The organism is Bacillus sp. B19-2, assembly GCF_022832475.1.
GTDB classification, from domain to species: domain Bacteria; phylum Bacillota; class Bacilli; order Bacillales; family Bacillaceae; genus Bacillus; species Bacillus paralicheniformis.
This window is the reverse complement of record NZ_JALHKQ010000004.1, coordinates 1-115,343: the sequence shown is the minus strand read 5'-3', so window position 1 is coordinate 115,343 and position 115,343 is coordinate 1. Positions and strand designations below refer to the sequence as shown.

Here is a 115,343-nt window from a genome sequence, read left to right as displayed (position 1 = left end):
GAACATCAGTCTCTTGTAAACTTGTGCTATTGGCATAACGATACATTCACGGTCACCGAAGAGGACAAAAGCGCGAAATACGCCGGCTTCGGCTTTGACGCTTCCGTCTGGGAGATGTTCCCGTACTGGATCGCCGGAGCGGAGCTTCACATCATCGATGAAGCGATCCGAATGGATATTACGCGCTTAAATCAATACTTTGAAGAGAACAAAATTACGATCACGTTCCTGCCGACACAGCTGTGCGAACAGTTCATGGAGCTTGATAACCAGTCGCTGCGCGTGCTGCTTACGGGCGGAGACAAGCTGAAGCGGATCGCAAAACGCTCCTACACGCTCGTCAACAACTACGGACCGACGGAAAACACAGTCGTTGCGACGAGCGCGGCGATTGCCCCTGATGAAGAAATGCTTTCGATCGGAAAGCCGATCGCCAATACGCGGGCGTATGTGCTTGGACAAAACAACGAAGTTCAGCCTGTCGGCGTCGCGGGCGAGCTGTGCATCGCCGGCCGCGGGCTTGCGCGCGGCTACTTGAACAAGCCGGAGGAAACGGCGAAGCGTTTTACGGAAGACCCGTTTGTGCCGGGCGAGCGAATGTACCGGACGGGGGATGCGGTCAAATGGCTGGAAGACGGGCGGCTTGAGTACATCGGCCGGATCGACCAGCAGGTGAAAATCCGCGGCTTCCGGATCGAGCTTTCTGAAATCGAAGTCCAGCTCGCGCGCCTCTCTGAAGTGCAGGAAGCCGTCGTCACCGACATCGAAGACGCCTGCGGCAACAAAGCGCTGTGCGGCTATGTCGTTGCGAATCAACAACTTGATCCGGAAAGCCTCGCCCGCAAGCTGGCACAGACGCTCCCGGATTATATGGTACCGGCATTCTGGGTGCAGCTTGATGAGCTTCCGGTTACGGCGAACGGAAAAGTCGACCGAAGGGCGCTGCCTCAGCCTGACGTCGAAGCGCAGACAGCCGAATACAAAGCGCCGCGTACGGAAACGGAACAGCTGTTGGCGGACATTTGGCAGGAGGTTCTCGGTCTGGACCAAATCGGAATCACAGACAATTTCTTCGCGCTCGGCGGAGACTCGATCAAAGGAATTCAAATGGCAAGCCGCCTTCAGCAGCACGGGTGGAAGCTGGAGATGAAAGACTTGTTTCAGCATCCGACGATCGGAGAGATAAGTTCGTATATTGAATGGGCTGATGCTAAACCGATCGATCAAGGACCTGTCGAAGGGGAAGTCACATTGACGCCGATTCAGCGCTGGTTCTTTGAACGCAAATTTACGAACGAGCATCACTGGAATCAGTCGGTTATGCTTCATGCGCCTTCAGGATTTGACCCGGAGCTTGTCGAACAGACATTGGCGGCATTGACAGAGCATCATGATGCCTTGCGCATGGTGTATCAAAAGAAAAACGGCCGCCTCATTCAATATAACCGAGGGCCGGGTGACCGTTCGTTCGCCTTTCGAGTGGTTGACCTTCGATATGTCACCGACATTGAAACGGAAATCACCGCCCAGGCAAACCGTCTTCAGGCAAGCCTTGATCTCGAAAATGGACCGCTTGTAAAGGCAGAACAGTATCAAACTGCGGAAGGCGACCATTTGCTGATCGTCATTCACCATTTGGTGATCGACGGCGTGTCGTGGCGGATTCTGCTGGAAGACTTTGCATCAGGCTATTCGCAAGCCGCACAGCAGCATGACATTGTCTTCCCTGATAAAACCAATTCGTTTAAAGATTGGGCAAAAGAGCTTGAGGCTTACGCGCAAACCGAACGCTTTCTTAAAACGGCCGATTATTGGCGCAGACTTGAACAAGAGCATATTTGCGAGCTGCCGAAAGATCGGGCTGCCGCAGAAAGAAAAGCGGAAAACACTTCTGCTGTTACGGTTGAATTAAGCGAAACAGAGACGCGTCTGCTGCTGACGAAAGTGCATGAGCCGTATGGAACGGATATCAACGACATCCTGCTTTCCGCCCTCAGCCTGACGATCAGAGAATGGACGAACGGCTCCAATATTTGCATCAATATGGAAGGACACGGCAGGGAGGAAATCATTTCAGGGATGAATATTTCGAGAACGGCGGGATGGTTTACCGCGCAATATCCGGTTATTTTAAAAAGCGAAGCAGCGGCAGGATTGCCTGAGACCATTAAAAACGTCAAAGAAACCCTTCGGCGCATTCCTGACAAAGGAATCGGCTACGGCATTCTTCGCTACTTAACAGACCGGAAAAAAGCCGGTGCCGATTTTTCGATCAAGCCTGACATCAGCTTTAACTACCTCGGGCAGATCGACAGGGAGGTGCAGACCGATTTCTTCGGACCTTCTTCTTATGATATGGGCAGACAGGTTTCTGAAAGGTCTGAAGCACTCTATGCGCTGAGCTTCAGCGGCATCATCAGCAAGGAAAAATTCATCTTGTCATGTTCATTCAATACAGAGGAATATGACAGACAGACCGTACAAGGGCTGATGGACAGATTCAAAGCTTCCCTAACGGCATTGATCGACCATTGTACAGCTAAAGAGGAGCGCGAATTTACACCGAGTGATTTTTCTGCCGGCGATCTTGAGATGGAAGAAATGGGCGACCTGTTTGACGTTCTTGAAGAAAACTTGAAATAAACACCGAGGACTTGCCCGCTTGTTAAGCGGGCGAGCCTATGAAAGGGGGATACGATCTTGAGCCAGTTCAAAAAAGAACATGTCCAGGACATATACTATTTGTCGCCGATGCAGGAAGGGATGCTGTTTCATACGCTGCTGCATCCGGGGCAAGGATTTTATATTGAACAAATCAGCATGCAGGTGAAAGGCTCTTTTCAAAAAGATATATTGGAAAAAAGCATGAATGTCATCATCGGCAGGTATGATATATTCCGAACCGTTTTCGTTCATGAAAAAATGAAACGTCCGGTTCAAGTCGTTTTAAAGGAAAGGTCGTTTCAGGCAGAAGAAATTGATCTATCAGGACTTTCTGAAGCAGACCAAAATGAGAGAATCGAAGATTATAAACGAAAAGATAAAGAAAAAGGGTTTAACCTCTCAAAAGACATTCCGATGAGAACCACGGTTTTTAAAAAGGGACAGGACCGTTACGAATGGGTGTGGAGCTATCATCATATTCTTCTGGACGGATGGTGCTTCGGGATTGTCGTACAGGAACTGTTTGAAGTGTACAACGCGCTCCGCGAAAACAGGCCATACAGCCTTGGGCCCGTCAAACCTTACAAAGACTATATTAAATGGCTCGAAAGTCAGGACAAACAAAAATCGCTGGCCTACTGGGAACATCATTTAGCCGGATTCGAAGGGCAGACGACGTTCAGCGAACAGCGGAAAAAACCGGAGCAAGCCGGCAATCAGCCGGAAGAACTGCTGTTTACCCTTCCAAAAGAAGATACAGAAGCGTTCACACAGCTTGCAAAAGCACATCATACCACGTTAAGCACGGCTCTTCAGGCGGTCTGGTCGGTACTGCTCAGCCGCTATCAGCGATCCCGCGATCTGATCTTCGGTACAGTTGTGTCAGGCCGCCCCGCTGACATTCAAGGTGTCGAGCACATGGTCGGTTTGTTTATCAATGTCGTCCCGAAACGGGTAACCTTTGGCGTGCAGACGACCTTTACGGAGCTGGTCGCTGAATTGCAGAAGCAGGCGCTCGAAGCTGAGCCGCATCAATATATGCCGCTCTATGATATTCAAAGTCATATCGCAGCGCCGAACTTGATCGACCACATTATCGTTTTTGAAAATTATCCGCTGCAAGAAGCCAACAAACAGCAGGAAGAAAAAAATCTCGGCTTCACAATGGACGATATCACCGTTTTCGAAAAATCGAATTATGATCTGAATTTGCTTGCTTCACCGGGTGAAGAAATGCTGCTGAAACTCGCATACAACCGGAATGTCTTCGAACCATCTTTCATCTTGCAGTTAAAAGAACAACTATTGACAGCTATTCGCGAGATCATCAGAAATCCGGAGCAGCCGCTTGACGACATTTGTGTCGTTTCCACAAAGGAAAAAGAGCGCCTTCTCCATGAATTTAACGGTCAAGTCCAACGGAAGCAAACCGGGCTGACGATCCCGCAATGGTTTGAGCAATGTGCTGAAGCGCTCCCGGAACAGCCCGCGGTATCAGCGGCCGGGCGGACGCTGACATATCGGGAATTGAACGAACAGGCGAACAAGGTCGCGCATCTTTTGCGTAAAAACAACGTCGGCCGCGGCGAACCTGTCGCTCTTTTGTTCCGCCGTTCCCCGGAAATGGTCATCGCGATACTCGCCGTCTTAAAAGCAGGGGGCGCCTATCTGCCGATTGACCCGGAATATCCTGAAGCGCGCATACAGTATATGCTGGAGGACAGCGGGGCTGTTTGCATGCTGACACAAGAAGAGCTTGCCGGCCGGGCGGCGTCGCTTTCTAAGAATACGATTTTGATCGACGATCCGGCAGTGTCTGCAGAAAGCGGGCGAAACCTTGAAATTGCCGCCGGGCCGGACGACCTTGCTTATATCATGTATACGTCAGGCACAACGGGAAAACCGAAAGGCAATCTGACGACACATGCCAATATTACAAGAGTTGTAAAAGAGACAAACTATATCAGTCTTTCCGAGAAAGACACCTTGCTGTCCCTTTCAAACTATGCGTTTGACGGCTTCACATTTGATATGTACGGCGCGCTTTTAAGCGGAGCAAAGCTGGTAGTGGCCGATCAGGCGACGATCCTCCATATCGGCAAGCTGACAGAAACGATTCAGAAGGAAAACATCACGGTCATGTTTGTGACAACGGCGCTGTTCAACCTCCTGGTCGATGCGGGAACAGAGTGGATGAAAGGGATTCGAAAAGTTCTGTTCGGCGGAGAGCGCTCATCTGTCAGCCATGTCAAGAAAGCACTTGCCGCCATGGGACCGGACAGAATCATCCATGTATACGGGCCGACGGAAACGACCGTTTTCGCGACGTTCTATCCGGTCAACCGCATCGAGGACAGCGCGGTTTCCATTCCGATCGGCAAGCCGATAAACGAAACCAATGCATACATTCTGACGGAAAATAACCGGCTTCAACCGATTGGAGCGGTGGGTGAATTGTGTCTGAGCGGTACAGGGGTATCACGCGGCTATTTGAACAGGCCGGAACTGACTGCGGAAAAATTCGCGCCGCATCCGTTTAACAGCGGTGAAACGATGTACAGGACGGGGGATCTGGCCCGCTGGCTGCCGGACGGCAATGTCGACTTCATCGGCCGGATCGATGATCAAGTGAAAATCCGCGGCCACCGAATTGAGCTCGGTGAAATCGAAGAGGAGCTGATGCGCTGTCAAGGCGTAAAGGAAGCCGTTGTAATCGCCAAGAAAAGCGGGAACGGGGATGCGGCGCTCACCGCTTATGTCGTCCCGGAGCAGGGAGCTGCGGTTTCGAACGAGAAGGTTCGCCGCCAATTGGCTCGGAATCTCCCGGCTTACATGGTGCCGGATGCATATATGATGCTTGAAGAGCTGCCGCTCACCACAAACGGAAAAGTCAACCGCCGCCTTCTTCCTGAAGCAGATGACCGGCCGAATCCAACAGAGCACCGGGCACCTCGCAATATGACGGAAGAAAAGCTTGCGGTCATTTGGTCTGAGGTTCTCGGCAGACAGCGGATCGGAATAGATGAGAACTTTTTTGAAATCGGCGGACATTCATTGAAAGCCATGGCTGTCACCTCCCGGATGCTGAAAGATCTCGCCATCGATGTTCCGGTGAATGTGTTGTTTGAAAAACCCACAATCGAGGGCCTCGCGGCTTATATTGACCAGGGCGGACTTACGAATGACGTGAAAAAAACCGTCTTCAATCAGGAAAGCACTCGCCATTTGTTCGCCTTCCCGCCTGTCCTCGGCTATGGCATCGTGTACGGCAAACTGGCCGAACAACTGCCGGAATACAAGATTCACGCGTTTGACTTTATAGAAAGCGCCGACCGCGCCGCGCGCTATGCAGATGCCATCTCCGGACTTCAGCCAGAAGGGCCGCTGACATTAATCGGCTATTCAGCCGGCTGCGGACTCGCCTTTGAAGTGGCGCAAACGCTCGAAAAGAACGGGCGGAAAGTCGAAAAGCTGCTGCTGATCGATTCATATATGAAGAACGGTGTCAGCGATTTAGAAGGGCGGTCAATTGAAGCCGATACGGCTGCCCTGATGGAAGCCAATAAGGACAATGAATATATGAAAATCAAGGCGGTCGCCGATGGCATCGCCAAAAAGATGACAGCCTATTATTCTTACTTTGTCAATCTTGTCCATCAAGGAACGGTCAGCTCCGAGATTCACTTGATCAAATCAGAGCAGGCGAAACCGCTCCCGGAATGGCTTTCGTCGTGGAAAGAAGGAACGGCGTCTTCTTATGATGAATACCAAGGTGCTGGAGGACATGATGAAATGCTCGCGGACGGCTTTGTCCAAACCAATGCAGATCTGATCAGACAGATTTTGGGCGAACGTGCCGCTGTAATCGGGGGTGCATGATGAATGAACGAGATCATTAAGCAGTTTGGAGCGCCGGCAGGCGGCACGCAGTTGATCTGTTTCCCGTTTGCCGGGGGATATTCGGCATCATTCAGACCGCTTTATGAACATTTAAAAGCAGATTTTGAAGTACTGGCGATCGAACCGCCTGGACACGGAACAAATCGAATGGCGTTTGTCGATAATTTGGAAGAACTCGTCGATCTGTATATAGCGGCGCTCAAGCCGAGGCTCTCCGCTCAATTCGTGCTGTTCGGCCACAGCATGGGCGGAATGGTTGTTTACAGGTTGACGCAAAAGCTTGAACAAGAAGGAATCTTTCCGGCAGCCGCGGTGATTTCAGCGATTCAGCCGCCTCATATTCAGCGGCAAAAAGTGTCCCACAAAAATGATGACGCATTTCTCGACCATCTCTTTCAGCTTGGCGGAATACCCCAACAACTTGAAGAGAACAGAGAAGTCATGAACTTTTTCCTGCCGTCATTCAGAGCGGACTACAGAGCGCTTGAGACGTTCTGCCATACGGATCATACGCCGCTCATGTCGCCTGTTCATATCCTGAACGGAGATCGCGATGAAAAATGCATGAAGGATGCGCTTGGCTGGAAAAAGTGGGCGCGTACGATCGATTTCCACTATTTCAAAGGCGGCCATATGTATCTTTTAGCAAAAACGGAACAAGTAGCCGCCAAGATCAAAACGATTGCCGCGGCCAGCCGCAAGGAGGCTGGTCCGACAATATAAAGAAAAACGGAAAATCGCTGTGTTGAAACAGCCGATTTTCCGTTTTTCAGCTTTTTTTCAGCCGATTTTCCGGCTTAACCAACGTCGCTCCGATCAGTCCGGCAATGATCATCCCCGTTCCTGCGAAGTGAAACCATTCAAGTGATTCCCCCAGCCATATGATCCCAGCCAAAATCGTCACCAGTGTCGCCAGATGATTAAACATGCTGATTTTGGCAGCTTCTATTTTTGAGAGAGCATAATTTGATAAAAATGATGTCGCAAACGATGACAACACACCTAAATACAAAATGGAAAGAACAAACACCGGATTAATGAAGGGGGCAAAAAATCCGCTCAGCGTACCGTCTGCCATATGACTGATCCCGGCGATGCCGTTGAAAAAAAGAAATCCCGCACCCGTTGTCACATATGTTAATTCAAGCGAGCTGAAGGTGCGCGTCATCTTTCTGGCGAGTACACTGTAGCCTGCCGATGAAAGCGCCGAAAGCAAAATCAGCGCCGCCCCTCTCAAATCGGAACTTCCGGTGCCTGCGCTTTTCATCATAAAGATGCAGGCCACCCCCGCCGCTGACAAGACGGTGAAAAAGAATTGCCGCTTCGTAAACCGTTCATTTAAAAAATAAGCGGCGAATATCATCGTAAAAATCGGGATCGCAGCTTGAATGATGCCGGCTTCAGACGAAGACGTGTAGACGAGCCCGAACACTTGAAAAGCAAAAAACATGACAGGATAAAATAAAGCTAAAGGCAGTACCTTCAGCGCGTCTTTCATGCTGATGCCGATCTTCACCCATCCAAGCAGAAGGGGAAAGAGCGCGGCCAAAAAAGCGATCGTAAAGCGATGGGCCAAAATGTCGACCGGACTCGCTGCAGTGAGAGCCAATTTGACAAAGAAAAAGGAAAACCCAATGATAAAAGCATAGAGCAAAGCTGCCGCATAAGCAGATTTGTTCAAAGTCGATCATCTCCGTTAAAGTATGCATGCAATACAGATATTTTACCGGCTTCTGTCATCTTATACGGAAGCGAAATCTGATACAATACAAAAAAACGGAATCTGTACCGTTACAGATTGGCGAAGGAGACGAACATGCACAAATATGTAGCGCTGATAAACGAATTGGAGGATATGATCGAAGACAAATCCTTTCAGGAAGGGGACAGGCTGCCGTCCATCCGCGAGCTGTCCGTACGCTTCAAAGTAAGCAAAAGCACGGTCATCAGGGCGTTCAGCGAGCTGGAGAGACAGCACCTCATCTACTCAGTGCCGAAAAGCGGCTATTACGTCGTGAAAAAAACGAATCAGCGGCCAAATCCCGGAAAGACTGTGATCGATTTCTCAGCATCTGCTCCTGATCCTGATGTCTTTCCATACATTGATTTTCAGCATTGCATCAATAAAGCCATTGACACATACAAAAACGATCTGTTTATCTATGGGACGCCGAAAGGTCTTCCGTCATTAATCGAAGCTATACAAAAAGAGCTTGCCAACGGCCAGGTGTTTGCGAAAGAAGAACACATTTTTATTACATCAGGCGTGCAGCAGGCCCTCGCTCTGCTCGCTTCAATGCCTTTTCCAAACGGAAAGCGGAAAATTCTGATCGAACAGCCAAGCTATCATTTACTGATTCAATACCTTGAAGTTCACGGCATCCCCGCAATCGGCATCGAGAGAACCGCTGAAGGCATCGATATGGACGAACTGGAGCGCATCTTCCAAACCGAAGACATCAAATTCTTTTATACGATGCCGAGATTCCACAACCCGCTCGGGACTTCCTATACGGAACGGGAAAAAATGGCCATCGTCAAGCTGGCGGAAAAGTATGACGTCTATATCGCCGAGGATGATTTTTTAGGAGATTTGGAGAATCATAAAAAGGCTGACCCGTTACATTATTATGACGTTTCTTCACACGTGATTTATTTGAAAAGTTTCTCAAAGATTATTTTTCCGGGTCTGCGGGTCGGAGCCGCTGTGCTGCCCGCTTCTCTGACAGATGTGTTCAACCGGTACAAACAGCTGCTCGACATTGACAGTTCCATGCTGTCTCAGGCCGCTTTGGAGATCTATTTGAAGAGCGGGATGTTTGAAAAGCATAAGCAAAAGATCCGTTCTTCCTATCAAAAAAGATCATGCCTTCTGCATGATCTGCTAAAAGAATGTGCCGCGTCACTAGGAGATGTGCTTGAATTCCACCCTCCCGGACATCCGGCCATCCACACCCATATCGAATTGAACCGGACGATCCCGGCATCCCGTCTGATCAAAAGCTTACAAAAACGGAACGTCCTGCTCGAACCGGTAAACGCTCATTATATGTCGGCCTTTCCAAAAAGAAATCTTTTAAAAATCAATACGTCCAATGTAAAGGAAGACGACATCCGCCGCGGCATCGACCGATTGCGGCAAGCGGTGGAAACCGCTTATTTTTAGGACGGAACTTTTTAAAGCGTTGACAGTTCAGCGCAGCTTTTCATCACAATGCGGCCTGGAAATTCAGGCGCGGCGGAACACACCGCCATTTTATAGCCTGGATCAATTTCATAGGCTTGGATATAGCAAGGCGGATAGTCCGGGGGGGTTTCCACCGAGGCGCGTCCTTGTTCGTTCAGTTTGACGGAGAAGGAATCAAGCGGCAGAGACAAGCCTTTTCCCGCCTGTTTGATAAAGCTTTCTTTCATCGTCCACAAATGATAGAAATACGACAGGCGCTCTGAGTCGTCCTTTTCCATGAGATCATGGTGTTCGGAAGGTGAAAAAAACCGCTTGGCAATGTCGAAATTGATCGGCTTGATTTTTTCGACATCCACTCCGATCGGCTGCGTGCCGGCTCCGCACACGATCCAGTTTCCGGAGTGGGAAATGTTGAAATGAAAGTCGTTCAGACCTTCAGCAGCCGGTTTGCCGTACCTTCCTTCCGTAAAACGGATCTGATCGTTCGGCAAATGAAACGTTTCACTGATGATGTGCCTCGCCAGCACTTCCCCGATCAGCGTCCTGCTGGCATCCTCGGGATATCTGTATCGGCCCACTTTTTTGCGCTTTTCTTCAGACACCATGGCCATCATTCGGTTAAATTGGCCGGCTTCCGGCAGCTGATCCATATAAACGGCGTAAATCTTCATCAAATGCAACCTCTTCACATGATATTTTTTCTGCTTTCATTTTAGCAAACGGGCAGCAGGAAAGATAGGCATGATACCTGTGCAGAATGGAGTGATGAACATGTTAGACGGAACATTGATAAAAGATACATACTTCGGGAGGGAGCTTTTGATCTATCTTCCTCCTTCATACGGGAGCGGTGAAAACCGTTATCCCGCCCTATACGTACACGACTTGGGTGATTTGTTCGATCCGGCACACAGCGGCAGTTTGCCCTCAATCGAAAAGCTGTTTTCGAATCAGGAAGTGCCGGAATTGCTGCTGGTCGGAGTGGCTCCGAAAGACAGGGAAAGCGAATACACGCCTTTTCCCAAGCCGCATTTGCTGCCGAATAAACCGGAGTACGGCGGGAAGGGCAGCGAATATGCCGCTTTTTTGGCCAATAGGCTCAAACCTTATATCGACGGGCGCTACCGAACGAATCCAAACCGTGAACATACAGGAATCATCGGAAAGTCGTTCGGCGGATTGATCTCGGTTTACACGGCGTATGTAGCATCTGAGACTTTTGGGAAAATCGGATCTTTGTCAGGGTCTTTCTGGTTTGAAGGAATGACCGAATTTATGAAGAATAACCGCTTTGAAAATGAGCATCTGCGCATTTATATGGATGTCGGAAGCGCAGAAGGGGCAGACAGGGATAATCTGCAGAAGGAGATGATACCGAGGACGAAGGAAGCCTTCAGCCTGTTAACCGAAAGCACCGCCTTCGAAAAAGAACTGAAGTTTGTCATTGATGAAGGAGGCTTACATCGGCTTGAGAGGTTTGCGAACCGTTTTCCGGAAGCCGTCAAATGGCTGTTCGGCTCCTGTCACAACAACGCACGGAATGACAGGAATGTCTGATTGGCATGAAGTATCGTTGTAAATGAGAGGAGCGGAAGCAATGGACATTCTGAATCGTTTGGCTGAAAGCATCGATTATATTGAAAAGCACTTGGATCAGCCGCTGAAACACGAAGAAATCGCCAAAATCGCATACTGTTCGAAATTTCATTATCAGCGGATGTTCTACATGCTGACGGGTGTCACGCTTGCCGATTATATTCGGAAAAGAAGGCTGACAGTCGCCGCGCAGGAGCTGGCTGCTTCACAAATAAAAGTGATTGATGCTGCTTTTAAGTACGGCTACAACACACCGGAATCATTTTCAAAGGCATTCAGCCGCCTTCATGGCATCAGCCCTTCACAGGCCCGTGAAAAAGGCCGGACGCTCAGGGCATTTCCGCGTCTTTCCTTTCATATTCAAATAAAAGGAGTGGAGGATATGAATTATAAGGTTGTTGAAAAAGAATCGTTTCAGGTGATCGGCAAAGCGTTGGAGGTTACGGTGAGGAATGGTCAAAACAAAAAAGATATTCCGGCTTTTTGGAACGAATTAAATCACAACGGCTTTACCGATTCTTTGAAGCCGCATATCGGCCAACTCGGCTTCCTTGGCGTCTGCATGGATTTTAATGATCAAGCCGATACGTTCCATTATGTCATCGGGGTCGAAAAAACAACGGCTGACACGCCTGACGGCTGTGTCGAAAAACCGATTCCTGCCGCAACATGGGCCGTATTTGAGGCCGTCGGTCCCGTCAATCCCGCTGTTCAAGCCACATGGGAAAGGATCTTCTCGGAGTGGTTTCCGGCAACGGGCTATGAACTGGCAAACGCTCCGCAATTTGAAGCTTATCCGAAAGACGGGGACATTATGGCGCAAGACCATATCACAGAGATTTGGATACCAGTAGTAAAGAAATAAGTCTGAATAAAAAAAACGGATGAAACGCTCATCCGTTTTTTTTCAGCGACATATGTACAGGCTTGGCAGTTCTGATGCGCCTTCCTGTCATTGCTGCTTTTAAAAGCTGTTTGGACTGCGGCAAAGAAAACCGCAAAATCAGGCCTGTTAAAATGGCGGTTAAAACAGTGCCGATGCCGATCGGCCCGCCAAGCAGCCAGCCGATCAGTAAAATCGTCAGCTCCATTCCGTTGCGGACCCACTGAACATTCCAGCCCGTTTTCTCGGAAATCAAAAGCATCAAGGAGTCGCGCGGACCCGCACCAAGATCGGCCGACACATAAATGCCGACTCCGTAACCGATAAAAATGACGCCGATCACGAATACGACAGTGCTTGAAATATACGTTTCCGGGTCTGGAAGAATATAAGTAAAGAAATCTATAAAAATACCGATTAACAGCATATTAAGCACGGCGCCGATTTTCGGCCATGCTTTTGTAAATAAGGACGTTAAACCTACAATAACCGCCCCGACAATAATCGCCCATTGGCCGACCGTAAGGCCCAAAAGCATATACAGCCCGTAGTGAAACGCATCCCAAGGACCGATGCCGAGCACTTTCCCTTCAATCGTAAGAGAAACCCCAAAAGACAAAACAATCAATCCGACAAAATAAAAAAGCCAGCGCAAAACAAGTTCCCGCTTCAATGGATTCCCCTCTTTTCAAAAAAAAACAATCGATTGTCATTGTATCACATTCTTCAGAACGGATAAATGCGGATTTCGGCATCCGGCTCTTCAATTTACATAATTATGATGATATTCCAATTAATGAAAATGATGTATGATAGCTGTGGAGATACATTTTCCATTATGGAAGGGAGAAATTCAGAGTTTGATAGCGGATCCTGACCCGTTTGTTTCTTTCGACGAGCATCATCGGCCAGCTCTATTTGACAGAGCCGATGGGCGAACGGAGCGCTTGGGCCGTTCTTGTATGCTGGCTCTTTGCTGTCATTGCGGTTCAGCAGTTTGCAGCGAAAAAACAGCAGATTTTATGAAAAAAGGAGGGGAATGGCGTTGATTTTTTTAGTAAGGCTGATCTGCCTTGCCTTTTTAGCCTGTCTCGCGCTGTTGCTTATATTGAACTATGCACCTTTTCTGGCGATGCCCGTTTGGATCGCTTTGATCATTGCCTTAATCGTCTGCCTGTATCTTGCCTTTATAGAGGAAATGAAGGAATGGAGAAGACGAAAGCACTGATCTTTTCTTCAGCGTTTTTTCTTGGATGAAAGAACATTTGCCAAAACGAAATAGATGACGGCCGTCCCGGACACAAACAATAAAAATTCTTTCCACTCTCTTGCCGTCATGTATACAAGGCGGCGGATTTCGAGATGTTCATCCAAGTAATAAGCCTGGGTATATGCGCTGACTATCATGCCGGTAAAGGCGAATAGACCGAACACATTGAGCACCATTCTCATACTGAAAGTCTTTTTCTCTGTTCCGTGTTTCATTTTAAAGAAATCCTTTCCAATATGAATTTATTATTCTATTGTACGGAAATATCGATCAAATGTTTCGAAAACTTCTTAATCTATCGTTAAGAAGTTTTTTTATTTGAAAGAAAATGTAAAAGATAAAACAATTTCATGAACTTTTTGAGCGAAGGCCTAAAAATATAGGAATATTATACCGATATGGCAAGTGAAAACTTTTTCCGAAATATTAAAGACAAGGCAGGAGAGAAAATCATGCAGCAACGCAATACACCGGATGTACAGAAATGGTTTCCGAGCGAGGACGGAAATGAAGCGAAAAGACATGAATTCCTATCATTGATCGAACAGCTGATCAAGGGAGTGGACGAGCTGAAAAATCCGGATCAGGTCAACCTTGGCGGCGAGAAGAACCGTGAGGGCTTCTTTTATGAAGAGCTGGCCGCAGAGAGCCGGATTCCGCATGAAGGTGCGCCGATGAAAGAAGTTAACGAAGAGCTGTTGAAGCTGTTGCACGGCCATCCGTATCATACCAAATACTTTTTCACGAACATTCTGCCGATGGCGAGCATCCCGGGGATATTAGGCATGCTTACGGCGTTCATGGTTAATGGCAACAACCTGTGGGATGTTTACGGTCCGGCCGGAGCGGAGGCGGAAGTGAAAGTTACGGCGATGATGTCAAAGCTTGCGGGGTATGATGCCGAAACAAGCGGAGGCTACACGACATGGGGAGGACAAGGTGCGGTATACAGCGGCCTCAGAATCGCGATTGCCAAAATGGCGCCGTCATCGCTGAAGGAAGGGGTTCCCGGCAATTTCTACGCGTTTTGTTCTGAAGCGGCTCATTACAGCTTGTATAAGTCAATGGAAGCCGCAGGACTCGGGAGCGATCATTTAATTAAAGTCAAAACAAATCTCGACCATTCGATGGATACGGAAGATTTGCGAGCGAAGCTTAGACAAGTCTGCGAAGCCGGGGGCATTCCCGTTTATATCGTAGCGACGACAGGAACGACAGATGCGATCGGCATCGATGATGTGAGCGCTGTCCGCCGTACGGCTGAAGAAACGGCGAAAAGCTTCGGACTGCCGGTTCCGCATATCCACGCCGATTCCGCCTTGGGAGGATTTTTTGCCTTCTTTAATGAGTACGATCTGAGTGAGAACGCTTTATCCTTCAGTCCCGGTGTCCTCAGCATGATCAAGCCGATTCAGGAAAAAATGAGGCATCTGCACGCAGCCGATTCGCTTTGCTTTGATTTTCAGAAGCTCGGACAGACGCCTTATGTGACAAGCCTGTTTCTTGTGAAAGATCGCAACGACTTAAAACGGATCGATCTGGATCCTGATGAGACGCCGTATGTCGGCCACCGCGGCTATGGGGACTACCATACGGGCTACACGCTGGAATGTTCGCGCATGGCCAGTTCGATCAGTATGTACAGCGCGCTGATGGCATTTGGCTATGAAGGCTATCAAAAGCTGCTCGGCCAGTTTCTTGAAGTCAACCTGAATTTTAGGGAACAGCTGTCTCAGCAGATTCCGGAGGCCGATATTGTGAACCCGGACAACTTCGGCATGTCTACACTGTTTCGCATTTATCCTGAAGGTGCGCCTAGGTTTGAAGACGAAATTTCGGGAGCATGCACCATTCAAGAGCTGGAAAGAAACAATGCACTCACTGAAAAACTATTTGAAAAGCTCGGAACCAAAAGGGACAAGATGTTTTTTGGCGATACGAAAAAGCACTTGCTTGTGAAGTCCTGTGAAGGGACTGAAATACCGCTTTGCGTCAGCAAATTTTTCGTCATTTCTCCGTATACCATGCCTGAACATGTCCCGGGAATAATCGATTATTTAAAAGAAAATATTGCGGAAGTCTGCCGGGAGCATGGATCTCTCATGACAAATTAAAGGGGATATAGACGATGAAAACGTTGAAGAAAAAGCTAACAGAACACATTTCAGTCAAAATTATGATTGGCGTCGCCTTAGTGCTTTTGATCACGATCGCATCATTTTCAGCTGTGTTTACTTATATCAGCAAAGACTTGTCAGAACAGCTGAAACAGCAGTTCCAAAACCGCCTTTATACCGATATTCATCTTGCTGAAAACCAAATTAAACGTCTGGACGGGAATCCGCTTGAAATCGATTCTGCGGACAACCCGCTTTACAAGCAGACAAAAATGGCTGTGGACAGCCTGAAAAAGAAAAACAAACTTGAGAATATCTATATCCTTTCCAATGAGGGCGGGAAGGAGCGGATTCTCGTGCTGTCGGATACGTCCGATGATTTCGGCACGGATTACAGCTTTTCTCCTGAAATGAAAGAAGCCTTGACGACAAACAAAGAGACAGTAAGCGACGTGTATGAAGACGAATACGGCATTCACCAGTCAATTTTTCTGCCGCTTGAGAACAGCTCCGGCGAAAAGGTGGGAATTTTGGGGATCGATCTTGATGCTTCCGTGATTCCGGCGACAGCGGCAAAAGCGATGTGGTATACAATTGCGATCGCAGCATTTGTCTTGCTGCTCGGAATGGTCATGGCTTATTTTCTCGGTTCTTATATCGCGAAGCCGATCAGGCAGCTGATGAAGGCTTCAGAAAAAATTGCCGACGGCGATCTGTCGGCGGACATTTCTGTGAAGAGCCGTGATGAAGCCGGAAAGCTTGCCGAATCGTTCAAGCGGATGAGCGAAAATTTACAACAATTGATTGGACAAATTTCAGCTTCCTCTGAAGAGGTATCCAAGACGAGTCTCCAGTTGAAAAATGTATCGGCTGAATCGAGCGAAAGCGCGGCCCAGGTGGCTGAATCGATGAACAGCATGAGCGAGGGAATCAACGAAGTTGTCTCGTCTGTTTCGGATTGCCACACATCGGCTGCCGAAATCGATCATCAGCTTACACATGTCACGGAAGAAGTGAACGAGATGAAGAACGTTGCCGAAGGCGTCAGCAACGATTCCAAGACCGGACAGGAGCTTGTTGAAGAAACATTGCGGCAGACCCAGACGATTAAAAACGTGATGGAAGAGTCCAAACAAGCGGCAGCAGAGATGCAAAACCATACCGAAGAAATTGAAAAAGTCATCGGAATGATTTCCTCTATTGCTGAACAGACGAATTTGCTGGCGCTCAATGCTTCAATTGAAGCCGCCCGGGTCGGTGAAGAAGGCCAGGGCTTTGCTGTTGTTGCGGGAGAAGTCAGAAAGCTTTCCGAACGCTCGGCAGATGCCGCTTTATCCGTTTCCCAGCTTGTGGCGGGCACGCAGGAGAGCAGCCGGCTTGTCATGGAACGTATTCAGGAAGGAAACGAAGCGGTTGATAAAGGGCAGATATTAATCAACGGCACATACGAGAATTTTTCAGGAATTTTTAAAGGGATCTCTCAATTTACCGAACGGACCGATCAATTGCTTCAGTCCTTGTTAAAAGTCGAAAAATCGTATCAAACCATTTCATCAGCGATGGAGCAGATTTCCGCCGTTACCGAAGAGCAGGCGGCAGGTTCTGAAGAAGTCGCGGCAGCAGCGGAGCAGCAAAGCGCCGGCATGCAGGAAATCGCATCGGCCATTCAGCAGCTCTCCGCTTTGTCGGAAGAATTGAATCAAGCGGCATCCAAGTTTAAACTGGCCGCAGAATAAAAAGAACAGCCTGATCCAGAGAGATCAGGCTGTTTTGTTTATACAGGATTCAAAATCCGGTTTAAAAACTGTTTTGTTCGTTCTTCCTTAGGAGCTGAGAAAATTTGTTCAGGCGGGCCCTGTTCGACGATGACGCCGCCGTCGATAAAGACGACTTCGTCTGCGACATCCTGCGCGAATTTGATTTCGTGGGTGACGACAACCATCGTCCAGCCCTCATTCGCAAGGTCTTTCATGACTTTCAGCACTTCACCGACCAGCTCGGGGTCAAGCGCCGATGTGGGCTCGTCAAAAAGCATCAGTTCCGGCTTGATGGCCAGAGCGCGGGCGATCCCGACGCGCTGCTGCTGTCCCCCGGAAAGCTGGAATGGATAGAGGTCCATTTTGTCTTCAAGGCCGACCTTTTGCAGAAGCTGAACGGCTTCCTTTTTGACCTCTGCTTTATTGCGCTTTTGCACTTTTACCGGCCCTTCCATCACATTTTCAAGCACGGTGCGGTGCGGGAACAAGTGATAGGCCTGGAATACCATTCCCGACTTTCTCCGCAGGCGGAGGAGGTCAGCCGGTTTATTTTTCTTGGAAAAATCGATGGTGAAATCGTCAAAAGAAAGAATGCCGCGGTTTGGAATTTCCAAAGCGTTCAGGCAGCGAAGCAGCGTCGTCTTGCCTGAACCGGAAGGCCCTAAAATGGCGATCACTTTTCCTTTTTCGATGTTCAGGTCGATTTTTTTTAAGATTTCGTTTTCGCCGAAGGATTTATTCAGCCCTTTGATCGCAAGCATTGTCTATTTCCCTCCTTACCTGGCCACATACCGGTCCAACCGCCGTTCAATCTGCTGCTGAACAAGCGCGAGGACAAAGCAGATGATCCAATAGATGAATGCGGCTTCCATATAAATGATTAATATTTGGTCTAGATTGCTGGCCCCGATTTCCTGGGCTTTCCGGAATAATTCAGCAACAAGAATTTGTGACGCAAGCGATGTGTCTTTAACCAAGCTGATGAATGTATTGGATAATGGCGGAATCGACACGCGTACAGCCTGCGGCAGGATGACCCTGGTAAGCGCCGTTTTTTGAGTCATTCCAATCGAATAAGCCGCTTCCCACTGCCCTTTCGGAACGGAAAGGATGGAAGCTCTGATGATTTCCGACGCATATGCGCCGACATTTAATGAAAAGGCAATGATTGCGCTCGGAAACGGGTCAATCGTGATTTGAAACGCTGGAAACAAGTAAAAAATAATGAACAGCTGAACGAGCAGCGGCGTTCCGCGGATCGCTGAGACATAAATGCCGAAAACCGCTCTTAAAATGCGGGATTTGGACATTCTCGCCAGCGCCGTGATCAATGCGATGATCATACCGAATATAAAAGAGAGAATGGCAAGGGGAATCGAATAATAGATTCCCCTTAAAAAGATCGGCCAAAATGACTCACGCACAAGATCCCAGGGGATCGCCGCGCCGATGGCCGCCGCTTGTATATTACTTAGAAACATCTTCGCCAAACCATTTCTTCGCTATTTTCGCGAGTGTGCCATCCTCTTTCATGTCTTTCAGCGCGGAGTTGACCTTGTCAACCAGCTCGCCGCTTCCTTTGCGGAAAGCAAAATGCGTAGTTTGCGGTTCGCCTGTTTCAAAAGCGACTTTCAGGTTTTTGTTTCCTGATGTCTTCAAATAGTTCAGCACCGCCAGTTTATCGTTAAAGGTGAGGTCGACACGGCCCTGCTGAATCAGCTGGAACGATTGAGCCATTCCTTCCACGCCTTCGATTTCAGCGCCGGCGTTTTTCGCAAGATCATTATAGTTGCTTGTCAAAGACTGTGCAGCTTTTTTCCCTTTAACGTCCCCTTCAGATTTTATATCGTTGTTGTCCGCTTTTGTGACAACGACGGCTTGGGAAGTTGTATATGAATCAGAAAAATCGTACTGATCTTCACGGTCTTTTTTCCCGACTTGGTTGGCAACGACGTCAAAACGCTTGGAGTTGAGGCCGGCAAACATGCTGTCCCACTGCGTTTCTTTAAATTCAACTTTCAGGTTGAGGCGCTTGGCGACTTCCTGCATCACTTCGACATCATAACCTGTTAATTGATCTGTTTTTTTATCGTGGAATGTAAATGGTTCGTACGTTCCTTCAGTACCGACGGTCAAAACGCCTTTATCTTTAATTGAAGACCAGAGGCTGTCGCCGGCTGCGTTTTTATCCTTGGAGTTGTCCCCTGACGCGCCGCATGCGGCCATCACGGTGATCAACAGCGTCAATAATACAGCGAATATGGCTTTCTTCATTTTATTCCCCGCTTTTCTGATTGGATTTAGTTGATATGATTTTACTTAACGGTCTTACAAAAGTAAAGCATAAACCTTTTTTAGTATGAGTCAAGAAATTCGTTTTTAGTGATGATCATTCTGATTCCTGATCAAAGCGGATCTTCCATTTTTTAAGTCTGTATTGCAGACTCTGCCTGCTGATCCCCAGAACTCGCGCCGCCTGTGACACATTGTAATTGCATTTTTTAACGGTTTTTTGAATATAATACTTTTCGGCATTCTCGATTTGTTCCTTCAAAGGAGCCGCCGAGGCGGAAGGAAGCGGGGCGAACAGATCATAGCCCTGCTGCGGCAGCTGCTTTTTTGCCGCTGGTTTCGTCCTGTATTGCAATGGAAGGTGCGTCAGCTCCAGTTTGTCTTCGTAAGACATCAAATTCATGGCGCCTTCAATTAAATGTTCAAGCTCCCTGACGTTTCCCGGCCAATCATATGAAAGCAGAAACCGCCGTACCTCTTCCTCAAAACCTTTGACCTCCATTTGGAACAATGCGTTGTATTTATCGATAAAATGCTGCGTGAGCGGCATGATATCTTCCTTCCGATCTTTTAATGGAGGAATGAACAAAGTGACGACGCTCAGTCTGTAATACAAATCTTTTCGCAGTCTTTGCCCGCTGACCGCATCGACTGGATCTTCGTTCATCGTCGCAATGATCCTGACATCGATCGGAGTATCCTTGGAAGCGCCGATCCGCCTGATCGTTTTTTCTTGAATCGCGCGCAAAAGCTTTGCCTGCAAACTGAAGTCCAAAGAATTGATCTCGTCAAGGAGCAATGTGCCGCCGTCTGCTTGTTCGAAAAGACCCGGGCGATCGACTGCTCCCGTGAATGCCCCTTTGGCCGTGCCGAATAATAGGCCTTCAACGAGGCTTTCCGGGAGGGCTGCGCAGTTTTGCGAGATGAATGGGCCGGTCGACCGCTGGCTTCCGTTATGTATACTTTGGGCGAACAGTTCTTTTCCGGTTCCGGTGTCACCGACGATGAGAATGGAGGAAGAGGTCCGGGTCGCCCGCTTTGCATGTTCAATCACTTCCTTGAACACCGGGCTGACGCCGATCAGGCTGTCAAATGTATACTTTGTGTTTTCTGTTTTGTTCATATTTTCTCTGATCAGGCGTTCAAGCTTTGTGACATCTTTGGCAATCTCAACCGCTCCTTTCGTATTCCCGTTTTCCATAATGGGAAACGTATGATTAACGGTCGTAATTTCCTGGCCTTTGTTATTGAAGTAGGTCTGCTTGACGTTTTTGTTCGTTTTTCCGTGATGCAGCGCCTGCAGGAGAGTGCTGTCATGCTGGCTGGCAAACGTAAACACGTCCAGCACGTTTTTGTCGAGCACATCGCCGACATCCATCCCTTCAATCTGGCTCATTTTTTTGTTATAGACAACAGATGTGCCGTTTTCGTCGACGACATGCAAGCCGATATCGATTTCATCTATAATTCTTTGAAAAATAAGCTTCAGTAAATCATAATCCTTCAGCAAGTGACATCCCCCTTTGTTCGTAACTGTCTCCATTGTAAGTGAAGACTTGATAAGGGTGCAAAAAAATATGCATTTATTTTTGCACCTTTGAATAAAAACCGCAAAATTTTTTGCGAATTATACATGCAATGTTCTGAAAATTTGCGGTTTTAAGGATTGGCACGATACTTGCATATAAAATAGTGTGAAACAAAATACGACATCTGGCATGTATGTCCAAAAATAAGAAGGAGGAATCAGAATGACGGTTCTATCAAAGTCCGAGAAAATTATGAAGCAAACCGCACATTTTGGCGCGAATAACTATCATCCTTTGCCGATCGTGATTTCTGAAGCGGAAGGCGCGTGGGTGAAAGATCCGGAAGGCAACCGATACATGGATATGCTGAGCGCTTATTCCGCAGTGAATCAAGGGCACAGGCATCCGAAAATCATCCAGGCGTTAAAAGATCAGGCCGACAAAATCACCCTGACGTCGAGAGCTTTTCACAATGACCAGCTTGGTCCTTTCTATGAAAAAGTCGCTTCATTAACGGGGAAAGATATGGTTCTGCCGATGAACACCGGAGCGGAAGCGGTTGAGTCAGCGATTAAAGCAGCCCGGCGCTGGGCTTATGATGTAAAAGGCGTTCCGGACAATCAGGCGGAAATTATCGCATGTGAAGGCAATTTTCACGGCCGGACGATGCTGGCTGTGTCGCTTTCATCAGAAGAAGAATATAAACGCGGTTTCGGGCCGATGCTTCCCGGCATCAAGCTGATTCCATACGGGGATCTGGAGGCGCTGAAACAGGCGATCACACCGAATACAGCCGCTTTCTTAATTGAGCCGATTCAGGGTGAAGCGGGCATTGTCATTCCGCCGGAAGGCTTTTTGAAACAGGCTGCTGAAGTCTGCAAAGAACGCAATGTCTTGTTTATCGCTGACGAAATACAGTCAGGGCTTGCGCGAACGGGCAAAATGTTCGCCTCTGATTGGGAGGATGTCACACCGGACATGTACATTTTAGGAAAAGCGCTAGGAGGCGGCGTGTTCCCGATATCTTGTATTGCTGCAAACCGGGATGTGCTTGGCGTGTTTAATCCGGGCTCGCACGGGTCGACTTTCGGAGGGAATCCGCTTGCATGTGCCGTATCGATCGCCGCCCTTGAAGTGCTGGAAGATGAGCGGCTCGCTGAACGGTCGTTGGAGCTTGGGGAATATTTTAAAGAGAAGCTCTCGCAAATCGATAATCCAAAAATCAAAGAAGTGCGCGGCAGAGGGCTGTTCATCGGGGTTGAGCTGACAGAGGCGGCGCGCCCGTATTGCGAGCGTTTGAAAGAAGAAGGCCTGCTCTGCAAAGAAACGCATGAAACGGTGATTCGCTTTGCACCTCCTCTTGTTATTTCAAATGAGGATCTGGATTGGGCGATTGAAAAGATTACCCGTGTTTTGTCGAAGTAAAGCGGACGGCTGAACAATAAGGGGATTGTTCAGCCCGTTTTTTCGCCGCATGTGCGAAGTTTGTCAAAAATTGAAATATCAGGAAAATGTTCAGAAGATTTAAAAAATAGTCTATATGTCATAGGGGAAGCTGACATTAGGGAGAATGGAAACGGAAGGGGTGAAGGCGGTTTGAATCATGAAAACCGTGAACAATATGCACTGAAAAGAACGATGAAATCCCGCCATTTGTTTATGATCTCGCTTGGCGGCGTGATCGGAACCGGCTTTTTTCTCGGAACAGGATATACGATCAATGAAGCCGGGCCGATCGGCGCGATTCTTTCCTATTTAGCGGGCGGAATGATCATGTATTTTACGATGCTTTGCCTTGGGGAGCTCGCAGTGGCAATGCCGGTTTCAGGCTCTTTTCAGACGTACGCGACAAAATTTATCGGGCCTGCCACAGGATTTGCTGTCGGCTGGATTTACTGGCTCGGCTGGTCGGTTACGGTCGCTTTGGAATTTCTGTCGGCGGGGCAGCTCATGAAAAGATGGTTTCCCGATGTCGGCGTCTGGATATGGTGTTTGATTTTCGGCCTGCTGCTTTTTTCGCTTAACGCGCTATCGGCAAAAGCTTTCGGGGAATCGGAATTTTGGCTGTCCGGCATCAAAATTATCGTCATCCTTCTGTTTATTATTCTCGGCGGAGGCGCGATGTTCGGACTTATCGATATGAAAGACGGACAGGCTGCACCGTTCTTTTCCAATCTGATTGGAGACGGAATTTTTCCAAACGGATTCGGCGCGATCTTTATCACGATGATCACTGTCAACTTTGCCTTTCAGGGGACAGAGCTGATCGGGATCGCGGCGGGGGAAAGCGAAAATCCGGAAAAAACGGTGCCCCGCTCCATTAAACAGACGGTCTGGCGGACACTCGTGTTTTTCGGCTTGTCCGTATTTGTCCTGGCGGGGTTGATTCCATGGGAAAAAGCGGGGGTTGTTGAAAGCCCGTTCGTTGTCGTATTTGAACAAATTGGCATTCCGTATGCCGCCGATTTGATGAACTTTGTCATTTTAATTGCTTTATTATCGGTGGCGAATTCGGGTTTGTACGCATCGACGAGGATGCTTTATTCCCTTGCGAAAGAAGGAATGGCCGCTCAAGCTTTAAGCCGGGTCAATAAAAGAGGGATCCCGATGAATGCGCTGTGGATCACGCTCGGTTTTGCCGGTTTGTCCCTCGTCTCAAGCGTAATTGCCGCAGAAACGCTCTACATCTGGCTTTTGTCTCTTGCCGGTTTAAGCGCACAAGTCGGCTGGATCACGATTACGGTATCACAGCTGCTATTTCGCAGACGATATGTCAAAGAAGGCGGTAAGGTTGAAGACTTGAAATTTAAAACGCCTCTTTATCCTTATTTGCCGCTGACGGGATTTATTTTAAACAGCGCCGTCCTTGTGAGCCTTGCCTTTGATTCAGAGCAGAGAATGGCATTGTACTGCGGAATTTTGTTCATGTCGGCCAGCTACTTTGTTTATCACATGTTTGTGAAAAAACGCCAGACTCTTGAGCGACAAGAAGCATTGATCTATCAAAACAAAACGAACGATGAGGTGGTTATTGATGAATAAGCAAGTTTCTCTGATTGGAATGCCGATGGACTTGGGACAGGCGCGGCGCGGTGTGGATATGGGACCGAGCGCGATTCGCTACGCTCATATCGTGGAACGTCTGACCGAGCTGGGCTATGATATCGATGATCTTGGCGATGTGCCGATCAACCGCGATCAGCCAAAAGGAGACAAAGGGCTGAAAAATTTAGTTTCCGTACTCGAAGGAAACTGCAAGCTGGCCGATATCGTCGACAATGTCATCGAACAGCGCCGCTTCCCGCTCGTGTTGGGCGGAGACCACAGCATAGCCATCGGGACATTGGCGGGGGTAGCCAAGCATTATCAACAGCTCGGCGTGATTTGGTATGACGCACACGGCGACTTAAATACGCTGGAGACATCACCGTCGGGCAACATCCACGGTATGCCGCTGGCGGTAAGTCTCGGTGTCGGCCACGAAAAGCTGGTCAACCTTCACGGCTATGCGCCGAAAATCAAGCCGGAGCATGTCGTCATCATCGGTGCGCGCTCGCTTGATGAAGGAGAGCGCAAATATATCCGTGAAACCGGCATGAAAGTCTACACCATGCATGAAATCGACAGGCTCGGTATGACGAAGGTGATAGAGGAAACGATCGAGTATCTGTCAGCAAATTGCGACGGCATTCATCTGAGCCTCGATCTCGACGGTCTTGATCCGAGCGACGCTCCGGGAGTCGGCACCCCTGTCGTCGGAGGCATCAGCTACAGGGAAAGCCATTTGGCGATGGAAATGCTTTATGATGCAGATATCATTACTTCTGCCGAGTTTGTTGAAGTCAACCCGATACTTGATCATAAAAATAAAACCGGTGAGGCGGCTGTCGAACTGATCGAATCGCTGTTAGGGAAGAAGCTGCTGTAACCAATGCAAAGGAGAAGGCATCGGCATGATGCCTTTTCTTTTTTTTATCAAAATAAAGCCAAAAACTCTCTTACGGGCTTCGGCAGAAAACTGCCGGCCCGCCACACGACAGACGGCTGCAGAATGAACGGATTGTCTTGAATCTCCAAAGTCTGAACATGGCGTGCAAAATGCGCCGGCAGCATGGACAGCGGCAGAATCGTTGCTCCGAATCCCGAAGTGACGAGGCTGAGGAGCGTTGTAGAATCGTGGCACTCACAGACGACCCTCGGCTCCAAGCCCGATGATTGAAAGTGATAGACGACCTCATCATAAATCCCTTTTCCATGCGACGGCCTGAGCAGAATCAGCGGCAGACCGGCAATTTCTTTCATTCCGGCTTCCCCTTTTAAGCCATACGACTGATTCCCCGGAAGAACGAGCTTGCATGGGACCTCCGGCAGGCTCTTTGATTCGATATTTTTGCTGTGGAAAGGCGTTGTCGTGACCGCCGCATCGATCTGCCGGCTTTCCAGGAGCCCGCTCAGCCGTGAAGGCTCACCTTCCCAAATGTTAAACATTAAATTCGGGTACATTTCCCTGATCTTCGAGACTTTTGAGAGCAATAGAGCCGCACAGTAAATCGTTGAACCGACGGCAAGGGTTCCGTTGACTTCTTCACGCAGCTCCCGAACCTCCAAGATGGAATCCTCAAGCTTGTGCAGGATTTCTTTTGCTCTTTTCAAAAACACTTCTCCTTCATAGGTCAGCGTCAGATTTTTCTTTTTGTTCCGGTCAAATAAAACGACTCCGAGCTCCTCTTCCATCTGCTTCAACTGTCTGGAGAGCGGCGGCTGGGCGATATGGAGCCGCTTCGCCGCCGTTGTAATCTTTCCTTCCTGTGCGATCGTAACAAAGTACTTTAACTGGCGAATATCCATTTTCTCGGCACTCCTTTTTATACCTTTAAAGTATTATATATAGATTTAACAGATATTTTCAATATGGTAAATAGAGGCGTATCATTTTAACTGAAGCACTAAGGAGGAAAGGGGGGCGCATATGAACATCATCATCGGAATTACGGGCGCGACCGGCGCGATATTTGGCGTGCGGATGCTGGAGTGGCTGAAGAAAACCGACGCAGAGACACACCTGGTTATCTCTCCGTGGGCAGCGGCAACGATCCTGCACGAAACGGGATATACGATGAAAGACGTAGAAAAGCTCGCATCTTTTACGTATTCCCACAAAGACCAGGCGGCCCGCATTTCAAGCGGTTCCTTTCAAACGGACGGAATGATTGTCGCACCGTGCAGCATGAAGACGTTGGCGGGCATCCGCACCGGTATGGCGGATAACCTGTTGACCCGTTCGGCGGACGTCATGCTGAAGGAACGGAAAAAGCTTGTGCTGTTAACAAGGGAGACGCCGCTGAACCAGATTCATCTTGAAAACATGCTTGAGCTGACAAAAATGGGCGCGGTGATCCTGCCGCCGATGCCGGCTTTTTATAATCATCCCCAAAATCTGACCGAAATGGTCGACCATATCGTATTCCGGACGCTGGACCAATTTGGAATCCATCTGTCTGAAGCGAAGCGCTGGGAAGGAATGAAGCAGGAGAAATAAGGAGGATAACAGAATGGCTTATCAAGACTTTAGAGATTTTTTAAATACGCTGAAAAAAGAAGGACAGCTTCTTGAAGTTCAGGAAGAGGTGAAGCCGGAACCCGATTTGGGAGCCGCTGCACGCGCCGCCAACAACCTCGGAGACAAATCACCCGCTCTTTTATTCAACAACATTTACGGCTATAACAATGCCCAAATCGCGCTGAATGTCATCGGTTCCTGGCCGAACCACGCGTTAATGCTCGGCCTTCCGAAAGACACGCCTGTCAAAGAACAGTTCTTTGAATTCGCGCGCCGCTATGATCAGTTTCCTGTAAAAGTGCAAAGAGAGGAAACAGCGCCGTTTCACGAAAACGACATCAAAGAAGACATCAACCTGTTTGACATTCTGCCGCTCTTCCGCATCAATCAGGGCGACGGCGGCTTTTATTTAGATAAGGCATGCGTCATTTCCAGAGATGTCGAGGATCCGGAACACTTCGGCAAACAAAATGTCGGCATGTACAGATTGCAAGTAAAAGGAAAAGACCGCCTCGGCATTCAGCCCGTCCCGCAGCATGACATTGCAATCCACCTGCGCCAGGCTGAAGAGCGCGGCGAAAACCTGCCTGTCACGATTGCGCTCGGCTGCGAACCGGTCATTGCAACGGCGGCATCCACACCGCTCTTATACGATCAATCAGAATACGAAATGGCAGGGGCCTTGCAAGGCGAACCTTATAAAATCGTCAAATCAAAACTGTCTGACTTAGATATCCCATGGGGCGCGGAAGTGGTTCTCGAAGGCGAGATCCTGGCGGGCGAACGTGAGTATGAAGGCCCGTTCGGCGAGTTTACCGGCCACTATTCAGGCGGAAGAAGCATGCCAATCATCAAAATCAAGCGCGTCTGCCACCGCAACAACCCGATTTTTGAACACCTGTATTTAGGCATGCCTTGGACTGAGGTTGACTACATGGTCGGGATTAATACATGTGTGCCGCTTTACCAGCAGCTAAAAGAGGCCTATCCGAATGAAATTGTCGCGGTAAACGCGATGTATACACACGGCTTGATCGCCATTGTATCAACGAAAAGCCGCTACGGCGGATTCGCCAAAGCCGTCGGCATGCGCGCGCTGACGACCCCGCACGGCCTCGGATACTGCAAAATGGTGATCCTCGTTGACGAAGACGTCGATCCGTTTAACCTCCCGCAAGTGATGTGGGCAATTTCAACGAAAATGCATCCAAAACACGATGCAGTCATCATCCCGGATTTATCCGTTCTGGCGCTTGATCCGGGTTCTGAACCGGCGGGAATCACCCACAAAATGATCCTGGACGCGACAACGCCTGCGGCCCCGGAAACAAGAGGACACTATTCACAGCCGCTCGATTCCCCTATAGGAACGAAAGAGTGGGAAGCGAAATTAATGAATCTGTTAAATCAATAAAAGAGGAGAGTGTTTCATCATGCATACATGTCCGCGCTGCGAATTAAAAGAAGCGGAAACCGTCAGCAAGTCACCCGTTGAAGGAGCCTGGGAAGTTTATCAATGCCAGCACTGCTTTTTCACTTGGAGGTCATCGGAGCCGGAGACGATCACAAATCCTGAAAAATACAATCCGGCCTTTAAAATTGACCCTTCTGAAGTCGAAACAGCCGTACAAGTGTCGGCGGTTCCAGACCGGAAAATCTAAAGGGAGGCATCCGGCATGGCTCAGCTATCTAACGAATTGTTTCAGCTGATAAACGGAGAGAAACTCGCCGGAAAGCGGCGCGAAGCGATGATGCTCCAGACCGTCACAGAAGACGGCTGGCCGCACACAGCGATGATCAGCGCCGGCGAAATCCTCGCCTTGAACAAAACCGACATCCGCCTGGCTCTCTGGCAAGGCACAACGACAACCGCGAACATCGCGAGAACAGGCCGGGCGCTCCTCGTCACCTGCTGGAAAGGCAAAGCACATTATGTGCGGCTGTCTTTAAAGAAACTGCCCGAATTAAAAGACGCCAAACACCCGAGAGCGCGCTTCGCCGGCACAGTCGAAGCGGCACGGGAAGATATCGCAAAATACGCTGATATCATCTCCGGCGTTCAGATTGAGCTGAAGGATGAAGCGGCGGTTTTGCGGCGGTGGGAGGAGACGCTGGAGGAACTGAGGAAATGAAGAAAAGGACCATGGCGAACCATGGTCCTTTCAATTATTTCTGCAGCATTTTATTCGTCACTTTATAAGCCAAGATACAGCCAATTGTAATGATAATAATGGCGATCGAAAGGATCACGAGCTTTTCAGCAACGGTATATATCGGCATGGGAATAATAACAGCGCAGACGGAAAACACGCCGCCAAAATAAACAAACAGGATCAGCGGTTTTTTGTATTTTTTCCAAATCACTTGATTAATCCCGTTTCTTTCGGGGGCTGCCGGGTGTTTGCGGTCTTCATCTTTCATCAATTTATTTAGCAGCACATAAATGAGAAATGCGAATAAAGTTGCCGAGAAAATATTAAAACAGAGGATAAACAGTTTTTCTCCGATGCTCATCTTCGGAATCAGAACAGTGCTGAGAACGGAGCCGCATACGAAAAACAAGTAGACGGATAAGATGGCTTTGTTTCTTGGTTTTTCTAGAAATTTAGACATTCGGACCTCTCCAATCGTAAATGATTAAACGCTGAAAATGAGATGGATCAGAAAAGAAAAAATATAAAAGATGATGATGCTTAAAATGCCTCTGCTCACAAGATAAAGGGCGAAATACAGTTTTCTCAGGAACCAGTTGTATCTTAATAGCCGTTTGTAAACGAAGTAACCGGTGCCGATAAGAAGAAAAACGAATGTGTTCGTGATTTTATGGGACCATTTTTCAGGTTTTAAAAAGATCATTTTTTCATATTCAATGATCATGTGACGCGCTATGATTAAAAAACCCAAACTGTAAGCGAAATGAGCGGCCAACATACCGGCGATGAAGTATTCGGTATATTCAACAATAGTTTCTGGTGACATCATAACTCCTTTATGAAGTGCGGACTCCAGCGTTTTTTTTCTGATATAAAAAGCTTCTCATTTTTCGTCAGGCATTCTTTCCAAACAAGACCGGTTCAGCATTTGATTCCCCGCTTGATAAACCGCAAAAAAGCCGCACGATATCGCGGCACACAAAACCGTGAACACAGCGGATTTCCATAAGAAAGTGAGTCCGGTCATTGAAAACACGGATGTTCCCACAATCAGGATGCCGACGAAGTAGAAAGAGAGCGTGAACGGCTTTCTATATTTCTTCCAAAAGATTTTCGCGACAATGTTGCATCGGTGTGCGCTTTGATCTTTCTTCGGCCTATTTATGAACACATAAATGATGAAGGCGAATAAAGAGATTGAAACGAACATAAAGCCGATGACGGCAAGCTTTTCCTTCCAGTTCATTGAAGGTTTGGCAAGACCGGTCAAAATAATGATTGTTGCAAGTAGGGAATAAACTGAGAGAATGATTTTATTACTGCCTTTCAAATATGACCTCTCCTTGTGCCTTAAATCCTATGCTGTCTGATGATATTTTGATTCGCTTTAATGAAGAAGTATTTGTGGATGAATTTGACCCCCATCATAGAAAATAAACAAGCCATAAGCAGATAGACGGTACTCATCAACAAATAAACGGCAGGCTCGGAAACCCGCAAAACGGCATGACTTATTACAAAACCGCCTGCCGGAACAGCTGCCAGAAGCATCCTTGTCGGAGCTGCTGTCTCCCTTTTGCCTCTTTTAGAATCAGGGAATACAACCAAGTAATACCGAATGACGAGGAAGATAAAGGCGGCATATATGAATAGTGACAGACTGATCAACGGTAAATGAAAACCGATGGCAGAAACCATCATTTTTTGCGCCGTGATCAGCTGGCAATATGACATACCGCTGAAAGATACACCCATAAACCGAACATATTGAAGGTGATGATGGCATCCAGTCATGCTTTTGGTATTCATGATGATCATCCATATATTGATCAGGATAGCAACAGGGACAGCGGAGAATGTGAAAAAATCAACTTTGTTCGCCAGCGCAGGTAATATGCATAAAATATCCAGCATCAACACGATAAAACACGCCATTCCCCATTTCGTTTCCCGGCTGGCGGGAACTGTCAAATGAGATTGAATATTGTAAGGTAAATCTTTGTATGTAACCGTTTCTTTTAATCTCAGCAAAGCTTGTATTCCTCCGCTTATCCCTCTGAATTTTTATAATTCTGCATGTATTTTTTCAGCCAGACCTTTTTTCTGTAGATATGCAATAGGAGTGGAGGAACGAAAAAAAACAAGCTGATAACGGAAACAAACAAGGGAATTTCTGAAGGGGCTTTTGCTCCTATCGCCCATATCGTCATGATGACTAAAAAGATACCGCCTACAGGAAATAAAATAGAGAAGATGATCATTGCTTCGTTTATTTTTTTATATAGAAAATGTTTTTCGTTTTTCATGAAAAGCTCCTTTTTCTTGGTCAACGATACTTATCACTTGATAAGCAAAGCAATTGTAGCTAGCTGCGATCTGTTTTTTTTCGTAAATCAATCATGTTTGTGTTCCGGCGATTGTTCTGTTCGGTGGTCATGATTTTCGGTCGCGGGCTGTATGTTCCCTTTTTAAAACTTCTATCGATCAAGCCTTGGTTGGCTTTGATAAAAAAGAATTTATGAATGAATTTAACCCCCATAAAAGAAAAAAAGAAAGTAAATGCCAAAAAGGTATAACTCATAAAATAGGTAGCTCCGCCTTCAAAAAAATGCAGGAAGAAAAACGCCGCAATGTAAGCGACTATTCCAAATAAACACAAGCAGTTTACCAAAGTCGTACTGTCTGTCTTTTTTTTATAGTTTGGGAAAATGATAAGGTAATGTAGAACCATACTTAAAATCACAATCACATAAACGAATGTAGACGTGATGATAAATACAAGGTCATAACCGAGCAAAACGTAAACGAGTTCTTGTGATAATACAAAATAACAAAAAGAACATACAGCGCCAGCTGCCCCCATATATATGGTGAAATGCAAATCATTCCGATCACTCTGTTTTAAAAACAGGACAATGACTGTCCATATGTTAATACCCGTCATAAAAGGTATTGATATAGCCGTGAAAAATGTTTCCCCTATCGCTATGATCAGCACGCCGCACATTAAATCAGTAAATAAAATCATCCACAGCATGTTTAACTTAGCATTTTTATCACAGCTTTCAGATGCTAAATGGGTTATGATGCGGGAAGGCAAATTCCTGTATTTAGGATTTCCTTTTAATTTCAGCAAAGTGTTCACCTGCCTTTTATCAATTGATGTGAAAGAACAGACCATTTCGGATCGTGTATTTCGGCTGATGAAAGCTATAAAATAAAATTTGTCAGGGCTCCGAATTTGAAAATTAGCTTAAGAGAAAGCATCCCGAATGAGATGCTTTGAAATTTATTCATTTGTGAAATCAATAATTATGTATTTTTAAACGATATCGTATACTCCAGCCCTTAATAATTCATACCATTGTTCAATTGTCTTTAATGAAATATGTACAGGTTTTTCATTGTGTTCATCATATTGAGCAACCCAGACGCCTTAAGCAGAAGGAATAAAGAAGACGATGTTTTGCAAAAATGGTCCATCGTTTAACAGCGGATCATTTATTCCGAGTTTACGTAGGAGACGATAAACTTTTTCATCTCTTCAGTTAGAGGATTTTCATCCTCTGCGCTTTTTTCTTCATTCCAGTATTATTGGTTGCGGCTGACTGCAATTCATCCATTTTTCCTAAAGATACCTCTGCAATACCTTTGGCTATATCCGGATAATCGCATAGCGTGACGAGTATTGCTAGTTCTTCAGATGTACATGTGATGAGATGTTTTATTGTTTTCACATCCTTGTAAAAAAATTAAACCCTGAAAATGAAGTGGAGAATAAAAGATAAAATATAAAAGATGATGATACTTAGAATTCCGCTTCCCAGAAGGTAAAGGGCGTAATATAGTTTTCTCAGGAACCAGTTATATTTGTAAAGCCGTTTATATACAAAATAACTAGCACCGAAAAAGAGTCCTGTAAAAAAATTAACAGTTTTTTTGAACAAATTTGAAGGTGTTTCAAATGTTCCACGTTCGTAATTATTTACTATTAGATTTCCGAGAATTAGCAATAGCAACCCGTAACCAAATTGAGCACCTAAAATAGCGCATAATAGGTACTCTGAATATTCGACGAAAATTTCGGGTGTCATACTCCCTCCTGTTTAACCAAACCATTTTTTGATGATTTAAGTCGAATTTTTGTTCATTCTTTCGATTTTTTTGACGACATTGAGGTTGTTTTTGTCGCTAATATCTGTCGGGCATATTCGGCTTCACAGCTTGTGCTGAATGCTTCAGCACAGCAAACTGGCAGTACACACCGCCTTGTGATACAAGATAACAAAAAGAACATACGGCTCCAGTTGCTCCATATATAAGGTGGAATGAAATTATTCCGATCACTCTGTTTTAAAAACATGACTACGATTGTCGATATGTTAATACCGATCATAAAAGGCAATGATATAGTGTTTTCCCAATTGCTAAGATGGGCACTCCGCATATCAAATCTGTAAACAGTATTATCCAAATCATGTTTAATTTAGCTTTTTGTTCACAGCTTGCAGCTACTAAATGGGAAATGATGCGGGAAGACAAATACCTTTTTTGGGATTCCTCTTTAATTTCAGCAAGGTTTTCATCTGCCTTTTCTACTGATGTGAAAGAACAGAGGATACCATTTCGGATCTTGATTTCGGCTGACGAAAGCTATAAAAATGAAATTAAATGTTGTCAGGTAAGTTCTGCTAAGACTCTTTTATTTTTCTCCGGGTTTGAAAATTTGTATAAGAGAAAGCATCCCGATGTGAGATGCTTTGAAGTTTAATCGATCACAGCTTCAGCCAAAACTTGCTGAAACTCAATTTCTTCTTCGTCTTGGTAACCTTCGAAAATCACTTTCTCAATATCTGAATGGTTAAAAGCAAAAGTATAGTCTGGATTAATGTAGCCCTCGGGGTAAAAAACGCCGATATAGTCAAACATTTTTGGATTTTCGCTTACAACGATCTGTTTTCTTCCGTAAATCATTAATTTTTTTTTCCCGCCTTCTAGTAAGACGATTGAGCCGCTAGGCAGTAAGTTATTTTCGGTCAAGGCTATATTTCCCCTTTCTTAAATATCTGTCAACAATGTCTTGGTTGGCTTTAATAAATAAATATTGATGAATGAACTTGACTCCAAAATAAATGAAAAAACAAGTAAATAACAAGTAGATATAACTCATAAATAGGGTAACGATTGAATCAGAAAAGCGAAAGACGAACTGTGCAATAATATAACCTAATCCCGGTCCTAGGGTTAGTAAGTACGTGCCCCAAGATGATTTGTCATCCTTTTTTTTGTGTAAATTTGGAAAAACGATAAGGTAGTATCGAATAAATCCTAGAATAATAATGATACAAGTTAATAAAGAAGTCGTGAAAAATAAAAAGTTAAAACCTAAAACAGAAAAGGCATATTTCTGTGAAAGTACAAAATAACAAAATGAGATGACGGCCCCGGTAACACCTTTATACAAAATGAAGTGCAAATTATTGCGATAATTTGGCTTCAAAAACATGACAATGACTGTCCATATATTAACACCAATCATAAAAGGCAATGCTATAGTCGTAAAGATATTTTTACCATTTGCTAATAGAGGTCCACCACATATGATATCTAAAAACAGGATAACGAACCCAAGCATCGTCAATTTATCTTCTTTTGAACTAGAAGCAGTGAGATGAGTTTGAATGTCAGATGGTAATTTACCGTATTTAGTATTCTCCTTTAATTTTAGCAAGGTTCCTTCACCAGCCTTTTTCTTATTTAAACCACCCTGCTACTGTTTTTAAACCAGATTCTACAGAATCTTTTGCCATATCGGTTATGCTTTTTTTGTCCTTGCCCCATTTAACTCCACCTAAAAGTTCCGATATTCCGATTGTAGCAATAAGAGATACACCAGCGGCCGCTATAATAGGGGCTCCACCCGCAATTACTAATGCACTTGCTACAGCACCTACCCCTAATGTTGCGGCACCCATTCCCACGTCAACAGCAGCATCGCCAACCGTTTTTTCAACAGAAGTACTAGGATCGTTGAGGTTGTTGATAAGATCTTCGCCAGTGGTAATGGCTACGCCTGCCCATCCGAGTTTGCTTTTCATAGCGCTTTTGAGAGCAGATGAGGGACGAGTTAATTTTGCAATTTCAGGGTTGTTACCAGCCTTCACCTGGGATTTTATCCAAGATTCATCATAGCTTTTCCCTTTAAGACCTATAGCTTCACCGTTTTTCACTTTATAACGTCTTAATTCTGTACCATCTTTTTTGAATTTAACTTTTCTCTCAATCTTTACTTTATCTTTTTTTACATACTTCACATTCTTCCCAAAATCCGTCGCAGCAGTAGTCGTTCCATACAAACTTCCCGCACTCGATACAGGATACATCCAATCGATCTCAAATGGAAGGTCTTCTTTTGTTGTGTCATCGATTTTGCCTTTTTCGTCTTTTTCGCTAAACCGGCCAAGCATCTTCTCCATCGGCGTTTCGTCGGGGTTTTGCAAGTCGTTTTGCAGGCCGCCGGGAGCTTGACTGATTGTTGAGTCATTTTGCGGCTTTAAAATTGAACCGCTTTTATATTCCGATATTTCAATTTTCGGCCCCGTATACATTTTCTCCAGCTGCTGAATGTACTGCTTCATCGTGTCAAGGTCTTCCTTCGCCGCTTTTAGCGCATTTGTCTGTTCGCGGTCGAAGGTGTGAAGCTTTTCGAGCGTCTCGCTGATTTGTCTTTGGGCTTTTTTGGCGTTTTCGTTGACGGCTGAATCGTCGAGGTCGGGCAGGTCGACGATGTGGCTGACAGTGGCCATCGTCTGATTGGCTTTTGACGTCAATCTGCCTGTCAGCGATTCGGCTTGACTGACACCGTCATGGAGTTCGTTTTCAAGAAAGCTTTGCGAGATAAAGCCGTTTTGGTTCGGTTCAAGGGAATGAAGCGCGCTTTTCGTCTTTTCTAAAAGTCCTTTATAATCGGAAATAAAAGATTCATAAAAAAGAAGAAAAGTGGTGTGGCACTCTTCATAGAACGAGCGGATCGCTTCACCGCCCGCGCCTTTTAAGGCGTCGTCAAGGGAGGTGAGACCTTTGACGCTTTGTTTGACTTTTGAAATCTCGTCAGTCTGGTTTTTTAATTCGGTCAGCGTTTTGTCTAGGCCGGTTTGAAAAGCCTGAACATCTAGAGTTTTCAATGCGTAGTCCCTTCCTTCTACTTGGCTTTGATCGATGACGACAGCTTTTTGTCGGCGTCTTTTATGGCGTTGACAGCCTGTTCGGTTTGCGCAATTTGTTTAGCTAGAGCCGATGCGTATGCTTTTGTCAGGCTTTTCAAATCTTTGTTCATGCTTTCGATTTTTTTGACGACGTCAAGGTTGTTTTTGCCGCTGATATCTGTCGGCACGTTCGGTTTCACAGCTTGGGCTGAATGCTTCAGCTTCGAGAGCGCCTGTTTGACTTCGCCTGTTTTGACTTTGATTTCTTGACCCATCGTAATCACTCCTTTAGCGGCGGGCTTCTCTTTCTTCTTTTTCCAGTTTTTCAATTTTCGTTTTTAATGAGCTGATATCCTTACCTAGTGAATCAATGTCATCATTTAAGGAAGAGATTTTCTCTTTTAATTGTTTAAACACTTCATTTAACTGTTTTCCGCAAATATCATTGTAGGCCGTTTTCATATCGCTTCTGACGTTTTTAAAAGAATCAGCAAGGCTGCCCTGCCATGTTGTCGGCGACAGTTCGGGCTTTTTGATGCTGTCTTTTGAATCGTCAAATTCCTTTTTATCTGCTTCTAATTCAGTTTGGCAATTTTTCAGTTGTTCGAGCTGTTGTTTTTTGATGAGAAGTGTACCTTGCAGCCCGTATAAAACTGTTTTTTCCCAGATCATGTTACTGCCACCTCCCGGAAAATTTGATTCAAATGACCTGTTGGGATCCGTTCGTTAAAGGACCTTATTAATGTTACAACATGGTATAAATGAGTTGAATAGGAAAAATGTACCGTGATTAAAGAATCGAGTCGAGCGGCTAAGCAGGGAATTCCTTATTATGACTGCGATTTTGCACTTTTCTCCATTTTCCTAGAAGGACAAAAGACATGGTTCTTAGGGCTGTGTTCTTTATGATATTTATTTTTTGTTTCACAAACTTTAAGGTAATTTTAAGAAAGAGGCAATCTTGTCGAACACTAAACAGGGTTTTTCGAACAAAATGTCAAATAGATTAGATATTTCATATAAACAAGGGGGGAAATTGTCTGTTTGTGATGAAAAAAGGGGACGGGCGGAATTTCTGTCAGGATGCCTCAGCTGGATTCTAAGAAAAATATGCGGCTAAATATATACTTTATGATAGATTGTAAACGCTGTCTTGTCCTCTGACCAACAGGGGGATGAAGATGAAGAAGCTGTTAGTTGTTTATGCTGTGATGCTCTGTTTGTTTTTTCTGTATGTCTACGACTATTCCCGGGGCGATAAAACCGGATCTACAGAAGCAAGCAGAAGGCCGGCGGCCGGAAGTCTATCCGAAAAATATGTGATGGTTACGTTTCAATCGGGAATCGAATATTGGAAGAGCGGCTTGAAAGGCTTTGAGGATGCCGCGCAGCTTTTCAACGTCTCTGTCGAGTATCGGGGGGCGGCCCATTATGATGTCCATGAGCAGACGACCGTCCTCGAGCAGGTGATTGCAAAAAAGCCGGCGGGGATCGCGCTTTCGGCAATAGATCCCAAAGCTTTAAACCCTGTCATCGACAAGGCGCACGAGCAGGGCATTCCGATCGTTTTATTCGATTCAGACGCCCCGCTCAGCAAAGCCTCTACATATGTCGGTACAAATAATATGGAAGCGGGTGCTGAGGCCGCAAGGCGAATGGCCGAGTTTTTAGATGGAATGGGAGAGACCGCCATCATTACCCAGCCGCGGCAGTACAATCACCAGGAAAGGACGAAGGGCTTTGAACAAACGATCAAGCAAAAATACCCGAACATGAAGGTCGCCGCGGTTTTGGACGGAAAAGGGGATGAGCTGACGTCGAAAAAAGAAGCGGTGAAGATTCTGGAAAAAAATCCGTCCATCAAAGGAATTTTCACGACAGAAGCCAATGGGGCGAGCGGTGTGGCCCGCGCTGTGAAGGCGGCGGGACTTGAAGGGAAAGTATGCATCATCGGCTTTGATAAAGACAAGAAAACGCTGGACGGCATCAAAAGCGGATCGATTTCCGCGACAATGGGTCAGGACACATGGCAAATGGGCTATTGGTCGCTGCACATGCTGTTTTTCTCAAATCACCATCTGAAGCAAGAACGCCCGCTTCCGGTAGCGATCGATACAGGCATTACGATCATAACGAAAGAAAATGTGGCAGCCTATTATGCGAATGATTAAACGTTTGATTAACAATGCGCCGATCCGTCATAAGCTGATCAGTCTTCTCTTATTAATCAGCATGTTGCCGACGATCGGCCTCGGCATTTTATCGGGATGGGCCGTTGAAAACATTATTGAAAAACAGGTGATCGACCAAACACTGCAGCTGATCGGCGAAGTGAACAAGACGGCTGAAGTATATGTCAGCCACATGCAGAACCTGACATATTTAATATCAATGAATGAAGAAATGGAAGCGTTTTTTAATCATGAAAAGGAGGACGGAGAGGCGGATTATAAGCGAAGGACGTTTTTGCAGGGCCTGACTTCTTTATATTCCGAAGCCGCGGGCATTCTCGTCGTCAATGATAAGGGTGAGATGATCAGCAATGAGATGTATGAACGCACGCCGACAGATTTGACAAAAGAACCGTGGTATCTGGCGGCTGTCGCTAATGAAGGAATTTTCAAGATGATCGGAAAGCCTGTCAATCGGAATATCAGAAGCCATGTGCACTACAGAGAAGATGAGGTCGTTTCTGCCGTCAGAGCTGTTATCGATCCTGAGACACAGCATGTGAAAGGCGTTGTGCTCATCGATTTGAAGCTGCGCGTCCTCGCAGAAGCGACAAAAAATATCCGCTTGGGGAAAACGGGTTATTTGATGATCATGGATGAGAATGGCGGCAATATTTATGCACCGGAGACTTCAAAGCTGTTTCTGCCGAAAAAGTGGTTCAGTCAAGACCGGTCCGGCTATTTTTCGAAGCGGATTAAGGGAGAGGAGTATCAGTTCATTTATGAGACGTCTTCCTTTACGAACTGGACAACGGTCGGCGTTTTTAAAGCGGGTGAACCGGTATTCGAAGTGAAGGAAATCCACTTGTATGTGCTTTTGTTTTTACTGACGGCGGCGTTTCTCGGAATGTCCGCTTCCTATTATTTGTCCCATTCCATGTCGCGGCCGATTTTGAAGCTGAATGCTGTCATGAAAACGGCGGAAAGTGGGAATTTTTCAACATGTTATCAGGAGGAAAGGGAAGATGAAATCGGGCTATTGGGAAAAAGCTTCAATCGCCTGATGTTGAGAATCAGGGAGCTGATGTCGGTCACAGAAAGACAAGAGCGCCAAAAAAGGGAAGCTGAATTAAGGGCGCTGCAGGCGCAGATCAACCCTCATTTTCTCTACAACACACTGGATACAATCAATTGGATGGCGAGGAAGAAAGGAGCGGAAGAGGTCAGCGGTCTCGTGCAGGCTTTATCCAAGCTGTTCCGCATCTCCTTGAGCAAAGGGAAAGATATCATCCCGCTGTCTGATGAATTTGCACATGTTGAAAACTATTTGAAAATCCAAAAAGCGCGATACCGCGATAAATTAAACTACTCAATCGAAATGACCGGGCTTTGTGACGATCGCCTGATATTAAAGCTCGTACTTCAGCCGATTGTCGAAAATGCGATTTATCACGGAATTAAAGAAAAAAAGGGGCCAGGGCATATTACGATCAAAGGCATGGAGGAAGAAGGCTCGCTGATCATCAAAATCGAGGATGACGGAGCCGGAATGGATGAAGAGACGCTAAAGCAAATAACCGATCAATTCAAACACAGGGACGATACAGCGGGCTACGGCATGATCAACGTCCATGAACGGATCGCCCTTACATTTGGCGAGCCGTACGGTTTAACGGTTGAAAGCCGAAAAGGAGCCGGAACCGCCGTCACAATACGGCTTCCAATCTTAACAAAAGGGGGAACAAGCCTTGAGTGAATGTTGGCGCGTACTGATTGCCGATGATGAACCGTGGATTCGGGAAGGAATACGGGATGCCGTCTCTTGGGAGCGCTATCAAATGTCGGTGTCGGCTGAAGCGGAGAATGGCGAGGAGGCATTTGAGCTCGCTCTCAAACACGGCATCGACTTATTGATTGTCGACTTGAATATGCCGATCGTCAACGGAATCACGCTGATGAAAAAGCTCCGCGGCGCCCTGCCGCAGTGCCGCTTTGTCATCGTGACGGGCTACGATCAGTTTGCATACGCGCAAGAAGCGATCCGGCTGAATGTCGATGATTATTTGTTAAAGCCGGTTGATCCCGCTCATCTGGAACAAGTGCTCGAAAAGATCAGCGTGTCGCTGGCAGCTGAAAAAAAGAAGCTCAGTGAGCAAAAGCTTGCCGAGCAGCATATTAAACAAAACCTCGGCCTTTTGAAAGAGCATGTTTTCAGAAGCTGGATCGAAGGCCGGGCAGTGGAAGAAGACGTTTACCGGCAGCTCGAATGCCTCCGTCTGCCGGCCCGTTATCCTGAGACGCTCGGTGTCATCGCGGCCGGGCATGTATGGAACAAGCCGTCTGAAGCCGACAGTCTGAAAGAAAAAGTAGAACGCTTCTTTATCGATGAACGTGATAAGGCTGTTTTTTTCGACGGAGACCGTCTGATCGCCGCCTGCCTGTGGCGTTCTGTTACAGAAGCTGAACAGCGGGCGCTTGCTGAGATGATCGAAGCTGAAATGCAGGCAGGCGCCGCCGTCTGCTTCGCGAGGCTTGCCGAAAACGGCCGCTCAGCCGCCCAATGCTATCAGCAATGCAGACAGCAAGTCTCGAAAGCATTTAATATCTCGCCGGTTGTCACGAGGGCCAAAGAATATATGAAAAAGCATTTCACTGAAAGGGAGTTTTCTTTAAAACAGACGGCGGATGCGCTTCAAGTCTCGCCTGTCTATTTGAGCAGGATCATGAAGAAGGAGCTCGGCATCACATTTGTTCAGCTTTTGACAGAGATGCGCATGGACCAAGCGGTTCATCTATTAGAGACAACCCCGCTTTCGATTCATGATGTTGCCGAACAAACGGGCTATGATACACAGCACTATTTCAGCACGGTATTTAAAAAAACGAAGGGGGTATCCCCCAATCAGTACCGACGCATGTCGGGAATTGAACGAACAGGGAGAAAATTGTAATGTAAGCGCTTTATAAAAGTCTGATTTTTATAAAAATAGTTAATTAATTCAAAAGACGGACATTCGAAAGACATGGTACAGTTGGCATGATTCATGATGGGAGAAATCAAAAGGGGGATACCAAGCATGAAAAAATGCTGGCTGTTGATCACTGCAATGCTATTCTGTCTCATTGTTTCCGCCTGTTCGGGGAATCAGGCGAGCGGAGGGGGAGACAAAGGCTACGTCGGAATCTCAATGCCGACAAAGTCATCGGAACGCTGGGTGTATGACGGGAAATACATGGTGAAAGAGTTTGAAAAGCTCGGGTATAAAACGGATCTGCAGTATGCGGAAGATGTCGTTGAAAACCAAGTCTCACAAATCGAAAACATGATTACAAAAGGCGTCAATGTGCTCGTCATTGCTTCGATTGACGGGGAAGCGCTGACCGACGTCCTTGAAAAAGCAAATAAGCAGGATATTAAAGTCATTTCCTATGACAGGCTGCTTATGAACAGCAAACATGTCGACTATTATGCGACATTTGACAATCATAAAGTCGGAGAACTCCAAGGGAAATATATTGAAGAAAAGCTTGGCTTAAAAGACAAAAAAGGACCGTTCAACATCGAATTGTTCGCGGGATCGCCTGACGACAACAACGCGCATTTCTTTTTTGACGGCGCCATGTCTGTTTTGAAGCCTTATATCGATTCGGGCAAATTAAAGGTATTGAGCGGCCAGACTTCATTTGAGCAAGGTGCGACGCTCAGATGGGACGGCGCAACCGCGCAATCCCGGATGGACAATTTGCTGAGCGCGCATTATACAAAAGCGAAGCTTGATGCAGTGCTTTCACCGTATGACGGGATCAGCATCGGAATCATTTCGTCTTTAAAAGGCGCGGGCTACGGATCGGACAAGAAGCCGCTGCCGGTTATTACGGGACAGGATGCGGAGCTTGCTTCCGTGAATTCGATCATTAAAGGGGAGCAGACCTCAACCATTTTCAAAGATACGAGAGAGCTGGCGAAAAAAGCCGTTGAGATGGCGACATCCGTCTTAAAAGGTGAAAAGGCGGAAGTCAATGATACAAAGACGTATGACAATGGAGAGAAGGTCGTTCCGTCCTACCTGCTTGATCCGGTCGTCGTCGATAAAGAGAACTATAAAAAAGTGCTCGTTGACGGCGGTTACTATAAAGAATCGGAATTAGGGAAGTGATCCGATGTCCGATTGCATTTTGGAGATGAGAGGCATCACGAAGGAGTTTCCCGGCGTCAAAGCGCTCGACAATGTCCACCTTCGCGTGAAAGCGGGCGAAATCCATGCCCTCTGCGGTGAAAACGGGGCGGGCAAGTCGACTTTGATGAAGGTGCTGAGCGGTGTATATCCGTACGGTACGTATACGGGCGACATTTTGTATAAAGGGGAAGTATGCCAATTCAAAAATATTAAGCAAAGTGAGGAGGCGGGGATTGTCATCATCCATCAGGAGCTGGCGCTCGTCCCCCAGCTTTCCATTGCGGAAAATCTTTTTTTGGGCAATGAACAGGCGAGCCGCGGCGTCATCAATTGGCGAAAAACAAAGCTGGAAACGCTTGAATTAATGAAAAAAGTCGGGCTTCAAGAATCTCCGGATACGCTTGTTTCCCAAATCGGCGTCGGAAAGCAGCAGCTTGTTGAAATCGCCAAAGCTTTGGCAAAAAAGGTGCAGCTCTTGATTTTGGATGAGCCGACTGCGGCTTTAAATGAAGCGGACAGCGAGAATCTGCTGCGGCTCTTACTCGAACTGAAAAAACAGGGGATTTCTTCAATTATGATTTCTCATAAATTAAATGAGGTCACGAACGTCGCAGATTCGATTACCGTGCTCCGTGACGGACAGACGATCGAAACGCTTGATGTGCAAAGCGGGCAATTGACCGAAAACCGGATCATCAGAGGCATGGTCGGCAGGGAGCTGCAAAACCGCTATCCTGACAGAAGCGCCAAGATCGGGAACGTCATTTTTGAAGTGAAGGATTGGACAGTTCACCATCCGCTTCAACAGGATCGCAAAGTGGTTAACATGGCGGCCCTTTCTGTCAAAAGAGGCGAGATTGCAGGAATTGCCGGCTTGATGGGCTCCGGAAGGACGGAGCTGGCGATGAGCATTTTTGGAAGATCATACGGAAAAAACATCTCCGGCACAATCGAAAAAGACGGGCGGGAGCTTTACATCCGCCACCCTGAAGAAGCCATTAAAAACGGCATTGTCTATGTGACGGAGGACCGGAAAGGAAACGGTCTGATTCTGGATGACAGCATTAAAGAAAATATTACGCTGTCCAAACTGGAGAAGGTGTCGAGCCGATTGGTGATGGACGAGCGCCGCGAAAAACATGAAGCGGAGGATTTTCGCAGGAAATTGAACATCAAGACGCCCGATATCGGCCAGCGGACCGGAAATTTAAGCGGAGGCAACCAGCAGAAGGTCATGCTGAGCAAGTGGATTTTTGCGGAGCCTGACATTTTAATTTTGGATGAACCGACGCGCGGCATCGATGTCGGCGCCAAATACGAAATCTACGGCGTCATCAATCAGCTTGCCGAAGCAGGTAAAGCGGTTATTATGATCTCTTCGGAGCTTCCCGAGCTGCTGGGGATGTGCGACAGAATCTATACGATGTGTGAAGGGGAAATCACCGCCGAATTTTCCAAAGAAGAAGCTGATCAGGAGAAGCTGATGAAATATATGACCATCCGCATGAAGAGAGGGGGAGAGGCGTATGCAGACACCGGTGCAAACGGATAAAGACCGCGCTCAGTCCGGTTACTTTCAGCTGTTTCGCGACATGTATAAGCAGAACATCCGGAAATACAGCATGGTCATTGCGCTCGTGTTTATTATGCTGCTGTTTCAAATACTGACGGACGGAATTTTGCTGAGACCGCTGAACATTACGAACCTGATTTTGCAAAACAGCTACATTCTCATTTTAGCGATTGGGATGATGCTCGTCATCATCACGGGACACATTGATCTATCAGTCGGTTCAGTCGCCGCTTTTGTCGGCGCCGTCTCCGCGATGATGATCATCGAAAACGATATGCCGCTGTTTGCGGCGGTCGTCCTGTCGTTGCTTCTGGGAGCGGCAATCGGCGCCTGGCAGGGATTTTGGATCGCTTATGTCAAGATTCCGGCCTTCATCGTGACGCTGGCGGGTATGTTATTGTTCAGAGGACTCACGATGATCGTGCTTGAAGGGAAATCGATCGCTCCATTTCCTGTGTCCTTTCAAAAAATGGCGTCCGGCTTTATCCCGGACTGGCTGAACGGAGGCGCGCTCCATATGACGACGATTGTCGCCGGAGCGGGAGTGTCGATTCTTTATCTCGTCTATCAGCTTCAGCAGAGAAACATGCAGAAGAAATACCAATTTGACTTGCAGGGAAAAGGTCTGTTTGCAATTAAGGTGTTTTTTATCATCGCCATTATCAACCTTTTTACCTACATTCTCGCGACGTACGAAGGCATACCTCTCATTTTGATCACATTGTTCGTCTTAATCGCCGGGTACACATTCGTTATGAAAAAAACCGTCATTGGGCGGAGAATCTACGCAATCGGCGGCAATGAAAAAGCGGCCGAGCTTTCAGGAATCAAAACAAAACGGCTTACCTTTATGGTCTTCGTCAATATGGGCGTCTTAGCCGCTCTTTCCGGCTTGATTTTTGCCGCCCGTCTAAACGCGGCCACTCCGAAAGCAGGAAACCTGTTTGAACTTGACGCCATTGCGGCCTGCTTCATCGGCGGTGCTTCAGCTTACGGCGGAATCGGCACGATCGGCGGGGCCATCATCGGCGGGCTTGTCATGGGGGTCATGAACAACGGCATGTCGCTACTCGGTCTGGGCATCGATTGGCAGCAAGCAATTAAAGGCCTCGTCCTTCTGATTGCCGTTGCATTTGATATTTACAATAAAAATAAAACTTCTTAATTTATAAAGAAAAACCTGTTTTTGAACATCAAAAACAGGTTTTTTCATTATTGCTGGACTGAACGCCCTTCCTGATTCAGTGTTGGGTTTATTTTTTTAGGTTCCGGCAGGAGGATGTTCAAAATGCTTGCTGCCGCCAAAATAACGATTGAAAGGTAGAAAGACATGTTATAGTTACCTGTTTGGCTATACCAGACGCCAGGCAAATAAGCGCCGAGCGCCGAACCGATCTGATGGCTGAGGAACAGCCAGCCGAGAATGAACCCGACGGAGTACTGCCTGAAATACTGGGTTGCGAGCATTTGCGTCGGGGCGACGGTCGCAAAGTCGACCAAACCGAACAAAACTGCGAAGCAAAGCAGGAGCATCGAGTTGTGGCTCGACAACAGAATGACAAGCGACAGCGCCCTTACGGCATATAAAAAGCACAAAATTTTCCGGCTGCTCCAGCGGTCAGCGACGACTCCGGAAATCAAAATGCCGATGATGTTAAACCCGGCCAGCAGGCTGACAGCGGCGCTTGTTACTTCGGTCGAAAACCCGTGGTCATGCGAAAAAGGGATAAGGTGGGTATCCATTAACCCAGTCGTTGTAAATCCGCAAATGAAAAACGGCAACACGAGGAACCAAAACGTCCTTTTGAGAAAAACGGCTTTGTATGGAATCTTTTTCGGCTGGGCGTCCGGCTCTTCTTTTATCTCGCCGCCCTGAGTGCCGCCGATCGGCTGTACATTCTTTTCCGAAGGATGATTCCGCAATAACAAGATGACGATCGGAAATACGATAACAGCTAAAAACAATCCGAGAACGATGACGGTCACTTTCCAGTTAAACCAGTGGATCAACATGAGCGATCCAGGGACAAGCAGCATCTGCCCCGCGCCGAATCCCGCTTCCATAATGCCGAATGCAAGCCCCCGCTTCTCATTGAACCAGTTGGTCACGATGACGGTCGACGCGACATTCGAAGCACCGCCGACGCCGAGAGAAACGATGATGCCGTACAAAATAAACAGCTGCCACGGAGAAGTCACGAGATATGTAAAAAAGATGCTCAAGCCAACCAGAAGCGTGCTGAGAGATAAAATGATCCGCGGCCCGAACCGGTCGACAAGCCTGCCGATCACCGGCTGGGATACGCCGTAGACAATGAAGCTCAGCATGGAAATAAGCGAAATCGTGCCCCTGTCCATTGAAAATTCTTCTTCCCAAGGCTGAATAAAGGCCCCGAAAGAAAGGCGCACCCCTTGAACGGCCAAAAGCGTCAAAAACGTCACAAAAACGATAATCCAGGCGTAGTGTATTTTCCGTTTCATAGATCCTCCATTTCGTCAGCCTAACTCGGCATCCCAGCGTTCTTCCCGGAGCCGCTGTCCCCATAATAAAGTCTCGTCTTTCACTTCCGTCAGTCTGAATCCGAATTTTTCATACAAAGGCCGCGCTTCAGCCATCGTACTTACCGTCCATAGAAAAATCCGCTCAAATTGATTGTCTTTGCAATAATCGATCAGCTGCTTCAAAAGGCGCGTGCCGACTCCCTGATGCCGAAAAGCGGCGTCGACCAGAAACCATCTGAGCTGTCCGGTTTTGCCGGGATGTTTGACGAGCCCGACGCATCCCGCAAACCTTCCGGCGCTCTCCGCGATCCAGATGTTTTCGATATCGGCATCAAATGTTTCGTGAAGGTAATCCAAAAATGAATCGTCCCAGCCATGTGTCTCCGCGTAAAACGCACGCTGTTTTTCGATCATCAGTTTGATATCGTCCGATATATAGTAATCTCTTATGGAAACGTCCGATTTCTCGGGCGGCAGGTGTTCCGACAATATGCATTCAATTGTATTCATCGCCTCCGTCAGCTTTTCCTGATGGGGGCCGTCGATATGCTTCAGCATGTATTCGATTTGCTGATTGGCTTTTGTCTCCAGCTTCTTATAAATGGATTCGCCGAAGCTTGTTAAATAGATATAGTGGTTGCGGCTGTCCTCCTCGCTTCTCTTTTTATAGACCATATTTTCCTTTTCGAACCGCTTCAGGATCCGGCTGACATAGCCCCGGTCCAGGCCGAGCGTATCTTGAATCAGTTTGGCTGTACAATCGGCCGTATTGTGAATTTCGAATAATATCCGGGTTTCCGTCAATGAAAAAGGGCTGTCATAAATATGTTCATTCAGAAAACCGAGCACATTTGTGTAGAATCGATTGAACTTTCTGAATTTTAATGTGATAGAATGATTGATTTCTGTCATCTCAAAACCTCTCTCCCTATAAATCGTTGCTTTAATCAATTATAATAAAATCGTTGATTTAGTCAAGTGTATGGAAATAAAGTTAAAAATGTTAATGATAGATTATATTTTACAAATAAAGAAAGATAAATTCAATCATACAGGAAAATTCATCCACCAGGCAGGGAAGAGGGAAGAAAACAGAGTATATAATCTAACAACCTGTTTTTGAAAGCGTTTAATGTCTGTCTCCGCGTCATATGAAAACGAGGAAGAGAGGATGAAACTTTACGATGGTCAAACCGTATCCCCCGATCAGCCCGAAAGTTCCCCGACTGTTGCATGGAGCCGATTACAATCCTGATCAATGGCTTAAATATCCGGACGTTTTAAAAGAAGATATCCGCCTGATGAAGCTGTCCCGCTGCAATGTGATGTCTGTCGGCATTTTCTCCTGGGTTTCGCTCGAGCCTGAAGAAGGAAGATTTACATTTGATTGGCTCGATCAGGTTCTTGATACTTTCAAGGAAAACGGAATTTATGCGTTCTTGGCTACACCGAGCGGCGCCAGACCGGCTTGGATGTCCAAAAAGTATCCCGAGGTGCTGAGAACGGAGCGCAACAGGATCAGAAACCTTCACGGAAAGCGGCACAATCATTGCTATACGTCGCCTGTCTACCGCAGGAAAACGGCGATCATAAACGGAAAGCTTGCGGAGCGCTATGCGCATCACCCGGCTGTCATCGGCTGGCATATCTCCAATGAATACGGCGGAGAGTGTCATTGTGAACTTTGCCAAGATAAGTTCAGAGAGTGGCTGCTCGCGAAATACAAAACGCTGGACCGCCTTAACCATGCGTGGTGGACATCGTTTTGGAGCCACACCTATACAGATTGGGACGAGATCGAGTCGCCGGCTCCGCACGGCGAGGATGCCGTTCACGGTCTAAATTTGGACTGGAAGCGTTTTGGCACAGATCAGACGGTTGATTTTTGCCGGCATGAAATTGCCCATGTCCGTTCTTTTAACCCCGAATTGCCCGTGACGACGAATTTTATGGGAACGTATGCCGGATTGAATTATTGGAAGTTTGCCGATTTGCTTGATGTCATCTCGTGGGATTCTTATCCGGCATGGCACAACAGCCGGCAGGAAGACAGCCGGCTTGGAGCCGATATTGCTTTTGTTCATGACATCAATCGGTCTCTTAAAGGCGGCCGGCCGTTCATGCTGATGGAAAGTACGCCGAGCATGACGAACTGGCAGGACGTCAGCAAGCTGAAGCGCCCCGGTATGCATGAATTGTCATCATTACAGGCAGTCGCTCACGGTTCGGACACTGTTCAGTATTTTCAATGGCGGAAAAGCCGCGGCTCAAGCGAAAAATTTCACGGGGCCGTCGTGGATCATGCGGGATCAGAGCATACGCGCGTTTTCCAGGAAGTGAAAAAGCTCGGGGAAAAGCTCGAAAAACTTGAGGATGTCGCAGGAACGACAGTCGAACCCGAGGCCGCGATTATATTTGACTGGGAGAATCGCTGGGCTTTGGAAGACGCCCAAGGTCCGCGCAATATCGGTATGCATTATGAACGGACCGCCAAATCGTTTTATGAACCGTTTTGGCGTGAAGGTGTACCAGTTGATGTGATTCATATGGAGGCCGATTTCTCCCGCTATAAGCTTTTGGTTGCCCCGATGCTCTACATGCTGAAAGAAGGCACCGCCGAAAGGATTGAACAGTTCGTTCAAAACGGGGGTACATTTGTCGCCACTTATTGGTCGGGTATTGTTAATGAGGATGATCTTGTGTTCCTGGGAGGGTTTCCTGGAGGCTTAAGAAAAACGCTCGGCATTTGGTCTGAGGAGATCGATGCGCTTCATGACGGGCAGAAAAACACCATCGTGCTGGATGCAGAAAACCGGCTCGGATTAAGCGGGAGCTATGAAGCCAGCGAGCTTTGCGATCTGATTCATTTAGAAGGAGCCGAAGCGCTCGCTCTGTACGGGGAAGATTTTTACGCGGGCCGGCCGGCGCTGACGGTCAATTTGTTCGGAGACGGGAAGGCCTACTATATCGCTTCAAGGAATGAGGCGGCGTTCCAAGAGGCGTTTATATCGAGGCTCATTGAAGAGTGCGGGATTGCCAAAGTGCTCGATATAGAGCTTCCGAAAGGCGTCACCGCCCAGCTCCGCACAGACGGCCGCCACGATTATATTTTCGTGATGAATTTTACAGCGGAACACCGCACGGTCTCGCTTCCGGAAGAAACATATACGGACGTCTTAAAAGGAACCCGGAAAAAAGGCGCTCTCAAACTGCCTCCATACGGAACGAGCATTTTGCGGAGAAGCCGCAAAGCCTAGGAAGCCTCATTCTTCAGGACGGCGCTTCGTGCAACATGCAGCAGCGAGCAGGAAGATGACAGCTGAAATATACGCCAACACACCTTGATCGAAAATAAAGAGAAGCACCACATTTGATAAAACCGCCAACATGATAAACACTACAGCATAAAGATTTAGACGCAATACCATCCCTCCATTAATTGTTATCTTAACATGAAGGGATGTGAAAAATCCGCGGGAAATACCTGCGGATCCGTCCTTATTTGGCTCGGTTTTTCAGTTTTCGGGGATTGACTTGATCATCGATATCAGGTTTGTCATCCAGCGCGTCGGCGATTTTTTCCCAGGAGACAATTTTGAAGTTCTGATTGACCGGTTGTCCATTTTCCGTATTTTCGCCGTCTTGGGCGACAAAGATGCCGTATGGATATGTTTTGCCGAGGCCGAAGCCGATGACGTCGATTCCATCGGTATCGCTTGTCCCGTCGATTTCTTTGCCATTATCAATTGAAAAAGCGGTGACATAGTCATTTTTCCCGCGCCGGTCATAGATGGCATAGCGGTTATCGCCCTGACTGGATGCGATCAAATACCCTTCTCCGTCTTCTCCGTAGTAAATCGTCAGCCCTTCAATATCAGCGGTTAGATGCGGTCCGTCGGCACGATCGACGATTTTTCCTTTATCTCCGCCGACCGGCTCGGCGCTGAAAGACCAAATCGCAACATCTTCTTCGGCGATGTACATTTTGCCGTATTCATCATCTGCCGCAAGTCCTTCTGTTTGAGAGCCCATTTTGAATGAGCGGACCTTTTTGCCTTCGACTTGTCCTTTTCCGTTGTCAAACAGTTCATATTGCTCGAATTCTCCGTTCTTTCCGGTCACCATGGCGTAGAACTTGCCGGTTTTCTGGCTATGATACAGGCTGAAGCCATATACCTCCTCGATATCGGTTTGAATAGGTTTTTGAGGATTGACGATGTTCTTCAGCTTGCTTTTTTTGCCGTCAAAGGCGTAAATTTCAACCGTGTTTTTGCCGTCTGACCGGTTTGAGGCCCCGGCAATATCAATTTTTTTGCCATCGAGCGGAAAATTGTAGCGCAGATCGACATTGTTTAATTTGCCAAATGGATAGGCCGCAAGCTGTTTTCCCTTCAAATCGTAGACGATTAAGCCCGATTTTTTGTTTGTTGTGATGAGCCTGCTTTTTTCAGGCTGCTTCGGATGAACCCAAATCGCCGGGTCATCTGCCGCGTCGTCAGGGGTGTCCACCGGCGCTGTCTCTGCATCGGCAGTCACCGTGAATTCTTTGTGAGCCGCAGCTTCGTTATGGGGGAGACTGCTCCATGAGGGGGACCATAAAGATGCTGCAAGTGTTGATAAAGCGAGCGTTTTGTAAAAGTTCATATATTAAAACCTCCTTTTGATAACACTTATCCTAGCAAACCAATGAAAATTATCATTTGAGGGGATGTAAACTTTTGTTAAAAAAGACCGCCGATACTCTAGAGTGTGTAACCGCAAAGAAAACCCCCGGAATTTTTTCCGGGGGCTGCCTTTAACATCGCTATCTCTCATTGAATCGGAATGTATATATGATACGCAAGTTCGTTTAAATCCTGATCCATCGGGTAAAATTCCAATTGTGTAAAAGCGTCACAATTTAAACGAAGACCTTGATCTTTGATCCATTGATAGACTTTTTGATAAGTCACTTCAGGCCGCTCATGCTGCGGATGCCTTGTATGAGCATATGTCAGAGCGGGGGCCTGATAGCTGATCATTCCTTCCGGAAGGGTTTCGGGGAGGCTCTCCGTCTCCATTAGTATATAAAAAGTGAATTCCCCTTCGCCGTGATGATCCGATATGGCCCACATACCGCTGTCTTCTTGAACACCGACTATTTCTCCGCGCCGGTCTTTCAGCTGCTGAATGATGCCATGGAGCTTTTTCGCCCGGGCTTCTTCGAATGAAACCGTTTGTGAAAAGCCAATACCAACAAATCCGGGCTTTGCCGTCTTTTTGATCTCCATATTTTATCCTCCCATCCTGCACCGATTGGTTATTCAGTTATTCGCCGGACAAGAAGCAAATCCTTCAGAAAAGGAGTATCGGTCTGTTGCTTTTTAATTGACACCCTTCATAAATTTCTGAATTTTTGGTGACAGCAACATCAAAATGATTCCGAGCAGGATGGATACACCGCCGATGACGCCGAAGTAGGCGATCTCGGTATCAGCGCTGTAAAATCTGACGATCTGTGCGTTGATGGCCTGTGCAGAAGCGTTTGACAGGAACCACAGACTCATCGTCTGCGCTGAGAATGCCGCAGGAGCCAGCTTTGACGTTGCGGATAATCCGACTGGAGACAAGCACAATTCCCCGAGAACGACGATCAGAAAGCTGAGCACAAGCCACATTGGATTGGCAAGTGATTCAGTGCCGTTGATATAAGCAGGGAAAATCATGACGACAAATGACAGTCCGGCTAAAATCAAGCCGAGTGAAAACTTCGTCGGCGTTGACGGCTGACGGTTGCCGAGCCTCATCCAAATCCATGCGAAAACCGGTGCAAGCACAACGATGAACAACGGATTCAGCGACTGGAACCAAGATGAGTGCAATTGGACACCTAAAAATTCTAAATGAGTGCGTTTATCTGCATAGGTGGCTAAAATATTGGCGCCTTGTTCCTGAATTGCCCAAAACATCATCGATGCGACAAACAGCGGAATGTAAGCTGTGAGACGGGAACGTTCATCACTCGTCGTTTTGGAGCTTTTAAACATGACGATGAAATAAATCAGCGGGATCAAAATACCGAGACAGCTGACGATCATCGTAAACAGCTTGATTGTCATCCAGCCCATAAAGGCGGAATAGCCAAAGATGGCAGCGATCACCAAAACACCGATTCCAATCCGTCCGAACACCATTTTTCTTTCAGCGGGTGTCAGCGGATTCGGTACCGTTCTTCCGGCAGGTCCGAGGTTTTTCTTGCGTGTCGCCAAATAGGTCAGCAGTCCGAACAGCATGCCGATGGCAGCAAGGCTGAAGCCGAGATGGTAGTTGTATGTCTGGCCGACTGTGCCGACGATAATCGGCGCGAGAAATCCGCCAAGGTTGATCCCCATATAGAAGATGCTGAAACCTGAATCGCGGCGGGTGTCTTCAGGGCTGTATAACTCGCCGACAACGCTTGATACGTTTGGTTTTAAAAGGCCTGTTCCAATGATGATCAAGAACATGCTGATGAAAAACGCGGGGACGCTTCCCGGGAATGACAAAAGAATGTGTCCGAACATAATGAGCACGCCGCCGTAAAACACGGTGTTTGCCGTTCCGAGGAGCCTGTCCGCTATCCAGCCTCCGATGATGCCGGACATATAGACGAGGGAACCGTATACGGCCATAATCGAGTTCGCTGTGGTTTGATCAAACCCGAGGCCGCCTTTTGTCACCTCTGTATACAAATAGTAGATAAGGATGGCTCTCATACCGTAGTATGAAAAACGCTCCCAAAATTCAGTGAAGAATAAAGTGAAGAGTCCGCGGGGATGTCCAAAAAACCCCTTTTGCGGAATGTTTTGAAAAGTTTCTTTTTGATGGTTTGACATTCGCAATACTCCTTCTCTTTCTATGTCTATTATAAAAATCATATTCTTATATAATGTTCGTGTCAATACACCTTCAATCGATTTGAATGTATGATCGATGATGCAACAAGTTGTGAAGCGCTTTACAAGCGGATAGTAAAAAGTTTTGGAAAAAAATTCGGATGAAAAGATTTTTTAATAAAATTTTATCTATCTCATGTACAAGCGGATTTTACTAGATTGGCATATATATATCGGGAACCGTTTTACAAAAGGAGGCTGAAAACAGCGTGCAGCAGCAACCTGAGGAAATGAGAATGACAGTGGTTGACGCGACAAAGTTCGGTGCTGTCGGCGATGGCAAAACAGACTCCACAAATGCAATCAACGAATGTTTGGCATGGACAAAGTCGATGGGATACAACACGGTATGGATACCGAACGGCACGTACCTGATTGACGGGACGAAAAACGGCGACCAGCGTGCTCCGTTTCGCGGCGCCGGCATCAATGTTCCGGGCAATATTGAAATTTTGATGGACGCGGAGGCCGTCATCAAGGTAAAACCGAACAGCTCATGGGGATACGCTGCTTTTTATATAGGCGGAACATCCAATGTGAAAATATCCGGAGGCAGCATCATTGGGGAAAGGGGTGAACACACATATACACCGGCGCCGAGACCGACCCATGAATGGGGATTTGGAATTTGTATTGAAGGGGCGTCAAATGTCGTCATTGATCATGTGAGAATAGCCGATTTTACAGGAGACGGAATCATTATCAGCAACGGAGGAGACGGCTATAAGCCGTCGGAGCGTATTAAGGTAACCGATTGTGAAATCAGGCGCTCCAGAAGAAATAATTTGTCAATCACAGGGTGCGACAATGTTCTTATTGAAGGATGCGAAATTGCAGATGCGGGGACAGGCAATGGAACGGCTCCCCGTTTTGGCATTGATATAGAAGGCTACGGTGAAGGAGACATCGTCTATGAAGAACCCGTCAATGTCATCATCCGAAACAACGTGTTAAAAGGCAATGTCAACAATGCCATTTCCAATTTCAACGGGACTTCTGTCATCATCGAAGGCAATATCGCAGACGGCACCATTTCATACGGATACGGGACGAGTACGACGATTGCAAACAATATCATCAAGAAAAACCCCGAATCCACCGGACAGGGCATCGGAATTAACGGCCTCGGTGTAGGGGCTTTGGAAGCAAGAAGCGATGCCGTTATCAAGGGGAATTTGATTTCCGGTTTTTCGACAGGCATCGATATCCGCGGAAAAAGCGTTTTTGCCACGGGAAATCAAATCCGTGATTTTGTAAATGCCGGAATTCTTGCTTATCAAGCGTCGCAAATCTTTATTGAAGGGAATGATATCGAAAACGACGTGCCTGAGCAAAGGTCCGGCACCGCTCTCAGCATCATGCAATCAGACAATGTAACGTTTTCCGGCAATCAGATCGCAAATGTCGTTCTTGCGGTCAGGAGCACAGGCAATGACGTCCAAATAAAGGATAACGTCATCAAGCAATTCTCCAGAGGCATCTGGATATCACAAGGAAATGCTGTGATAGAAGGAAACTTTATTTCGCCGGCCGGCTTTCAAACGGTGCCGGAGTCATATGCTGTCTCCGTCACAAATACGGCTTCGGCAGTCATTCGGCAAAACACCTTCACCCGTTTCAGAAACTTTCCAATATACTGCTCGACAAATCAGCATACAAAAATAATCGGAAACGACATCGAAGATTCACCGCTGATCGTCACGATGTATCTCACCCGTGGAACACACGAGATTATCGGCAATACGATCACGCTCAGCAGGCCGTCCTTGCCGGCTATCCTCATTTATCTTGACCAATCGTCGGACTCGGCGATCCTCAACAACACACTCCGCAGCAATACGGCCGCAAGGATAACGGCAATTCAAACCAATACGTCAAGACAAACCCTGATCATCGGCAATACGATTGTCAAAGGAATGATCCATTCCCACGAGACAGATACGGTTAATAGAAATATCGAAGTTTAGGCTCCCTTTTGATAGGGAGCCTTTTATGTCCTTTTTTTCTTCTTGCGGAAGTTCGCCGAGGCTTCGAGAAAAATGATAAATAAAAATAAAAGGATCATGATCCACTCGCCCACTTCTAAGATGGCAAACGTCAGGGAGTTTGATACGGCCCTTTGCAAGGTCATGCCTTGAAATACATCAAGCATGACAGCAAAAGTCTCTAAGGAAACAAATAATAAAAGCCCGATTCCGATCAGTTTCAACTTTTCACCACTCTCCGTTCCCCGTTATTTTTTCTCTTTTCATAAAGCACTATTCCCCCGGGAATAGTATAAATGTGCTTTCGTAAGGAAAAATATGAAAAACGAAAAGGGGATTCTGACAGCCATGCCATTCTTTTTTAAAGGTCGTCATCAAAAAGATAACAAACAAGAATCTCTTATGAGCGGAGCTAAAAACCCGGAAACCGTAAATGTATCCGGGTTTGTGCGCCCATTGCTTGCCGAAAACCTGAGCGTGATTAAAGAAACGACCGGAAACAGCGCGGATATTGTCATCCGCAAATTAAAAACGGGCGCTGACGAGAAAATCGAAATAGCCGTCGTTTATGTCGGCGGCATTACAGATGAGAAAGCGATTCACGACTTTTTGCTGGAATCGATCATGAGCTCTGAAGAATTAGCGAAAAAGGAGTACGGACGGGATGTTCTCGAGACGATTGCAAGTGATGCCGTCGCGCTGGGCGGTGTCGAAAAAGAAAAGCGATTGGACAAGATGCTTGAATCTTTGATGGCAGGGGATACGATCATTTTGGCCGAGGGGACGGAAACAGCGGTTATTACGACCACGAAAGGCGGGGAAAAGCGTTCGATCAAGGAGCCTGAAAATCAGCAGGCATTCCGCGGTTCACGTGAGGGATTTATCGAATCTCTCGACACGAATATTTCTTTGGTGCGCCGAATCATTAAAAACCCGAATCTTTGGGTTGAAAAAATGACGATGGGAAGCGTCACAAAAACCGATGTGGCGATCATGTATATCAACGGAGTGTGCGACCCGAAAACGGTGAAAGAAGTCAAAAAAAGGATGGCTGGCATTGAGATCGACAGCATCCTTGAATCGGGATATATTGAACAGTTTATCGAAGACGCTGTATTTACGACCTTTCCAACGGTATATCATACCGAAAGGCCGGACATGGTCGCAGGGAATCTGCTTGAAGGAAGGATCGCCATCTTTGTTGACGGTACACCGTTTGTCCTGCTTGTCCCTGCCGTTTTTATTCAATTTTTTCAATCTGTTGAGGATTACTATTCACGCTTTGACATTGCGACGTTCATCCGCTTTTTACGCGTGTTGATCTTTTTTATTTCGCTTATTGCGCCTGCCGTCTACGTTGGTGCGACGACGTTTCACCAGGAAATGATCCCGACGGAGCTTTTGATCGTAATTGCCGCGCAGCGTGAAATCGTGCCGTTCCCGGCTGTGGTGGAAGCGCTGATCATGGAAATTTCGTTTGAAATTTTGCGAGAGGCGGGCATCCGGCTTCCGAAAGCGATAGGTTCTGCCGTTTCGATTGTGGGAGCGATCGTCATTGGACAGGCGGCGGTTCAGGCGGGGATTGTGTCGCCGGCGATGGTCATCGTCGTAGCGATCACAGCGATTTCAAGTTTTGCCACACCTTCCTTCGCCATGGCGATATCCGCGCGGCTGGTTCGGTTTTTCTTCATATTAGCCGCGGCGACAACGGGTTTCTACGGTATTATTCTTGGACTGATCATTATGTTTGTCCATTTAAGCAGCCTCCGTTCATTCGGTGTTCCATATATGACTCCTTTTGCGCCGTTTATTTTGAAAAACTGGGGCGACTCCATCATTCGTTTGCCTTGGTGGACACATGAGAAGCGGCCTGAACTGATCGGCAATGACAATAAGGTGCGCCAAGGAGAATACCAGAAACCCGAGCCTCCGGATTCAGGCGATATGAAGACAAAACAAGAAGATGGTGATCCAAATGAAACGAAGCCTTAAGATTGTGCTCCTGCTGGCCGCCATTGTTCTTCTTCAAGGATGCTGGGATAAAAGAGAGCTGACAGATTTGCTGCTGATCACTGCCATCGGTATTGATAAAGGTAAAGATACAGATTACGAATTGAGCTATCAGATCGTCAATCCGATCAATGTGACAGGCGGCCTTCAAGGCGGACAGGGAGGAGACAGGCCGCCGGTTTCAAGCTATTCTGTGACGGGCAACAATCTGACGGAAATGAGCAGGCACGCGTCGGCGAAAATGTCGCGGGAAATTTATTACTCCCACACGAACCTCGTGGTTGTTGATGAAAAACTCGCCAAGAAAGAAGGCTTGATTAAAATTCTTGATGTTCTTGACCGGGATACCGATTTTCGTTCAACGTCGACGATTATTATTTCCCGCGGCCAAAAAGCGAAAACATTCATCCGGACGCTGACGCCGATCGATAAGATCCCGTCAAATAAAGTAAACAAGACACTGCAATTTACTGAAGAGCATTTGGGAGAACATATGAAGACGAGCGTACAGGATGTCATCAAGTGCTTGACATCGAAGTCAAAGCACCCGATTATTTCTTCTTTTAAAGTAACCGGAAACAAGGAGAAGGGTGAAAAGATGGAAAACGTGCAGTCTACATCTCCTGAGGCAATAGTCGAAGCGGACGGGCTGGCAGTCATTAAAGAGGGCAAGCTCGTCAACTGGCTTGAAGGCAAAACCGCGCGAGGCGTTTTATGGCTGCGCAATAAAATCAGCAGAACGTATTTGACAACTACATTGAATCACGAAAAAGATGCCGTCACATTTGACGTCATCCGCCAAAAAACAAAAATCAGATCTCATCTTAAAAACGGCAAGCCGGCGATTTCGGTTGACGTCGACATGGAAGGGGACATCGGCGAAACCACTGTGCCGATTCACCTTGATGATCCAAAAGTGCTGAGCGACATCGAAAGGAGGCTGGCAAAGGAACTGAAAAATGAATTGCAGCATACGATTGATGTTGCTAAGCGAAACAAGACGGATGTTCTGCAATTCGGTGATATTGTGTATCGCAACCACCCGAAAGTGTGGAAAAAGGTGGAGGGTGAGTGGAGCAACCGGTACTTTCCTGACACAGATGTCGACATTACGGTTAACGCATATGTAAGGAGAACGGGTTTAAGGAACAACCCGAACATTTTGAATCATCACGAAGGGCGTTCTTGAATGAAAGAGAGAGGAGGGCTTTAAATGGAGAAAGCAAAAATCAGTGCTTCACAGCTGTTCGTGCTGATTGTTCTGTTTGAACTCAGCAGCTCTCTGCTGATTTTTCCGGGACAATCTGCAGAACAGGACGCCTGGATCGCGATCTTGTTCGGAACAGCCGGGGGACTGGCTTTGTTTATGATGCACCACTTTTTCTACCAAGTGAATCCTGATGCCTCTCCATATGAAACGCTGATGAATATTTTTGGAAAACCGGTTGGCTGGGGCCTGACGTTTATCTACATTGTTTATTATTGTTATATTGCGGCAAGGGTACTGCGCGATTTTGGCGAAATGCTGCTGACATCGGCTTATCCGAACACGCCGATTATCTTCGCGAATGGATTGTTGATTGCAGTTTGTATTTTTACCGTGAGGAAAGGAATCGAGGTCCTGGCCCGTTCAGGCGAGCTGCTGTTTGGCATCATGTTTTGGCTTGCTGTCACGGGCCTCATCTTAATTGTTTCGTCAGGCTTGATTAAACCGAAAGAGCTTTTGCCCATTCTCGGAAACGGCCCCGGTCCGATGCTCCATGCCGTGTTCACGCAAACACTGTATTTTCCGTTTGGTGAAATTATCGTCTTTACATTGATCCTGCCGTATTTAAAAGAAAAGAAACAGGCGAAAAAAGCGGGGCTGTTGGGAATCGCCATCAGTGGCATCATCCTGGCTTTTAATGTGGCATTGAACATCAGCGTGCTTGGCGTCGACCTCAATATGAGGTCGCGCTTCCCATTGCTGAGTACGATCCAGACGATTCAAGTAGCCGAATTTCTGGACAGGCTTGATGTATTTTTCATGCTCGTGTTGGTAATTGGCGGTTTTTTTAAAATGAGCATTTTCATGTATGCCGTAACCGAAGGCGTGACCGTCTTATTCAAGATTAAAAACCCCTCCAAAATTGTTCATGTCATCGGCATCGTGATTTTGATTTTATCTGTCTCCATTGCCAGCAACATTTCGGAGCATGTTAAAGAAGGAATCGAGTTTGTTCCTTTATATGTCCATTTGCCGATGCAGGTGATCCTTCCCGCTTTTATTTGCCTAGTCGCTTATGCGAAAATGAAAAAAAATAAAAAAAAGGCCGTGTAATGGATTGACCCCGCCCTTAGGGCACCCTTTAACATGACAGACGAGGTGAAGTTTGATGCTTTATACGGTAAAAGAAGTGGCCGGGTTGGCGAATATCACGATCAAAACGCTATACCACTACCATAAAATCGGCCTTTTATGCCCCGCGGAGGTGACGGATGCCGGCTACCGCCTTTACGGGGTAAAAGAGCTGGAACGGCTGCAGCATATCTTGTTTTATCGGGAGCTCGAATTTCCGCTCAAGGAAATTAAACAAATACTGGACGGCGAAGCTGATCGGTTGACGATTTTATCTGAGCAGAAACGTCTTTTTACTGCCCGTTTGGACAGGATAAAACAGCTGATTTCTACAATCGATCTCTCGATTCAGCAGGCCGGGAAAGGAGAAGCAATGGATCAATCAAGCATGTTTAAAGGGTTTTCAAGCAGCAGGGAATGGGAGGATGCACTCACCGAACAGAACCGCTATTTGAAGGAGGCATATGACGTCGACTTGCTGAAAGGAGAACCGGTCATCGCGGAAGAAATGAATGAAAAAGCTGAAGAGGCGGCCCGTTTTATGGATGGAATGGCCGAAGCGCTCAGAGATGGAGTCAAACACGACCATGAACAAGTAAAGACCGCCATTAAACGGCACCTCAAGTTTTTGGGGATCACGCCCGGCGATTTTCAGACGCAGACACGCTTCTTTATCGAAGATGATTTTCATCGCGGGATGCTTGAAAATCAGCAAACGGGCCTCTCGTATTATTTGGCGGCGGCTGCAGAAGCTTTTGCTTCATAATAAAAGAAGGGGAACGGCTCATGCCGTTCCTCTTAGCGTGTCGACAAACCCTCGCATTCGTTGTCAGGCCTGCTAAGTCGGTACTCACGAATAGGTGAAGGATCGGCGGCTAACCGTCCAGGCGTCCTGCCTGAACGCCGCCGTCACCACATCCTGTGAAAGTCGCTCCGATTCTCGGCCTTCCTAGACTGCAAGGGTTGCGGGTCACGCTGAGCTTAAAGGATGATCAAATCCCAAAACAAAAAGCTGTTTTGGGATTTGGTCAACAATCTGAAGGGGAACGGCTCATGCCGTTCCTCTTATCCTGCTGATCTGCGGTTTTTGACGGTAAAGCCGCCCCTTGAAAGCCGGATGTTGACATCGGATACCTTTGCGATCTGTTCGTCATGGGTGACCATGATGACACATTTGTTTTCTTGGTGGGCAAGGTTTTGGAAGAGCCGGACGATGTCCTTTGATGTATTTTCATCCAAGTTGCCGGTCGGTTCATCGGCGACGATTAAGTCCGTGTCACAGCAGAACGCTCTGATGATGGAGACACGCTGCTGCTGGCCGCCGCTTAATGTCAATACTTTCTGTCTGGCCTGCTTTTCGCCGATGCCGACTTTTTCAAGCATCTCCAAAGCGTATTGTTCTTTATTTTTGACCTGAGATCCTGTAATTTCCATGGCCGATGTGATATTTTGGAGAGCCGTCATATACGGCAGCAGGTTATAGGACTGAAAGACGATCGATACATATTGATTGCGGAAGCTGGTCAGCCCGATTTTTGAAATGTTTTCTCCTTTATACAGGATGTCTCCCACTTTTGGTACATCAAGTCCGCCTGCCAGCGATAAAAAGGTCGTTTTGCCGGAACCGGAAGTCCCGACAATCGTATACAAGAGCCCTTGGCTGAATTGAATGCTGATCTCTTCGAAAAGAGGCTGATCCTGATTTTTATACCAATAGCCGACATTCTGAAATTCTAAAATAGTGCCCATGATCTTCACTTCTTTCTATTCTTGTTTTGTTAAAATCGTTTTCGGATGGAGCCTTAAAACAGATATTGACGGAAGGAGCGTCGCGAACAGCGCGATTAAAAGGCCGATGCCGCCGAGTGCCATCAAGTCCCCGAAGGATACTTGGATGTCGAGCTGATCAATGGCTGAGACTTGAGCCGTCCTTTGCCCGAAGAAGCCTCCGCCGCTTGGCCCTATCATTCCGCCTGCGGACTGGCTAGTTGACGTTTGTTCGATTTGCTGGCTCAAGAGCTGGTTCCCGATTTGCCCGGCAATCAGGCTGCCGGTTAATGCTGAGATGCCGATGGCAAGCACTGCGATCATTAAGATTTCGGTCAAAAACTGTCCGACGAGTTTCCAGCGTTTTTCACCGATCGCCATCAGAACGCCCATTTCGTATTTTCTTTCTCTGATTGACATCATGACGATCAGTCCGAGGATCACCGCTCCGGCGATTGTGACGAGATAGACGACATTTTTCGAGAAGGATGCGACATTTTCAATCGGGCCGACCATCTGCTGGTACAACTGATCATTGGCATCCAATGTGAATGTATCCAAATCAATGCCTGTTTTCTTGGCAGCCGCAATGAAAGCGTCGATATTTGAGGCGTCGTCCATATTGTAGACCGCTTCATCAATCGCGTTTTGATAATCGTCGCCTTTTAAGGCCGATGCCGCCGTATATGGTGTGTAGATTTTGTTATAAGGGTTTAAAAAGGCAAAGTTTTGCGCTTGATTATCACCGGATGAAGTCGTTTGATAGATTCCGACGATTTTTAATTTGATTGTTGTAGCTTCATCGCTGCTCGCTTTGACTTTGATCGTATCGCCGACCTTCAGATCGTTTTCTTCGGCAAGCGTTTCTTCAATCACGGCGACTTTTTTATTCACATCATCCTTTGTTAAATCGCGGCCTTCCGTGATCTTGGACGTCCCGTCGGAAAATTCGTCGACAAGGGCTGTGCTAGTCACACCTTCGATTGATACGTCTGCCTGCATCATTTGCCGGCCGCCCTGTTCATTGCCGCCCGGTCCGGCCGGCTGCTCGCTGTTTGAGTCCGTTGAATTCTCGTCACCGCTTTCGATCGGATCGAAATTGTCCGCTAAAGCAGACGTTGAGGAGATGTAGTTATAGCTTTTGACATAATCAAGGCTCGCAAGCTTCTCGGCTGATTTGACAGAAACGGGGGTCGATTCAAACCTTTTCAGTTCTCCTGATTCCTGCTGTTCTTTCATCATTTTTTCCCTGTCAACTTTGAGCGTGACGCTGCCTCCAAGCTGTTCCCTTGCCAGTTCGCTCGATTTCACTGCCGCCGACTGGATCGTAATTCCTGTCAGCACGAGCACGCAAATCATCGTGATAACAAACAATTGTAAAAGTGTTTTTCCTTTTTTCGCTTTCATGCTCCAAAAGGCTCGTTTGAAAAAATTCATAACGTGTGATTCCTCCGTATCTATTTCATTTATTATGATTGCGAAGTCAAATGGCAGCAGGACTTTTGCCTTATGCTTAATTTCATCTTAGCCGCTACTTATGAATAAATTATGACCAAACTGTTGCCAGTCCTTTAAATGTTCAGAATGGAATTGAGAAATGGTTGAGCCCTGTGTAAAATGAATCTAACGTTTGTCTAGCGGAGGCATATTGACGATGAAAATATTAATGATCGAGGATAATTTAAGCGTATGTACAATGACAGAAATGTTTTTTGCAAAAGAAGGATTTGAAACAGAGTTCGTCCATGACGGACTTGAAGGATATAACCGTTTTAAATCGGATGATTGGGATTTGCTGATCATCGATATCATGCTGCCGTCGATGGACGGAGTCACGATCTGCAAAAAGGTCAGAGAAGAGAGCACGGTTCCGATTATTATGCTGACGGCAAAGGATACGGAATCAGATCAGGTGCTCGGTTTTGAGCTCGGGGCTGATGATTATGTGACAAAGCCGTTCAGCCCTTTGGCGCTTGTGGCGAGAATCAAAGCGGTGAGCCGGAGGTATCAAAGCGCCGGCCGGCAGGATTCTGCTGACAGCGACACGCTTGAAACGGAACATTTTAAAATCAATAAAAAAACGAGAGAAGTGTTTTTGGATGGCGTTCAAATTCAAAATTTGACGCCTAAGGAGTTCGATTTATTGTATTACCTGGTACAAAGTCCAAAACAGGTTTTCTCAAGGGAGCAGCTGCTTGAGCAGGTTTGGGGATATCAATTCTACGGAGACGAGCGGACCGTTGATGTTCATATTAAAAGGCTGAGAAAAAAGCTTGGCAGCGACTCGCGGCCGTTTCTTTATACCGTATGGGGAGTAGGGTACAAGTTCGATGAAGATTAAGTATCTCTATCAGCTGCTGGCCAGTCACATCAGTATATTAATTATGGCTTTTCTCATTACCGGGGCGCTGTTTTCCCACTTTGTCAAAGACTTTGCATACGAGAGCAAAGTCGATGAGCTGTCTTCTTACGGCTACCGCATCATGGGCGAAATGGAGATGCGGCCAAAAGGCGCGCCGGCCATTATGAAGCCGTTTGAAGAAATTTTGCGAAGCAGGAAGATCAGCTTCTTTCTTTTTAATGAAAAGAAAGAGGTCTTGATGACGCCGGCCGATTTGCGGCCGCGAAAACTGCTGCTCAGTGATGAAGAATGGAAAGAGCTGAAAGATGGAAAGGCCGTTGTCGTCAAAACCGACTTTAACCGTTTTAATGAGGAAGTATCGGTTGTGGCGCTGCCCAATATCGTCAACAATGAATTTCAGGGAGGCATTCTGCTGACCGCTCCGATCAGCGGGACCGAGGAAATGATCAGCGACATGAACCGCTTTATGCTCTTTACGGCGGCGGGTGTTATCTTAGTCGCTATTTTTTTAAGCTGGCTGACGTCCAAATTCCATGTCGCCCGCATTCAGAAGCTCCGCGACGCAACGAAAAAAGTCGCCACCGGAGATTATGACATCCATATCGAAAACCGCAATAAGGATGAAATCGGTGATTTGGGAGACGATTTTAACATTATGGCCCGCAAGTTAAAAAGCTCAAGCGAAGAAATCGACCGGCTTGAAAAGCGGAGACGGCAGTTTATCACTGACGTCTCACATGAGCTGAAGACGCCGCTGACGACGATCAGCGGTTTAGTGGAAGGGATGAACAGCCAGACGATACCCGAAGAACAGCAGGATAAATGTATGAAGCTGATTACGGAGGAGACAAAAAGGCTGATTCGCCTCGTCAACGAAAACCTTGATTATGAAAAAATCCGCTCCAACCAGATTACACTGCAAAAGCTGCATTATCCGCTGATCGAAGTGTTTGAAATCATTAAAGAGCAGCTGGCGCTTCAGGCTGAGGAGAAACAGAATCAGCTGATCATCGATGTGGAGGATCATGTGATGGTCAATGCTGATTACGACCGGCTCATCCAGATACTCGTCAATATTACGAAGAACAGCATTCAATTCACAACGAATGGAACCGTTTGGCTGAGAGGCCGGGAAGACTACAAGGAGACGGTGATCGAAATAGAGGATACCGGAATCGGCATTGATGAAAAGGATATTGAAAACATTTGGGATCGTTTTTATAAAGCAGATTTATCACGGACGAATACCCCTTACGGAGAATACGGGCTGGGGCTGTCGATCGTCAGACAGCTCGTCTCCTTACACAACGGTACGGTAGAAATTGAAAGCGAGAAAAACAAAGGAACAAAATTTATCATCCGTCTGCCGCTGACAGCGAGAGATGATGATGAATAGAAACCCGCCAGACATCGTCTGGCGGGTTTTTGTTAATCTAATGTCTGTTCTTACTGGTGAAAATAAGATATTGATCTCTATATTGTTATTTGTACTAGAGGTATAGGAGGAAGAGGTGTCCTTTCGATGCCTTATGTATAGTCTGTCTCCGAACTACTCTTAACATGAAACAGGCCTTGAAATAAAAGAAGTATCTTACTTAACCCATTTTTATGATTTGGCCTATAACTATATCATTCTGGACTTGTATTTCTCACAGTTAATAGCCTTAGAGAATCAAAAAAGAAGCTGGAGTTTTTAAAGACCCGTATAAAAAAATATACTTTTTGAATTATATATGAATTTAAGGAAGAAAAGAAAGGTATTTAAAATAATTGTAGAATTATGTAAATGAGTTGGCCAACTCATATTTAATTTGAAAATTTTAGGGGTGATTATCATGAAAAAGTTTATTGTAACTGTAATATCTTTAATAATGATCCTAGGATTAATTGTTATGGAGCCTAGCTTAATTAATGCTAAAGAGAAACAAGAAGGGGAGCAATTAAAACCAATTGAAAAGTTAAATAAAGAGTTGAAAAAGAAAGGAAAAAAAGAAATAACTGAAAAAAAATACTTTGAACTGGCTAATAAGGCTTTAGAAGAGGCCAGGATTAAAGTGAATAAACAACTCGAAACAGGTAAAACAGAGATCAGTGTCGAAGAAAATATTGGTGAAGAAGATTTATATGGAAGTGTTATACTTGAAACCCAAGAGCTTAATTCAATTTCAACCAAGGATTTCACTACACAAGCTAATAAAAAGAAAAATTACTCTCATCGAATTACTATGAAGGGTTTTGCATATCAATTTACTATGAGAACCTTTGGTACATTCACCTATGGCAAAAACAAAAAAGGAAATGCTGTAGTAAAAGGGTATTCTTATCAATGTGATGCACAAACAGGTTGGCCCTATAGCGCCTCTGATAGTGTTAAGGCTTACAAGATAGATCCTAGTTATATTAAAGTAGTGAGTAAAGGCACATTCACAGCTCTTTTTCAAGCAGTAAAATATCATGGCTATATTGATATTGGCTTATATGGTTCAGGGACATACAGGGTTTTAAGAGCGAAATTCGATTATTAATTAGAACTAAATATGAAAGGTCTTGAGAACTCAAGGCCTTTCGATATTATTTTTATGGAGGGATTTAATAAAATGTTAATACTTGAAACAATTATAGGTTATGGCTGTTTTCTAGTTGTTAATGTTATTTATGATACATATATAAGAAAGCTTAAATCTCCTTTTGTTTCTATAGCTATAGTTTCTTTAATTCAAACAATAATTGCATTGGGTATATACTTCGCTTTTTGATACGGCCATAATTTAAAATTAAATTTATATTACTTTCTAAAAAGTTACTCATTGTCTGACTTGTGCTAGTTCTCCGCATAAGACTACAAAGTTGCGGGACAAGTGCAAGCTGAAAGGATGTAACTTATATCTTAAGCTAAAAATCATTTTGGGATATGAGTCACTATCAGTAGAAACCCGCCAGACATCGTCTGGCGGGTTTTTGTTAATCTTTAATTTTGAATTTCTGGATCAGGTGCTGCAGCTCTTCGGCGTTTTGCGCGAGGATCTGTGATGCGGCGGCGATTTCTTCCATTGAAGCAAGCTGTTCCTGGGTTGCCGCACTAACTGTTTGCGTGCTTCCCGCTGCTGTTTCGGCAACTTCTTTGACGCCGGAAATGGCGGTTTCGATTTCGCTTGCGCCGGCTGTCAGGTTTTTCACCAAGTTTGTCACGTCATTGATCTGGGTGACGACCTCCGTAATCGAGTTTTCGATTTTTTGGAAAGCGCCTCCCGCTTCATGAACGACGACAAGTCCTTCTTTGACTTCGCCGGTTGCCGAAATGACCGAGTTCATCGTCTGCTTCGTATCGTTTTGAATGATCGTAATCAATCTTGTAATCTGTTCTGCTGAGCGGGCCGATTGCTCAGCTAATTTCCTGACTTCATCCGCGACGACGGCAAAGCCTTTTCCTTGTTCTCCCGCACGGGCCGCTTCAATGGCCGCGTTTAAAGCAAGCAGGTTCGTTTGTTCGGCGATGCTCGTAATCACTTCGGTAATATTTCCGATCTCATTGGAACGCTCTGTTAAATGTTTAAATGCTTCTGAGAGAGAGACGACCGTTTCATTAATAGACTTCATTTGAGTGCTCACTTTATCAATGGCTTTCGTGCCTTCAAGCGACATCATCGCCGTCTGGTCAGCGGTGGCGGCCGCTTTTTCGGCATTTGAAGAAATTCTTCCGGCAAACTCGGTCATTCCCGTAATAACGGTTCTGCTGTTTTCAACGCTTTCCACCTGCTGATCGGAGCCTACTGCAAGCTCCTGGATCGTTGTTGAGATGTACTCGCTCGCCTTTGTGCTTTCATCCGCGCTGGCGCTCAGCTCTTGCGATGAAGAAGCAACTTGGTGCGACGTTTCGCCGACCGTTTCAATGATCGAACGGACGCCTGCTACCATTTTGTTAAATGATGATGTCAGCAATCCCAATTCATCTTTCGATTGATATGTTCCTTTGACAGTAAAATCGCCTTGCTCGGTTTCTGCGAACAGCGCCTGAATGTCTTTGATCGGCTTTGTAATCAGCCTTGTCATTAAGAGGCCGATCGAGATGGATAAAACAAGTGCTGCAGCAATGACAATGATGAGAAGCGTGATGATTGAACCGGCTTCTTTAGAATCCCGCTGATAGATCGTTTTGGCGTTATCAGCATTTAATGTTTGAATGTCCTCAATGAGCTGGTTGACCGTTTCTCTTTGAGGCTCCATCTCTTTTAGATAGACATCATATGCTTTATCATTTTCGTTCTTCACCGCCAAGCTGAGCATCTCGCTGCTGATATCTTGCAATTTCTTGTATTCGGTTTTGAAATTCTCGTATTTTTCAGAGACGTTGTCCATTAATTTCAGCTGATCGATTTTTTCCATTAAGGTGCTGTTTTCTTCGTTTTTTTCCTTAATGTGTTTTTGCAATGTTTCATTTCGATCATTGTCTTTCGTCACCATCAATTCGAATTTGTACGTATCAATATCAAGGTTGTTCGCTTTTAATTTTGCAAACAACTGGTTGGGAACCAATTGATCTTGATAGATGACCTCTGAACCTTTGGAAAGCTTGCTCAGCCCGCCTATCCCCTGGATGCCGACAATCGACAAAGCCAGTGCTGAAATGATAATGATGACAAATAGTTTGCTTCTGATTTTTATATTTCTCAACAGATTCATATGGTGTTCTCCCATCAACTTATTTACTTTACATATCGGCTTTCAAAACAGTTTTGTGAATGAGTTTAAGGCAGGCAATTTTAGGGAAGGGGATATTTTCTGACAACAAAAAAACCCCATAAAAAAAGGGGTTTTTTAAACGAGAACTTTTGCGAAAAATTCCTGGTATAACGCGCGGACCGCTTGTTTTTCCTGAGCTTCTTTAACGCCGAACATCATGCTGACTTCCGAGGAGCCCTGGTTGATCATTTCGATATTGACGCGGGCATCAGACAATGCTTTTGACGCTCTTGCCGTCGTTCCGACGTTATGGCGCATGGCTTCGCCGACGACCATAATCAGGGCGATATTGTGTTCAATCGTCACTTCATCGGCATCGAGTTCTTCCTTGATCCGTTTGATCATCCGCTTTTCCGCTGCTTGATCCATTTGATCCTGCCTTAAAATGATCGTAATATCATCAATGCCGGACGGAATGTGTTCATACGTCAGCCCGTCATCTTCAAGGATTTGCAGAACGCGGCGTCCGAAGCCGATTTCGCGGTTCATTAAATATTTGCTGATGTAAATGCTGCAAAATCCGCTGTCGCTGGCGATCCCGACGACAGGTCCGTTCGTGTTGTCGCGTGTGGCGACAACTCTTGTCCCCTCCGCGTCCGGATTGTTTGTATTTTTGATCTGAACCGGTATGCGCGCCCGGAAAGCAGGGATCAATGCTTCATCATGAAAGACGGAAAAGCCGGCATACGACAGCTCCCTCATTTCCCGGTAAGTCAGCTCGCGGATTTCTTTCGGGTTGGATACAATCGCCGGGTTGACAGAATAAACGGCGTCAACGTCAGTGAAGTTTTCATACAACTCGGCTTTCAATCCATTTGCTAAAATGGAACCCGTAATGTCAGAGCCGCTTCGCGAAAACGTCATGACTTCGCCTTCCCGGCTGAATCCGAAGAAGCCGGGAAAGATGATGATGCCCTTTTGCTGTCTCAGCTGAAACAGATTGTCATACGATTCGGGCAGGACTTGTGCGTTGCCCGGTTCGCTCGTCACAAACAGCCCGGCGTCTTTTGGACTGACATAATGCGCTTCAACTCCCCGGTGCTTGAAGTAAGCCGCTACCAATTTGGCATTGTTATCTTCGCCGCTTGCTTTGACCGCATCGATAAACCGTTCCGGATTTGTTTTATCACCTTCGAGCAGCTGAAGCAGGTCGGCCCGGATCCGGTCGATCACACCATCGTCAAGTCCGAGCTCTAGCGCGATATCGGCATACCGTCCGACAATCGCCTCAACCAGGCCGGGCGCTTTTTTTAATAATAAGTACTGTTCGGCGCATTCGATTAACAGGTCCGTTACTTTCGTATCCTCGGGGTGCCGTTTTCCGGGTGCTGATACAACGACGGCCTTCCTTTCCGGATCAGAAGTGACAATTTGAAATACTTTCTCCAGCTGAGCCCCTGACGCGAGCGAGCTGCCCCCAAATTTAACGACTTTCATTTGTTACATCTCCTAAAGTTTAAATTTTCGAAATAAATTTAAATTTAATTATTGCGCTTTTTACAAGAAGAATCAAGGTTTTTCTTTCAGGAATGAACAAATGTATTTTTGAGGAGGACTGAAAATGGGGAAATTGCATGGTTTCAACCTTTGTATCTATTCATCTTATTGACTATGTCAGAAAAAATGGTAAGATATATGAAGACCCTTATTGATAATGATAATCATTAACGATGGCGGAGGGGTTTGCTTTGTTGTGCAAGGAGGCTACTGCAGCATGAAATTACGATACTTATTGCTAATGCTCATCATTCTTTCGTTCAGCTCGATATTCATCGGCGTTAAGGAGCTTTCGCCTCTTGACCTGTTCCGCTTGAACGAGGACGAAATCCAAACGCTTTACATAAGCAGAATCCCGCGCTTGATCAGCATCGTGCTTGCGGGAATGAGCTTGAGCATCTGCGGGCTGATCATGCAGCAGCTGACGCGCAATAAATTTGTTTCACCGACGACAGCTGGAACGATGGATTGGGCGAGGCTCGGCGTGATCATTGCGATCGTGCTTTTTTCGTCTGCAGGAATTGTGGTAAAAATACTGTTTGCCTTTGTTTTTGCACTGTTTGGCAGCTTTTTGTTCGTCAAAATTTTGGACAGAATCAAGTTCAAAGATGCGATCTTCATCCCTCTCGTCGGTATGATGCTCGGAAGTGTTGTCAGCGCCATCTCTACTTTCATGGCTTATCAGTACAATATCATTCAAAACGTCAATGCATGGTTTGAAGGGAATTTTTCGCTTGTCATGAAGGGGAGGTATGAGCTCTTATTTCTGAGTATACCGCTCGTTATCATTGCCTATCTGTTTGCCAATAAATTTACGTTGGCCGGGATGGGGGAGTCTTTTTCTATCAATCTTGGATTGAATTATAAGCGGGTGGTCAATATCGGGCTGATCATCGTATCTATTATTTCGTCCGTCGTCATCCTGACGGTCGGCACGCTTCCCTTTTTGGGATTGATCATCCCGAACATCGTGTCCATCTACAGGGGAGATCATTTGAAAAACAGCCTGCCTCACACGGCGGTTCTCGGAGCCGTTTTCGTCTTGTTTTGCGATATAGCGGGACGTCTCGTCATTTACCCGTACGAAATTTCGGTTGGTTTGATGGTCGGCATCATCGGGAGCGGCGTTTTTCTTTACTTGCTTTTAAGGAGAAAAGCCTATGCGTCATAAACAGAAAATGCTTATACTCATCGTGATAGCTGCAGTCTGCATCGGCTTGTTTCTGTTCTACGGTTTGCCGTCTGTATGGGAATATGCGCTTCCGCGGAGGTTTGCCAAAGTTTTTGCGATCATCGTTGTCGGGACAGCGATTGCGTATTCGTCGATGATTTTCCAAACGATCACAAACAACAGAATTTTGACGCCGAGCATCCTCGGACTCGATTCTCTCTATGTTCTGCTGCAAACCGGGATTATTTACTTTTTCGGTGCAGCCAAAATTGCCGATCTCGGTAAAAACGGCAATTTTTTATTGTCAACCGGTTTGATGGTCTGTTTTTCATTTGTGCTGTTTTTTCTGATGTTTCGCCGCGGGGGAAGGCACATCTTCTTGCTGCTGCTAGTGGGAATCGTATGCGGCACATTGTTCAGAAGCCTGTCATCCTTTATGCAGATGCTGATCGATCCGAACGAGTTCCAAGTTGTTCAAAACAAGATGTTTGCCAGCTTCAACAATTTGAACACGGATATTTTAATGATTGCTTCGCTGGTCATTCTGGCGATTCTCGTTTACGCTTGGCGGTATAATCCGTACTTTGATGTCATCTCGCTCGGCAGGGATCAAGCCGTCAACCTCGGAATCGATTACGACCGGACGGTGAAGAAAATGCTGATTGTCGTCGCCGTTCTCGTCTCCGTGTCTACTGCACTTGTGGGGCCGATCACATTTTTGGGGCTGCTCGTCGTCAATGTGGCGCGGGAGGTATTTAAAACGTATAAGCACAGCGTCCTGATTCCCGGAGCGGTTTTGTTCAGCATCATTGCGCTTGTCGGGGGCCAGTTCATTGTTGAAAAACTGTTTGGTTTAACGGTGACGCTTGTTGTGATCATTGATTTTATCGGCGGGATTTATTTTATTTACCTGTTGCTGAAGGAGCGTAAATGATGATAGAAGTACGAGATATCATGAAACAATTCGGAGAGCAGACCGTTGTTCATCCCACGACTTTAACGATACAAAAAGGAATGATCACGTCCTTCATCGGACCGAACGGAGCGGGGAAAAGCACGCTTTTGTCCATCATCAGCAGGCTGATCGGCATGGACGCCGGAAATGTACTGATTGACGGCAAGGAAATCAGCGCTTACAAAAGCAATGATTTAGCCAAAAAAATCAGCATTTTAAAGCAGTCCAACCAGATCAACATCAGGCTGACTGTCAGGGAGCTCGTCAGCTTCGGCAGGTTTCCTTATTCACAGGGAAGGCTCTCGAAAGAGGACTGGGCATATGTCGACGAAGCGATTGATTATATGAAGCTGAGAGAGATTGAGCATAAACACCTCGATCAGTTGAGCGGCGGCCAGTGCCAGCGCGCTTTTATCGCAATGGTTATCGCTCAGGATACCGACTATATATTGCTTGATGAACCATTGAATAATCTCGATATGAAACATTCAGTAGAGATTATGAAGCTCTTGAAAGACCTTGTCGAAAATCGCGGTAAAACGATCGTCATTGTCATTCATGACATTAATTTTGCCTCGGTTTATTCAGACAGAATCGCAGCCCTGAAAAACGGGCGCATTGTAAAAGAAGGGCCGGCCGAAGACATTATCCAAACGCCGGTGCTGAAAGACATCTATGAGATGGACATTCCGATCCAACAAATCGGAGACCAAAAAATCTGTGTATATTTTAAATGATGAGGTGACTTGAATTGAAAAAACTATCTTTATTGATTATGGCATTGATAACCGTTCTTGTCGTAGCCGCCTGCGGAAACAAAGCTGCTGATACAGATGCAAAATCTTCCTCTAAAAAAGAAACCGTCACAATTAAACATAACAGCGATACAACAGATGTACCGAAAAATCCGAAAAAAGTCGTTGTCTTCAACTTCGGAATGCTTGACACGCTTGACGAGCTTGGCTTGAGCGACCGCGTTGTCGGCCTTCCGAAACAAACCCTTCCGTCTTACTTGAAACAATATAAAGACAGTAAATATGAAAGCGTCGGCGGACTAAAAGAGCCTGATTTTGAAAAAATTGCAGAGCTTGATCCCGATTTGATCATCATCGAAGGCAGACAGTCTGAACAGTATGACGAGTTTAAAAAGATCGCACCGACGATCGACATCCAGCTTGACCAGAAGAACTACATGGAAAGCTTTAAAGAGAACACCGAAAAGATCGGGAAAATCTTTGATAAAGAAGATGCCGTCAAAGAAGCTCTTGCGAAAATCGATGATAAAGTAGAGAAAGCCAACAAGATTGCGAAAGAAAAAGGCGGCAAAGGATTGGTCGTCCTAACGAGCGATAAACAAATCAGCGCATATGGAAGCGGCTCAAGATTCGGTTTGATCCACGATGTGCTCGGCGTTGAACCTGCCGACAAAAACATCGAGGCTTCCCTTCACGGTCAAAGCGTCTCTTCCGAATATATTTCTGAAAAGAACCCTGATTACCTGTTTGTCATCGACCGAAGCGCTGCCATCGGCGAAAAAGGAACAGCAAAAGAAGTTATTGAAAATGAAATTGTAAAATCAACAAAAGCTTATAAAAACAGCCATATCACATATCTTGATCCAGGCTACTGGTACCTGTCAGGCGGAGGCCTTGAGTCCGTATCTGAAATGGTGACAGAAGTCGAAAATGGATTAAAATAAAAGAGCGAGGCTGCCGATGTATATCCGGCAGCCTTTTTGTCTGTTCAAGGAGAAGAAGCCGATCGATATTCAAATCATATGAAAGGAGACGCAGCCGCAAGGGACCAAGACTCAGTTAGATATCAAACCATCAAAAAACACGCCAGTTCGATTGAACTGGCGTGTCATGATTAGCGCGCCGGCTGGCCTTGTTTGTCGGCCTGCGGCTTCTTTTTCAATGTGAACGAAAGGATAAATCCGATCAGCGCCAAGACAGCGGCCACGATAAAGGCGGAATTCATGCCGTGAATGAGCGCATTTAACGGGTTAGATGCGGCAGCGTTTTTGGCTGAATTGCTCATGACGGAAATCAAAACGGCCGTGCCGATTGAACCGCCGATCTGGCGCATCGTATTGTTCATCGCTGTTCCGTGCGGGATGAGATGCATCGGAAGTGCATTGATGCCAGCGGTTGTGAGAGGCATCATAATCATGGAAGTTCCCATCATCCGCAGCGTATAAATAACGATAATAAATGTCAGCGAAGTATCCATTTGCAGATCCGCAAACGGGATCGACGTCAGCAGCAAGACGGCAAACCCGATAATCGCAAGACCTTTTCCACCGATCTTGTCAAAAATCCGGCCGATGATCGGCGACATGATGCCCATTGCTATCGCGCCCGGCAGAAGCATCAGACCGGAATCGAAAGCTGTCACGTCTCTGACGTTTTGCGTATACAGCGGCAAAATGGTTTCAGTACCGATCATTAATGCAAAAACGATCATGCCGAGGAGCGTTGTTATCGTAAAGGTCCACGATTGGAAAACGCGAAACTCGAGTATCGGCCTTTTGATTCTTAATTGTCTAGAGATAAAGAAGAACAGAGCGACCGCACCGACTGCAAAGGAAATTAAAACGGTATTGCTTCCCCAGCCTTCTGATCCGGCGTTGCTGAAGCCGTACAATAAACCGCCGAAACCCAGGCTGGACAGGATAATAGATAAGATGTCGACTGATGTTTCTCTCAATTTCGTGACGTTTTTCATCAGCAAGATGACAAGCACAAGATCGATCAGTGCAATTGGCAGAATAATATAAAATAAGTATCTCCATGTAAAGCTGTCGACGATCCAGCCTGACAATGTCGGTCCGATGGCCGGTGCAAATGCGATGACCAAACCGACCATACCCATTGCAGCCCCGCGTTTTTCAACCGGGAAAATCGTTAAAAAGATCGTCTGCATGAGCGGCATCATAATTCCCGCACCCGCGGCCTGGATGATTCGCGCCGCAAGGAGCACCGGGAAGTTAGGCGCAACCGCGCCGACGACCGTTCCCGCCACAAAGATGCTCATTGCAGCGATGACGAGCGCGCGGCTTGAAAATTTTTCGATCAAAAAGGCGGTAATCGGAATGAGAATCCCGTTTGTCAGCATGAACGCCGTTGTCAGCCATTGAGCTTTTGTAGCGTCTATGTTCAAGTCTGCCATAATATGCGGCAGTGCCGTAACCAGGAGCGTTTGGTTCAAGATTGCGATAAACGCCCCTGCAATGAGCAAACCTACGATGATATTTCTGTTGTATGTCTGTTGTTCGGTTTCTGTATTCATATCAATCCCTCTTATTCTTTGATACTAATTGTTTGTATTTGTGAAACATCGCATTGGAGTGCCTCGATTTTTCCAAGGTAATCAAGGAGAGCCTTAATTAAATACGTGCGCGGCTCTTTGCCGAAAAGCTCCTCGCTCAGCAAATCTGCGGCAGACAGCAGTTCTGTCACGGAAAAGTCGTCTTGTGGCAGTGAGGAAATCTTGTTTTTCAGTTTTTGCAAAAGGTCTTCAAGCAAGTCCTCTTTTTTGGGCGGTGCCCAGCATGATGAGACATTCGTATAGGAGGCAATAATGTCTTCATTTAATGAACTTTTCTGATCTTCGTTTAGCTTTTTCTCTATGAAGAGATCCAGAACCGACATAATGAATGGCGGAATCGTTGTAACGTCAGGCTGAGCTTTTCCAGTGCCGACTAAAAACAGGAATTCTCTCATCAAACCGTGGAAAATGATGACGATATCCCATATAAACGGCTCCACCTCTTCGCCGTACGCTTGAATGATAGAGTCTTTATGCCAGCTGATGATCAGCGATTTTGTTTCTTTCAGATGCTTTTTAAATACCGCGGTATCCGGAGATGATCCCTCATTGGAGAGGAAATTGATAAATTGGCGGTTTTCCCTGAATTCCGTAATCTCCAAAGCGATTTTTTTAGCGAGTCTTTCTTTTGGCGTCAGCGAGGTTTCCGTATTGATGATGGCGCTTTTGTTCAGCATTTCATGCTTTCTGAATTTGATCAATGCCAGCAGAAGATCTTCTTTAGATTGAAACAGTTTATAAATAGATGCTTTTGACATTTTGCATTCTTCAGCGATCGCTTGCATTGCAACGTTATGATAGCCTTTTTGGGCAAACAGCTTTTTGGCGGCCCTTAAGACTGCTGCTCTTTTTTCGTTCATTCCGGCTCCTTCTTTCGCAATGATAAAACTCATGGGTTACGAAAAAACCCATGAGTTTTCATAAATGAAATATTAACAGACAGAACTGTTTCGGTCAACGATTTTGTTTTGGGTCACGATGAAGGCTGAACCAATCAGCAGCTTCGCCGTATAAAAGCACGCCGTCCGTCATATGACTGAAGGTGCCGCGGCTGATGATGTCTTCACCGATCTTTTTCACCAGCGACAGTGCGGCTCTGAACGGGGCGGATCCGCAGCTGATTCTTTCGATTCCGAGTTCGGAAAGAGTCTGTAAAGAGGGAGTGTGTGATCAGGCCAGCACGCCTGAGCGGCCCGGATATACCTTTTCTCAGCCCGGCAATGGTGCCTGTATCACCCGCTCCGGGGATAAAAATGCAGTCCGCGCCTGCTTGTCTGTACCGATTTGCCCGCCGGACGGCTGTTTGAAGCCGGGAGTGGCTGCATTGAGCCAGTACACATCCGTACGGGCATTGATCAAGTTCAGTTTTTTGACAGCCGCAATTTTTTCTTCCATTAATGTTGCATCACAAAGCGGCCGGCAGGGGTCTTTCGTTCCGTCTTCAATATTAATACCGACAACGCCCGCCGTTGCGGCCTTTTTCACGTTTTCAGCAACTGTTTCCGGTGATTGGCCGTAACCCGCTTCAAGATCTGCGCTGACGGGAATATCGACGGCATCCGTGATGGTTTTCAGTACGGAAAGCAATGTTTCAAAGGGGAGATGTTCGCCGTCGGGATAGCCGAGGGACATGGCAATTCCGGCGCTGGTTGCGCCGACTGCTTTAAAACCGCAGTTTTGAAACGCTTTGGCGCAGGCCGCATCCCAGGCATTCGGCAGAACGAATGGGCCTGACTGATAATGGAGGTCCAGAAATTTATATTTTGCAAATGGTTTCATGTGTTCCACTCCTTTTTACATCGTGTAAAGGTAAAGACCTTCGATGCTCATCGAAATGTAGAATGGAACGCATGAAAAAAGGCTATCGATCAACGATAGCCTCAGCGTGTTGACAAACCCTCGCATTCGTTGTCAGGCCTGCGCGTCGGTGCTCACGAATTCCAACATTCGCTGCGCTCCGATGCTCGGCCTTCCTAGACTGCAAGGGTTTTCAATCACGCTGAAAGGATGACAAAATCCCAAAACGAAGAGCCGTTTTGGGATTTTGTCAACAATCTAAGGCTATCGATCAGCGATAGCCTTAAGTATCTATTCGAGTTTAAATCCTTGTTTGTCAAGCATTTCACGGATGTGAGGATAATACACTTTATTGTAATAAGCGGATATGCCCTGAGACCAGTTTCTTGTTTCCTGTCCGTTTGTCCGTTTTGTCATATATTCGGATATTTCTTCATCGTACGCGTCGATCAGCGGTTTTAAGTCAGGTTGATAGGTTTCGCTGTGCCTTACCGCTTGTTCAGGGAGACGCGGCTTTTTCGCGGAGCGGTCCGCCGGATGGCCGACGACGAGTCCTGCGACAGGGAAGACGTATTCAGGAATATTGAGCAGTTCGATCAGCTCTTCTGCACGGCCGCGGACAGCGCCGATCGGCACAGTGCCAAGCCCCATCGATTCAGCGGCCGCTGTGGCCGTGCCGAGGGCGATGCCTGCATCGACAGCTCCGACAAGCACAGATTCCATTCCGTCTGTGATCGCAAGCGTTTCGCCGTTTTTCTCAAGAGCGATTTTCGCACGGTTGAAGTCCGCGCAGAACAAAAGGAATACGGGGGCCTGCTCGATCCAGACCTGTCCGCCGGCCAATTCGGCGATTTTCTTTTTCCGTTCCTCATCCTGAACCGTAATCACGGTGACCTGCTGGCCGTTGATTGAAGTCGGAGCGGCTTGAACGGCTTGAATGATCTTGTCCAGCTGTTCAGGGTTCACGGGCTCATCTGTATAGCTGCGAATCGATCTATGGTCTGTCAATGTTTTCAATATTTCATTCATGTAAACATCATCCTTTCTTTAATCAAGTGTCTGCGTTTTAACCACATTTAGAGGTTCTGATAAAAGGTCGCCCGCGGCTTGAACAAAAGCTTGAAAATGCTCTGTCTGATTATGGGCGTCAATTGCGTTTTGATCTTTCCATTGCTCAAGCATGACAAATGTATTGGCATGTTCGGTATCTTCAAACAGCTGGTATTGGGCATTGCCGGCTTCAGCTCTTGAATGTTTAAGCAGCGGTTGTACGCTTTCGAGAAAGGCGTCGCGTTTTTCTGGTTTTACTTTCATATAGGCTTGCAATACGATCATCGGTTCAAACCTCCGTCATGTCATTTAGAATTCCTTTGCGTATTCGTTGTATACACAGTGAATTTATTGTTCGAAAATCATCGAACAATTGCATCGTAACATGTCTTTGCATTGCCGGCAACTCATTTGCCTCCTTGACGAATTGTCTTGAAGTTAGGATTATGATACATTTAACCCATGAAAACAAATGAAATGAAGTTAATATCCGTTCTCCAGGCCTTGAGTGATCCATACAGGCTTGAGATTGTCAAAGCGCTGGCTGACACAGCCGAGAAAACGTGCGGTACATGCACAAATCTCAATATCGCAAAGTCTACGCTGTCCCACCATTTCAAGGTGCTGAGAGAAGCGGGGCTGCTCAAAGTCCGCATCGAAGGGAAGCATCATTATTATTCCCTCTGCAAACGGGAATTGGAGGAGCAGTTTCCGGGACTGATCGAGGCGATTCTCCAGGTAGAAAAGGAACGGTGGTAAACGGGCAGACGTCGGCTTTCTAAAGCCAAGCAGATACCGGCAGGAGCGAACCTGCCGGTATTTTTTAAAGCTTCTCATCACCGCATACCGCTTCATAAAGCTTGGCAGTCCCTTTGTCGATCTGATCGGCAGCGATTTTGGCAAATCCAAGCACGAGCGATACCGTTCCTTCATGTTTTGTCTGCTCTTTCTTTAACGTAAACCGGTTCATGCCGTAAACCTCGACCCGTCTTTCCTTTGCTCTTGATAAAACCTCTTCTTCACTTCTATCTGTTTCAAAATCGGCTACAAAGTGAAGGCCTGCGCTTTCGCCTTTAATTTTGACCCGGCCGTTAAAGGTTTTGACAAGGCTTCCGATCAGCCTTGTCCGCTTTTCTTCGTAAATCTGGTTCATTTTCTTGATGTGCTTTTGGTATTCCCCCGATTCGATCAATTCCTGCAGGGCGAGCTGCGTTAAAACGCTGCTCGATTGAATCGAGAAATGGTGCCTTTTTCTGTATCGCTTCAGCAGCTTTTGCGGCAGTACCATATAGCTGATTCTCAGGCCCGGAAGAAGCGATTTTGAAAACGTGCCGATATAGATGACTTTTTCAGAGCGGTCAAGGCTTTGCAGGGCGGGGATTGTATCGCTCCCGTATTTAAATTCGCTGTCATAATCGTCTTCCACAATGTAGCGGTTTTCCCCGTCGGAAACCCAGTTTAAAAGCTGAATCCTCCTCGATACCGGCATAATGATCCCTGTTGGAAACTGGTGTGAAGGCGTGACAAATAAAACGTCCGGATTCAGACGGTGAATCTCGCTGATCCGCATTCCTTTATGGTCGAGCTGAATCGTGGCCACTTCTTTCCCTTCATTTTTCAGCAGTCGATAAATGCGGCTGTATCCCGGCTCCTCCATCGCATAGACGGCTGAGGCGGGGAGAAGATCTTGAAGCGTGTGAATTAAGGACTGCGTGCCTGCGCTGATCACGATTTGTTCGGGGTGACACTTGACGCCTCTCGTTAAAGCGATAAAGCGTGCGATCGTTTGGCGCACTTCGTAGATACCTTGCGGATGCGTCATTTCTCCGAGTTCGTTTATATGAGAGGAAACCGCTTTCTGTTCACAGCGAAGCCATGTTTTAAACGGAAAATGCGTCGTATCGACGCTCATATGGGAAAACGATATCCAGCCGTCTTTGCATTCCGGCTTTTCAACCAGTTTTTTTTCCAATTGAAGGGGGCCGGGATGGCGGCTGGCGTGGAACGTTTCGATCTGCTCTACAAAAAAGCCTTTTCTTTCACGTGAATAAAGATAACCTTCTGCCAGAAGCTGCTGGTAGGCGGCGTTGACCGAATTGATGCTGACGTTCAATGCTTCGGCGAGCTCGCGCTTGGAAGGGAGTTTTTTTCCCGGTAAAAGATTGCGGCTGAAAATTTCTTCTTTAATTCGCTGATAGATTTGGTGATAAATATAATCCGCATCCTTGGAGCGGTCAATCGGTATCGTAATCATAGCGCCTCCCTCTGGTACCATCGAAAATTAATGATTGGTACTTTTCATCATACCAAAAAATATTCAGAATTATAAGAAATAAGAGTGGGGGAGAGATTTTTTATGAGTCTGGACACAAAAGCATTCACAACGGAAGATTGGCAAGCCAAACGGGATCAATTCGTGGCAAGGGGTGTCTCCAACGGAAACCGTCATCTGGCCGCTAAAGGGGAAGGTGCCGTTTTATACGATATTGACGGGTGCCGTTTTATCGATTTTGCCGGGGCGATCGGTACATTAAATGTCGGGCATTCACATCCGAAAGTTGTAGAAGCTGTCAAGCAGCAGGCCGAACAGCTCATTCATCCGGGTTTTAACGTGATGATGTATCAGGCCTATATCGAATTGGCGGAAAAGCTATGCCGGCTTGCGCCGGGCGCCCATGAGAAAAAAGCGATTTTCCTGAACTCGGGGGCGGAAGCTGTCGAAAACGCCGTGAAAATATCCAGAAAATATACGAAGCGTCAAGCCGTCGTTTCTTTTACCCGCGGATTCCACGGGCGCACAAACATGACGATGAGCATGACGAGCAAGGTGAAACCATACAAATTCGGATTCGGTCCTTTTGCACCTGAAGTATATCAGGCGCCGTTTCCTTACTACTATAGAAAGCCTGAAGGGATGACTGATGAAAGCTACGATGACATGGTGATTCAGGCGTTTGACGATTTCTTCGTCTCGTCTGTTGCTCCGGAGACGGTTGCGTGCGTTGTTATGGAGCCTGTACAGGGAGAAGGAGGATTTATTATTCCTTCAAAACGGTTTGTGCAGCATGTCGCAGCCTTCTGTCAAAAACACGGTATCGTTTTTGTCGCCGATGAGATCCAAACAGGCTTTGCCAGAACGGGCAAATATTTTGCGATTGAGCATTTTGATGTCGTTCCTGATCTTGTGACGGTGTCAAAATCGCTGGCTGCCGGCGTTCCGCTCAGCGGTGTCATAGGCCGGGCGGAAATGCTTGATGCGGCGGACCCGGGGGAACTCGGGGGCACATATGCCGGAAGTCCGCTTGGATGCGCAGCCGCTTTGGCAGTGCTCGATATTATCGAATCAGAACAGCTCAACAAGCGCTCTGAAGAAATCGGTAAAGCCATCGAAGAGCGGGCGCTTGAATGGAAGATGAAATATCCGCAGATTGGGGAAGTCCGCAGACTTGGCGCGATGGCGGCGCTTGAAATTGTCCGGGACGAAAAGACGCGGGAGCCGGACAAAGCAGCTGCAGCCAAGATTGCTAAGTACGCCAATGAACACGGCCTGCTCTTGTTGACGGCAGGAATCAATGGCAACATTATCCGTTTTCTGTCTCCGCTCGTCATTACTGATCAATTGCTTGAGGAAGGACTCGGCATCATCGAAGAAGCGCTGGAACAGCTCTAGTTTGACATCTTCTAAAAGAAGGGGCGGATTTTGATGGGTAAACAGCAAATGAAAAAAACGATGTCGCAGACGGATGTGCTATTTTTAGCGATCGGGGCGATGCTCGGCTGGGGCTGGGTCGTCCTTTCCGGCGACTGGATTTCGACAGCCGGCTTTATGGGCAGCACCGTCGCGTTTATCATCGGCGGCATTCTCGTCATCTTAATCGGGTTAACGTACGCGGAGCTGTCTTCTGCCATCCCTGAAACGGGAGGCGGCTTGATATTCGTCTACCGGGCGTTCGGCCGAAAAACGGCTTTTGTCGCGGCTTGGGGTGTGCTTTTCGGCTATGTTTCGGTAATTACATTTGAGGCGGTCGCATTGCCGACCGTCATTGATTACGTCCTGCCTGTCGAACATCAGGGGTTTCTCTGGTCGCTTAGCGGCTGGGACGTGTATGTCACTTGGGTGTTGATCGGTTCAGGGGGTGCGGTCGTCCTGACCGCGCTCAATTACTTCGGCGTCAAGCCGGCCGCGATTTTTCAGTCGGTTTTTACAATCGCGATTATCGCCACGGGCTTTCTCCTTTTGGGCGGCGCCTTGGTAAACGGTAATGTTGAACATATGCAGCCCCTTTTTAAAGACGGATTTTCCGGGATGATGTCCGTCCTCGTCATGATTCCGTTTCTGTTTGTCGGATTTGACGTCATCCCTCAGGTTGCGGCTGAAATTAATGCCCCGAAAAAAATCATCGGCAAAATTTTGATTATTTCGATCGTCAGTGCGGTCTTGTTTTATTTGCTGATTGTATTCGGGGTGACGATGGGGCTGTCAGAAAGCGAGCTTGCAACGACTTCTTTGGCGACCGCGGATGCCATGGTCAATCTGCTCGGGAACCAGCTGTTCGGCACGGTGCTTGTCCTCGGCGGAGTCGCCGGCATCATTACGAGCTGGAATGCATTTATCATCGGCGCGAGCCGCATTCTGTTTGCCATGTCGGAAAAAGGCATGGTGCCGAAATGGTTCGGTTTCATCCATCCGAAGTATAAAACACCGACGAACGCGATTTTGTTTCTGGGAGCGCTGGCGTTTTTTGCGCCGCTGCTCGGGCGCCCTGCCCTTGTTTGGATCGTCAATGCAGGGGGAACAGGTATTATAGTCGGATATTTGATCGTGTCGATTGCATTCATGAAGCTGAGAAAGACAGAGCCGGATTTAAACAGACCGTATAAAATCAATAAGTGGAAAACGACTGGTATATCTGCTATTCTCTTAAGTGTTATCTTTCTCGCCTTTTATTTGCCAGGCATGCCGGCCGCGCTCACATGGCCGTATGAATGGCTGATCTTGGCGGGATGGACATTGATCGGTTTTCTTTTATTCAACAGCAGTTCAAAACGTAAAGGGGAGGAGATTCAACATGACCAGCATGCTAGAAGTATATAATCCTGCGACTGGAGAAAAAATCAAATCGGTTCCCCAGCAATCCGCAAAAGAAGTCGAAGAGGCAGTCGTACGCTCGCATGAAGCATTTCAAAAATGGTCGAAAACATCGGCTACAGAACGAGCGGGCTTGCTGAAAAAATGGTTCGATTTGATTGTGGAGCAGAAGGACGAGCTGGCAAAATTGATTACGCTTGAAAACGGCAAGCCTTATGCTGAGGCACAAGGCGAAGTCATATATAGCGCCGGCTATATCGAATGGTATGCGGAGGAAGCGAAACGCATCTATGGAAGAACGGTTCCCGCATCTGTGACGAACAAGCGCATCATCGTCACGCGCCAGGGGGTCGGTCCTGTAGCGGCGATTACCCCGTGGAACTTTCCGGCGGCGATGATCACGAGAAAAGCGGCGCCGGCTTTGGCGGCGGGCTGTACCTTTATCATCAAGCCGGCGCCTGACACGCCTTTAACGGCGCTTGAGCTCGTCCGCCTCGGCCATGAAGCGGGCATTCCGAAAGACGTCCTTCAGTGTGTGATCGGCGACGGTCAAGAGATCGGTTCTATTTTTACAAGTCATCCGCTGATCCGCAAAATTACGTTCACCGGATCTACGCCTGTCGGCAAACATTTAATGAAAAACAGCGCCGAGACGGTGAAGCATGTGTCAATGGAGCTCGGCGGCCATGCCCCGCTGATCGTTGATGAAGATGCCAACATCGACCTCGCCGTTAAACAGACGATGCTGTCGAAATACAGGAATGCCGGACAAACGTGCGTCTGTGCAAACCGTCTGATCGTTCATGAATCGGTTAAGGATGAATTTGCAGAAAAACTCCGCGCCGAAGTTACCAAGCTGAAAGTCGGGAACGGACTTGTAGAAGGTGTATCAATCGGACCGGTCATCAATAAAAACGGTTTCCAAAAAATCGTCGACCAAATCAATGACGCGGTGAATAAAGGGGCAAAAGTTCTCATCGGCGCCGAATACGAAAGCGATGATGAGAAATCATGCTACTTTGTCCACCCGACAGTGCTGACAGATGTTGATCCTTCAATGACGATCATGCATGAGGAAACATTCGGTCCCGTTGCGCCGATTACGACTTTTAAAACGCTGGACGAAGCAGTCAAGCTCGCCAATGATACGCCTTACGGTTTAGCGGCATACTTCTTTACGGAAAACTACCGCCGCGGCATCTATTTGTCCGAAAACCTTGATTATGGCATACTCGGCTGGAATGACGGCGGACCGTCAACCGTTCAGGCGCCTTTCGGCGGCATGAAGGAAAGCGGCATCGGACGCGAAGGCGGACAGGAAGGCATCGAGCCGTATTTGGAAACGAAATATTTGTCCATCGGTTTGGATGAATCATAAGTCAACATGAAAACCCGCCCGCATACCACGGGCGGGTTTTTTTACGCTTTCACCTGTTCAGCGTTTATTTTATCCTTTTTGGGCTGATAGGAAATATAAAAAATGCCTAGAAGAAGCAGTGCGATCCCGGCCCAGGAAACAAGAGGCAGCGATTCTCTGACAAGCACGGTTCCCAAAAGCGACGCTGTGAGCGGTTCAGCCAGCGACAGGGTCACCGCCGTTGAGGCGGGCACTTTTGCCAATCCTGTCGTAAATAACAGGTACGCGGCCCCTGTTGCAATGACGCCGATATAGAGGCTGACAGCCATTCCCTGAACCGATAAAATCCAGCTCAGATCGTACAGAAACAATAACGGGGCAAGCAATACAGCGCTTAAAAAGAACACGGTGCCTGTGACAGCCTCCGGCTTCTGCTTTTGCAGGAGCTTTTTGCTTGTCAGCGTGTAGACGGCAAAGGAAAGACCGGCGCCTAGTGCGAGCAGTATGCCGAGAAAGCTCCCTCCCGCTGATGCGGACGGAATGAATAAAAAAGATACGCCTGCTATCGCTGCAGCTGTTGCGATCCACCATTTCGCCTGCGGCACCTTTTTGAACACGAGCCATTCGAGGCAGCCGGCGATAATCGGAGCGCTGCCGATAGCGACGACCGTTCCGACGGCGATCCCTGACAGGCTGACGGCTGAAAAAAAGAAAGGCTGATAAAATGCCATGCTCAATGCTGCGATGATCAGCGTTTTAACGGGCCAGCCGCTTCGTTTTAATTGACCGCGCAAAGCCGCAAACAAGAGCAGGGTGATGCCGCCGACCGCCATTCTGACAGCGCCGAACACAAGAGGCGCAGCCTCTTCAGGCGCGAATGCCTGAGTTGTTCCCGTCGTTCCCCATAAAATGGCCGCAAGCAAGACAAACAGAATCGATACTTTCATACTCCGATCTCTCCCCACTCAATCATTCAGAACTTTTTCTATTGTAAGATAAATTGGCTGATTTTTGAATCGCTGCTTCGGAACTTTCCCCGCAAAGAGGAAATATTCAACGCTGGCCGAATACATATAATGGCCTAAAACAATTAAAGTCGGAGGAAGCGGATGAAAAAGCGAACAGTTTTATTTTTCTTGGTGACCTGGCTCGCCGGATGTGCGAGCGCTCAAGAAGCTGAGGAACAAACCAAAAGGGTGAACAGCGAACAGGAAGCGATTGAGGACGGTATTCGTTACGAGAACATCACAAAAGACGATATTATAGACAAAATCGATTTAAACGGCGAACAAGTCGTCGTCTTTCGATTCGGCGATTCGGAGGGAGAGGGAATTTGCCTCGCTCACATCAAACGGGAAAACGGCAAATATCAATGGTACCGCGACTTGAATTATGCAATTGTAAAATCGGATCACCCGGAAACGGAGAATGCGGAAGCTTCTTCACCGTTCACAACGCCAAAGGGAAGAAAGTACACGTTATATACAGGGGATGCCGCTCGCCTGAATGGAACATTTGAGACTGATGACGGGCTTTATTTAGAGCCGGTGGTCGATCATAAAACGGGTATGTATTATCAGATCGTGCGGGATTCGGACTGAAATGGGCACAAAAAGGCAGTCGGGATATTCCCGACTGCCTTTCATTTTTACGATTTCTTTTTGCGCACTGTCAAGAGCAGCGCAGCACCCCCAAGAAGCACGGCGAGGATCGACAGGATCAGGGAAGCGGTTTGAATCCCTTGTCCTGCTTGACCGTCTTCATTTTCTGCGGCAGTGTTTTCTTTCGTTGAAGCGCCGTGTGCGTCAACCGTTTCGTGACCAAGCTTTGCAGCGTCGACAATGCTTGTGATCGCATGCGGGGTATCGGCGTTTTCATCGCCGGTCCACTCGACAATCGTGCCGTCTTTATAATATTGGTAAGCGTTCCAGGCGGCCTTTTGTTCTTTGTCAGGGTTTTTGGCGGTGAAGGTAAACTGCTGGAATTCACCAGGCTGAATGCCGCCGTTTTCGGCTTCCCACGTCACCCTTGTCACTTTTTCGTTTTTGCCGGTTTCAGTGCTCGTTTTCCAGCCCGGCACCGGTTCATACTGCTGAAATTCAACACCGTCCGGCATGCTGAGAACGACCTTGGTTGTGGCGTTGTCTTTTTCAACCGGTACTTTGACGGTGTATGTTTCCCATGAGCCTGCTGCTGATTCAGCCGGTTTTACCGTGACATGTGCGCTGACTGGAACAGAGAAAAGCAAAAATGATGCTAGGATTGCACCCAGCCATAATGTTTTTTTAAACATAATCAAAACTCCTTTTTATTAATTTTCGCATTGAAAACCGTTCTGATTTCCTCAAATGACGCCGTTAATCCGTGAACGCGGATCTTCCAGATGCCGTCTTCGCTTAAATTTAAATTTTTCGTTTGGAAAACGCCGTCTTTATTTTTGCTGAGGCTGAACGTGCTCTCCTTGTCATCCCCGAAAAGCCCGGTTTTCTCAACGGTTAATTCGATTTTTTGAATATCTTTGACGACGTCTCCTTTTCTGTTTCTGACTGTGACTTCAAACGCATTTGAGCCCGGCATGTTCGGGCTGATTCGGAGCGACAGCGTGTTTCCTTCCGGCAGCTGCTTCGTCTCACTGAAAGGCTGCGGCAGCGGCGCGGGCGGACTTGGAAGATTGGTGAAAACCGCCGTGGTCAGCAGAATGAGAAGCCCGACTGCCCACTCAGCTTTCAGCGAACGGCCGCCCTGCTGTTTCGGCGCTTTTCTAAAACGGAAATAGTGAAATGCTCCGAGTCCGATCATGAGAAGAACGAGCGCCGATTTTACAAGGAGCGCTTTCCCGTAAGCCGTCCCGAACAGGTTATCCAGTGTATGAACAATGAAAAAGCTGTTGAAAAGGCCCGAGAATATGAGAAGCCCTGCTGAAACGAGCGCCCATGGCGAGAAGCGCCGAATGGTTTCCCATATCAAACTTTTGTCAGGCTTCAGCCAGTCTTTTCCGAAAAACAGCACAAACATCGCGAGTCCGCCCGTCCAAATGGAAGCGGCATTCAGATGGATGAAGTTCATCGCGATCGTCATATAGCCGGCGCTCGTCGAAGCGGCATGGCCGTCGAGCGATTTGACGAACAAAAACCCAGCAAAAAGGAACAGACTCAAGATCGCGCTCTTCAGACCTTTTCTGTTCGAACAAAATACAAGCACGGCGATGATGGCGATGTTGATCAGCCACAGCATTCCGCCCGTCGTATTCAGAAGCGTTTCTTGCAAAAGCGAAGGCTGGAAAGCCCCGCTCCAGGAAACGCCCGCGTTTGCTTTTGTTTGCAGGGGCAGCTGAATGATGATGGCGGCCCCTGTCAATATGAGCGACGCATTCTTGATCCGCTTCAGCCGGCGCCGTTTGTCACCCGGCCAGCCGTTTTCAGGGCGGTGCCATACGAGCTGAAAGAGAGCGGCCCCCATGAACAGGGAGAAACCGGTATACAAAAGGACGCGTTCCATTACGGTATCGGCTGCCGGCAGGCCTGATGCTTGATTTTGCTGATCTTTCGGCAGCCCGCCTTGAATGTTTCCGATGCTGAAAGGGATCGTGCCTGATACGGGATGCCCATCTGCGGATACGGCTCTCCATTCGGCCGAGTAGATATCATCCTTTAACTTTGGTTTCAGCTTGACGGTCATAATCTTGGCGTTTTGCGGGTCGATTTCCGTTTTGCCGGCATCGACGCGCTCACCTGACGAATTTCTGACCGTTATCGAATGAAACCCGTTCTGAATCGCTTCATTGAATTCAATCTTGATTTCTGCAGGCGCTTTTTTCAGCTCCTGATTTTCAGCTGGAGTTGATTTTACGATATATGCGTGAGCAAAAGCGGCTTTTGGCAGCAAAATGATACAAAGAACAGCAAGAACTGTCCAGAGTGTTGCTCTCTTCATCACATTCATCCAATCTCTTAACAAAATTTCACGTCTTCAGGCTGCAGCAACTGTTCTTCATCGTTTTTTGGACGAGAAGCGCGGCATCGTCAAACGATAACAGCTGTCCGCCAAAGCCTTTTTTAAATTTCCGCGCATCTGCTTCAGAAGCGAAAGGGATCGCCTGCGGCTCGCAGCAGTTCAAATGAAGGTCCGTATCCAGCAAAAAGACGGCGGCTTTGGCGCTGATCGTCGTATCCAGCAAAAAATCCCTGCAGATGATCTGTGACACGTCATCTTTTACTTTCTCATAGCGGAGCATTGCGCAATGGGCACAGCAAAATTGTTCAATCTGGCTGTCGTTTTTTACAATTTGCACGGAAAGCCTCGAGCCTGTCCCTTTTCCGCAAACGACGCAAAGCTGCCCAAGTTGCTGCTTCGGCTTGTTTAGCGTAATTCCGCCGGCCGTCTTGATGATCTGTCCGTTTTCAACAAGCGGTTTAATGTCGCGGTAAACGGTCATTTCAGAGACGTTCAGCCTTTTCGAAATGTCCGAAATGCGCAGAGATTCTTCTTCTTTGACCCACGCCAATATCTGCTGTCTTCTTTTAATCGGTAGCATTCTCCTCCTCCATTCCTTATGTTCTTTACATATAAGCCTAGTAGATTGCAGAAAAAGAAACAAGCGGAACCTGATAAAAAATGTGATAAAATGTTGAACTTTAACATCGGCAGCAAAAGCCGTTAAAGCGTCATCAATGAGTACTGGTCAAACCGTCCTGTTTCTAAAATTTTTTGTCAGGAAATGTAACAGGTTTGAACGCTTTAGCGATGCAATGTGAAATAATAATCCAGAGCAAAGCTGCAGAGGGGAGGGGAGAAAATGGGGAAACAAAGGCTGGTTTTAATAGGAAACGGCATGGCCGGAGTTCGCACGGCGGAAGAAATTTTACAACACGGCGGGAGCCGGTTTGAGATCGTCATCATCGGCAGCGAACCACACCTCAGCTATAATCGGATTCTGCTGTCTTCTGTGCTTCAGGGGGAAACGGATTGGAACGATGTGATGACAAAAAGCCGGAGCTGGTATGAAGATAACGGGATTACACTTTATACAGGGGAAACGGCTTTCGCAATCGATACGGAGAAACAGACGGTGGCGACAGATCAAAACCGAGAAATCGCTTATGACAAACTGATCATTGCGACGGGCTCTTCCCCGTTTATCCTCCCGGTTCATGGTGCGGACAAAGAAGGGGTATATGGTTTTAGAACAATAGACGATTGCCGGGCATTGATAAAGGCATCAAAGCGGTTTGAAAAAGCGGCCGTCATCGGCGCGGGAATTTTGGGCCTTGAGGCGGCGCGAGGATTGGCAAACCTCGGGATGAAGGTTGATGTGATTCACCACTCTTCCTGCATCATGCAGAACCAGCTTGATCCGCCGGCATCTGCCATGCTCCAGAAAGAGCTGGAGCGTCAAGGGATCCATTTTCTTTTGGATAAAGATACAGAGGCGATTTTAGGAAGATCCCGCGCCGAGGGTGTGCGGTTTAAAGACGGGACGGAGATCAGCGCCGATCTCATCGTCATGGCTGCCGGTGTCAGACCGAATATCGAACTGGCCAAGGCGAGCGGTATTGCAACAAACCGGGCGATTATCGTCAGCGACTATATGGAGACAAATATTCCAAATGTCTACGCCGTCGGTGAATGTGCGGAGCATAACGGAACGGTCTATGGTCTAGTCAAGCCATTGTATGAACAGGGGAAAGTGCTGGCCAGACATATTTGCGGGCTCGAATGTGCCGGTTATCAGGGCTCCGTTCCGTCCGCAGCTCTAAAAATTTCCGGCATCGACGTCTTTTCGGCAGGGAAAATCACAGAGGACGACTCGACAACGGCTATTAAACTTTTAGACGAAGCGTCAGGAGTCTATAAAAAAGCCGTCTTTCAAGGGGATAAAATGGCCGGCGTGATTTTATACGGAGACACCTGCGGCAGCCAACGGCTGTTGGAAAGCATCATCAAACAAAGGGATATTACCGTTGTCAAAAAAGAGTTGTTTCAATCGGAAGAAGACAGTGCAGTCACTTCTATGGCGCTTAGTGAAACGATCTGCCAATGCAATGCGGTTTCAAAAGGCGCGATCATGGAAGCTATACAGACGCACGGTTTAAAGACGGCTGAGGAGGTCAAAGGCTGTACAAATGCTTCCGGATCATGCGGCGGCTGCAGGCCGTTGCTTGAAGAACTGCTGCTCCATACCGCTGAACAGGATGATTACGTATCTGCGGCGGAACAGCCGATGTGCGCCTGCACTTCATTCACGGAAGATGAAGTCGTGAACGAAATACAGATAAGAAATCTTTCTTCCGTTCACGAAGTCATCTCGGCGCTCGGCTGGAAAAACAGCAGCGGCTGCCGGATTTGCGTACCCGCGATTCGCTACTATTTAAAAATGATCCGTCCGGACATTATCTATGAGGAGCACGAAGAGGAGACGGATACAATCATTCCGCAAATGTACGGAGGCCGAACGAATGCCGAAGAGCTGAAGCACATTGCCGGAGTGATTGAAAAATATCAAATTCAAGAGGTGTACATGACACACCATCAGAGATTAAAGCTTGCTGGTATTAAGCCGGAGTATATAGAACGCGTGAAAGAAGAACTCGGCATGCCGTATTGCCCGCCGCCGCACCAGCGGATCGCCGCGGTTAAAACGTGCACGTGCGGATCACCGCAGATTCAAACATTGGCAGCAGACTTGGAAAAAGCGGCAGAATCCCTCCTCATTCCGGCCAAGGTCTCGATCGGGGTGTCGGGCTGTTTGGACGATTGCGTGTACGCTTCAGTTCATGACATCGGACTTCTCAAAGTAAACGGGGGCTGGGAGATTTATGCGGGCGGCCAAGGAGGACAGCATGCTTCTCCGGGAGAGCTGCTTTCAGTAGCCGACGCGGCGGAGGAAGCGGGGGAATTCATGAAAGGCCTGCTTCAATATTACCGCGAAACAGCAAATTATCTCGAGAAGGTCGGGCATTGGATTGAACGCGCCGGCATCATTCATATCCGGGAAGTTTTATTTGACAACGGGCTTCGCGGCCAGCTGATCGAACGGCTTGAAAAAGAGAAGCGGCTGGCTCAGCAAGAAACGATAAAAGGGCTGATGTGAATTGACAGAACGATTGCTAAAGTACTTTCGCACAAAGCAAAAAGAAGTGCAATCCGAAAAAACGTATGACACCCAATGTCCATTTTGCAGCATGCAGTGCAAAATGCAGCTCATTGAACAGACGATTGTGACAAGAAAAAAATACACGGCGGTCGGAAAAGACAATCCGACGACAAAAGGACGGCTGTGCATGAAAGGGATGAACGCCCACCAGCACGCGTTTCATTCAGAGAGGATCACCCATCCGCTGATCAAAAAAAACGGCGAATTCGTCCGTGTGACATGGGAAGAAGCGCTTCAGTACATCAAAGAGCAAGTAACAGCGATCCAGCATGAAGATGGCCGTGATGCTTTGAGCGTATATGGCAGCGCGTCTATTACAAATGAAGAAGCGTATTTGCTCGGGAAGTTCGCCCGCGTCGCCTTGAAGACGAAGCATATTGACTACAACGGCAGGCTTTGCATGTCGGCGGCCGCCACAGCTGCAAATCAAACCTTTGGAATGGACCGGGGGCTGACAAATGCCCTTTCCGAGATCCCCCATGCCAGGGTCATCATCCTCGCAGGTACGAATATCGCAGAGTGCCAGCCGACGATCATGCCGTATTTTGAAGAAGCAAAGAAAAACGGGGCCTACATCATTGTCATCGATCCCCGCGAAACGGCAACGGCCAAGATCGCCGATCTGCATTTGAAAATCAAGCCTGGGACAGACGCCGCGCTCGCAAACGGTATGCTGAAAGTCATCATTGAAGAACAGCTGACAGACGGAGCTTTTCTCAGAGAGAGAGCTGAAGGTTTTGAAGAGGTCAAGCGCCATGTGGCGTCTTTATCACTTGAAGACATTGCAGCCAAAACCGGGATACAAATCGAGCAGATCAAAAAAGCTGCAGTAAAATTCGCCCGCGAGGAGACGGGAATGCTATTCACGGCAAGAGGGGTTGAACAGCAAACGGACGGAACGGCTGCTGTCAGAAATTTACTGAATATTCTAATATCTACTGGGAAAATCGGCAAATTTGCTTGCGGCTACGGCGCCGTCACCGGACAAGGGAACGGGCAGGGGGCGCGGGAGCACGGGCAGAAAGCAGATCAGCTGCCCGGGTACCGGTCGATTGAAAACGAAGCCGACCGCGCCTATATTGCGGATGTTTGGGGTATAAAAGCTGAAGACCTTCCGGGAAAAGGTGTATCCGCTTATGAAATGATGGAGAAAGTTCATAAAGGCGAAATTACAGGGATGTTTTTAATGTGTTCAAACCCTGTTGTATCCAGTCCGAACGCCAGCTTTGTCAAATCCGCTTTAGGAACATTAAAGTTTTTTGCTGCCATTGATTTGTTTCTTTCTGAAACGGCAAGACTCGCGGACGTCATTCTCCCCGCATCATCCTATCTCGAGGACGAAGGAACGATGACCAATCTGGAAGGCAGAGTGACATTAAGGGAAGCCTCAAAACCGTGCCCCGGTGAAGCGAGGCATGACTGGCAAATTATTTGCGATATCGCCGCAGCTCTTGGAAAAGGCCGTTATTTTTCATATCGATCGGCAGAGGATGTTTTTAATGAATTAAGAAAAGCGAGCCGCGGCGGAATTGCCGACTATTCGGGCATCACTTATGAACGTCTGAGAAAGGAAGGCGGCATTTTATGGCCTTGTTCCGAACAGGGGCACCCCGGGACACAGCGCCTGTTTGAATCATCCTTTGCCCACCCGGACAAAAAAGCGAAAATGTGCGTCGTCCCGAACGAACCAAAGATCAAAAAAGATGAACCGACTGAAGAGTATCCCCTTTATCTGACGACCGGAAGGGTGATGTCTCACTATTTAACCGGCGTACAGACGAGAAGGAGCGCTGCACTCAAGGCCAGACACTTTGAATCATTTATGGAAATCCATCCGAAAACGGCGGAAAAGTACAACATTGGCGACAGGATGCTGGTCAGGGTGGAGTCAAAAAGAGGCAGCATCATTGTCAGGAGCAAATTATCGGAAGCCATCAGGCCGGATACTGTTTTTGTGCCGATGCATTGGGCAGATTCGCAAAATGTGAATGATTTGATAGCGGAAACGCTCGATCCATCTTGCAGAATGCCGGGATTTAAGGTTTGCTCCGTGAAAATTCGTCCGCAGGTTGACAATTTTGTGAATGAATTGTCATAAAAAGTCATAAAAAGTTTACAAAATTAACTATAATTTGTGATAGTTTTAAAGATGTAAACAGAATACTTGTTTAGAGCGTATAGTGAATTGTTTTGAAAAAGGGGAGGATCATAGTGGAAAAAAAGCAGCTAGTCCTTGTAGGGAACGGTATGGCCGGGGTCAGGGCCGTTGAAGAAATTCTTAAAATTTCAAACGAAGAGTTTCAGATCACGATTTTCGGAAACGAACCGCACCCAAACTATAACCGGATTCTTCTTTCCAAAGTGCTTCAAGGAGATACGGATGTTAAGGACATTACACTGAATGATTGGGATTGGTATGAAGAAAACGGGATTCAGCTGTATACAGATGAAGAAGTCGTTAAAGTTGATCCGGAGTCCAAAACCGTCATCACGGATGCGGGAAGAGTCCAGCCGTATGATGAACTGATTTTGGCGACAGGTTCTCTCCCTTTTATTCTGCCATTGCCCGGAGCGGATAAAGAAGGTGTCACAGCATTCCGTGATATCAAGGATACGGATATCATGCTCGAAGCTTCCAAAACGTACAAAAAAGCAGCCGTTATCGGCGGCGGATTGCTGGGACTGGAAGCAGCGCGCGGACTTCTTAACCTTGGCATGGATGTTACCGTTATCCACCTCGCGCCATATTTGATGGAGCGTCAGCTTGATGCAACCGCGGGACGGCTTTTGCAAAAAGAGCTTGAAAAGCAGGGCATGAAATTTTTGCTTGAAAAGCAGACAGAAGAAATTTACGGAGAAACACGTGTCGAAGGCTTAAAATTCAAAGACGGCTCAATGCTTGAAGCCGATTTGGTCGTCATGGCGGTCGGAATCAAGCCGAACGTTCAGCTCGGCAAAGACTGCGGCCTTCCGGTAAACAGAGGAATCGTCGTCAATGATTACATGGAAACCGAAGTTCCCAACATTTACGCTGTCGGAGAATGTGCGGAACATAGAGGCATTGCCTACGGACTTGTCGCGCCTCTTTATGAACAGGCAAAAGTGCTTGCCAAAAAAATCTGCGGCGTTGAAACGGCTCCGTATGAAGGATCTGTTTTATCAACCCAGCTGAAGGTTTCCGGTGTTGAGGTCTTTTCCGCCGGTGACTTTAATGAGGATGATGGAGAAGACAAAAAAGCGCTCAAAGTGTTTGACGAACAGGACGGAATCTACAAGAAAATCGTTCTGCGCGGCAATCAGGTGATCGGAGCCGTACTGTTCGGAGACAGCAGCGAAGGCAACAGGTTGTTTTCCATGATTCAAAAAGGAGCAGATATTTCAGATACTTCTAAAATTTCAATCTTACAGCCTTTGAATCAGGAAGAAGGCATGAGCTTGACCGCTGCGATGAGCGACGATGAGATCGTATGCGGCTGCAACGGCGTTTCGAAAGGGATGATCATTCAGGCGATCAAAGAGCAGGGCTGCACGTCGACGGATGAAATTAAGGCCTGCACAGGCGCATCACGCTCTTGTGGAGGATGTAAGCCGCTTGTTGCAGAGATTCTGCAGCATACGCTCGGCTCAGAGTTCGATGCTTCAGCACAAAAAGAAGCGATTTGCGGATGTACGGACCTTTCAAGAGACGAACTCGTGGCTGAAATCAAAGAAAAAGGGCTGACCCATACGAAAGAAGTCATGAACGTGCTCGGCTGGAAAACGGCGGAAGGCTGTTCCAAATGCCGCCCTGCGCTTAACTACTACCTCGGCATGATCAATCCGAAGGAATATGAAGATGAAAGAGAGTCCCGCTTCGTCAATGAACGGATGCACGCCAACATTCAAAAAGACGGCACATATTCAGTCGTACCGCGGATGTACGGCGGGGTTACCAATTCGAATGATTTGCGGCGCATCGCTGATGTCGTCGACAAATATGAAATTCCGCTTGTGAAAATGACCGGCGGCCAGCGGATCGACCTGATCGGCGTCAAAAAAGAAGATCTTCCGAAAGTATGGGCTGATCTTGATATGCCTTCAGGATTTGCTTACGGAAAAACGCTCAGAACCGTAAAAACGTGTGTAGGCGAACAGTTCTGCCGCTTCGGCACGCAAGACTCAATGGCCCTCGGAATTGACCTTGAGAAAAAATTTGAAGGGCTCTACACGCCTCACAAAATTAAAATGGCGGTTTCCGCTTGTCCGAGAAACTGCGCCGAATCCGGCATTAAAGATATCGGCGTCGTCGGCATCGACGGCGGCTGGGAAATTTACGTCGGCGGAAACGGAGGCACGCATTTGCGCGCAGGCGATCTGTTAATGAAAGTCAAAACGGCTGAAGAAGTCATCGAAATTACAGGCGCATATCTTCAATACTATCGTGAAACAGCCAACTATTTAGAGCGGACATCTGCATGGGTTGAACGTGTCGGCTTGTCCCACGTCCAATCCGTATTGAATGATAAAGAAAAACGCAAAGAGCTGAATGACCGCATCAATCAAGCCCTGTCTGTCCATAAAGACCCGTGGAAAGACTTTTTGGAAGACGAAAAGACAACAAAACAGCTATTCGAGAATGTTGTCACTTCTTAAAATGAGAAATCAACTTGAGGAGGAATTCACATGGTGAACAAGAACTTAACAAAGGTGTTTGTTTCGAAGATCGGGGATTTGCCGAATCAGCTTGGGAAGACAGTGCTTATCGAGGACAAGGAAATCGCGGTATTCAAGCTTTCTAACGGCAATGTCCGCGCGATTGAAAACCGCTGCCCCCACAAAGGGGGCGTGCTTGCCGAAGGAATGGTAAGCGGCAAATTCGTCTTCTGTCCGATGCACGACTGGAAGATCAGCCTTGAAGACGGCAAAGTCCAAGAGCCTGACACAGGGTGTGTTCAGACATACGAAACGATCGTTGAAGGCGAAGATTTGTATATCGTTTATTAAACGGCTGAACAAGCGATATCGAACGTGTCGCGATTTTTGTCAACAGGGTCGCTCAATGTGATCCCTCTTTATTTAAAAAAACAAACGCGTTCACAGAATCGGCAGATGGAAGGATGACAGTTGATGGGGAATGGGAAAGTATATTTTGTCGGGGCCGGACCGGGCGATTCAGGATTGATCACATTAAAAGGAAGAACACTGATCGAGGCGGCGGATGTCATATTGTATGACAGGCTCGTCAATTCCCGGCTGCTTGAGCATGCAAAAGCATCATGTGAATTTGTCTACTGCGGCAAGCTCCCGGACCGCCATTATATGAAACAAAGTGAAATCAATGCACTGCTCATTGAAAAGGGGCTGAAAGGCCTCAAAGTGGTCCGGCTGAAAGGAGGAGACCCGAGCGTGTTCGGCAGAGTCGGAGAAGAAGCGGCAGCCGTCAGCGAACACGGTATCCCGTACGAAATGGTGCCCGGCATTACATCGGGAATCGCCGCGCCTCTTTATGCCGGACTGCCTGTGACCCACCGCGATTTCGCTTCATCCTTTGCCGTTGTCACCGCCCATGATAAATCGGGCAAACCGGAGATGAATTGGGAAGGGCTGGCCAAAGGCGTCCAAACCCTCGTCTTTTACATGGGGATCAAAAACCTTGGTTATATATGCGAGCAGCTGATGAAACACGGCAAGTCTCCCCTTGTTCCCGCGATGGTCATCCAATGGGGCACATGGGGCCGGCAGCGGAGCGTGAAAGGGACATTGCAGAATATCAGGGAAAAAATAACCGAGCATCAAATCAAAAATCCCGCGATCATCGTCATCGGCGACATCGTATCATTCAGGCAGAACAGCTGGTTTGAAGAAAAGCCTTTGATCGGGCTGAACATCATGGCGGTCAAAAACTGTGAAGAAGAACGAGTCCCGGTGGAGACGCTTCGTGAACAAGGCGCTGAAGTTGTTGAATGGCCGAAATGGAAATCAGCCGAAACGGTGCCTGACGATACAGTTTTAGATCGAATTGCTTCTTTTGACAGCCTGCTGTTTACGTCAAGTGCGTCACTGCGCAGATTTTTCAGCCGGCTAGCCGCTTTGAAGATCGATGTCAGGGAAATGCGCGGACGGCTCTACGCTTCAGATCAGCATGTAAAAGCAGCTCTTGAAGAACGGGGATTTTCCGCTTTTCTGCAGGCGGAAATGCCGGTTTCGGGCAGCTGTTTGCTGATCGGCAGCCGGGAAGGCGTGCAACATCAACCGCACTCCGGATGTGAGATATTGATTACACATGACAGGATGATCGACAGCCGTTTTACATCGATCATTAAACGGGAGATCGAGGAGTTTCCTGTTGATATCGTGATGTTTGCGAATCGAACATGCGTCGAGCTGTTCGTAAACGAGGCGGAGACAATCGGCCTCCATCCGGAAAAAACGGCTGCCCGCCTGAAGGCGGTCTGCCTCACGGAAGAAGCGGGGAAGAAGGCTGCAGCCGCCGGGTTTCAGCGCGTTCATGTTGTGAATGAATGCGACCGCCTTCCGGATATCATCAAAGGGATCAACCGCACAGCCGAATTTGTCTGCCAGAGCTGAAAAAAGCAGGGGTAACCCTGCTTTTTTAGCGTGCGGAACTGCTTCCGAACAGCACTTCTTTTAAATAGCAAAGGTCTGCCTCTATATGCTTCCACATTGATTCGGCAGCCTTGGCGTCATTTCTGTCCTGCATGTGACGCAGAATCTCCTCGTGCTGATTGATGATGTCAAGGGTGCGCACCGGTTTTTCGAGGTTTTTGCTCCGGTAGAAAAAGGTCAGCGACCGCAAATCAAGCAGCTGTTTTTGCAGGCGTTCGTTTTCGCTCGTTTCGATGATGAGATCATGAAATCGCGTATTTAGGAGGAGCAGCGCATTGGCAGACTCCGGACTTTGGCTTTCTTGGTGCTTACGCGCTTCGGAGAGCGTTTCGGAAATGTGCTCCAGTGTTGTATTTGAAGCAAGGCGGGTTGCCAATGAAACGGCCAGGGATTCGAGTGCCTGGCGGCATTGGTATATTTCTTCAAGGTCTTTGATTGTCGGTTCATAAACTGTAATTTTTGATTTATCATCTATCGATAACAGGCCTTCTTGTTCAAGTGTCCGAATCGCCTCCCTGACGGGGCTGCGGCTCACTTGCAGCTCCTTGGCGATTTTGGATTCGTAGATCCGTTCGCCGGGCCGATATCCTCCTTTAATAATCATATCTTTTAAATAATGATGGACTTGATCATGATAAGAGACTGCACGTTGGATCGAAAACTTCACGCTGTTCACCTCGTTTATTTTTCACTGCGGAAATCACTAATAGTCTAGCAAAAAGAGAGAAATACTATCAACCTAAAATTACCATAATATTGAGTATTTTGTGACAAAAAAGTGTTGACTGCCATTAGCTGTCCGTTATAATGAAGTTATAACTGTCGACAGTCGGCAGCTTACTTTTTATTTACTATTGTAAGCGCTTTATCGATAGAGGGGAAGGGGGATTTTTGATGAAATCAAGCGTTGTATCAGCATGGGATATGCTTTGGAGATCACACCGGGAAGCAAAGAGGCTGCTTTTATTCGCCATGCCTGTCAGGGCGGGAAAAGATGCCGATTTAAAGATCAAGTCTGAGCAAACCATGAAGGAAGAAAAACCGCCGAGCTATAAAACGCCTCAGAAAATCGGGCTGCTGCTTGGTCCTGCATTGTTTTTCGCCGTCCTTTTGTTCTTTTTTCCCGAGGGGCTGAGCTATGAAGGAAGAATGGTATTGGCGACCACGTTGTGGGTTGCGGTATGGTGGATTACAGAAGCTGTTCCGATTCCGGCTGCATCATTGCTGCCGATCGTGCTGCTTCCGCTGACCGGGGCGCTGGAAGGGGCAGCTGTCACGTCAAGCTACGGTGATCCGATCGTCTTTTTATTTTTAGGAGGCTTCTTAATTGCACTTGCGATGGAGCGCTGGAATCTTCATAAACGGATCGCGCTCAATATCATTTCTGTAGTGGGTACGAGCACGTCAAGGATCGTCCTCGGTTTTATGGCGGCCACAGGGTTTTTGTCGATGTGGGTCTCAAATACGGCCGCGGTGATGATGATGCTTCCGATTGGAACCGCTATTATTCATCAGGTATCAGCCGTCATGAAATCTGAAAGAAAAGATTTAGCCGGAGAAGAAGCGAAATTTTCAAAAGCGCTGATCTTCAGCATCGGATATGCGGGAACGATCGGCGGACTCGGTACGCTGATCGGCACACCGCCGAACATTATTTTGGCGGCCAATATTAAGAAGCTGTACGGAGTTGAAGTGTCTTTCGGCGGATGGATGGCATTTGCCGTTCCGGTCGTTGTCATTTTGCTTGTAGCGGTATGGCTGTACTTGACGAAAGTGGCGCATCCGATCAAGATGAAGGAGCTGCCGGGCGGAAAAGAATTGATTCTCGAAGAAAAAAGAAAGCTCGGAAAGATGAGCTTTGAAGAAGCAATGGTTCTGCTCGTCTTCGGGTTTGCCGCGTTTATGTGGGTGACGAGGACGTTTTTATGGGATGAAATAATACCCGGTATTGACGATACAATGATTGCGATATTCGCAGCTTCATTGCTCTTCTTGATCCCTTCGCTTAATAAAGGGGGCAGGGTATTGGACTGGTCGGTATCGAAGGACTTGCCGTGGGGGATTCTCCTTTTATTCGGAGGAGGCTTGGCGCTCGCGACCGGTTTTAAAGAAACGGGTCTGGCCGAGTGGATCGGCGGAAGGCTCACGGTATTGGATGGATTTAACTTTGTGGTCATTGTCGTTATCTCAGCGGCATTGGTGCTGTTTTTGACAGAGATTACGTCGAATACGGCTACGGCGACTATGATTCTGCCTGTACTGGCCTCGCTCGCGTTAGCGCTGAATGTCCACCCGTACGCATTAATGGTGCCTGCTGCAATGGCGGCAAACTGCGCCTTCATGCTGCCGGTCGGCACGCCGCCGAATGCAATTATTTTCGCCTCGGGCAAATTGAAGATCAGCGAGATGGTTCGAACCGGCTTTGTTATTAATATTTTCACACTGATTTTAATCGTCGGAGCTGTGTTCTACATTCTGCCGAATTTATGGGGAGTGGATCTGACCGTCTTCCCAGACAATCTGAAATCGAATTGATGAAGCAAAGCCGGGGGGCTTAGGCCCCGGCTTTTTGTCATGGTGGAATTTTTGAGCGTTCAGCAGCTTCATTCGGTGTCATCCGCTAAATAAAAGAGAAAAAAATGAAACTGCGGTATAATCATGTAAAAAAGGATGATCAGCGTGAACAATTCTGTACTGCCGCATCGATACCCGTTTCTATTCATTGACCGTGTAGTAGAAAGCGAGCCGGGAAAATGGGTGAAAGGATATAAATTCATAACGGAAAACGACTGGTTTATGACGGAAAACCAAAAGGAAATGCCATTTTCCATCATCATTGAAGCGCTGGCTCAGACCGCTGCATTTACTGCGCTCAAAGACTCAGCTGAGATCGGCTTTCTGTCTTCGGTGAAAAAAGCTGAATACACCGGCAAGGTCGTTGTGGGAGACAAACTTGATCTTTATTTTGAAGTTTCCCGCTTTAAAAGAGGGTTTTTATTCGGCAACGGAACCGCTTCAGTAAACGGAAAACCGGCAGCGAAAGCGGAGATCGGGATTTTTATGGAAGCGAAGTGAAAGCGGGGGATAAACTTGATAGAAATAAAGCCTGTCGCGTTTGTGAAAAACTTGCGGACTGTGCCGAAGGATGATCATTGGGGCGATGTGATTTCTGAAATTGAATTGGCTGAAGATATCCATCCGGACGCTTTAAAAGGGATCGAAGCATTTTCCCATTTGGACATTATCTTTTACTTTCATCAAGTAAAAGAGGATCAAATACAATATCAGGCGAGGCGCCCGAGAAACAATCAAAACTATCCTGAGACAGGAATTTTCGCCCAGCGCGGAAAAAACAGGCCGAACAGGCTCGGCGCGACTGTTGTCACCCTTCTTGAAAAATCGGAGAGCAAGCTTGTAGTGAAAGGGTTGGATGCGATTGACGGAACACCTGTAATCGATATCAAACCGGTGATGAAAGAGTTTCTTCCGAAAGGGCAAATCATACAGCCGAAGTGGTCGGAAGATTTGATGAAAGCATATTGGCATGACAGCTGATTGATAGAAAAAAACCTCTCAACATCTTTTGAGAGGTTTTTTCATGCTTGTACGATAAAAAAGAAGGATATCAGACCAATCTTGAAGATCGGAAGTCCCATGAATTGTACCCAATCGGCAAACAAAATGAAAACGCTTTATTATATGATGGCAATAAGGGGGGCGCAAAAATGATCAACGAGAAACGTCCGGCTCAATTGCTCCAATATTTGCTGCGTGTCAGAGAAGCGACAATGCATCAGCTGCTTGAGCATTTTCAATTATCCAAACGACAAATCTGCTATGACCTGGACAAAATCAATCATTGGCTGACCGGCAAGCAGCTGCCTGAAATCGAATATAAAAGAAAGAACCGGCTGGCCGTTCCGGAAAAATTGCTTGAATTACGGTTCTCCGAAGCCTGTTCAGACATCGGCCGCTCGTTTATTTTTACACAGGAAGAGCGGATCAAAGCCTTGTACATGTTCCTGTTTGTCCGCAGGGAGCCGATTTCATCCGCTCATCTGACACAGTTATTGCAGGTCAGCAAAAATACGGTCATGAATGATGTGAAAAAAGCGAATGAAGCGCTGACTCCGTTTTTGGTGGCGATCAGATATACAAGACAGCGCGGCTATCATTTAATAGGAAGCGAGTTTGATAAAAGAGTTCCGGTCATGCACCACCTTTCTTACTTTTTACAAAAGCCTTACGGCAAAGAAATCCTTCATTATATTTTAAAAGTTTCCGGCTCGTGCGGTCACACACAACAAGAAACGAAAAGAGCGGTTGAACTTGTCTCGAAAGAATACAGGATTCAACTCGTTGAAGAAAGGCTCAAAGAATTTGTTTACTTTCTGATGATGTATTCGATCAGAGTGGCCGAAGGAAAAATTGTCCGTTTTCACCAGGAGGAGGGGGAGCTTTTAAAGCAAAGTCCGCTGAAAAACGCAGCCGCAAGGCTTGTGAATGAACTTCGGATTCCCGTCCATGAAACCGAACTTTGCTACATTTTGATCCAGCTGCTCGGGCTTTCATTCGGACAACAGCCGGCGCATGATCCGCTTTATCAGCTGTGTGAAAAGCTTGTGTTTGAATTTGAATCAAGAGCTTGCATCACATTTCCAAGGAGGCGCGAGGTGGCGGAATCTCTTTACCGTCACTTGAAGCCGGCATATTTCAGAATGAAATACCGCATCCCGATTCACAATCCCCTGCTCAGCAAAATTAAGAAAGAGCACAAAGAACTATTTACCATCGTTCAAAAGCTGATGCGGCACCTTGAAGCGCTGCTGAACAAACCGGTTCCAGAAGAAGAAATCGGCTTTATCACGATTCACTTTGGTGCATTGCTTGAGCAGCCGGTACAGTCGGGATCATCGAAAAAGACGGCTGTCGTCATTTGCCCGAGCGGCGTCAGCTCATCCTTGATGGTCAGGCGCCAGCTTGAATCGCTATTTTCAGAGATTGTCGTTGAGAAGGCGATGTCTTTGCAGGAATTCACACCTGACCTCTTTGACCGTTATGATGCCGTGTTTTCCACCGTTGAGCTTAAAACCAAAAAGCGATACTACATGGTCGGACCGCTGATGACGCCCGCTGAAAAAAGCAGGCTTGTCAATGAAGTGTATCATGGACTGTTCGGCGTGAAGCAAAAGGAGCTTTTGACAGACGAATTTCTTCACATCCTCAAGAAGCACGCCAAAATCATAGACGAAAAAGGCCTAAGAGAATCATTGAAAAATATTGTATTTATTCAAAAAGTGACGGAAACAAGGGGGAAACGACCAGTGCTGAAAGATCTGCTGACAGACGAAACCATTCAAATGGCTGACCAAATCAAAAGCTGGGAAGAAGCGATTCAAACAGCGGCAAAGCCTTTGCTTGATAAGGAGGTGATCTTGAAGGAATACACAGATGCGATGATCGATAATGTCAAAACGATGGGACCTTATATGATCATCGGCCCCGAGATTGCCGTCCCTCATGCAAGACCTGAAAAGGGCGTCCGAAAGGTGGGAATGAGTCTCCTGAAACTGAAGGAACCGGTCTATTTTTTGGATGATGAACAGTATCCGGTCAGGCTTTTGTTTTGCATTGCGGCGGTTGACCATACGACACATCTGAAAGCACTTTCCCAACTGACCCGGCTTCTCAGCAATAAGGAAAATCAGGAGTCCTTAAAGGAAACCGAGTCGTTGGAGCATATCAAACGTTTAATCGAAGCCTATTCATCCAATTAAAAACAGGAGGGATAACATGAAGATATTGGCAGTTTGCGGATCAGGACTCGGAAGCAGCTTTATGCTGGAAATGAATATTAAAGATATTTTGCAGGAAATGGGGTTAATGGAGATCGAGGTGGATCATTCGGATTTGAGCTCAGCGTCTCCTGATCAAGCGGATTTGTTTGTCGTTGCCAAAGATATCGCAGAAGGAGCAGCCCACCTGCGGGATATCGTCGTGCTTGAAAGCATTATAGACATGGATGAACTGAAAACAAAACTGGTTAAAACATTGCAGGAAAAAGGAGTGCTTTAATCACAGAAAAGGAGGAACTGCAAATGGGTGAAAGAGCGCTAAAGCTGATGATGGATGTGTTAAGCCAGCCAGCTGTATTAATTGCAGCCATTTCTCTTATCGGTCTTCTGCTTCAAAAAAAGCCGGCCAATGAAATCGTGAAAGGGACGACGAAATCATTTTTAGGTTTTATCGTGATTTCAGCCGGGGCGGGTATTCTTGTTGGTTCGCTTGAGCCGTTCGGAAAGATGTTTCAAGCGGCCTTTCATGTGAACGGCGTCGTTCCGAACAATGAAGCGATTGTCGCGATGGCGCTCAACGAATACGGGACGGCGACAGCGCTGATTATGTTTTTCGGGATGCTGTCCAACATCTTAATCGCCCGTTTTACCAGATTAAAATACATTTTTTTGACGGGCCATCACACATTGTATATGGCTTGTTTAATCGCCGTCATACTGGCGGTGGCGGGTTTGAAGGGTCCATTTTTGATCGGCGTCGGAGCGGTTTCGCTCGGCTTGACAATGAGTGTGTTTCCGGCGATGGTTCAGCCTTTTATGAAAAAGATAACCGGCAATGATAAGGTCGCGTTCGGCCACTTTTCTTCAATCGGTTACGCTGTGTCCGGGTTAATCGGCAAAGCAGCAGGCAAGGGCTCGCGCTCGACTGAAAAAATCCGGTTTCCGAAGGGCCTCGGATTTTTAAGGGACAGTTCTGTCAGCATTGCGCTCACCATGACCATCTTGTACGTTTTGATAGCCTTATTTGCAGGGGCGGGCTATGTGGAGCGCGAGTTGAGCGGCGGTACACATTACCTTGTTTTCTCCGTTATTCAAGCGGTCACATTTGCGGCAGGGGTGTTTATTATTCTTTCGGGAGTCAGACTCGTGCTCGCAGAGATCGTTCCGGCTTTTAAAGGCATATCTGACAAGCTTGTGCCGGATTCCAAGCCGGCACTGGATTGTCCGATCATTTTTCCGTACGCGCCAAACGCCGTATTAATCGGCTTTTTTTGCAGCTTCATTGGCGGCATCACCGGTATGTTGATTCTCGGTGCAGCCGGAGCCGTCATCGTTCTTCCCGGAGTGGTTCCCCACTTTTTCACAGGGGCCTCGGCCGGCGTCTTCGGAAACGCTGCAGGGGGGATACGGGGAGCGGTCTTGGGGTCTTTTGTCAACGGTCTGATCATTACGTTTTTCCCTGTGTTTCTGCTGCCGGTCATGGGTGATTTAGGCTTTGCCAATACGACATTTTCCGATACCGACTTTGCCGCGACAGGAATCGTGCTTGGGCATGCGTTGAAACTGCTGGGGGCAGAAGGAGTTGTAATTGGAATTGCAGCGGTAGTGGCCGGTGCGGTCTTACTGGGCTTTAAACGCGGAAAGACGGGGAAGTCCGATCATAAAGCTGAAGCATAAAGGAGTGGGCAATGATGTCAGTGAAGGAAATCAATATGGAACGTTTTCGTGACCAAATCAGGCTGCTGACACTGAAACAGCTTCATCACCTCGGTTTTGGGCATTATGGAGGCAGCTTGTCAATCGCCGATGTGTTGGCCGTTTTGTATGGAAAGGTGATGAAAATAGATCCCGCCAATCCGTCGTGGGAAAATCGGGACTTCTTGATCCTTTCAAAAGGGCACGGCGGCCCCGCCTTGTATGCAGCGCTTCATCTTACCGGCTATTTTGAAGAAGATGTGCTCTATACGCTAAACCAAAACGGCACGGCTCTTCCGTCGCATCCTGACCGGAATTTAACACCGGGAGTCGATATGACGACCGGGTCGCTTGGCCAGGGGATCTCGGCTGCGGCAGGAGTCGCACTGTCGCACAAGCTTTCAGGACGCTCTAACCGGACCTTTGTTATTGTCGGCGACGGGGAGCTGAATGAAGGTCAATGTTGGGAAGCGATCCAATTCGCGGCACACCATAAGCTCCACAATCTTTATGTGTTTGTGGATGATAATAAACAACAGCTGGACGGTCCGACTAAAGATATTATCGATCCGCTGGATTTTGTCAGCAAATTCTCAGCCTTCGGGTTTTATTCCGAAAGGGTAAACGGACATGAACCGGATGCGATTTATCAAGCGGTCAAAAGAGGAGAAGCCCAGCGGGAAAGGCCGGTTGCCGTCATCCTTGATACGGTGAAGGGAAAGGGCATCCCTTATTTTGAAAATATGGAGAACAGCCACCACATTAGAGCGAATGATGAACAAACCCGCTTAATCGAAAAGATCATCATGACGCTTGAAGAAAAGGAAGTGAGGGCATGAATGAGGCGGCAGCAAATGTAAAGCTGGATGCTGTCGAAATGAGGCAGGCATACAGCTCGGCCGTTTATGAACTGGCTCAGGAAAACGCGGACATCGTGGCGTTGGAAGCGGATTTGATGAGCTCGATTTCCATGGACAAAATTAAACGGCGCATTCCCGAGCAAGTGATCAATTGCGGGGTCATGGAAGCCAATATGATAGGGATTGCGGCCGGGCTTTCGTTAACCGGAAGAATCCCGTTTGTTCACACGTTCGCCCAGTTTGCGACAAGACGCTGCTTTGATCAGCTGTTTGTTTCAGGTGCCTATGCCAAAACAAACATCAAGATTCTCGGTTCAGATTCGGGAATTACGGCTGAACATAACGGCGGAACCCACATGGCTTTTGAAGATTTGGGGCTCGCCCGGCTAATCCCGAATGCCTTTGTTTATGAAGCGAGCGATGCGGCAATGCTCCAATTTTTGATCAAAAAGGCTGCGGCAGAGTACGGGATTCACTATATCAGGACAATCAGAAAAAAGGCGGTCAGACTTTATGATGAACATGAAACATTTGCAGACGGAAAAGCAAAAGTTCTCAAAGACGGCAGCGATGCGGCGCTGTTTGCCAGCGGCATCATGGTCGCCGAAGCTTTGCAGGCGGCGGAACTGCTAAAAGAAAAAGGGATCGATGCAGCGGTCATCGATATGTATTGCATCAAGCCGATCGATCAAGAAACCGTGATTCGTTACGCCCAAAAAACGAATGCGATTGTCACGGCAGAAAACCATAATGTCATAGGCGGATTGGGAAGCGCAGTCGCGGAAGTGCTGAGTGAACATCATCCCGCGCCGCTCAAGAGAATCGGGGTTCATGAAGCCTTCGGACAAGTCGGGACGATCGATTATTTGAAAAAATATTACCGTTTGACCGCAGAACATATCGCACGGGCGGCGGAACAGCTCGTTTAAGATTTCTTTGTCCTGGCCGATTTTTATATTAGAATAGATAAAAGCCTAAAAAAAGTGAGGTATCTTAAATATCGTGTCAGTCAGTCAAAGAGATCGAATCGATGTGAAGCTAGTAGCTCTGGATATGGATGGAACACTTTTAAATGAAGAACAGACCATTTCTGATGAAAACAGAAATGCGATTAAAGAAGCCGAGGAAAAAGGGATTTATGTCGTGCTCAGCACCGGCCGGACGCTAATGACGTGCCGGGAGTTGGCGGAGTCGCTCGAACTGTCTTCTTTTTTGATCACGGCAAACGGCAGTGAAATCTGGGATTCGTCTTTCAACCTGGTCGAGCGCCAGCTGCTTCATCCCGATCATGTCCAAATGATGTGGGATTTGCGCAATCTGCACAACACCGATTTCTGGGCCGCCAGCGTCGATAAAGTGTGGAGAGGCGAGTTTCCTGAGGATATTCAGGCGTATGAATGGCTGAAATTCGGCTTTGATATTCCGGATGACGACGTCAGAAACCGGGTCCTGGAAGAGCTGAAAAAGAACAAAGAATTGGAAGTCAGCAATTCAAGCCCGACCAATATTGAAGTCAACGCCATCGGGATCAATAAAGCGGCCGCTTTGGCAAAAGTATGTGAGCGCCTCGGCTTTACGATGGAACATGTGATGGCGGTCGGAGACAGTTTAAATGATATCGCTATGATCAAAGAAGCGGGTTTAGGTGTTGCCATGGGGAACGCCCAGGAAATCGTCAAAGAAACCGCCGACTGGATCACGGATTCCAATATCGAACACGGAGTCGCAAAAGCGATCAGGCATTGGGTATTGTCCTAGCCGAAAAAAGAGCCAAAAGAGCCGATTTACGGCTCTTTTTTTTGTGCAAAATAAAAAATATTCATGGACTGAAGTAAGCTGAAAAAACCTTGTGAAATCAGGTTTTTCAGTTAAAACTTTTTAGGAAAAATGATTTATTTTATGTGAGGTTTTCTAACAATATGATGCCAAGCGGGCAAATCCTTGATATAATCTATTCAAGTTTGATTATTCGGAATTAAGGTTCCGAAAATCGGAACAAAATGAGGGATATACTAAAATTCGACCGAATGTGCATCAATATATAGGGGGGATTTGATGAATCAAGTTGATTTAAACTGCGATCTTGGAGAAAGCTTCGGCGCTTATAAAATAGGGCTCGATGAGGAGATTCTCGAATTTGTTACATCAGCCAACATCGCTTGCGGATTTCATGCCGGAGACCCTGGTGTCATGCGGAAAACCGTCAAAATGGCGGCGAAAAAAGGCGTGAAAATCGGCGCGCATCCGGGACTTCCCGATTTAGCGGGATTCGGGCGCCGCAATATGGCGATTACACCTGAAGAAGCATACGATCTTGTCGTGTATCAAATCGGTGCGCTTTCAGGATTTTTAAAAGCCGAAGGCGTGACCATGCAGCATGTGAAACCCCACGGCGCACTGTATAATATGGCGGCGCAAAGCCGGGAACTGTCGGATGCGATCGCGCGTGCAGTTTATCAAACAGACCCGGAGCTGATTTTATTCGGTTTGGCGGGAAGCGAACTTGTGCTTGCCGGTGAAAGAGCCGGTTTGAAAACGGCTCACGAAGTGTTCGCCGACCGTACATATCAGGAAGACGGAACGCTGACTTCCCGCCGCCAGAATGATGCGCTGATTCATGATGATGATGAAGCCGTCGTTCAGGTGATCCGCATGGTCAAAGAAGGCAAAGTCCGCAGTCTGCAAGGAACGGATGTCAGCCTTAAAGCAGATACGGTGTGCATTCACGGAGATGGTGTACACGCGCTTCAGTTTGCGAAAAAAATCCGCCGTGAACTCAGGGCAGCAGATATTAAAATAAAAGCTTTTACTACATGATGTTGACAAAAGGAGGAATACCATTTGAAACAAAATAAGAAAACAAAAGCGTCATCAAGCAACTGGACGTTGCTTTTGGGCGCCGCTTTTTTAATGGCCACATCCTCAATCGGGCCGGGATTTTTAACACAAACCACAGTATTTACACAGAGCTTGGCTGCAAGCTTCGGCTTTGTCATCCTCGTTTCCATCATTTTAGATATCTTCGTCCAAACCAATGTATGGAGAATCATTGCGGTTTCTGAAAAAAGAGGGCAGGAAATCGCCAACCTCGTCTTTCCGGGACTCGGCTATGTCATCGCCTTTCTCGTCGTTCTGGGCGGGCTTGCTTTCAACATCGGCAATATCGGAGGCGCCGGTCTCGGCCTCCAGGTTTTATTCGGCATTACACCGCAGACGGGTGCGATCATCAGCGCCGTGATTGCGGTTTTGATCTTTGTCATTAAAGAAGCGGGAAAAGCGATGGACCGGTTTACGCTGATCGCGGGCTTTGTCATGATTTTGTTGGTGGTGTACGTTGCGATTACTACCGGGCCTCCTGTTGGAGAAGCGGTAACAAAGACGATCAAGCCTGATAATATCGACATTCTTGCGATTGTGACGCTTGTCGGCGGTACGGTCGGCGGATACATTACATTTGCCGGCGGACACCGTTTGCTTGATGCGGGTGTTAAAGGAAGGGCTGCGATACCTGAAGTAACGAAAAGCTCTGTTTCCGGCATTTTGATCACATCTGTCATGAGAATTGCGCTTTTCCTTGCCGTACTTGGAGTCGTCTCAAAAGGCCTGCACATTAATCCGGATAACCCGCCGGCTTCTGTCTTCCAGCTTGCTGCGGGAAATATCGGCTACAAAATCTTCGGCCTCGTCATGTGGGGAGCTGCCGTTACATCTGTAATCGGTGCTGCTTATACGTCCGTATCTTTCTTTAAAACGTTTTCTCCGAAAATTGAAAAGAATTCGCGCGGCATTATCATTGTCTTTATTATCGTATCAACGATTTGCTTTGTAACAATTGGAAAGCCGGTCAACCTTCTCGTTCTTGCCGGCGCATTAAACGGCTTAATCTTGCCGATCGCACTCGGCTCTCTTTTGATCGGCGCGTACAAGAAGAATGTCGTCGGCGACTACAGGCACCCGATCTGGCTTACAATTCCGGGTATTCTGGTCGTTATTGTCATGGCGGTCATGGGAGGCTATACGTTAATCAATGAAATTCCTAAGTTATGGGGATGATATCGTTGCGTCATGTAAATGAAATGCGCCCTGACGAAGTCAGGGCCCTGATTCGAAAAGGGGAAATAACGGGTCCGACAGCCGGCATGGCCGGAGGTTTTACCCAGGCAAACCAGGTGATTTTGAAAAAAGAGCTCGCTTTTGAGTTTTTGCTGTTTTGCCAGCGCAATCAAAAGCCGTGTCCGATTATCGATGTCACAGATCCCGGATCTCCGGTTCCGTCCATCACGGCGCCGGACGCCGATATCCGCACCGATTTTCCGAAATACTGCGTATACAGGCGTGGCGAATTGACGGATGAAGTGACCGATATCCATTCTTTATGGGAAAACGACATGGTCGGTTTTTTAATCGGCTGCAGCTTTACGTTTGAACAAGCGTTAATCAATAACGGAATCCCTGTCAGACACATTGAAGAAAAGCGAAATGTTCCGATGTATCAAACGAATATTCCTTGTGTCCCGGCAGGCCGTTTTCAAGGGCCGATGGTCGTCAGTATGAGGCCGGTTCCGGAAGAGCAGGCGGTGCGTGCCGTTCAGGTTACATCAAGGTTTCCCGCCGTTCACGGAGGGCCTGTCCATATCGGCAGTCCTGAAGCCATCGGTATAACAGACATCGCAAAACCCGATTTCGGCGATGCGGTCACGATAAAAAAAGGGGAAGTTCCGGTATTTTGGGCTTGCGGCGTCACCCCTCAGGCCGTCGCAATGCACGTAAAGCCTGAGCTGATGATCACGCATTCGCCCGGCCATATGCTGGTTACCGATGTTCGGGACGAACAATTTGGCGTTTTATAGGATCTCAAAATCAATACAGAGGAGTTTATCTGTATTGATTTTTGATTTAAGGGGATGAAAGGCAAGGTGAAACAGAATTGAAAAATCTATCGAATGTGACAATGTCTCCGCTCGGCGACTCCGCGGTTATCATTCAGCTCGGAGAGGGGATAAGCGAACAGACGCATCGTGTCGTCAGCACGCTGACAAAGCGGATTGAAAACGATCCGTTTCCCGGTTTTATTGAGTGTGTGCCGGCTTTCACGAGTGTGACCGTTTTCTATCAGCCATTTGAAGTATACCGCAAGATGGAGAGCGGCAAGGCTGTTGATTCTCCGTATGAAAAGGTAAAAGCCCTCATCGAACATCATCTCCAAGAGCTCACAATGGAAGAAGAAACAAATCAGCGTACGGTGGAAATTCCGGTTTGTTACGGCGGCCGTTTCGGCCCTGATTTGGAGGAAGTGGCCGACATCAACGGACTGACTGCTCAGGAAGTCATCGATATTCACACCTCGGGTGAGTACCTCGTTTATATGATCGGCTTTGCGCCGGGCTTCCCTTACTTAGGCGGAATGTCTGAAAAGATAGCCGCGCCGCGGCGGTCCTCTCCGCGGACTTCGATTCCCGCCGGCTCAGTGGGAATCGCCGGCATGCAAACAGGCGTCTATCCCCTTTCAACGCCGGGCGGCTGGCAGCTGATCGGCAATACGCCGCTTGAATTATTCAAGCCTTATGAACAGCCTCCGAGCCTTCTGAGAGCAGGGGATATCGTGAAATTTGTCAGCGTGACAGAAGAGGAGTATCACGCGCTGAAGGAGGGAAAATCTTGAGCATAGAAGTGTTAAAGCCGGGTCTGATGACGACGGTTCAAGACTTGGGCCGTGCAGGTTTTCAAAAATATGGCGTGCTTGTCAGCGGGGCCATGGATGCCGATTCTTTACGGATTGCCAATCTCCTCGCGGGAAACAGCCAGAACGAAGCTGCGCTTGAAGTGACGCTAATGGGACCGGGGCCGTCTCTCCGCTTTCAAAAACCGGCTCTTATAGCGGTGACGGGCGCTGACTTTTCACTGATGGTAAATGATGAAGAAGTCCCGCTTTGGCGTCCGGTTTTCATCAAAGAAGGCAGCGTGTTGACATTCGGCATGTGCAAGCGCGGCAGCCGTGCATATATGGCGGTAGCCGGGGGGATTGATGTGCCGCCTGTGATGGAAAGCAAAAGCACATATGTCAGAGCAGGGCTCGGCGGCTTTCAAGGAAGGGCGCTTCAAAAGGGAGACGTGTTATCGCCAGGCAGCCCGGCGCCGTTGTCGGAAGCGATGTGCAAAAAGCTTGCAGACCATGGCAATGGCTTGGGCTTTGCGGCTCCGAAGTGGGCTGTCGACCGCAAATATTTTCTCCCGTTAAAAAAGAACCCGGTCATTCGTGTCATTAAAGGCGATCAGTTCGCTTGCTTCACCTCATCATCGCAAGAACGCTTTTTCGCGGACACATTCCGGGTGACGGCCAAATCCGACCGGATGGGGTACCGACTTCAAGGAGAAGCGCTCGAACTCACTCAGCCGCTGGAAATGATCTCTGAAGCTGTATCGTTCGGAACGATTCAGGTGCCGCCTGACGGCAATCCGATCGTTCTTCTCGCAGACAGACAGACAGCGGGCGGATATCCGAGAATCGCCCATATCGTATCCGCCGATTTTTCGCAGGTGACGCAGATGATGCCGGGCGAGCAGGTGCAGTTTCAGCTTGTCAGCCTTCAGGAAGCAGAGCGCATGTACATCGAACGGGAGACAAAAATCAGCGAACTTTCCGCCCGGTTGAAGCTTGAATACATGTTATGATAGGTGTGATGTGTATCAGGAGGGGGAAGGCATGGAACATAAAAACAAAACAGTTGTCAAAGCTATGACCCTGCTCAATCTGTTCCTGACGAGAGAAAGGCTTTCACTGGGCGATATGATTGAGTTGACAGGCATGCCGAAAACATCTGTCTACCGCATGGTTTGTTCTCTCGAAGAAATGGGTTTTCTCGACCGTGACGAGAACGGGATGTATGCTTTAGGACTGCTGTTTTTGCAATACGGCCACCTTGTTTCAGAAAGGCTTGATATTCGAAAAATCGCTCTGCCTATCATGGAAGAACTCCGCGATGACGTGGATGAAGCCGTCCATTTGATCGTGAGGCAGGGAAATGAAGCGATGTATATCGAAAAAATGGAGGGCACGCAGACCGTTCGACTCTATACAGCGATCGGGAGGCGGTCCCCTTTATATGCCGGAGCCTGCGCAAGAAGCATTCTGACGTTTTTGCCTGAAGAGGAGCGGGATGCCTATATCAAGAGAACAGAGCTGGTGCCGATCGCTTCCGGTACGATCCGGGATAAGACCGAGCTGATCCGCATTTTGAATGAGTCGTACCGGAGCGGATGCACGGTCAGTCATTCGGAGCTCGAAGACTACACCTCCGCGATCGCCGCGCCGATTTTTAATCATAAGCGCGAAGTCGTGGCGGGGATCAGCATCGCCGGGTTTGAAGCCCGCTTTCAGAAAGACCGTCTTCCTTACTTGACCGAAAGAGTGAAAAAGGCAGCGCTTGACATTTCGAGAAAGTTAGGTTTTTAGGAAAAAAGAAAAGTATCCTTTCGAGCCTCTGCCGAGTACATATATGGTAGCTGCCGCGAAAAAACGGCATACCGGAGGGGGAAAGGATATGACGCTTCAATATACGGCTCTCGGCGATTCTCTAACCGTCGGGGTCGGTGCAGGTTTGTTTGAGCCGGGGTTTGTCCAGCGCTATAAAAGGAAAATGGAAGAGGATTTGAACGAAGACGTTTCTTTGCTTGTATTTGCGAAATCGGGTCTTGAGACGTCGGATATTCTGGCGATGCTGAACGAGCCGTTCATCATGGAGCAGGTCAAAAAAGCGGACGTCATCACGATAACGGGCTGCGGCAATGACCTTTTGCAATCGCTGGAGATATATGAAAAAGAAAAGGATGAACACGTCTTTTTGGAAGCTTCCTCACACTGTCAGAAAAACTACTCAGGCATGCTTGAGAAAATCGGAGACATAAAGGGAGATAAAGATACGCGTTACCTCGTCCGTCTTCTCAATCTATACAACCCTTTTCCGTCGATCGAATTAGCGGACAGATGGATCTCCGGCTTTAACAGGCATTTAAAGCAGCTCGAATCCGCTCCGCAAATCAAGGTGATCGATACTTATGCTGTCTTTAAAGGACGCGAAAAAGAATATTTGTCAATTGACCGCGTGCATCCAAACAGCAGAGGGTATGAAGCGATGGCGGAAAAGCTGAGAGCGGCGGGCTACGGGCCGCTGAAAAGCTGAATATGATGAAGAAAGACCATTCCAATCAGGAATGGTCTCAGCTTGTCGACAAAGCCATAAAAAGTGGCTTGATCGACAAGCTTTTTTTGTTAAAATGTGAGTGAAATCTAGTTTTTGGAGGTTTTTCCATGTTGTCTAAGCACTCTAAAGATCAG

The 115,343-nt window shown here is 47.2% G+C and carries 103 protein-coding genes and 2 pseudogenes (1 of these 105 running past the window's edge); 62 read left to right on the top strand and 43 right to left on the bottom strand.

Features of this window, described 5'->3' with window-relative positions:
* The 3 genes in view from licB to licTE are tightly spaced (at most 57 nt apart) and all read left to right on the top strand, a layout consistent with a single transcriptional unit that may run on beyond the window.
* Positions 1–2,643, top strand: partial view of a lichenysin non-ribosomal peptide synthetase LicB gene (licB, locus tag MST20_RS16635; RefSeq protein ID WP_243943590.1) — the end only. The gene continues 8,127 nt to the left of window position 1, outside the view; 2,643 of the gene's 10,770 nt are visible here — the last part of the coding sequence; its start codon lies off the left edge, out of view; the stop codon is at positions 2,641–2,643.
* A 57-nt stretch (positions 2,644–2,700) separates the two neighbouring features.
* A complete protein-coding gene (licC, locus tag MST20_RS16630) occupies positions 2,701–6,543 on the top strand; it encodes a lichenysin non-ribosomal peptide synthetase LicC (RefSeq protein ID WP_243943589.1) in 3,843 nt (1,280 codons plus the stop codon).
* Positions 6,544–6,546: 3 nt separating this feature from the next.
* Positions 6,547–7,287, top strand: a complete 741-nt coding sequence (gene licTE, locus MST20_RS16625) for a lichenysin biosynthesis thioesterase LicTE (protein ID WP_165426006.1) — start codon at positions 6,547–6,549, stop codon at positions 7,285–7,287.
* Positions 7,288–7,333: 46 nt separating this feature from the next.
* Here licTE and MST20_RS16620 read toward each other — a convergent pair whose 3' ends face one another.
* Entirely contained in the window at positions 7,334–8,245 is a 912-nt protein-coding gene (locus MST20_RS16620) for a DMT family transporter (RefSeq protein ID WP_243943588.1), read from the bottom strand.
* Positions 8,246–8,380: 135 nt separating this feature from the next.
* On the opposite strand from MST20_RS16620, the gene MST20_RS16615 reads away from it, so the two are divergent.
* On the top strand, positions 8,381–9,730 hold the full coding sequence (locus tag MST20_RS16615) for an aminotransferase-like domain-containing protein (RefSeq protein WP_243943586.1): 1,350 nt from the start codon (positions 8,381–8,383) through the stop codon (positions 9,728–9,730).
* Between the two features lie 11 nt (positions 9,731–9,741).
* Here MST20_RS16615 and MST20_RS16610 read toward each other — a convergent pair whose 3' ends face one another.
* A complete protein-coding gene (locus MST20_RS16610) occupies positions 9,742–10,422 on the bottom strand; it encodes a 4'-phosphopantetheinyl transferase family protein (RefSeq protein ID WP_243943584.1) in 681 nt (226 codons plus the stop codon).
* 100 nt (positions 10,423–10,522) lie between these two features.
* Between MST20_RS16610 and MST20_RS16605 the strand changes: the two genes are divergently transcribed.
* Both MST20_RS16605 and MST20_RS16600 read left to right on the top strand, forming a co-directional pair.
* Complete coding sequence (locus MST20_RS16605) at positions 10,523–11,308, top strand: alpha/beta hydrolase (RefSeq protein ID WP_243943582.1); 786 nt, start codon at positions 10,523–10,525, stop codon at positions 11,306–11,308.
* A 40-nt stretch (positions 11,309–11,348) separates the two neighbouring features.
* Complete coding sequence (locus MST20_RS16600) at positions 11,349–12,212, top strand: AraC family transcriptional regulator (protein ID WP_243943580.1); 864 nt, start codon at positions 11,349–11,351, stop codon at positions 12,210–12,212.
* Positions 12,213–12,240: 28 nt separating this feature from the next.
* Here MST20_RS16600 and MST20_RS16595 read toward each other — a convergent pair whose 3' ends face one another.
* Complete coding sequence (locus MST20_RS16595) at positions 12,241–12,903, bottom strand: YczE/YyaS/YitT family protein (protein ID WP_080131238.1); 663 nt, start codon at positions 12,901–12,903, stop codon at positions 12,241–12,243.
* Between the two features lie 209 nt (positions 12,904–13,112).
* On the opposite strand from MST20_RS16595, the gene MST20_RS16590 reads away from it, so the two are divergent.
* Together MST20_RS16590 and MST20_RS16585 are read left to right on the top strand one after the other, a co-directional pair.
* Positions 13,113–13,256 (top strand): hypothetical protein, encoded by a 144-nt coding sequence (locus tag MST20_RS16590; RefSeq protein ID WP_243943578.1) that lies wholly within the window; start codon positions 13,113–13,115, stop codon positions 13,254–13,256.
* Between the two features lie 13 nt (positions 13,257–13,269).
* Positions 13,270–13,458, top strand: a complete 189-nt coding sequence (locus MST20_RS16585; protein WP_243943576.1) for a hypothetical protein — start codon at positions 13,270–13,272, stop codon at positions 13,456–13,458.
* An 8-nt stretch (positions 13,459–13,466) separates the two neighbouring features.
* Here the strand turns inward: MST20_RS16585 and MST20_RS16580 are convergent, their stop codons facing one another.
* Positions 13,467–13,715: a hypothetical protein gene (locus tag MST20_RS16580; protein ID WP_243943573.1), complete on the bottom strand. Its 249-nt coding sequence runs from the start codon at positions 13,713–13,715 to the stop codon at positions 13,467–13,469.
* Positions 13,716–13,952: 237 nt separating this feature from the next.
* Here MST20_RS16580 and MST20_RS16575 point away from each other — a divergent pair, with 237 nt between their 5' ends.
* Both MST20_RS16575 and MST20_RS16570 read left to right on the top strand, forming a co-directional pair.
* A complete protein-coding gene (locus MST20_RS16575; protein ID WP_243943571.1) occupies positions 13,953–15,614 on the top strand; it encodes a pyridoxal phosphate-dependent decarboxylase family protein in 1,662 nt (553 codons plus the stop codon).
* Positions 15,615–15,628: 14 nt separating this feature from the next.
* Positions 15,629–17,353 carry a methyl-accepting chemotaxis protein gene (locus tag MST20_RS16570; RefSeq protein WP_243943569.1) on the top strand — a complete coding sequence of 575 codons (1,725 nt, stop codon included), beginning with the start codon at positions 15,629–15,631 and terminating at the stop codon, positions 17,351–17,353.
* Positions 17,354–17,391: 38 nt separating this feature from the next.
* On the opposite strand, the gene MST20_RS16565 is transcribed toward MST20_RS16570, so the two are convergent.
* From MST20_RS16565 to MST20_RS16550, 4 genes are all read right to left on the bottom strand, one after another.
* Positions 17,392–18,135 (bottom strand): amino acid ABC transporter ATP-binding protein, encoded by a 744-nt coding sequence (locus MST20_RS16565; protein WP_165426011.1) that lies wholly within the window; start codon positions 18,133–18,135, stop codon positions 17,392–17,394.
* Positions 18,136–18,150: 15 nt separating this feature from the next.
* On the bottom strand, positions 18,151–18,855 hold the full coding sequence (locus MST20_RS16560) for an amino acid ABC transporter permease (protein WP_243943567.1): 705 nt from the start codon (positions 18,853–18,855) through the stop codon (positions 18,151–18,153).
* Positions 18,842–19,648, bottom strand: coding sequence for a cystine ABC transporter substrate-binding lipoprotein TcyA (gene tcyA / locus MST20_RS16555; RefSeq protein ID WP_243943566.1), 807 nt, complete (start codon positions 19,646–19,648; stop codon positions 18,842–18,844). The genes MST20_RS16560 and tcyA overlap by 14 nt, the downstream gene beginning before the upstream one ends.
* A 115-nt stretch (positions 19,649–19,763) precedes the next feature.
* On the bottom strand, positions 19,764–21,176 hold the full coding sequence (locus MST20_RS16550; RefSeq protein WP_243943565.1) for a sigma-54 interaction domain-containing protein: 1,413 nt from the start codon (positions 21,174–21,176) through the stop codon (positions 19,764–19,766).
* 241 nt (positions 21,177–21,417) lie between these two features.
* On the opposite strand from MST20_RS16550, the gene MST20_RS16545 reads away from it, so the two are divergent.
* The 3 genes from MST20_RS16545 to rocF all read left to right on the top strand — a co-directional run bounded on the left by MST20_RS16545 (position 21,418) and on the right by rocF (position 25,123).
* Positions 21,418–22,620 carry an ornithine--oxo-acid transaminase gene (locus tag MST20_RS16545; RefSeq protein WP_243943564.1) on the top strand — a complete coding sequence of 401 codons (1,203 nt, stop codon included), beginning with the start codon at positions 21,418–21,420 and terminating at the stop codon, positions 22,618–22,620.
* Between the two features lie 213 nt (positions 22,621–22,833).
* Positions 22,834–24,237 (top strand): amino acid permease, encoded by a 1,404-nt coding sequence (locus MST20_RS16540; RefSeq protein ID WP_243943878.1) that lies wholly within the window; start codon positions 22,834–22,836, stop codon positions 24,235–24,237.
* Positions 24,230–25,123, top strand: a complete 894-nt coding sequence (gene rocF / locus MST20_RS16535) for an arginase (RefSeq protein ID WP_243943563.1) — start codon at positions 24,230–24,232, stop codon at positions 25,121–25,123. Before MST20_RS16540 ends, rocF begins: the two co-directional genes overlap by 8 nt.
* Positions 25,124–25,170: 47 nt before the next feature.
* Here rocF and MST20_RS16530 read toward each other — a convergent pair whose 3' ends face one another.
* On the bottom strand, positions 25,171–26,043 hold the full coding sequence (locus tag MST20_RS16530) for a LysR family transcriptional regulator (RefSeq protein ID WP_243943562.1): 873 nt from the start codon (positions 26,041–26,043) through the stop codon (positions 25,171–25,173).
* Between the two features lie 121 nt (positions 26,044–26,164).
* Here MST20_RS16530 and MST20_RS16525 point away from each other — a divergent pair, with 121 nt between their 5' ends.
* Genes MST20_RS16525 through MST20_RS16510 form a run of 4 tightly spaced genes read left to right on the top strand, consistent with a single transcriptional unit; the run spans position 26,165 to position 28,887 of the window.
* Positions 26,165–26,734: a non-oxidative hydroxyarylic acid decarboxylases subunit B gene (locus MST20_RS16525; protein WP_243943561.1), complete on the top strand. Its 570-nt coding sequence runs from the start codon at positions 26,165–26,167 to the stop codon at positions 26,732–26,734.
* Between the two features lie 13 nt (positions 26,735–26,747).
* Positions 26,748–28,169 carry a non-oxidative hydroxyarylic acid decarboxylases subunit C gene (locus MST20_RS16520; protein ID WP_243943560.1) on the top strand — a complete coding sequence of 474 codons (1,422 nt, stop codon included), beginning with the start codon at positions 26,748–26,750 and terminating at the stop codon, positions 28,167–28,169.
* 19 nt (positions 28,170–28,188) lie between these two features.
* Positions 28,189–28,416 (top strand): non-oxidative hydroxyarylic acid decarboxylases subunit D, encoded by a 228-nt coding sequence (locus MST20_RS16515; protein ID WP_243943559.1) that lies wholly within the window; start codon positions 28,189–28,191, stop codon positions 28,414–28,416.
* Between the two features lie 15 nt (positions 28,417–28,431).
* Entirely contained in the window at positions 28,432–28,887 is a 456-nt protein-coding gene (locus MST20_RS16510; RefSeq protein WP_243943558.1) for a pyridoxamine 5'-phosphate oxidase family protein, read from the top strand.
* Positions 28,888–28,921: 34 nt separating this feature from the next.
* Here MST20_RS16510 and MST20_RS16505 read toward each other — a convergent pair whose 3' ends face one another.
* The 11 genes from MST20_RS16505 to MST20_RS16455 all read right to left on the bottom strand — a co-directional run bounded on the left by MST20_RS16505 (position 28,922) and on the right by MST20_RS16455 (position 36,785).
* Positions 28,922–29,368, bottom strand: coding sequence for a hypothetical protein (locus MST20_RS16505; protein WP_243943556.1), 447 nt, complete (start codon positions 29,366–29,368; stop codon positions 28,922–28,924).
* Between the two features lie 24 nt (positions 29,369–29,392).
* Positions 29,393–29,734: a hypothetical protein gene (locus MST20_RS16500; RefSeq protein ID WP_243943555.1), complete on the bottom strand. Its 342-nt coding sequence runs from the start codon at positions 29,732–29,734 to the stop codon at positions 29,393–29,395.
* A gap of 57 nt (positions 29,735–29,791) precedes the next feature.
* On the bottom strand, positions 29,792–30,238 hold the full coding sequence (locus tag MST20_RS16495; protein WP_243943553.1) for a hypothetical protein: 447 nt from the start codon (positions 30,236–30,238) through the stop codon (positions 29,792–29,794).
* A gap of 20 nt (positions 30,239–30,258) precedes the next feature.
* The gene (locus MST20_RS16490) at positions 30,259–30,939 is read right to left on the bottom strand and encodes a hypothetical protein (RefSeq protein ID WP_243943551.1); all 681 of its coding nucleotides are present in this window, start codon (positions 30,937–30,939) and stop codon (positions 30,259–30,261) included.
* A gap of 17 nt (positions 30,940–30,956) precedes the next feature.
* The gene (locus MST20_RS16485) at positions 30,957–31,214 is read right to left on the bottom strand and encodes a hypothetical protein (RefSeq protein ID WP_025809523.1); all 258 of its coding nucleotides are present in this window, start codon (positions 31,212–31,214) and stop codon (positions 30,957–30,959) included.
* 59 nt (positions 31,215–31,273) lie between these two features.
* Positions 31,274–32,044, bottom strand: coding sequence for a hypothetical protein (locus MST20_RS16480; RefSeq protein WP_243943549.1), 771 nt, complete (start codon positions 32,042–32,044; stop codon positions 31,274–31,276).
* A gap of 1,631 nt (positions 32,045–33,675) precedes the next feature.
* Positions 33,676–33,954, bottom strand: coding sequence for a DUF4176 domain-containing protein (locus MST20_RS16475; protein WP_243943876.1), 279 nt, complete (start codon positions 33,952–33,954; stop codon positions 33,676–33,678).
* Complete coding sequence (locus tag MST20_RS16470; protein WP_243943547.1) at positions 33,935–34,639, bottom strand: hypothetical protein; 705 nt, start codon at positions 34,637–34,639, stop codon at positions 33,935–33,937. Before MST20_RS16470 ends, MST20_RS16475 begins: the two co-directional genes overlap by 20 nt.
* Before the next feature lie 22 nt (positions 34,640–34,661).
* Positions 34,662–36,092, bottom strand: coding sequence for a ribonuclease YeeF family protein (locus tag MST20_RS16465; RefSeq protein WP_243943545.1), 1,431 nt, complete (start codon positions 36,090–36,092; stop codon positions 34,662–34,664).
* Positions 36,093–36,109: 17 nt separating this feature from the next.
* Positions 36,110–36,388, bottom strand: a complete 279-nt coding sequence (locus tag MST20_RS16460) for a YwqI/YxiC family protein (RefSeq protein ID WP_020450144.1) — start codon at positions 36,386–36,388, stop codon at positions 36,110–36,112.
* A gap of 13 nt (positions 36,389–36,401) precedes the next feature.
* Entirely contained in the window at positions 36,402–36,785 is a 384-nt protein-coding gene (locus tag MST20_RS16455; RefSeq protein ID WP_003178893.1) for a YwqH-like family protein, read from the bottom strand.
* Positions 36,786–37,294: 509 nt separating this feature from the next.
* Here MST20_RS16455 and MST20_RS16450 point away from each other — a divergent pair.
* From MST20_RS16450 to mmsB, 6 genes are all read left to right on the top strand, one after another.
* Complete coding sequence (locus tag MST20_RS16450) at positions 37,295–38,284, top strand: substrate-binding domain-containing protein (protein ID WP_243943543.1); 990 nt, start codon at positions 37,295–37,297, stop codon at positions 38,282–38,284.
* On the top strand, positions 38,277–40,040 hold the full coding sequence (locus MST20_RS16445; protein WP_347880874.1) for a cache domain-containing sensor histidine kinase: 1,764 nt from the start codon (positions 38,277–38,279) through the stop codon (positions 40,038–40,040). The genes MST20_RS16450 and MST20_RS16445 overlap by 8 nt, the downstream gene beginning before the upstream one ends.
* On the top strand, positions 40,033–41,235 hold the full coding sequence (locus tag MST20_RS16440) for a response regulator transcription factor (protein WP_243943539.1): 1,203 nt from the start codon (positions 40,033–40,035) through the stop codon (positions 41,233–41,235). Before MST20_RS16445 ends, MST20_RS16440 begins: the two co-directional genes overlap by 8 nt.
* Before the next feature lie 126 nt (positions 41,236–41,361).
* Positions 41,362–42,441, top strand: a complete 1,080-nt coding sequence (gene chvE / locus MST20_RS16435; protein ID WP_035337229.1) for a multiple monosaccharide ABC transporter substrate-binding protein — start codon at positions 41,362–41,364, stop codon at positions 42,439–42,441.
* 4 nt (positions 42,442–42,445) lie between these two features.
* Positions 42,446–44,014: a multiple monosaccharide ABC transporter ATP-binding protein gene (gene mmsA / locus MST20_RS16430; protein WP_145645836.1), complete on the top strand. Its 1,569-nt coding sequence runs from the start codon at positions 42,446–42,448 to the stop codon at positions 44,012–44,014.
* Positions 43,989–45,200 carry a multiple monosaccharide ABC transporter permease gene (gene mmsB / locus MST20_RS16425; RefSeq protein ID WP_243943537.1) on the top strand — a complete coding sequence of 404 codons (1,212 nt, stop codon included), beginning with the start codon at positions 43,989–43,991 and terminating at the stop codon, positions 45,198–45,200. Before mmsA ends, mmsB begins: the two co-directional genes overlap by 26 nt.
* Positions 45,201–45,247: 47 nt before the next feature.
* Here mmsB and MST20_RS16420 read toward each other — a convergent pair whose 3' ends face one another.
* Positions 45,248–46,516 (bottom strand): MFS transporter, encoded by a 1,269-nt coding sequence (locus tag MST20_RS16420; RefSeq protein WP_243943535.1) that lies wholly within the window; start codon positions 46,514–46,516, stop codon positions 45,248–45,250.
* A gap of 15 nt (positions 46,517–46,531) precedes the next feature.
* Complete coding sequence (locus MST20_RS16415) at positions 46,532–47,449, bottom strand: bifunctional helix-turn-helix transcriptional regulator/GNAT family N-acetyltransferase (protein ID WP_035337227.1); 918 nt, start codon at positions 47,447–47,449, stop codon at positions 46,532–46,534.
* Positions 47,450–47,721: 272 nt separating this feature from the next.
* Between MST20_RS16415 and MST20_RS16410 the strand changes: the two genes are divergently transcribed.
* A complete protein-coding gene (locus MST20_RS16410) occupies positions 47,722–49,794 on the top strand; it encodes a beta-galactosidase (RefSeq protein WP_243943533.1) in 2,073 nt (690 codons plus the stop codon).
* Between the two features lie 6 nt (positions 49,795–49,800).
* Here MST20_RS16410 and MST20_RS16405 read toward each other — a convergent pair whose 3' ends face one another.
* The 4 genes from MST20_RS16405 to MST20_RS16390 form a co-directional block, all read right to left on the bottom strand.
* Positions 49,801–49,959, bottom strand: a complete 159-nt coding sequence (locus MST20_RS16405) for a hypothetical protein (RefSeq protein ID WP_023855642.1) — start codon at positions 49,957–49,959, stop codon at positions 49,801–49,803.
* A gap of 76 nt (positions 49,960–50,035) precedes the next feature.
* Entirely contained in the window at positions 50,036–51,181 is a 1,146-nt protein-coding gene (locus tag MST20_RS16400) for a phytase (protein ID WP_243943531.1), read from the bottom strand.
* Positions 51,182–51,348: 167 nt separating this feature from the next.
* Entirely contained in the window at positions 51,349–51,807 is a 459-nt protein-coding gene (locus MST20_RS16395; protein WP_243943529.1) for a GyrI-like domain-containing protein, read from the bottom strand.
* Positions 51,808–51,900: 93 nt separating this feature from the next.
* Complete coding sequence (locus MST20_RS16390; protein ID WP_243943527.1) at positions 51,901–53,391, bottom strand: peptide MFS transporter; 1,491 nt, start codon at positions 53,389–53,391, stop codon at positions 51,901–51,903.
* 290 nt (positions 53,392–53,681) lie between these two features.
* Here MST20_RS16390 and MST20_RS16385 point away from each other — a divergent pair, with 290 nt between their 5' ends.
* Entirely contained in the window at positions 53,682–55,418 is a 1,737-nt protein-coding gene (locus MST20_RS16385) for a right-handed parallel beta-helix repeat-containing protein (RefSeq protein ID WP_243943875.1), read from the top strand.
* Positions 55,419–55,441: 23 nt separating this feature from the next.
* On the opposite strand, the gene MST20_RS16380 is transcribed toward MST20_RS16385, so the two are convergent.
* Entirely contained in the window at positions 55,442–55,660 is a 219-nt protein-coding gene (locus MST20_RS16380; protein WP_243943525.1) for a YczF family membrane protein, read from the bottom strand.
* Positions 55,661–55,784: 124 nt separating this feature from the next.
* Here MST20_RS16380 and MST20_RS16375 point away from each other — a divergent pair, with 124 nt between their 5' ends.
* From MST20_RS16375 to MST20_RS16360, 4 genes are read left to right on the top strand one after another with little or no spacing between them, the layout of a single operon-like run.
* Positions 55,785–57,428 carry a spore germination protein gene (locus MST20_RS16375; protein ID WP_243943873.1) on the top strand — a complete coding sequence of 548 codons (1,644 nt, stop codon included), beginning with the start codon at positions 55,785–55,787 and terminating at the stop codon, positions 57,426–57,428.
* Positions 57,412–58,635 (top strand): Ger(x)C family spore germination protein, encoded by a 1,224-nt coding sequence (locus tag MST20_RS16370; RefSeq protein WP_243943524.1) that lies wholly within the window; start codon positions 57,412–57,414, stop codon positions 58,633–58,635. Before MST20_RS16375 ends, MST20_RS16370 begins: the two co-directional genes overlap by 17 nt.
* Positions 58,636–58,659: 24 nt before the next feature.
* A complete protein-coding gene (locus tag MST20_RS16365) occupies positions 58,660–59,766 on the top strand; it encodes a GerAB/ArcD/ProY family transporter (RefSeq protein WP_243943522.1) in 1,107 nt (368 codons plus the stop codon).
* A 55-nt stretch (positions 59,767–59,821) separates the two neighbouring features.
* The gene (locus MST20_RS16360) at positions 59,822–60,550 is read left to right on the top strand and encodes a MerR family transcriptional regulator (RefSeq protein WP_243943520.1); all 729 of its coding nucleotides are present in this window, start codon (positions 59,822–59,824) and stop codon (positions 60,548–60,550) included.
* A gap of 299 nt (positions 60,551–60,849) precedes the next feature.
* On the opposite strand, the gene MST20_RS16355 is transcribed toward MST20_RS16360, so the two are convergent.
* Together MST20_RS16355 and MST20_RS16350 are read right to left on the bottom strand one after the other, a co-directional pair.
* Entirely contained in the window at positions 60,850–61,533 is a 684-nt protein-coding gene (locus tag MST20_RS16355; protein WP_243943518.1) for an ABC transporter ATP-binding protein, read from the bottom strand.
* A 15-nt stretch (positions 61,534–61,548) separates the two neighbouring features.
* The gene (locus tag MST20_RS16350) at positions 61,549–62,988 is read right to left on the bottom strand and encodes an ABC transporter permease (RefSeq protein ID WP_243943516.1); all 1,440 of its coding nucleotides are present in this window, start codon (positions 62,986–62,988) and stop codon (positions 61,549–61,551) included.
* A 217-nt stretch (positions 62,989–63,205) separates the two neighbouring features.
* Between MST20_RS16350 and MST20_RS16345 the strand changes: the two genes are divergently transcribed.
* The 3 genes from MST20_RS16345 to MST20_RS16335 all read left to right on the top strand — a co-directional run bounded on the left by MST20_RS16345 (position 63,206) and on the right by MST20_RS16335 (position 66,438).
* Positions 63,206–63,892, top strand: a complete 687-nt coding sequence (locus MST20_RS16345) for a response regulator transcription factor (protein ID WP_243943514.1) — start codon at positions 63,206–63,208, stop codon at positions 63,890–63,892.
* Entirely contained in the window at positions 63,882–65,309 is a 1,428-nt protein-coding gene (locus MST20_RS16340; RefSeq protein WP_243943513.1) for a sensor histidine kinase, read from the top strand. The genes MST20_RS16345 and MST20_RS16340 overlap by 11 nt, the downstream gene beginning before the upstream one ends.
* Before the next feature lie 439 nt (positions 65,310–65,748).
* Entirely contained in the window at positions 65,749–66,438 is a 690-nt protein-coding gene (locus MST20_RS16335) for a hypothetical protein (RefSeq protein WP_243943511.1), read from the top strand.
* Positions 66,439–66,874: 436 nt separating this feature from the next.
* Here MST20_RS16335 and MST20_RS21425 read toward each other — a convergent pair whose 3' ends face one another.
* From MST20_RS21425 to MST20_RS16325, 3 genes and pseudogenes are all read right to left on the bottom strand, one after another.
* Entirely contained in the window at positions 66,875–67,828 is a 954-nt protein-coding gene (locus MST20_RS21425) for a methyl-accepting chemotaxis protein (protein WP_481747921.1), read from the bottom strand.
* Positions 67,826–68,593: pseudogene (locus MST20_RS21420) on the bottom strand (MCP four helix bundle domain-containing protein); the annotation flags it as partial. The pseudogene MST20_RS21420 and the gene MST20_RS21425, both read right to left, overlap by 3 nt.
* Positions 68,594–68,728: 135 nt before the next feature.
* Positions 68,729–70,090, bottom strand: coding sequence for an aspartate kinase (locus MST20_RS16325; RefSeq protein WP_243943507.1), 1,362 nt, complete (start codon positions 70,088–70,090; stop codon positions 68,729–68,731).
* A gap of 277 nt (positions 70,091–70,367) precedes the next feature.
* Here MST20_RS16325 and MST20_RS16320 point away from each other — a divergent pair, with 277 nt between their 5' ends.
* The 4 genes from MST20_RS16320 to MST20_RS16305 are packed head-to-tail and all read left to right on the top strand — an operon-like array spanning position 70,368 to position 73,975.
* Positions 70,368–71,321, top strand: coding sequence for an ABC transporter permease (locus tag MST20_RS16320; RefSeq protein WP_020450170.1), 954 nt, complete (start codon positions 70,368–70,370; stop codon positions 71,319–71,321).
* Positions 71,311–72,255 carry an iron chelate uptake ABC transporter family permease subunit gene (locus MST20_RS16315; RefSeq protein ID WP_243943505.1) on the top strand — a complete coding sequence of 315 codons (945 nt, stop codon included), beginning with the start codon at positions 71,311–71,313 and terminating at the stop codon, positions 72,253–72,255. Before MST20_RS16320 ends, MST20_RS16315 begins: the two co-directional genes overlap by 11 nt.
* On the top strand, positions 72,255–73,013 hold the full coding sequence (locus MST20_RS16310; protein ID WP_243943503.1) for an iron ABC transporter ATP-binding protein: 759 nt from the start codon (positions 72,255–72,257) through the stop codon (positions 73,011–73,013). Before MST20_RS16315 ends, MST20_RS16310 begins: the two co-directional genes overlap by 1 nt.
* A 14-nt stretch (positions 73,014–73,027) precedes the next feature.
* The gene (locus tag MST20_RS16305; RefSeq protein ID WP_243943501.1) at positions 73,028–73,975 is read left to right on the top strand and encodes a siderophore ABC transporter substrate-binding protein; all 948 of its coding nucleotides are present in this window, start codon (positions 73,028–73,030) and stop codon (positions 73,973–73,975) included.
* A gap of 170 nt (positions 73,976–74,145) precedes the next feature.
* Here MST20_RS16305 and MST20_RS16300 read toward each other — a convergent pair whose 3' ends face one another.
* From MST20_RS16300 to MST20_RS16280, 5 genes and pseudogenes are all read right to left on the bottom strand, one after another.
* Positions 74,146–75,567, bottom strand: coding sequence for an MDR family MFS transporter (locus MST20_RS16300; RefSeq protein WP_243943499.1), 1,422 nt, complete (start codon positions 75,565–75,567; stop codon positions 74,146–74,148).
* Positions 75,568–75,578: 11 nt separating this feature from the next.
* Positions 75,579–76,466: a TetR/AcrR family transcriptional regulator gene (locus MST20_RS16295; RefSeq protein ID WP_243943498.1), complete on the bottom strand. Its 888-nt coding sequence runs from the start codon at positions 76,464–76,466 to the stop codon at positions 75,579–75,581.
* A 94-nt stretch (positions 76,467–76,560) separates the two neighbouring features.
* Positions 76,561–77,385: pseudogene (locus tag MST20_RS21280) on the bottom strand (isocitrate lyase/PEP mutase family protein).
* A gap of 309 nt (positions 77,386–77,694) precedes the next feature.
* Entirely contained in the window at positions 77,695–78,432 is a 738-nt protein-coding gene (locus MST20_RS16285) for an NADPH-dependent oxidoreductase (protein WP_243943496.1), read from the bottom strand.
* Positions 78,433–78,450: 18 nt separating this feature from the next.
* A complete protein-coding gene (locus MST20_RS16280; protein WP_243943494.1) occupies positions 78,451–78,738 on the bottom strand; it encodes a putative quinol monooxygenase in 288 nt (95 codons plus the stop codon).
* A 177-nt stretch (positions 78,739–78,915) separates the two neighbouring features.
* Between MST20_RS16280 and MST20_RS16275 the strand changes: the two genes are divergently transcribed.
* Positions 78,916–79,212: an ArsR/SmtB family transcription factor gene (locus tag MST20_RS16275; protein WP_243943492.1), complete on the top strand. Its 297-nt coding sequence runs from the start codon at positions 78,916–78,918 to the stop codon at positions 79,210–79,212.
* A 64-nt stretch (positions 79,213–79,276) separates the two neighbouring features.
* On the opposite strand, the gene gabR is transcribed toward MST20_RS16275, so the two are convergent.
* Complete coding sequence (gabR, locus tag MST20_RS16270; RefSeq protein ID WP_243943490.1) at positions 79,277–80,707, bottom strand: MocR-like transcriptional regulator GabR; 1,431 nt, start codon at positions 80,705–80,707, stop codon at positions 79,277–79,279.
* A gap of 102 nt (positions 80,708–80,809) precedes the next feature.
* Between gabR and gabT the strand changes: the two genes are divergently transcribed.
* From gabT to gabD, 3 genes are read left to right on the top strand one after another with little or no spacing between them, the layout of a single operon-like run.
* Positions 80,810–82,123: a 4-aminobutyrate--2-oxoglutarate transaminase gene (gene gabT / locus MST20_RS16265; protein WP_243943489.1), complete on the top strand. Its 1,314-nt coding sequence runs from the start codon at positions 80,810–80,812 to the stop codon at positions 82,121–82,123.
* Between the two features lie 33 nt (positions 82,124–82,156).
* Positions 82,157–83,548 carry an APC family permease gene (locus tag MST20_RS16260; RefSeq protein WP_020450182.1) on the top strand — a complete coding sequence of 464 codons (1,392 nt, stop codon included), beginning with the start codon at positions 82,157–82,159 and terminating at the stop codon, positions 83,546–83,548.
* The gene (gene gabD / locus MST20_RS16255; protein WP_243943487.1) at positions 83,523–84,920 is read left to right on the top strand and encodes a succinate-semialdehyde dehydrogenase; all 1,398 of its coding nucleotides are present in this window, start codon (positions 83,523–83,525) and stop codon (positions 84,918–84,920) included. The genes MST20_RS16260 and gabD overlap by 26 nt, the downstream gene beginning before the upstream one ends.
* Positions 84,921–84,961: 41 nt before the next feature.
* Here gabD and MST20_RS16250 read toward each other — a convergent pair whose 3' ends face one another.
* Positions 84,962–85,846, bottom strand: a complete 885-nt coding sequence (locus tag MST20_RS16250) for an EamA family transporter (protein ID WP_243943484.1) — start codon at positions 85,844–85,846, stop codon at positions 84,962–84,964.
* 162 nt (positions 85,847–86,008) lie between these two features.
* Between MST20_RS16250 and MST20_RS16245 the strand changes: the two genes are divergently transcribed.
* Positions 86,009–86,500: a hypothetical protein gene (locus MST20_RS16245; protein ID WP_243943482.1), complete on the top strand. Its 492-nt coding sequence runs from the start codon at positions 86,009–86,011 to the stop codon at positions 86,498–86,500.
* Between the two features lie 47 nt (positions 86,501–86,547).
* Here the strand turns inward: MST20_RS16245 and MST20_RS16240 are convergent, their stop codons facing one another.
* Genes MST20_RS16240 through MST20_RS16230 form a run of 3 tightly spaced genes read right to left on the bottom strand, consistent with a single transcriptional unit; the run spans position 86,548 to position 89,433 of the window.
* Positions 86,548–87,192: a YcnI family copper-binding membrane protein gene (locus tag MST20_RS16240; protein ID WP_243943480.1), complete on the bottom strand. Its 645-nt coding sequence runs from the start codon at positions 87,190–87,192 to the stop codon at positions 86,548–86,550.
* 2 nt (positions 87,193–87,194) lie between these two features.
* Entirely contained in the window at positions 87,195–88,841 is a 1,647-nt protein-coding gene (locus MST20_RS16235) for a copper resistance protein CopC (RefSeq protein WP_279600126.1), read from the bottom strand.
* 19 nt (positions 88,842–88,860) lie between these two features.
* On the bottom strand, positions 88,861–89,433 hold the full coding sequence (locus MST20_RS16230) for a DeoR family transcriptional regulator (protein ID WP_243943476.1): 573 nt from the start codon (positions 89,431–89,433) through the stop codon (positions 88,861–88,863).
* A gap of 261 nt (positions 89,434–89,694) precedes the next feature.
* On the opposite strand from MST20_RS16230, the gene nirB (MST20_RS16225) reads away from it, so the two are divergent.
* The 5 genes from nirB (MST20_RS16225) to cobA all read left to right on the top strand — a co-directional run bounded on the left by nirB (MST20_RS16225) (position 89,695) and on the right by cobA (position 98,619).
* Complete coding sequence (nirB, locus tag MST20_RS16225) at positions 89,695–91,989, top strand: nitrite reductase large subunit NirB (protein ID WP_243943474.1); 2,295 nt, start codon at positions 89,695–89,697, stop codon at positions 91,987–91,989.
* Between the two features lies 1 nt (position 91,990).
* A complete protein-coding gene (gene nasC, locus MST20_RS16220) occupies positions 91,991–94,150 on the top strand; it encodes an assimilatory nitrate reductase catalytic subunit NasC (RefSeq protein ID WP_243943472.1) in 2,160 nt (719 codons plus the stop codon).
* Between the two features lie 113 nt (positions 94,151–94,263).
* Complete coding sequence (nirB, locus tag MST20_RS16215) at positions 94,264–96,684, top strand: nitrite reductase large subunit NirB (protein ID WP_243943470.1); 2,421 nt, start codon at positions 94,264–94,266, stop codon at positions 96,682–96,684.
* A gap of 30 nt (positions 96,685–96,714) precedes the next feature.
* Positions 96,715–97,035 carry a nitrite reductase small subunit NirD gene (gene nirD, locus MST20_RS16210; RefSeq protein ID WP_059231878.1) on the top strand — a complete coding sequence of 107 codons (321 nt, stop codon included), beginning with the start codon at positions 96,715–96,717 and terminating at the stop codon, positions 97,033–97,035.
* A gap of 123 nt (positions 97,036–97,158) precedes the next feature.
* Positions 97,159–98,619, top strand: a complete 1,461-nt coding sequence (gene cobA / locus MST20_RS16205) for a uroporphyrinogen-III C-methyltransferase (RefSeq protein ID WP_243943468.1) — start codon at positions 97,159–97,161, stop codon at positions 98,617–98,619.
* Between the two features lie 25 nt (positions 98,620–98,644).
* Here the strand turns inward: cobA and MST20_RS16200 are convergent, their stop codons facing one another.
* Positions 98,645–99,325, bottom strand: coding sequence for a GntR family transcriptional regulator (locus MST20_RS16200; RefSeq protein ID WP_243943467.1), 681 nt, complete (start codon positions 99,323–99,325; stop codon positions 98,645–98,647).
* Between the two features lie 227 nt (positions 99,326–99,552).
* Here MST20_RS16200 and MST20_RS16195 point away from each other — a divergent pair, with 227 nt between their 5' ends.
* The 16 genes from MST20_RS16195 to MST20_RS16120 all read left to right on the top strand — a co-directional run bounded on the left by MST20_RS16195 (position 99,553) and on the right by MST20_RS16120 (position 115,188).
* Positions 99,553–101,193, top strand: coding sequence for an SLC13 family permease (locus MST20_RS16195; protein WP_243943466.1), 1,641 nt, complete (start codon positions 99,553–99,555; stop codon positions 101,191–101,193).
* 144 nt (positions 101,194–101,337) lie between these two features.
* Positions 101,338–101,733 (top strand): 3-hydroxyacyl-ACP dehydratase FabZ family protein, encoded by a 396-nt coding sequence (locus MST20_RS16190; protein ID WP_243943465.1) that lies wholly within the window; start codon positions 101,338–101,340, stop codon positions 101,731–101,733.
* Between the two features lie 15 nt (positions 101,734–101,748).
* Positions 101,749–102,213 (top strand): tRNA (N6-threonylcarbamoyladenosine(37)-N6)-methyltransferase TrmO, encoded by a 465-nt coding sequence (gene tsaA / locus MST20_RS16185; RefSeq protein WP_243943464.1) that lies wholly within the window; start codon positions 101,749–101,751, stop codon positions 102,211–102,213.
* A 170-nt stretch (positions 102,214–102,383) separates the two neighbouring features.
* The gene (locus MST20_RS16180) at positions 102,384–104,435 is read left to right on the top strand and encodes a BglG family transcription antiterminator (protein WP_243943463.1); all 2,052 of its coding nucleotides are present in this window, start codon (positions 102,384–102,386) and stop codon (positions 104,433–104,435) included.
* Positions 104,436–104,451: 16 nt separating this feature from the next.
* Complete coding sequence (locus MST20_RS16175) at positions 104,452–104,733, top strand: PTS sugar transporter subunit IIB (protein WP_003179002.1); 282 nt, start codon at positions 104,452–104,454, stop codon at positions 104,731–104,733.
* Between the two features lie 23 nt (positions 104,734–104,756).
* Positions 104,757–106,130 (top strand): PTS ascorbate transporter subunit IIC, encoded by a 1,374-nt coding sequence (locus MST20_RS16170; RefSeq protein WP_243943462.1) that lies wholly within the window; start codon positions 104,757–104,759, stop codon positions 106,128–106,130.
* 14 nt (positions 106,131–106,144) lie between these two features.
* Positions 106,145–106,987 carry a transketolase gene (locus tag MST20_RS16165; protein ID WP_243943461.1) on the top strand — a complete coding sequence of 281 codons (843 nt, stop codon included), beginning with the start codon at positions 106,145–106,147 and terminating at the stop codon, positions 106,985–106,987.
* Positions 106,984–107,937: a transketolase family protein gene (locus MST20_RS16160; RefSeq protein WP_243943459.1), complete on the top strand. Its 954-nt coding sequence runs from the start codon at positions 106,984–106,986 to the stop codon at positions 107,935–107,937. Before MST20_RS16165 ends, MST20_RS16160 begins: the two co-directional genes overlap by 4 nt.
* Positions 107,938–108,010: 73 nt before the next feature.
* Positions 108,011–108,766, top strand: coding sequence for a Cof-type HAD-IIB family hydrolase (locus MST20_RS16155; RefSeq protein WP_243943457.1), 756 nt, complete (start codon positions 108,011–108,013; stop codon positions 108,764–108,766).
* Between the two features lie 297 nt (positions 108,767–109,063).
* Complete coding sequence (pxpA, locus tag MST20_RS16150; protein ID WP_243943455.1) at positions 109,064–109,825, top strand: 5-oxoprolinase subunit PxpA; 762 nt, start codon at positions 109,064–109,066, stop codon at positions 109,823–109,825.
* 24 nt (positions 109,826–109,849) lie between these two features.
* Positions 109,850–111,061 (top strand): NRAMP family divalent metal transporter, encoded by a 1,212-nt coding sequence (locus tag MST20_RS16145; protein ID WP_243943453.1) that lies wholly within the window; start codon positions 109,850–109,852, stop codon positions 111,059–111,061.
* A complete protein-coding gene (locus MST20_RS16140) occupies positions 111,058–111,858 on the top strand; it encodes a putative hydro-lyase (RefSeq protein ID WP_279600143.1) in 801 nt (266 codons plus the stop codon). Before MST20_RS16145 ends, MST20_RS16140 begins: the two co-directional genes overlap by 4 nt.
* A gap of 101 nt (positions 111,859–111,959) precedes the next feature.
* Positions 111,960–112,670, top strand: coding sequence for a 5-oxoprolinase subunit PxpB (gene pxpB, locus MST20_RS16135; RefSeq protein WP_243943869.1), 711 nt, complete (start codon positions 111,960–111,962; stop codon positions 112,668–112,670).
* Positions 112,667–113,680: a 5-oxoprolinase subunit C family protein gene (locus MST20_RS16130; protein ID WP_279600124.1), complete on the top strand. Its 1,014-nt coding sequence runs from the start codon at positions 112,667–112,669 to the stop codon at positions 113,678–113,680. Before pxpB ends, MST20_RS16130 begins: the two co-directional genes overlap by 4 nt.
* A 31-nt stretch (positions 113,681–113,711) precedes the next feature.
* Positions 113,712–114,461 (top strand): IclR family transcriptional regulator, encoded by a 750-nt coding sequence (locus MST20_RS16125; RefSeq protein WP_243943451.1) that lies wholly within the window; start codon positions 113,712–113,714, stop codon positions 114,459–114,461.
* Between the two features lie 88 nt (positions 114,462–114,549).
* Positions 114,550–115,188 carry a GDSL-type esterase/lipase family protein gene (locus MST20_RS16120; RefSeq protein ID WP_243943449.1) on the top strand — a complete coding sequence of 213 codons (639 nt, stop codon included), beginning with the start codon at positions 114,550–114,552 and terminating at the stop codon, positions 115,186–115,188.
* Positions 115,189–115,343: the final 155 nt, after the last annotated feature.

What these genes read in the sequence shown, in the direction of transcription:
- licTE (WP_165426006.1), top strand. Translation starts at nt 6,547, where the DNA reads ATGAACGAGATCATTAAGCAGTTTGGAGCGCCGGCAGGCGGCACGCAG.
- MST20_RS16615 (WP_243943586.1), top strand. Translation starts at nt 8,381, where the DNA reads ATGCACAAATATGTAGCGCTGATAAACGAATTGGAGGATATGATCGAA.
- MST20_RS16610 (WP_243943584.1), bottom strand. Translation starts at nt 10,422, where the DNA reads ATGAAGATTTACGCCGTTTATATGGATCAGCTGCCGGAAGCCGGCCAA.
- MST20_RS16605 (WP_243943582.1), top strand. Translation starts at nt 10,523, where the DNA reads ATGTTAGACGGAACATTGATAAAAGATACATACTTCGGGAGGGAGCTT.
- MST20_RS16600 (WP_243943580.1), top strand. Translation starts at nt 11,349, where the DNA reads ATGGACATTCTGAATCGTTTGGCTGAAAGCATCGATTATATTGAAAAG.
- MST20_RS16585 (WP_243943576.1), top strand. Translation starts at nt 13,270, where the DNA reads ATGGCGTTGATTTTTTTAGTAAGGCTGATCTGCCTTGCCTTTTTAGCC.
- MST20_RS16580 (WP_243943573.1), bottom strand. Translation starts at nt 13,715, where the DNA reads ATGAAACACGGAACAGAGAAAAAGACTTTCAGTATGAGAATGGTGCTC.
- MST20_RS16575 (WP_243943571.1), top strand. Translation starts at nt 13,953, where the DNA reads ATGCAGCAACGCAATACACCGGATGTACAGAAATGGTTTCCGAGCGAG.
- MST20_RS16570 (WP_243943569.1), top strand. Translation starts at nt 15,629, where the DNA reads ATGAAAACGTTGAAGAAAAAGCTAACAGAACACATTTCAGTCAAAATT.
- MST20_RS16565 (WP_165426011.1), bottom strand. Translation starts at nt 18,135, where the DNA reads ATGCTTGCGATCAAAGGGCTGAATAAATCCTTCGGCGAAAACGAAATC.
- MST20_RS16560 (WP_243943567.1), bottom strand. Translation starts at nt 18,855, where the DNA reads ATGTTTCTAAGTAATATACAAGCGGCGGCCATCGGCGCGGCGATCCCC.
- tcyA (WP_243943566.1), bottom strand. Translation starts at nt 19,648, where the DNA reads ATGAAGAAAGCCATATTCGCTGTATTATTGACGCTGTTGATCACCGTG.
- MST20_RS16545 (WP_243943564.1), top strand. Translation starts at nt 21,418, where the DNA reads ATGACGGTTCTATCAAAGTCCGAGAAAATTATGAAGCAAACCGCACAT.
- MST20_RS16540 (WP_243943878.1), top strand. Translation starts at nt 22,834, where the DNA reads ATGAAATCCCGCCATTTGTTTATGATCTCGCTTGGCGGCGTGATCGGA.
- rocF (WP_243943563.1), top strand. Translation starts at nt 24,230, where the DNA reads ATGAATAAGCAAGTTTCTCTGATTGGAATGCCGATGGACTTGGGACAG.
- MST20_RS16530 (WP_243943562.1), bottom strand. Translation starts at nt 26,043, where the DNA reads ATGGATATTCGCCAGTTAAAGTACTTTGTTACGATCGCACAGGAAGGA.
- MST20_RS16525 (WP_243943561.1), top strand. Translation starts at nt 26,165, where the DNA reads ATGAACATCATCATCGGAATTACGGGCGCGACCGGCGCGATATTTGGC.
- MST20_RS16520 (WP_243943560.1), top strand. Translation starts at nt 26,748, where the DNA reads ATGGCTTATCAAGACTTTAGAGATTTTTTAAATACGCTGAAAAAAGAA.
- MST20_RS16515 (WP_243943559.1), top strand. Translation starts at nt 28,189, where the DNA reads ATGCATACATGTCCGCGCTGCGAATTAAAAGAAGCGGAAACCGTCAGC.
- MST20_RS16510 (WP_243943558.1), top strand. Translation starts at nt 28,432, where the DNA reads ATGGCTCAGCTATCTAACGAATTGTTTCAGCTGATAAACGGAGAGAAA.
- MST20_RS16505 (WP_243943556.1), bottom strand. Translation starts at nt 29,368, where the DNA reads ATGTCTAAATTTCTAGAAAAACCAAGAAACAAAGCCATCTTATCCGTC.
- MST20_RS16500 (WP_243943555.1), bottom strand. Translation starts at nt 29,734, where the DNA reads ATGTCACCAGAAACTATTGTTGAATATACCGAATACTTCATCGCCGGT.
- MST20_RS16485 (WP_025809523.1), bottom strand. Translation starts at nt 31,214, where the DNA reads ATGAAAAACGAAAAACATTTTCTATATAAAAAAATAAACGAAGCAATG.
- MST20_RS16460 (WP_020450144.1), bottom strand. Translation starts at nt 36,388, where the DNA reads ATGGGTCAAGAAATCAAAGTCAAAACAGGCGAAGTCAAACAGGCGCTC.
- MST20_RS16455 (WP_003178893.1), bottom strand. Translation starts at nt 36,785, where the DNA reads ATGATCTGGGAAAAAACAGTTTTATACGGGCTGCAAGGTACACTTCTC.
- MST20_RS16450 (WP_243943543.1), top strand. Translation starts at nt 37,295, where the DNA reads ATGAAGAAGCTGTTAGTTGTTTATGCTGTGATGCTCTGTTTGTTTTTT.
- MST20_RS16445 (WP_347880874.1), top strand. Translation starts at nt 38,277, where the DNA reads ATGATTAAACGTTTGATTAACAATGCGCCGATCCGTCATAAGCTGATC.
- chvE (WP_035337229.1), top strand. Translation starts at nt 41,362, where the DNA reads ATGAAAAAATGCTGGCTGTTGATCACTGCAATGCTATTCTGTCTCATT.
- mmsA (WP_145645836.1), top strand. Translation starts at nt 42,446, where the DNA reads ATGTCCGATTGCATTTTGGAGATGAGAGGCATCACGAAGGAGTTTCCC.
- mmsB (WP_243943537.1), top strand. Translation starts at nt 43,989, where the DNA reads ATGCAGACACCGGTGCAAACGGATAAAGACCGCGCTCAGTCCGGTTAC.
- MST20_RS16420 (WP_243943535.1), bottom strand. Translation starts at nt 46,516, where the DNA reads ATGAAACGGAAAATACACTACGCCTGGATTATCGTTTTTGTGACGTTT.
- MST20_RS16415 (WP_035337227.1), bottom strand. Translation starts at nt 47,449, where the DNA reads ATGACAGAAATCAATCATTCTATCACATTAAAATTCAGAAAGTTCAAT.
- MST20_RS16410 (WP_243943533.1), top strand. Translation starts at nt 47,722, where the DNA reads ATGGTCAAACCGTATCCCCCGATCAGCCCGAAAGTTCCCCGACTGTTG.
- MST20_RS16400 (WP_243943531.1), bottom strand. Translation starts at nt 51,181, where the DNA reads ATGAACTTTTACAAAACGCTCGCTTTATCAACACTTGCAGCATCTTTA.
- MST20_RS16395 (WP_243943529.1), bottom strand. Translation starts at nt 51,807, where the DNA reads ATGGAGATCAAAAAGACGGCAAAGCCCGGATTTGTTGGTATTGGCTTT.
- MST20_RS16390 (WP_243943527.1), bottom strand. Translation starts at nt 53,391, where the DNA reads ATGTCAAACCATCAAAAAGAAACTTTTCAAAACATTCCGCAAAAGGGG.
- MST20_RS16385 (WP_243943875.1), top strand. Translation starts at nt 53,682, where the DNA reads ATGAGAATGACAGTGGTTGACGCGACAAAGTTCGGTGCTGTCGGCGAT.
- MST20_RS16375 (WP_243943873.1), top strand. Translation starts at nt 55,785, where the DNA reads ATGCCATTCTTTTTTAAAGGTCGTCATCAAAAAGATAACAAACAAGAA.
- MST20_RS16370 (WP_243943524.1), top strand. Translation starts at nt 57,412, where the DNA reads ATGAAACGAAGCCTTAAGATTGTGCTCCTGCTGGCCGCCATTGTTCTT.
- MST20_RS16365 (WP_243943522.1), top strand. Translation starts at nt 58,660, where the DNA reads ATGGAGAAAGCAAAAATCAGTGCTTCACAGCTGTTCGTGCTGATTGTT.
- MST20_RS16360 (WP_243943520.1), top strand. Translation starts at nt 59,822, where the DNA reads ATGCTTTATACGGTAAAAGAAGTGGCCGGGTTGGCGAATATCACGATC.
- MST20_RS16355 (WP_243943518.1), bottom strand. Translation starts at nt 61,533, where the DNA reads ATGGGCACTATTTTAGAATTTCAGAATGTCGGCTATTGGTATAAAAAT.
- MST20_RS16350 (WP_243943516.1), bottom strand. Translation starts at nt 62,988, where the DNA reads ATGAATTTTTTCAAACGAGCCTTTTGGAGCATGAAAGCGAAAAAAGGA.
- MST20_RS16345 (WP_243943514.1), top strand. Translation starts at nt 63,206, where the DNA reads ATGAAAATATTAATGATCGAGGATAATTTAAGCGTATGTACAATGACA.
- MST20_RS16340 (WP_243943513.1), top strand. Translation starts at nt 63,882, where the DNA reads ATGAAGATTAAGTATCTCTATCAGCTGCTGGCCAGTCACATCAGTATA.
- MST20_RS16335 (WP_243943511.1), top strand. Translation starts at nt 65,749, where the DNA reads ATGAAAAAGTTTATTGTAACTGTAATATCTTTAATAATGATCCTAGGA.
- MST20_RS21425 (WP_481747921.1), bottom strand. Translation starts at nt 67,828, where the DNA reads ATGGTAGCAGGCGTCCGTTCGATCATTGAAACGGTCGGCGAAACGTCG.
- MST20_RS16325 (WP_243943507.1), bottom strand. Translation starts at nt 70,090, where the DNA reads ATGAAAGTCGTTAAATTTGGGGGCAGCTCGCTCGCGTCAGGGGCTCAG.
- MST20_RS16320 (WP_020450170.1), top strand. Translation starts at nt 70,368, where the DNA reads ATGAAATTACGATACTTATTGCTAATGCTCATCATTCTTTCGTTCAGC.
- MST20_RS16315 (WP_243943505.1), top strand. Translation starts at nt 71,311, where the DNA reads ATGCGTCATAAACAGAAAATGCTTATACTCATCGTGATAGCTGCAGTC.
- MST20_RS16310 (WP_243943503.1), top strand. Translation starts at nt 72,255, where the DNA reads ATGATAGAAGTACGAGATATCATGAAACAATTCGGAGAGCAGACCGTT.
- MST20_RS16300 (WP_243943499.1), bottom strand. Translation starts at nt 75,567, where the DNA reads ATGAATACAGAAACCGAACAACAGACATACAACAGAAATATCATCGTA.
- MST20_RS16295 (WP_243943498.1), bottom strand. Translation starts at nt 76,466, where the DNA reads ATGAACGAAAAAAGAGCAGCAGTCTTAAGGGCCGCCAAAAAGCTGTTT.
- MST20_RS16285 (WP_243943496.1), bottom strand. Translation starts at nt 78,432, where the DNA reads ATGAATGAAATATTGAAAACATTGACAGACCATAGATCGATTCGCAGC.
- MST20_RS16280 (WP_243943494.1), bottom strand. Translation starts at nt 78,738, where the DNA reads ATGATCGTATTGCAAGCCTATATGAAAGTAAAACCAGAAAAACGCGAC.
- MST20_RS16275 (WP_243943492.1), top strand. Translation starts at nt 78,916, where the DNA reads ATGAAAACAAATGAAATGAAGTTAATATCCGTTCTCCAGGCCTTGAGT.
- gabR (WP_243943490.1), bottom strand. Translation starts at nt 80,707, where the DNA reads ATGATTACGATACCGATTGACCGCTCCAAGGATGCGGATTATATTTAT.
- gabT (WP_243943489.1), top strand. Translation starts at nt 80,810, where the DNA reads ATGAGTCTGGACACAAAAGCATTCACAACGGAAGATTGGCAAGCCAAA.
- MST20_RS16260 (WP_020450182.1), top strand. Translation starts at nt 82,157, where the DNA reads ATGGGTAAACAGCAAATGAAAAAAACGATGTCGCAGACGGATGTGCTA.
- gabD (WP_243943487.1), top strand. Translation starts at nt 83,523, where the DNA reads ATGACCAGCATGCTAGAAGTATATAATCCTGCGACTGGAGAAAAAATC.
- MST20_RS16250 (WP_243943484.1), bottom strand. Translation starts at nt 85,846, where the DNA reads ATGAAAGTATCGATTCTGTTTGTCTTGCTTGCGGCCATTTTATGGGGA.
- MST20_RS16245 (WP_243943482.1), top strand. Translation starts at nt 86,009, where the DNA reads ATGAAAAAGCGAACAGTTTTATTTTTCTTGGTGACCTGGCTCGCCGGA.
- MST20_RS16240 (WP_243943480.1), bottom strand. Translation starts at nt 87,192, where the DNA reads ATGTTTAAAAAAACATTATGGCTGGGTGCAATCCTAGCATCATTTTTG.
- MST20_RS16235 (WP_279600126.1), bottom strand. Translation starts at nt 88,841, where the DNA reads ATGAATGTGATGAAGAGAGCAACACTCTGGACAGTTCTTGCTGTTCTT.
- MST20_RS16230 (WP_243943476.1), bottom strand. Translation starts at nt 89,433, where the DNA reads ATGCTACCGATTAAAAGAAGACAGCAGATATTGGCGTGGGTCAAAGAA.
- nirB (WP_243943474.1), top strand. Translation starts at nt 89,695, where the DNA reads ATGGGGAAACAAAGGCTGGTTTTAATAGGAAACGGCATGGCCGGAGTT.
- nirD (WP_059231878.1), top strand. Translation starts at nt 96,715, where the DNA reads ATGGTGAACAAGAACTTAACAAAGGTGTTTGTTTCGAAGATCGGGGAT.
- cobA (WP_243943468.1), top strand. Translation starts at nt 97,159, where the DNA reads ATGGGGAATGGGAAAGTATATTTTGTCGGGGCCGGACCGGGCGATTCA.
- MST20_RS16195 (WP_243943466.1), top strand. Translation starts at nt 99,553, where the DNA reads ATGAAATCAAGCGTTGTATCAGCATGGGATATGCTTTGGAGATCACAC.
- MST20_RS16180 (WP_243943463.1), top strand. Translation starts at nt 102,384, where the DNA reads ATGATCAACGAGAAACGTCCGGCTCAATTGCTCCAATATTTGCTGCGT.
- MST20_RS16175 (WP_003179002.1), top strand. Translation starts at nt 104,452, where the DNA reads ATGAAGATATTGGCAGTTTGCGGATCAGGACTCGGAAGCAGCTTTATG.
- MST20_RS16170 (WP_243943462.1), top strand. Translation starts at nt 104,757, where the DNA reads ATGGGTGAAAGAGCGCTAAAGCTGATGATGGATGTGTTAAGCCAGCCA.
- MST20_RS16165 (WP_243943461.1), top strand. Translation starts at nt 106,145, where the DNA reads ATGTCAGTGAAGGAAATCAATATGGAACGTTTTCGTGACCAAATCAGG.
- MST20_RS16160 (WP_243943459.1), top strand. Translation starts at nt 106,984, where the DNA reads ATGAATGAGGCGGCAGCAAATGTAAAGCTGGATGCTGTCGAAATGAGG.
- pxpA (WP_243943455.1), top strand. Translation starts at nt 109,064, where the DNA reads ATGAATCAAGTTGATTTAAACTGCGATCTTGGAGAAAGCTTCGGCGCT.
- MST20_RS16140 (WP_279600143.1), top strand. Translation starts at nt 111,058, where the DNA reads ATGATATCGTTGCGTCATGTAAATGAAATGCGCCCTGACGAAGTCAGG.
- pxpB (WP_243943869.1), top strand. Translation starts at nt 111,960, where the DNA reads ATGTCTCCGCTCGGCGACTCCGCGGTTATCATTCAGCTCGGAGAGGGG.
- MST20_RS16125 (WP_243943451.1), top strand. Translation starts at nt 113,712, where the DNA reads ATGGAACATAAAAACAAAACAGTTGTCAAAGCTATGACCCTGCTCAAT.
- MST20_RS16120 (WP_243943449.1), top strand. Translation starts at nt 114,550, where the DNA reads ATGACGCTTCAATATACGGCTCTCGGCGATTCTCTAACCGTCGGGGTC.